Raw genomic sequence first — 115,343 nt, 5'->3', positions numbered from 1 at the left:
CCGGCCCCGGCGACGCCATGAAGGCGGGGATCGGGATGGTGCACCAGCACTTCATGCTCGTCCCGGTCTTCTCGGTCGCCGAGAACGTCATGCTCGGCCACGAGGAGACGAAGTCGGGCGGCCGGCTCGACCTGGCCGCCGCGCGCGCCCGCGTCCGCGACATCTCCGACCGCTTCGGCTTCGACGTCGATCCCGATGCGATCGTCGAGGACCTGCCCGTCGGCGTCCAGCAGCGGGTCGAGATCATCAAGGCGCTCTCCCGCGACGCGAAGGTCCTCGTCTTCGACGAGCCGACCGCCGTGCTGACCCCGCAGGAGACCGACGAGCTGATCGCGATCATGCGGCAGCTGCGTGCCTCCGGGACCGCGATCGTCTTCATCACGCACAAGCTGCGCGAGGTCCGCGAGGTGGGCGACCGCATCACGGTCATCCGCCTCGGCCAGGTCGTGGGCGAGGCCTCGCCGACCGCGAGCAACGCGGAGCTGGCCTCGCTGATGGTCGGCCGCGCCGTCGAGCTCACCGTCCAGAAGGAGCCGGCGCGGGCGGGCGACGAGGCCCTCGTCGTCAGCAACCTCACCGTCCGGGACGCGAACGGGCAGGCCGTCGTCGACGACGTCTCGTTCGAGGTCCGCCGCGGCGAGATCCTCGCCATCGCCGGCGTGCAGGGCAACGGCCAGACCGAGCTGACCGAGGCGATCATGGGCCTGCAGGAGCGCGTGGAGGGCACGGTGACCCTCGACGGCCGCCGGCTCGACGGCCTCTCCGTCCGCCGGGTGCTCGACGCCGGCGTCGGCTTCGTCCCCGAGGACCGCACCGAGGACGGCCTCGTCGCCGAGTTCACCATCGCGGAGAACCTGATGCTCGACCGCAGCGACAGCGGCCCGTTCGTCAAGGGTCTCGGCCTGCAGCTGAAGGCGCTGGAGACGTTCGCCGAGGAGCGCGTCCGCGAGTTCGACGTCCGCGCGCAGGGCATCACCACCCACGTCGGCCGCCTCTCCGGCGGCAACCAGCAGAAGGTCGTCCTGGCCCGCGAGCTCAGCCGCGAGCTGCGGCTGTTCATCGCCGCCCAGCCGACCCGCGGCATCGACGTCGGCTCGATCGAGTTCGTGCACAAGCGCATCGTCGAGACCCGCGACACCGGCGTGCCCGTCATCGTCGTCTCCACCGAGCTCGACGAGGTCGCGGCTCTCGCCGACCGCATCGCGGTCATGTACAAGGGCGGCATCATCGGGATCGTCCCCGCCGACACGCCCCGGGAGACCCTGGGGCTCATGATGGCCGGGCAGTCGCCCGCCGAGAAGGGTGCGGCCGCATGAGCGACGCGCAGTTGCCCGCCGTCGATCCGGACGCCGAGTCCGAGAGGGCGACCGGCCTCGAGCCGGGCCAGAAGCCGGGTCAGGAGGCGCGGCCCGGCCCGATCGAGAGCGGGGCCTCGCGCGTCCTCCGCGAGATCCTCTCCGGGACCGCGCTGATGTCGGTGCTGGCCGTCCTGCTTTCGCTGATCGCGGGCGGCGTGCTGATCGCCGCCACCGACCCCGAGGTCCAGTCGGCCTCGGGCTACTTCTTCGCCCGGCCGCTCGACACGCTGCAGGCGATCTGGCAGTCGGTCGCCGGGGCGTACTCCTCGCTCTTCCAGGGCTCGGTCTACAACTTCCGCCGCGAGGGCTTCGCGAACGGCATCAAGCCGCTGACCGACACCCTCGCCTTCGCCACGCCGCTGATCGCGGGCGGCCTCGGCGTCGCCCTCGCCTTCCGCGTCGGGCTCTTCAACATCGGCGGCCGCGGCCAGATGCTGATCGCCGCCGCCTGCGCCGGCTGGGTCGGCTTCTCCTTCGACCTGCCGTTCGGCGTGCACCTGGTGATCACCCTCGCCGCGGGCATCCTGGGCGGCGCGCTCTGGGGCGGCCTCGTCGGCCTGCTCAAGGCGCGGACCGGCGCGCACGAGGTGATCCTCACGATCATGCTCAACTACGTCGCGTTCTACTTCGTCTCCTACCTCCTGCGCACGCCGGGCGCCCTCCAGGCGCCGGGCTCGAACAATCCCAAGTCGCCAGGCATGAAGGACACCGCGGTCTTCCCCGACCTCCTCGGCTCCGGATACTCGCTGAACCTCGGCTTCGTCGTCGCGATCCTCGCGACCGTCTTCGTCTGGTGGCTGCTCAACCGCTCGAGCATCGGCTTCAAGTTCCGCGCGGTGGGCGAGAACCCGCACGCGGCCCGGGTCGCCGGCATCGACGTCAAGAACAGCTACGTGTACGCCATGCTGCTCTCCGGCGGCCTGCTCGGCCTCGCCGGCAGCGCGCAGGTGATGGGCACCGTCACCACCGGCTTCACCTCCGGGATCGACGCGGGCATCGGCTTCGACGCGATCACCGTCGCGCTGCTGGGCCGCTCGCGGCCCTGGGGCGTGTTCTTCGCCGGCATCCTCTTCGGCGCGTTCAAGGCCGGCGGCTACTCGATGCAGGCCGCCGAGGGCGTGCCGATCGACGTGGTCCTCGTCGTGCAGTCGCTGATCGTCCTCTTCATCGCCGCGCCGCCCCTGGTGCGCGCGATCTTCCGTCTCCCGACGCCCGGGGTCGCCCCCAAGCGCCGCACGCGCCGCACCACGGAGGTGTCCGCATGACCACCGCAGTCTCCCGTGCCCCCGGGACCGCGTCCCGGGTCGCCGTCCGCAGCTGGAAGGCCCCGATCGCGTTCGGGATCTTCTCGCTGCTGGCCGTGATCCTGTTCGTGGCCCTCGGCCGCGACGGCACCAGCTCGTTCCGCCTCGCCTCCGGCAACGACTTCTTCGCCCTGCCGGACCTGCCGTTCCCGACCCGCGCCACCGGCGTGGTCGTGGCGGTCGTCCTGGTCGGTCTGACGGCGGTCGCCGTCGCGTTCACCCGCTCGGCCCGCCGCCTGCCGCTCTGGCTCTCGGCGCTCTTCGCGCTCGTCTTCCTGGTCGGCTTCCTGGTCTGGGCGTCCGCGGGCGCGACGCTGCCGCTGCCGGGGCTGCTCCTCGGCACCGTCGGGCTCGCGACGCCGCTGATCTTCGGCTCGCTCGGCGGGGTCATCTCGGAGCGCGTCGGCGTGGTCAACGTCGCGATCGAGGGCCAGCTGCTCGCCGGCGCCTTCACCGCGGCGATGGTCGGCTCGCTGACCCGCCAGCCCGTGCTCGGCCTGCTCGCGGCGATGATCGCGAGCGTGCTGGTCTCGTTCGTGCTCGCCGCCTTCGCGATCAAGTACCTGGTCGACCAGGTGATCGTCGGCGTCGTCCTCAACGTCCTCGTGACGGGGCTCACGAGCTTCCTCTACTCGCAGGTGCTGACCAGCGACGCCGCCGTCTTCAACTCGCCGGTCAAGTTCGACCGGCTGCCGATCCCGGGACTCAGCCAGGTGCCGATCCTCGGACCGGTGCTGTTCAACCAGACGATCATCGTCTACCTGATGTACTTCGCGATCTTCGCCGTGTGGTGGGGGCTCTTCAAGACGAAGTGGGGCCTGCGGCTCCGCGCGGTCGGCGAGCACCCCCAGGCCGCGGACACCGTCGGCATCAACGTGGCCAGGACGCGGTTCTGGAACGTCTCGCTGGCCGGCGCGATCGCGGGCATGGGCGGGGCGTACTACACGCTCGACGCGGTCGGCGCGTTCGGCAAGGAGATGACGGCGGGCGCGGGCTTCATCGCCCTGGCGGCGGTCATCTTCGGCCGCTGGGACCCGATCAAGGCCACCCTCGCCTCGCTGCTGTTCGGCTTCGCGACCAACCTGCAGAACGTGCTCGGCGTCATCGGCTCGCCGGTGCCGAGCGAGTTCATGCTGATGCTGCCCTACGTGGTGACGATCTTCGCGGTCGCCGGCCTGGTCGGGCAGTCGCGGGGTCCGGCCGCCGCCGGCAAGCCCTATCTCAAATCGTGAGGACGGATCCGATGACCGACATCGACTGGGACGCGCTCCGCACCGCCGCGCTCGACGCGATGGGCAAGGCCTACGTGCCGTACTCGAAGTTCCCCGTGGGCGTCGCCGCGCTGGTCGACGACGGCCGAGTGATCTCCGGCTGCAACGTCGAGAACGCCTCCTACGGCCTGACCCTCTGCGCCGAGTGCGCGCTGGTGTCGTCGCTGCACATGACGGGCGGCGGCCGGCTCGTCGCCTTCACCTGCGTGGACGGCAAGGGCGGCGTGCTGATGCCCTGCGGGCGCTGCCGTCAGCTGCTCTTCGAGCACTCCGCCGACGGGATGCTCCTGCAGACCGTGTCGGGCGTGAAGACGATCGACGAGGTCATCCCCGACGCGTTCGGTCCGCGCACCCTCGAGGCGTACGCGGCCGAGTAGTCCCGCCCCGCCGACGCCCTCCGCGGCGCCGACGGCCCTCCGCGGCCGTGCAGCGCCGCCGCCTCCCGCTCCCACTCCTGAACCGAGGACCTCGCATGACCCCGTCCACCCCCGTCGAGGCGTTCGACGCCGTCGACGTCATCCGCACCAAGCGCGACCGCGGCACGCTCTCGACCGCGCAGATCGACTGGCTGATCGACGCCTACACCCGCGGCTACGTCCAGGGCGAGCAGATGGCCGCCTTCGCGATGGCCGTGCTGCTCAACGGGATGGACCGCGACGAGATCCGCGACCTGACCCTCGCGATGATCGCGAGCGGCGAGCGGATGAGCTTCGACGGCCTCGGCAAGCGGACGGTCGACAAGCACTCCACCGGCGGGGTCGGCGACAAGATCACGCTGCCGCTGATGCCGCTGGTCGCCTCCTTCGGCGTCGCGGTGCCGCAGCTCTCCGGTCGCGGCCTCGGCCACACGGGCGGCACGCTCGACAAGCTCGAGGCGATCCCCGGCTGGCGCGCGGACCTCAGCAACGAGGAGATGTTCGAGCAGCTGCGGACGGTCGGCGGCGTCATCTGCGCCGCGGGCTCCGGGCTCGCTCCGGCGGACAAGAAGCTCTACGCCCTGCGCGACATCACCGGCACCGTCGAGGCGATCCCGCTGATCGCCTCCTCGATCATGTCGAAGAAGATCGCGGAGGGGACCGACGCCCTGGTCCTCGACGTCAAGTTCGGCTCCGGCGCGTTCATGACCGACATCGAGCGCTCGCGCGAGCTGGCCCGCGCCATGGTCGATCTCGGCAACGACGCCGGCGTCCGCACCACGGCGCTGCTGACCAACATGAACGTGCCGCTCGGCCTCGCGATCGGCAATGCGAACGAGGTCCGCGAGTCCGTCGAGGTGCTCGCCGGCGGCGGCCCCGCGGACGTCCGCGAGCTGACCCTCGCGCTCGCCCGCGAGATGCTGGCGCTGGCCGGGCAGCCCGACGCGGACGTCGAGGGTGCGCTCGACGGCGGCGCGGCGATGGACACCTGGCGTGCGGTCATCCGCGCCCAGGACGGCGACCCGGACGGCGCGCTGCCGGTCGCCCGCGAGACGCACGTCGTCCTGGCCGAGCGCGACGGCGTCCTGGTCGAGCAGCAGGCGCTGCCCTTCGGCATCGCGGCCTGGCGCCTCGGCGCGGGGCGCGCGCGCCAGCAGGACGCGGTGCAGCACGCCGCCGGCATCGACCTGCACGCGAAGCCCGGCGACCGGGTCCGCGCCGGTCAGCCGCTCTTCACGCTCTCCGCCGACGAGCCGTCCCGCTTCTCCCGCGCGCTCGAGGCGCTGGACGGCGCGTACCGCATCGGCGACGAGGGCGACGCGATCCTCGACGGCGGCCCGCTGGTGGCGGAGCGCATCGCCTGACCCTTGCCGCCGCTCGGGTCGACCTCCGGCTCGCGGAACGGCCTCCGGCACGCGGAATCTGCGGATTCCGACGTGCCGGAGCTGCTTCCGCGTGCCGGAGGTGAGGGTGGACGTCCGGCTCGTGAAACCGCGCCCGGCTCGTAAGATCCGCAGCTTTCAGCGTGCCGGAGTCGGTTTCGCGTGCCGGAGATGGGCAGGCAGGAGCTTCGGCTCGTGGAACCGGCCTGGGCTCGTGGAAGGCGCGCGTTCCGACGTGCCGAAGGTGATTCCGCGTGCCGGGAGCGGGCCCAGAGGATGTCCGGCTCGTGGAATCAGCCCGGCTCGGGGGATTCGCGAGTTCCGGCGTGCCGGAGGTCGTTCCGCATGCCGGAGGTGGCCCGGCCTGCTCGCGCACCCGGCCTGACCCGGACGGGGTGGTGGACCCAGCGGAGGCCGGCGCGGGCGGCACCGTAAGGTGGTCGGCGAACCGTCGTCCCACCGGAGGAGCACCGTGACCGACAGCACCGAGACCGGCAGCAGCCACGAGGAGTACCTCCTCCCGGGCGAGGGCATCCTCATCGACGACCTGCCCAAGGTGTCACTGCACGACCACCTCGACGGCGGACTCCGCGCCGAGACGATCGTCGACATCGCCGCGCAGACCGGCGTCGCCCTGCCCGCCGAGGACCCCGAGGCTCTCGAGCGGTGGTTCACCACCACGGCCGACTCCGGTTCGCTCGAGGACTACATCGCCACCTTCGAGACCACGATCGCCGTCATGCAGACCGCTTCGTCGCTCGAGCGCGTCGCCCGCGAGTTCGTGCTCGACCTCGCCGCGGACGGCGTGGTGCACGGCGAGATCCGCTGGGCGCCCGAGCAGCACCTCCGCGCTGGTCTCACCCTCGACGCGGCCGTCGAGGCCGTGCAGGAAGGACTCGAGCAGGGCGTCCAGGAGGCGGCCGCGCACGGTTCGCGGCTCGGCGTCGGCCAGCTGATCACCGCGATGCGGCACACCGACCGCTCGCTCGAGATCGCCGAGCTGGCCCTGCGCCACCGCGAGCGCGGCGCGATCGGCTTCGACATCGCCGGCGCGGAGGCGGGCTTCCCCGCGTCGCGGCACCGCCCCGCGTTCGAGCTCCTCGCCGCCGCGCACTTCCCGACGACCGTCCACGCGGGCGAGGCGGACGGCCTCGACAGCATCCGCTCGGCGCTCCTCGACGGCCGGGCACTGCGCCTCGGCCACGGCGTCCGGCTCGCGGAAGACATCCGCGTCGAGCGCCAGGACGACGACGCCAGCTACGTCACGCTCGGCGAGCTCGCCGAGTGGGTGAAGGACCGGCGGATCGCGCTCGAGCTCAGCCCGTCCTCGAACCTGCAGACCGGGGCGATCGCCGCGTGGGGCACCGACCTCGCCGACCACCCGTTCGACCTGCTCTACCAGCTCGGCTTCCGCGTCACCGTCAACACGGACAACCGCCTGATGAGCGGCACGACGCTCAGCCGCGAGCTCGCGCTGCTCTCGGACGCGTTCGGCTACGACCTCGACGACCTCGAGGCGTTCCAGGTCAACGCGGCCGAGGCGAGCTTCCTGCCGCTGGACGAGCGCCGCGAGCTGATCGAGACCATCAGCGCCGGCTTCGAGGCGGCCTGAGCATGCCGCTCGACCCGCTCTCCGACGCCGCGGTGGCCCTGCGCCATCCCGCTGCCAGCTGGCGCGAGGCGGTCATGGAGGCGGGCCGCGCCCTCGAGCGCTGCGGCGCGGTCGACCCCGCCTACTCCCGCCGGATGGTCGAGCAGGTCGACGTGCTCGGCCCCTACATCGTGATCGCCCCCGGCCTCGCCCTCGCGCACGCCCGCCCGGGCAACGACGTGCTCGAGGACGGGATCTCGGTGGTCACCCTCGCCGAGCCCGTCGCCTTCGGCCACAGCACCAACGACCCGGTCTCGGTCGTCATCGGCATCGCCGCCACCCAGGCGCACGGCCACGTCGGCTTCGTCTCCGGCCTCGCCGACGTCCTCAGCAAGCCGGACGCGGTCGCCGCCCTCGCTGCCGCCCGCACCGTCCGCAGCATCAACGCCGTCCTCACCGACGACACCCCGCACCACGGAAGAAGCGCATGAAGATCGTCACCCTCTGCGGCGCCGGAATCGGCACCTCCGCCATCCTCAAGCTCGGCGCCGAGCGCGCCCTCGAGGCCCTCGACCTCGAGGCCGAGGTCGTCGCCTCCGACCTCGCCTCCGTCGACGCCCTCGCCGCCGACGCGCAGGTCATCCTCACCTCCAGCGAGCTGATCGACAGGATCGGCAAGACCTTCGCCGAGGTCGTCGTCATCGACAACTACCTCGACCAGACCGAGATCACGGCGAAGATCGAGCGCGCGCTCGGCTGATCCGCGGTGCCGTCGTCTGAGCCGCCCCTTGTGCGGCTCAGCGCAGTCGGCTTCTCGTCGTGGTGCGTTCCATGGAGCGTGTCGCGTCGCGCTGTCTCGAATCGCTTGGCACGCGATTCTCGATCGCGCGCTCTGCCTTGAGGGTGCTCGCTCCTGACCCGTGGTGCCGTTTTCTGAGCCGCTCCCTGTGCGGCTCAGCGCGGTCGGCTTCTCGAGGTGGTGCGTTCCGTGGAGCGGTCGCGTCGCGCTGTCGAGAATCGCTTGGCACGCGATTGTCGACAGCGCGCTCTGCCTTGAGGGTGCTCGTTCTGGGTGGGTGCGAGGGTGGTCCGGGTCGCGAGATGCCACTTGTGTGCGCGACACGCCGGGGGAGGCTTGCACAAGTGGCATCTCGCGAGGCGGGCGGCGGGGCGGCGGGTCAGGGGGCCAGCAGGGTGAGGGTGCGGGTGAGGAGGGCTCGGGCGCGGGCGGGGGAGAGGCGGGTCGGCTGCTCGGCGGCGCGGGCGACGGCGATGCCGTCGAGGACGGCGAGGAGGAGCGCGGCGTCGTCGGGGCCGAGCGGCGCCGTGGGGTGCGCGGCGCGCAGCAGCTCCAGGACGACGTCCTCCGTGCGCGACCAGCCAGCGGTGTGCAGGGCGCGGATCTCCGGGTCGGTGCCGGCGCGTGAGGCGAACGCGGTCCAGACGACGGCGTCGGGGACGTCGGCGTCCTCGACGCAGGCGATCGCCTCGCAGAAGGCGCGGAGACGAGCGTCCGCCGACGGCTCCTCCTCCCGCAGGTCGAGCATCCGCCGGCGGAACCGCTCCTCCACCGCTGCCATCGCGCCGGTCAGCAGCGCCTGCTTCGTCGGGAAGTGGTGCTGGACGGCGCCTGCCGAGACGCCTGCTTCAGCGGCGACGGTCCGGATGCTGAGCTGATCGGCCCCGCGCGTCGAGAGGACGGTGACGACCGCCGAGAGGATGTCGCTCCTGCTCTCGCGCCGATCGGCCACGTGCGCTCCTCTCGATCCGTCCGCTCGAGCAGGCTACGCTCTCGACCATGACCAATACGACTGTATTGCCAATCGCCGAGACGGCGAGAGCGCGCATCGACTCGCTGGACGTCGTCCGCGGCGTCGCGATCATCGGGACCCTCGGCACCAACATCTGGCTGTTCTCCCACCCCTGGGGACTGCTCGGGATGCTCAGCGAGCCGGTGACGCCCGGGACGTCCCCGGGCGCGCAGACCGTGCAGCTGGTGCTGATGGCTCTGGCACAGGGGAAGTTCCTCGCCCTGCTCTCGCTCACCTTCGGCATCGGGCTGGCGATCCAGCACGCGTCGGCGGTCCGCCGGGGGCGGCGCTGGCCCGGCCGCTACCTCTGGCGGGCGACGCTGCTCCTGCTCGACGGCGCGGTCAACTACGTGCTGATCGCGGAGTTCGACGTGCTGATGGGCTACGCGGTGACGGGAGCGGTCGTGGCCTGGCTGCTGCTCACCCGGCCGCGGACGCAGCGGCGCACGGTGGTCGTCCTCGGCGCGCTGCACGTCCTGCTGATCTCTGCGCTCGTGGCGCTCGTGGCGACGCAGCCGGGTGCCGCCGGTCAGGGTCCGACGGGTCGCAGCCCCTACGCTGACGCCTCCTTCCTCGGCCTCGCCGTCTTCCGGCTGCAGAACACGGGAGTCTTCCGTGCCGAACCCCTGCTGATCGGATTCCTGAGCCTGGCGATGTTCCTGCTCGGTGCTCAGCTGCTGCGCGCCGGCCTCTTCGCGGAGGAGGGGCGACTGCTGCGGCGGCGGCTGATGGTCCTCGGTGCGGTCGCCGCTCCGGTCGATCTGGCGCTCGGACTCACCGGGAGCGCGGCCGGTCTGCTGGCCGAGCGCTACCTCGTCGCTCCGCTGGTGGCGCTCGGGCTGCTCGCCCTCCTCGCCGAGCTCGGCCTGCGCCGGGGCAGCGACGGCTGGCTCGCGCGTCGCGCTCGCGAGGTCGGCCGGGTCGCTCTGAGCGCCTATCTCCTGCAGAACCTGCTCGGGGGCGCTCTGTTCTACGGCTGGGGCCTCGGGCTCGCGGTCACCGTGGCGCCGTGGCGGGTACCCGTGACGATCGGCGCCTTCGTCCTGATCGCGTCGATCGTCGTGCTCGCCGCGCATCTCTGGCTCCGCCGCTTCGCTGTCGGCCCGGTCGAGTGGCTCTGGAAGCGCGGCGAGCAGCTCGGGAGTCGTCCCTCGCGCTGACGACGTGGTGCGCCAGAGCCCGCGCCAGGGCGGCAGGGTCGGGACGTCCGTGCGATTCTCCGACCTGGCTCCGTCTCCGAGCCTCTTCACCGAATCGAGAGGACTGAAGTGCGCACTCGCATCCGCTGCACGATCGCCGGGCTCACCACCCTCGGGCTCCTGGCGGGAGGCGCTGTTCTGGGGGCGGGGCCCGCCTTCGCTCAGACCCCGTCACCCGCCGCGTCGACCGCCACAGCCACCTCCACTGCCGCTCCGGAGTGGAGTGCGACCGCGACCTACACGGGCGGGCAGCAGGTCACCCGCCAGGGGAGGCTCTACACCGCCGGCTGGTGGACCAGCGGCGAGGACCCGCTGCGGGTCTCGGGGGCCGTCGGGACCGGCAAGGTCTGGCAGCCCGCCGCGGGCGTGACCGCGCCGACGGTCGCGCCGACCCCCACCGCCGCGCCGACGCCGACCGCCGCTCCCGCACCGACCCGCGCTCCTGCGTCCGTCACCGTCCCGGCGCCGTCCGCGAGCCTCGCGCCGGCCGCCCCCGCGTCGAACCCGTTCCCCGGTGTCGCGGAGTGGAGCGCGTCGGCGACGTACACCGGCGGCCAGCAGGTCGTGCGCGACGGGAAGCTCTACACCGCCGGCTGGTGGACCAGCGGCGCGGACCCCCGCACCGAGTCCGGTGCGATCGGCTCCGGGAAGGTGTGGCAGCCCGCGAGCGCGGTCGCCCCCGCCCCGATCTCGACTCCGGCCCCGATCTCGACCCCGGCCTCGACGACGACTCCGGCCCCCGCGAAGACGGCGGTGCCGACGCCGGCGCCGTCCGCCGCCACGGATCCCGCGAAGGGCCCTGGCAGCGCGGCGCCCGTCACCGGAACGTCCCCTGCCGTCCTGCGCTCCGGCTACAAGGACATCACCGTCAACATGGACTGGAACACCCACCAGCTGCGAACCGCGGTCGACGGCCGGATCGTCCCGCTCGTGGGTCCGGACTCCTGGGCGAGCCGCACCGGCAGCAGCGCGGTCACGCTCGCCTTCGCCTCCGGCACCGGGGACGCCCCGAACTGGGCGGGCGTCACGGCGGACGAGTTCCGCAGCTCGATCGACCAGCTGGTCGCCGCGGACGTGGACTACGTGCTCGCCACCGGAGGAGCCTCGGCGGTGTTCACCGCGAACGCCGCGCAGCTGGACTCCTTCATCAGCCGCTACGCCTCGAAGAACCTGATCGGCATCGACTTCGACATCGAGCGCGGGCAGACCGCCGCGCAGATCCGGGAGCTCGCCGACGCCGCTGCCGCGGCCGAGGTGAAGTACCCGGACCTCCGGTTCCAGTTCACCCTGCCCACCGCGGCGGCGTCGGACGGATCGAGGTACAGCCTGACCGACGTCGGAGTCACGACCGTCGAGGCGATCAAGGCCTCGGGCGTGCAGCACTACACCGTCAACCTGATGGCCATGGACTACGGGTCGCCGACCGCCGCGAACGCGGTCATCGACTCGACGACCGGCAGGACCGACATGGGGGCGTCCGCCATCCAGGCTGCTCGGAACGTGCACGAGAAGCACGGCATCCCCTACTCGAGGCTCGAGCTGACCGCGATGATCGGCGTCAACGACGTGACCGAGGAGGTCACCTCCGTCGCGGACTTCGAGAGGATCGCCGCCTTCGTGAAGACGCAGGGCCTCGCCGGACTGCACCACTGGTCCGTCGACCGGGACACGCCCTCCACGGTGGGCGTGGTGTCTCCGCTGGGCTCCGGGACGGCCATCCCGTCAGGCGCGTTCGCCGCGGTCGTCAACCGCGCCGGCTAGCACCCGCCGTTCGCAGCGCCGCCCCGCCGACCCGCGGGGCGGCGCTGCGGCGTGCCCCGGCCCCGGTTCTCGCCGTCCGCGTCGCTCGTCCTTCTCTGCATCCGTCCTCTCCGCCCGCCCCCTTCCCAGGAGCCGCCACCCATGTCCTCGATCCCGTCCGACCCCTCCTCACCCGAACTCCGGCACGCCTCGCGGCGTCCGCGTCCGCTGCTCCGCCGACTCCTGTCCGTCCTCGCGGCGGCCGTCGCCGTCGTCCTCGGGCTCACCCTGTCGACGGTCGCGGCGGCGTTCGCGCTCGCCGTGTCCCTGCCCTTCGCGATCGTCGTCTGGGTGGTCCTGTCCCTGCTTCTCGTCCTCCTGCTGGTCTCGGCCGTGCAGCGCCTGCTCCCGCGACGGCCTCGGCCGGTCCGCCGGTCGGTGCGCCTGCGCACCCCGCTGATCGTCGCCGCGGTCGCGACCGCCGCCATCGGCGCGCTCGCCGGCGGGACCGTGCTCGCGCCGATCGGCGGGTCGTCCGTCGGCTTCGGCCCGGTGGCCCCGCAGTACTGGGACCTCTCCACCGGCTCGCACGTCGCGTACTGGAAGACCCCCGCTCCCACTCCCGGGGGATCCGAGGTCCCGATCGTGTACGTGCACGGCGGCCCCGGCGGCTATGTCGCCGCCCTGGACTTCGACTTCCTGCCCGCCCTCGCCGAGACCGGCCACGACGTCTACCTGTTCGACCAGCCGGGCGCCGGCTACTCCGACGACCTGCCGATCCACGACTACTCGCTGGAGCGGTCCGTCGCCGACATCGACGCCGTCCGGGAGAAGACGGGCGCGGATCGCGTGATCCTCGTCGGCCACTCGGCCGGGGGCTACCTCGCCGCCGCCTACACCGCCAAGCACCCCGAGCACGTGGAGAAGGCGGTCCTCCTCTCCTCCGGGACCTACGACCCGTCGGAGGACGGACGGCGCGCGGTCGCCGAGGCGCAGGCGGCAGCCGATGCGCGGCCGGTCGAAGACCCGGCAGAGCGGGCGGAGCCCGCAGCGGAGGAGCCCGCTCCTCTCCCGCTGGGCGCTCAGCTGCGCGCGGCCGCCGGAGTGGCGCTTCTGCGGTCGGTCGGCCCGGACGCCGCCGTGAACCTGCTCCCGCAGGACGCCGGCAGGCGTGTGGCGGCGGCGTCGCTGGGCGAACCCGGCGGCATCAATTTCTACTCGAACCTGCTGCTGACCGACGACTTCCTGGCGCACTGGGCGATGACGCTCGAGCAACTCCACACGGTGGACGTGCCCACGCTGGTCGTGCGGGCGCAGGACGACTTCGTCGACTGGCGCGGCCAGCACGCCCTTGCCGAGGCGATCCCCGGCGCGCAGACGGTCTTCATCCCCGAGGGCGGGCACGCCCCCTGGGTGCGGGCTCGTGAGCGCAGCCTCGCCGCCGTGTCCGACTTCCTCCTCGACCGGGCGCAGCCGATCTATACCGGCGACACCGACCCCGGGCTGGCGGACGCTCCCGATCGCGGCTGACCACCGCTCAGCGCAGGAGCTCGGCGGCTCCTGTCCGCAGGGCGTCGAGGCGGGCGGCGACCGCGCCGCGGCGGGCGTCGGCGTCGACCTCGTGCGACCAGGCGTCGAGGTAGAGCTTCACCTTGGGCTCGGTGCCGCTCGGCCGCGCGATCAGACGGGCGCCGTCGAGGGTGAACCGCAGCGCATCCGTCGGCGGCAGCGCTCCGCCCGCCGCGAGCAGGTCCTCCGTGCGCTGCACGGCGAGGCCGCCGATCGCGGCGGGCGGAGCGCTGCGCAGCCCCGCCATGATCCGGCCGATCTCGGAGAGATCGGTCACCCGGAGCGAGATCTGCTCCGAGCCGAACAGGCCGAAACGCTCGGCGAACGCGTCGAGCTCGTCGGCGATCGTCCGGCCCTCCGCGGCGAGTGAGGAGGCGAGATCGAGGAAGGCGAGCGCCGCCGAGATGCCGTCCTTGTCGCGGACCGTCTCGGGGTTCACCAGGTAGCCGAGCGCCTCCTCGTAGCCGAAGACGAGGTCCGGGACGCGCGAGATCCACTTGAAGCCGGTCAGCGTCTCCGCGAACTCCAGCCCGTAGTCGCGGGCGACCGCGCCGAGCGCGGGGGAGGAGACGATCGAGCAGGCGAGCGCGCCGCCCGTCCGGCCCGCGGTGCGGGCGCGCTCGGCGGTGCGCCAGCCGAGCAGCGCGCCCACCTCGTTGCCGGAGAGGCGACGGAAGCCGTCCTCGAGCGACGCGTCCGGGATCGCCGCGGCGAAGCGGTCGGCGTCGGGATCGTTGGCGACGATCAGCTGAGCGCGGCCCGAGCGTGCCGTCTCGAAGGCGAGATCGAGCGCCCCCGCCTCCTCGGGGTTGGGTAACGCCACGGTCGGGAACGCGGGATCGGGATCGATCTGCTCGACCACCACGGCCGGCTCGTCGAAGTCGGCGGCGGAGAGGACCCGGTGCGCCGTCTCCCAGCCGACGCCGTGCATCGCCGTGTAGACGACGCGCAGCGGGGCCGACTGCCGTCCGACCGCCGCCGTCGCGGCGATGTAGGCGTCGACGACGGACTCGTCGGCGACGCGGTACTCGCCCCGCGGCAGCTCGGTGACGCGGCGCTCGGTCGCGACCGCGAGGATCCGCTCGGCGATCGCGGAGTCGACCGGCGGCACGATCTGCGAGCCGTCGTCGTCGCCGCCGAGGTAGACCTTGTAGCCGTTGTCCTGCGGCGGGTTGTGGCTGGCCGTCACCATCACTCCGGCGTCGGCGCCGAGGTGGCGGACGGCGAAGGCGAGCACGGGAGTCGGCAGCAGGCGGGGGAGCAGCACGGCGTCGGCACCCGCGCCGGCCATCAGGGCGGCCGAGTCCTCGGCGAAGACGCGGGAGTTCCTCCGCCCGTCGTAGCCGATGACGATCAGCGGGCGCTCGAGGCCCTGGGCGAGCAGGTGGTCCGCCAGCCCGACGGCCGCCTGCGAGACGAGGACGCGGTTCATCCGGTTCGATCCGGCCGCGATCGCGCCGCGGAGCCCGGCGGTGCCGAAGGCGAGGCGCTCGCGGAAGCGGTCCGCCAGCTCGGCCGCGGCGGCGGGGTCACCGGCGGCGTCCGCCGACAGCAGGTCGACGAGCTCCTGCCGGGTCTCCGGGTCGGGGTCCTGGGCGAGCCAGTCCTCGGCGCGCGCGCGGACGTCCGCCGTCACAGCGCGCCCGTGATCCCGGCGAGGAGGCGGGCGAGGTCGTCCTCGGCGTTCCGCCCGGCCTCGAGGACCTCCTCGTGGCTCAGCGGCGTCTTCTGGATGCCCGCCGCCAGGTTCGTGATCAGCGACATGCCCAGCACCTCCATGCCCGCCTCGCGCGCCGCGATCGCCTCGAGGGCGGTCGACATGCCGACGATGTGGCCGCCGATGATCCGGGCCATCTGCACCTCGGCCGGGCTCTCGTAGTGCGGGCCGCGGAACTGCACGTAGACGCCGTCGTCGAGGTCGGCGCGGGTCTCGCGGGCCAGCGCGCGCAGGCGGGCCGAGTAGAGGTCGGTCAGGTCGACGAAGGTCGCGCCCTCGAGCGGGGAGTCCGCGGTGAGGTTGATGTGGTCGCTGATCAGGACCGGGGTGCCGGGCGTCCAGTGCTCCTTGATGCCGCCCGCGCCGTTGGTGAGGATCATCACCGAGGCGCCGGTCGCCGCGGCGACCCGGACGCTGTGCGCGACCCGGCGCACGCCGTACCCCTCGTAGTAGTGGGTGCGGGCGCCGATGATCAGCGCGCGCTTGCCGGTCGGCAGCAGCACCGAGCGGAGGCTGCCGCCGTGGCCGTGCACGGCCGACTTCGTGAAGCCGACGATGTCGGTCGCCGGGACCACGGCCGTCGTCTCGCCGATCGCGTCGGCGGCCTTGCCCCAGCCGCTGCCGAGCGTGAGGGCGATGTCGTGCTTCTCGACGCCGGTCGCCTCGATGATCTGGGCGGCGGCCTCGGCGGCGATCGCGAAGGGATCGGCGTCGGCGGAGTCGAGCGGATTGGGGGTCTGGTCAGCCATTCCCCCACCCTATCCACGCGCGACGCGGGGGCGGACTCGGCCCGCGGACCCTCCTGGACCCGCGTCGATTGGGCGAACTCCCAGCACGGGAGGACAATGGGAGGCATGCCTTACGAGTTCGAGCGCACGCAGCGGATCGCCGTCCTCGGAGGGGGACCCGGCGGCTACGAGGCCGCCCTCGCCGGAGCCCAGCTGGGCGCCGAGGTCACCCTCGTCGAGCGGGTCGGAGTGGGCGGCTCGGCCGTCATCACCGACGTCGTGCCGTCGAAGTCGCTGATCGCGACCGCCGAGGCCACCAATGCGATCGGCGAGGCCGCCGACCTCGGTGTGCAGTTCTTCACTCGCCACGAGCAGACCAACAAGCCGGTCCGGCCCGAGGTCGCGGTCAACCTCGCCACGGTCAACAAGCGCCTCCTCGGGCTCGCCCGCCAGCAGTCCGAGGACATGCGCGCGAACCTCGTGCACCACGGCGTGCGCATCGTGCAGGGCGACGGACGCCTTGACGGCTCGAACGCGCTGATCGTCGCGACCGCGCCCGGCGACGAGGGCATGGACTTCGACCGGATCGAGGCGGACACCATCGTCGTGTCCGTCGGCGCCAGCCCGCGCATCCTGCCGTCCGCCGCGCCCGACGGCGAGCGGATCATGAGCTGGACCCAGCTCTACAACCTCAAGACCGTGCCCGAGCACCTGATCGTCGTCGGCTCCGGCGTCACCGGCGCGGAGTTCGCCTCCGCCTACCGCGCGCTCGGCGCCAAGGTCACGCTGATCTCCTCCCGCGACCAGGTCCTCCCCGGCGAGGACGCCGACGCCGCCGCCGTGATCGAGAACGTCTTCAAGCGCAACGGCATGGTCGTGCTGTCCAAGTCGCGCGCCGACCGCGTCGAGCGCACCGAGACCGGTGTCCGCGCCGTGCTGTCCGACGGCCGCGTGGTCGAGGGCTCGCACTGCCTGATGGCCGTCGGCTCGATCCCGAACACCGCCGGCATCGGCCTCGAGGAGGCGGGCGTCCAGCTCACCGAGTCGGGCCACATCCGCGTCAACCGCGTCGCCCGCACCAGCGTCCCCTCGATCTACGCGGCCGGCGACTGCACCACCTTCCTGCCGCTCGCCTCCGTCGCCGCGATGCAGGGCCGCACCGGCGTCTTCCACGCCATGGGCGACGCGGTGAACCCCACCGAGGTGCGCAACGTCGCGGCGAACATCTTCACCCAGCCCGAGATCGCGACCGTCGGCTGGAGCCAGAAGGAGATCGAGGAGGGGCTCGCCCAGGGCGAGATCTACAAGCTCCCCCTCGCCGCCAACCCCCGGGCCAAGATGATGGGCATCCGCGACGGCTTCGTGAAGGTCTTCGCCCGCACCGGCTCCGGCACCGTCATCGGCGGCGTCATCGTCGCCCCCAAGGCCAGTGAGCTGATCTTCCCCCTCGCCCTCGCCGTCGAGCACCGCCTCACCGTCGACCAGGTCGCCCGCGCCTTCACCGTCTACCCCAGCCTCACCGGCTCCATCTCGGAGGCGGCGCGCGCCATGCACATCGTCGGCTGAAAGCCGACGGCAGTGTTCATTTCCGGGCCGCTCCCCGCGCGGCCCGGCGCAGTCGGCTTCGCGACGGGGTGCGTTCCGCAGAGCGGGCCGGGTCGCGCTGCCTCGAGTCGCTGGCACGCGGCTGTGCTCGTTCTGAGCCGCTCCCTGCGCGGCTCAGCGCGGTCGGCTTCGCGACGGGGTGCGTTCTGCAGAGCGTCTCGCGTCGCGCTGCCGAGAAACGCTGGCACGCGTTTCTCGGTCGCGGCGCTCTACCTTGCGTACGAGCGGCTCCGGCGGGTGCCCGACCCATGCTGATCGAGTAGAGCGTGGAGCGCGCGAATCGAGATCCGGCGCTGCCCGGGGCAGGGCGTCAGCTGTGGTGGGGGAGGCGGCATCCGACCGAGCTGTGGAGTGAGGGAGGGTCTCGATACGCCGCTGCGCGGCTACTCGACCAGCATGGGGCGGACGCGGTTCCTGCGGTCGCGCATCGGCCGTCCATGCTGATCGAGTAGCGCGTGGAGCGCGCGTATCGAGATCCGACGCTGCCCGAGGCGCGGCGTCAGCTGTGGTGGGAGCGGCGTTCACCCGCACTGCTGATCGAGGGAGGGTCTCGATATGCCGCTGCGCGGCTCCTCGACCAGCATGAACCCGCCGAGCCCTCCCGCGAGCAACGGCTCAGCCGGCCTGCGTGGAGCGGCCCGGCTCGCCCACGATCAGCGTCGGGCAGAGCGCGAGACCGAGAAACGCGTGTCAGCGTTTCTCGGCCGCGCGACGCGACCCGCTCTGCGGAACGCGCCACCTGAACGGGCCGACCGCGCTGAGCCGCGCGGGGAGCGGCTCAGGAGATGGACAGCAGCACGTGGCCCGAGGAGACCGTGGTGCCCGCCTCCGCGTTCAGGGAGCGGACGACGCCGTCCTTGTGGGCGGTGAGGGGCTGCTCCATCTTCATGGCCTCGAGGACGACGACGAGGTCGCCGGTGACGACGGTGTCGCCCTCGGCGACGGCGACCTTGACGATGGTGGCCTGCATCGGGGCGGTGACGGAGTCGCCGGTGACGGTGCTGACGGAGGCGGAGCCGCGGCGCTTGGGGGCGGCGGCAGCGGGACCGCGGGACGGGCCGGAGCCGACGAGGTCGCTGGGCAGGGTGACCTCGACGCGGCGGCCGTCGACCTCGACCACGACGCTCTGGCGGGCGGCCGGTCCGTCGATCGCGCCGGGCTCGCCGCTCCACGCCTCGATGGTGTTGTCGAACTCGGTCTCGATCCAGCGGGTGTAGATCGAGAACGGCTCGTCGCCGGCGGGGGCGAAGGCCGGGTCCTCGACGATCGCGCGGTGGAACGGCAGCACGGTGGGCAGGCCGGTGACCTCGAACTCGGCGAGGGCGCGGCGCGAGCGCTCGAGGGCCTCGGCGCGGGTCGCGCCGGTGACGATCAGCTTGGCCAGCAGCGAGTCGAACGAGCCGGAGATCACGTCGCCGGCGACGACGCCGGAGTCGACGCGCACGCCCGGTCCGCCGGGCGCCTTGAAGACGTGCACCGGGCCGGGGGCGGGCAGGAATCCGCGGCCGGCGTCCTCGCCGTTGATGCGGAACTCGAAGGAGTGGCCGCGGGGCTGCGGGTCGTCGTAGTCGAGCAGGCCGCCCTCGGCGAGGCGGAACTGCTCGCGGACGAGGTCGATGCCGGTGACCTCCTCGGAGACGGGGTGCTCGACCTGCAGACGGGTGTTCACCTCGAGGAAGGAGACGGTGCCGTCCTTGCCGATCAGGAACTCGCAGGTGCCGGCGCCGACGTAGCCGACCTCGCGCAGGATCGCCTTCGAGGCGCGGTAGAGCTCGGTGTTCTGCTCGTCGGTGAGGAACGGCGCGGGCGCCTCCTCGACCAGCTTCTGGTGCCGGCGCTGCAGCGAGCAGTCGCGGGTGGAGACGACGACGACGTTCCCGTCGGCGTCGGCGAGGCACTGGGTCTCGACGTGCCGGGGCTGGTCGAGGTACTTCTCGACGAAGCACTCGCCGCGGCCGAAGGCGGCGATCGCCTCGCGGGTGGCGGAGGCGAACATCTCCTCGACCTCGTCGCGCTCGCGGGCGACCTTGAGGCCGCGGCCGCCGCCGCCGAAGGCCGCCTTGATGGCGACCGGGAGCCCGTGCTGGTCGACGAACTCGAGCACCTCGGCGGCGCCCGAGACGGGGTTCAGGGTGCCGGGCGCGAGCGGAGCGCCGACCTTCTCGGCGACGTGGCGGGCCGAGACCTTGTCGCCGAGGCGCTCGATGGCCTCCGGCGACGGGCCGATCCAGACCAGTCCGGCGTCGATGACGGCGCGGGCGAAGTCGGCGTTCTCGGCGAGGAAGCCGTAGCCGGGGTGCACGGCGTCGGCGCCGGAGCGGCGGGCGACCGAGAGCAGCTTCTCGATGACGAGGTACGTCTCGGCGCTGGTCGTGCCGCCGAGCGCGTACGCCTCGTCGGCGAGGCGGCTGTGCACGGCGTCGCGGTCCTGGTCGGCGTAGACGGCGACGGAGGCGATGCCGCTGTCACGGGCGGCCCGGACGACGCGGACGGCGATCTCGCCTCGGTTGGCGATGAGCACCTTCGTGATACCTGGCATGGTCCCCAACCCTAGAGGGCGGCCCGCGGATGCCCGGCGCGGCTCACCACAAAGAAGGGCGAGCGCTTCGTCGGTTCCGCACAAGGGCGGCCGGGAGCGGGCGGTGTCAGCGGTTCCAGGGTGTCAGCGGTTCCAGAGCGACGGCCAGGACACCCCGAGCTCGCGGACGAGCGAGCGCAGCGTCGGCACGGACATCCCGATCACCGTCGACGGGTCGCCCTCGATCGCCGTGATGAAGCCGGCGCCGCGCCCGTCGATCGTGAACGCGCCGGCCACCTCGAGCGGCTCCCCGGTCGCGACGTAGGCGTCGATCTCGTCGTCCTCGACGTCCGCGGCGAAGGTGACGGCGGCGGAGGTGACCGCTCCGGTCTCGGCGACGATCCGCCCGCCGCGGTGGTCGATCAGCCAGTGGCCGGAGTGCAGGCGGCCGGTGCGCCCGCGCTGCGCCCGCCAGCGCTCGCGGGCGCGCTCGGGCTCGTGCGGCTTGCCGTGCACGACGCCGTCGAGCACGAAGGCGGAGTCGCCGCCGAGGACCAGGCCGTCGATCTCCGGCCCGAGGACGGCCGTCGCCTTGGCGCGGGCGAGCAGCGCCACGGTCGCGTCGGCGTCCAGCGCGGCTCCGCGCTCCCGCTCGGCCCGGGCGACGGCGGCCGGCTCGTCGACCTCCGAGGGGACGACCACGGGCTCGATCCCGGCGGCGCGCAGCAGTGCCAGGCGGGCGGGGGAGGTGGAGGCGAGGTGGAGGCGCACGAGGGCTCCCTGCGATCGGGCCCACGCTGTGGGATGCTCGACGGATGGCACAGACCCCGCCCCGCGCGTCCGACCGAGCCGCGGGGACCGGCGAGGCACTCGGGACCGAGATCGAGCTCGACATTAGCAACGTCGCCCACGGCGGTGTCTTCGTCGCCCGGCACGAGGGCCGGGTCGTCTTCGTCCCCGATGTGCTGCCCGGCGAGCGGGTCCGCGTGCGGGTCAGCGAGATCCGCCACGACAGCTTCTGGCGCGGTGAGGCGCTCGAGGTGCTCGAGGCGTCGCCGCACCGCGTCGAGCACGTCTGGGCGCAGGCGGGCATCGACCGCCGCCCCGAGGAGCGCGTCGGCGGCGCCGAGTTCGGCCACGCCGCGCTCGAGTACCAGCGCGAGCTCAAGCGCGCCGTGCTGGTCGACTCCTTCTCCCGCTTCGCCCGGCGCGAGGTCGACGTCGTCGTCGCACCGGTCGCGGGCGACGACGAGTCCGGCGGCCTCGGCTGGCGCACCCGCAACCGCCTGCACGTCGACGACTCCGGCCGCGTCGGTCCCTACGCCGCGCGCAGTCACCACGTCGTCGACGTCGAGGGCCTGCCGCTCGCGACCGCCGCCTCCTCGGCCGCGGCCCCGCTCGACCAGCGTCTGGCTCCGGGTTCCGTCGTCGACCTCGTCGACGCCGCCGGCTCGGACGGCGCGGCCGTGCTCGTGCACGACCCGTCCGACAAGCGCGCCAGGAGGGACCGCACGGTCGTCTCCGAGTTCGTCGCCGACCGCACCTTCCGCGTCGACCGCTCCGGCTTCTGGCAGGTGCACCGCGGCGCCGCGGCGACCCTCTTCGACGCGGTGCAGGCCGCCGTCGACGCCGGCGTCGCCGACGTCCGCGCCGCGAACCACGACCTCTACGGCGGAGTGGGGCTGCTCGCCGCCGCGCTCGCGGACCACCTCGGCGCCGGCGTCCGGGTCACGAGCGTGGAGAGCGACGCGCGGGCCACGGAGCACGCCCTGGAGAACCTCGCCGATCAGGTCGGTGCCCGCGCGGTGACCGCCCGGGTCGACCGCTACCTCCGCGACGCGCTCGCCCAGGCCGACGCCCGCGAGCGCGAGCGCTGGCGGGCCGCCACCGTCGTCCTCGATCCGCCCCGGGCGGGAGCCGGCCGCGCCGTGACCGACGCCCTCGTCGAGCTCGCGCCCGCGCAGCTGGTCTACGTCGCCTGCGATCCGGTGGCGCTCGCCCGCGACGTCGGCGCGCTCTCCGCGGGCGGCTACGAGCTCGAGCGGCTCGACGGCTTCGACCTCTTCCCGCACACCTCGCACGTGGAGGCCGTCGCCCGCCTCGTGCGCCGAGACACCTGAGCGCGGCGTCGCCAGCATGAGCCCGAGGGAGACCACCGATGACCGCTGAGTCCGCTGCCGCGCCGAGGGTGCGGGTCGCCATCGTGGACGACCACGAGTCCGTCCGCCTGGGTGTCGCCGCCGCCGTCGAGGCCGCGGGGATGCAGGTGGTGGCCGCGGCCGAGACGGTGCGCGCGCTCGAGGAGGTCCTCGGCGGCTCGGAGATCGAGGTGCTCGTCCTCGACCTCTCCCTGAACGACGGATCGAGCATCACGGCGAACGTCAAGTGGGGCCAGGTGCGCGGCTCGGCCGTCCTGGTCCACAGCATCGCCGACCGCGTGGTCGCCGTTCGCGAGGCGCTCGCGGCGGGCGCCGCCGGAGTGATCCCGAAGTCCTCTCCGATGTCGACCGTGGTCGCCGCGATCCGCACCGTCGCGCGCGGCGAGGTCCTGAACAATCTCGAGTGGGCGTCGGCGATCGACGCGGACGACGACTTCGCCCGCGCGGTGCTCGGGCGCCGCGAGCGCGACGTGCTGCACCTCTACGCCTCCGGCCTGCCGCTCAAGCTCGTCGCCGACCGCCTGCAGATCTCGGTGTCGACGGCCAAGGAGTACCTCGACCGGATCCGCGACAAGTACGTCGAGATCGGGCGGCCGGCCCCGACGAAGGTCGATCTGCTGCGCCGCGCCGTGGAGGACGGCATCCTGCCGGGCATCGATCCGGACGACGGCGATGCCGGGCGCTGAGGTCGTCCCCGCGCGCGCTCCGGCGAACCGCGAGCGCATCGACCGGATCATCAGCACGGTCGTCTCGTTCTTCGGCTTCGGCTTCGCGCTGCAGACCGTGCCGCCCATCCTCGGTCAGCTCCCGGTCCTGCGGCCCGAGGTCGCCTGGCCCGTGCTGGTCGTCGTCTTCGGCGCGCTCGGCGCCTCGGTGGTCACCGCGGTCGCACGGCGCGGGACGCAGGTCAGCGGCGCCGTCGTCGCCGCGTCGCTCCTGCTCGCGCTGCTGACCTGGCCGCTGACGATCCGCCCTGACGCCGTCCCCCAGGAGACGCCGTGGATCTGGTACCTGCTGACGATCGGCACGGCCTTCTGCACGATCGTCGCGCCGCTGCGGCTGGCGATCGTGTACGCCTCCGTCACCACGATCCTGTTCGGCGTCCTGCGCGTCCTCCCCTCGGGCGGCGGAGCGTCGCCCACCCGCGCCGCCCTCGACGCCGTCTACGTGGGCATCGTCGGCTTCGTCATGCTGGTGCTGATCACCGTGCTCCGGCAGTCGGCGGACCGGGTCGACCGTGCGCAGCGCACCGCGATGGAGCAGTACGAGGGGGCGATGCGCCAGCACGCCGGCGAGGTCGAGCGGGTCGAGGTCGACGCCCTCGTGCACGACAACGTGCTCGCGACCCTGCTCGCCGCGGCGACGGCCGAGTCGGGCGCCGAGCGCGCCCTCGTCTCCTCGATGGCGCGGAAGACGCTCTCGGTGCTGCTCCCGGACGAGGAGGCCGACCTCGACGCAGGAGAGGTGCCGCTGGAGCTGCTCGAGCGGCAGCTGTCGCACGCGGCCTCGACCTTCGTGGCGGAGTTCGGGGTCGTCCTCGACGGCGACGTCGACCCGCGGACGACGACGATGCCGCGACCGGTCGCGGAAGCCGTCCTCGGCGCGGTCTGGCAGGCCCTGACCAACAGCGTCCAGCACGCCGGTCCGAGCGACGCCGTCCGGCGATCGGTGCGCGGGCAGCTCTCGGCGTGCTCCGTCGAGGTCGTCGTCGAGGACGACGGCCGCGGTTTCCTCCTCGCCGACGTCCCGCGCGAGCGGCTCGGCATCCGGCTCTCGATTCTCGACCGGGTGCACCAGGTGCAGGGCTCGGCACGCGTCGACACCGTCCCCGGGGAGGGCACCCGGGTCGTCGTCCTCTGGCCCGCCGCGAAGGGCCGATCGTGATCGCCTACCCGCGCCCGCTGCTCTACGCGCTGGGCGGGGGCTTCTCGCTCTACCACGTCGTCCTCGCCTTCTTCTCCTACCGGCTGACACCCGCGACTCCCGCCGATCTGACGGCCGTCGCCGTCTACATCGCCGCCACCGTGATCGCCCTCCTGCCGAGCTCGACCACGCGGATGAACGCGGTGACCGCGTGGGCGATGGCGGGAGTGGCGGTGGGGCTGCCGCTGCTCGTCTCGCCGTCGCTGGACCCCGGTGCCTCCAACGGCTACTCCACCTGGTACATCGCGGCGGTCGGCACGCTCATGACGATCGTCTGCGCCCGTCGGCGCCCCCTGGCGGCGTGGACCGGGATGGCGTTCCTGATCGTGCACACGACGGTCTGGGCGGGTCCCGTCGCTCTGGCGACCCTCGGCGTCGTCGGCGGCATCGCCTGGGTCGGCATCGCGCAGCTCCTGATCATCGAGCTCGGCCGCGCCGGCTCCGAGGCGCGCGTGCTCGAGGCCGCCGAGCGGGCCGCCGCGTCGTGGCGCGCGGCGGAGGAGGCGCACCTCTCCGAGCGGGAGGTGCGGCTGGAGCAGACCCGCACCATCGCCTCCGAGATGCTGCTGCGCATCGCCACCAGCCCGGTGGGCCTCACCGATGAGGAGCGCCGCGAGTGCGCCCTGCTGGAGGCGTCCGTCCGGGACGAGATCCGGGGGAGGCGGCTGCTGGACGACGACGTCCGCCGGCTGGTGCTCGACGCGCGGCGGCGGGGCGTCACGGTATCGGTGCTGGACGACGGCGGGCTGGACCGGACCACGGAGGAGGAGAGCCGGCGGGTGCTGCGCGAACTCGCCCGGGCGCTCGGCGGCATCGGTAAGGGGGTCGACCGCGTCGTCGTCCGCACGGCGTCGGCGGACTCGCCGTCGGCGGTGACGGTCGTGGGCCTGCGGACCGCGGGCGACGGCAGCGCGGGCGCCCTCGGCTCGGACGACGCGGGCGACGAGGTGGACGCCTGGGTCGAGATCCGGCGCGACGAGCAGGGCGTCCTCGAGGACTGAACCGAGCCGTCCGCGCCGGTCGGTGCGCTGCGGATCCCCGGCGCGCCGAGCGACCCTGCGGCGGACGCGCCGTTAAAAGAGTGCGGCGGGCTGTCCACTCCTCCGAAGAGGGGGCCCAGCCCGCCGTCAAACCCCGAGTGAGGGTGACAACCCGAATGTCACCCTCACTCGCCCCCAAAACACCCGCCTGCTTACCCTGGTCGGCGAGTGATTGGCGATGCCCCCTCCGTGGAGTGAGCACCTAACACGCATAACTATGCCGAGGACTGCGAGGGCCGGGTAGTCGGCACTTTAGGGGACTAATCGGGGTACAAAACCCGCGTTCCACGTCGTTCCGGCCCGAACGGGCCTCCCGCAGCGCTCAGCCGGAGAACGAGCGCCAGGCTCCGGGAGCCGGCTGCAGCGGTGCCCGGACGGCGGCGGCGCGGTCGCTCCAGCCGCCGCTGGGGACGACCGGCACCTCGGCGACCGGGTGCGACTGCGCGGCGAGCGCGGTCACGACCGCGGTCACGGCGGCGATCTCGCGCGCATCGAGGCCGGGAGTGGTGATGACGACGGTGGGGGCGGAGTCGGCTGCGCTCATCCCGCGACGGTACCGCATGCCGTTCACGGTCCCGCGTGCGGGCCGGTGACTATGCTGACGCCGGACGCCGCCGGAGCGACGCCCCTTCCGTCCGAACAGGAGTGTCACCGCATGCCGTCGTGGTCCCTGAAGCGCGGCCGCGCCTCCGCCCGTCGCGTCGCCGCGGTCCTCCGGTCCTCGCCCGCGGCCTTCGCGACGACCGCAGCGGTCCTGCTCGCCAGCGCAGCGGCCGGCACCCTTCTCGCCCCGGCGAGCGACGAGACCGGCGCCTGGTGGGCGGCCGGCGCCGGCACGATCCTCGGCGGCCGGCCCTGGGCCGCGGTGACCGGCCTGCTGATCGCGTCGGGCCCGCCCGCGCTGCTCCTCGTCGTCCTCCTGCTCCTGCCGCTGCTGATCGCGGCCGAGCGCCGTCTCGGAGCGCGCCGGCTGGTCCTCGCCTTCCTGCTCACCGGGGCGCTCGGAACGACGGTCGGAGCGGCCCTGCAGAGCGTCGGCGCCTCCGTCGGCGAGTGGTGGGCCGGGGACACGGTCGGCGACCACACCTTCGACCCGCTGATCGGCGGCGTCGGTGCGCTGCTGGCCGCGACGGCCTTCATGGGCGGCCTCTGGCGCCGGCGCCTGCGCGTCACCGTCTTCGCGGTGGTCCTGATGTTCGTGCTCTACGCCGGCGACTCCGCCGACGTGTACCGACTCCTCGCGGGCATCGCCGGCCTGGCGATCGGGGCCGTGCTGGCGCACGGGGTGAGCGGACTGCGCCCGCAGCGCCCCGCGCCGAGCTCGCACCGGGAGTCGCGCGCCCTGCTCGCCGCGGTGGTCGCGGTCACCGCCCTCGGTCCGCTCGTCGCCGTGCTCTCCGACTCGGGCTACGGGCCGTTCTCGTTCCTCGGCCGGCTGCTGCAGAGCGCGTTCACCGGCGCCGCCGATCTCGAGGACCCCTGCGGCGCCACGGTCCGGCACTGCGCGCACCACGTGCGGCTGAACCTGATCTCGCCCGGGCCGATCCTGCTCACCTTCGTCCCGATGATCCTGCTGCTCGTCGCGGCGTACGGGATGCGCTCCGGGCGCCGTCTCGGTCTGCTGCTCGCGATCGGCGTCAACGCAGCCATCGCGATCCTCGACATCGTCCTTCTGCAGCGCGCGGCGCGGCACCCCGACTTCCAGTACTACGCCGAGTACCTGCTCTGGGTGGCCACCACCGTAGTCGTCCCGGTCGCGGTCATCGTCCTCCTGGCGGTCGGCAGCAGGCACTTCCGGATCCGGGCTCCGCGGGAGTCGGCGCGCCGCTGGTCACTGGTGGTCGGCATCGGCTTCGTCGTCTCGCTCGGCGGCTACCTCGCGCTCTCGGCCTCGACCCGGACCAGCTTCGAGCCGGTGCTCGGGATCGGCCGGCTCCTCCTCGACGGGCTGCTGCGCTTCGTGCCGTCGAGCTTCCTCGGTGGGCACGGCCTGCTGGCGGTGCCGCGGGAGCCGCTCGCCCGCCTCGGCTTCGAGTGGGTCGGGCCGGTCTTCTGGCTCCTCGTCGTCGTCGCGGTGATCGCGCTCCTGCGGGCCACCGACGTGCAGGGCGTGCGCGGCGACGAAGCGGTCTACCGCCGGCTGCTCGTGCGCCACGGCGCCGGCAGCCTCGGCCACCAGGGCACCTGGCAGGGCAACGAGCACTGGATCGCCCCCGACGGCGAGGGCGGAGTCGCCTACCGGGTCGTGGGCGGGGTCGCGATCACGCTCTCCGATCCGGCCTGCGCGCCCGAGCGGCGCGCGGAGGTGGTCGCCGGCTTCGTCGCCTTCTGCGACGAGCGGAGCTGGACGCCTGTCTTCTACAGCGTCCACGACGAGCTGCTGCCGGTCTTCGACGGCCTCGGCTGGTCGCGGATCTCGGTGGGCGAGGAGACGATCATCGAGCTCGGTGGCTTCGAGCTGACCGGGAAGCGCTGGCAGAAGGTGCGCTACCCGCTCACCCGCGCGATCAAGCTCGGCATCGAGCCGGTCTGGACGAGCTGGCCGGAGCTGTCGCTGGGGATGGCCAGCCAGATCGTCGACCTGTCCGAGAAGTGGGTGTCCGAGAAGGCGCTGCCGGAGATGGGGTTCACGCTCGGCGGGATCGACGAGGCGCGCGACCCGGACGTCGCGCTGCTGCTCGCCGTCGGCCCGGACGGGGTGCTGCAGGGGATCACCAGCTGGCTGCCCGTGCACCGCGACGGCCGGATCGTCGGCTGGACGCTCGACTTCATGCGCCGCTCGGACGAGGCGATGCCCGGGATCATGGAGTTCCTGATCGCGTCCGCCGCCCTCCGTGCGCAGGAGCAGGGCGCGGAGTTCGTCTCGCTGTCCGGCGCGCCGCTCGCGACGGCGCCCGTGCCGGAGGGGGAGCAGCCGCCCGAGCCGACCGCGCTCTCGGGCCTGCTCGAGTTCCTGGCGCGGACGCTGGAGCCGGCCTACGGCTTCACCTCGCTGTTCCGCTTCAAGGCCAAGTTCCACCCGCGCTACGAGGGGCTGTGGATGGCGTACCCGGACGCGCTGCAGCTGCCGCGGATCGGCGCGGCGATCGGGCGCGCCTACCTGCCGGACGTCTCCCCGCGCGAGGCGCTCGCCTTCGCCCGGGCGCTGGGAGCGCGCCCGGAGGAGAAGGCACCGCCCGCGGAGAAGCCGGGTGCGGAGAAGCCCGGTGCCGAGAAGCCCGGTGACGAGAAGCCCGCTGCCGAGAAGTCCGGCAGCGAGAAGTCGGCCGCCGAGAAGCCCGGCGCCGCGAAGCCGGCGCAGGAGAAGCCGACGGCGCCGAGGCCCGAGAAGGCGCCGACGGCCGGCTGACCGCGGCTCAGAGCGGGATGTTGCCGTGCTTCTTGGCCGGCAGGTTCGCGCGCTTGGTCCGCAGCGCGCGCAGCGCCTTGATCACCGACACCCGGGTCGCTGACGGCTCGATGACCCCGTCCAGCTCGCCGCGCTCGGCCGCGAGGAACGGGCTCGCCACGTTGTAGGTGTACTCGTTCGCCAGCCGGGTGCGGACGGCCGCGACGTCCTCGCCGGCCTCCTCGGCCTTGCGGATCTCGTTGCGGTAGAGGATGTTGACGGCGCCCTGGCCGCCCATCACCGCGATCTCGGCCGTCGGCCAGGCGAGGTTGATGTCGGCGCCGAGCTGCTTGGAGCCCATCACGATGTACGCGCCGCCGTAGGCCTTGCGCAGGATGACGGTCACCAGCGGCACGGTCGCCTCCGCGTAGGCGTAGAGCAGCTTCGCGCCGCGGCGGATGACGCCCGTCCACTCCTGGTCGGTGCCGGGCAGGTAGCCGGGGACGTCGACCAGCGTGAGGATCGGCAGCGAGAACGCGTCGCAGAACCGGACGAAGCGCGAGGCCTTCTCTCCGGCCTCGATGTTCAGGGTGCCGGCCATCGCGCTGGGCTGGTTGGCGATGATGCCGACCGAGCGGCCCTCGACCCGGCCGAAGCCGATCACGATGTTCGGCGCGAAGAGCGGCTGCACCTCGAGGAAGTCGCCCTCGTCGACGATGTGCTCGATCACGGCGCGCATGTCGTACGGCTGGTTCGGGCTGTCGGGGATGACGGTGTCGAGGAAGCGGTCGGAGTCCGTGGTCTCGAGGTCGACCTCGTTGTCGAACACCGGCGCGGGCGAGAGGTTGTTGTCGGGGAGGAAGGAGAGCAGGGTGCGCGCGTAGTCGAGCGCGTCGTTCTCGTCGCTGGCGAGGTAGTGCGAGACGCCCGAGATCTTGTTGTGGGTGAGCGCGCCGCCGAGCTCCTCCATGCCGACGTCCTCGCCGGTGACGGTCTTGATCACGTCGGGGCCGGTGACGAACATCTGGCTGGTCTTGTCGACCATGATCACGAAGTCGGTGAGGGCGGGGGAGTACACCGCGCCGCCGGCCGCGGGGCCGCAGATGATCGAGATCTGCGGGATGACGCCGCTCGCCGCGGTGTTGCGGCGGAAGATCTCGCCGTACTTGCCCAGGGCGACGACGCCCTCCTGGATCCGCGCTCCGCCGGAGTCGAGGATGCCGATGATCGGGACGCCGGTCTTCAGCGCCAGATCCATCACCTTGATGATCTTCTCGCCGGCCACCTCGCCGAGCGAGCCGCCGAAGATCGTGAAGTCCTGCGAGTAGACGGCGACCTGGCGGCCGTGGATGGTGCCGGTGCCGGTCACGACGGCGTCGCCGTAGGGCCGCTTCTTCTCCATGCCGAACGCGTGGGTGCGGTGGCGGACGAACTCGTCGAGCTCGACGAACGAGCCGGGGTCGAGGAGGGTGTCGATCCGCTCGCGGGCGGTCATCTTGCCCTTGGCGTGCTGCTTCTCGATCGCGGCCTCACCGCTGGCGGTGACCGCCTCGTGGTAGCGGGCCTTCAGGTCCGCGATCTTCCCCGCGGTCGTGAAGAGATCGGGCGCGGGACGTTCGATGTTCGCGGTCACTCGCCCACCTTATCGGCGCGGATGGACCCCTCCGTTGTCGCACCCGCACAGGGAGCGGCGGGTCCGGTGGGAGGGTCCGCACAAGCCGCGGCGCCGGCGACCGGCTCCGGGGCTTCTCGCGGGGCCCGCCGGTAGCGTGGCCGCATGCAGCTCCCGCTCTCCCTCTCCGTGTCGCCGCAGGTCCTCTGGCTCGAGAGCGCGGGCTCGACCAACGACGAGCTGCGCGAGCGCGCGACGGCCGAGCCCGCAGCCTGGCCGCACCTCTCCGTCGTGGCGACCGACGACCAGCGCGCGGGCCGCGGACGCCTGGGGCGGGTCTGGCAGGCGCCCGCCGGGCGGACGCTGGCGGCCTCGACGCTGGTGGACGCGGCGGCCCTCCCCGCCGCGGCGGTCGGCTGGCTGCCGCTACTGGCCGGCGCTGCCCTCGCGCGGGCGCTCGCCCCGCTGGTCGGCGCCGCGGTCGAGGTCAAGTGGCCCAACGACGTGCTGATCGACGGGGGGAAGACGGCGGGTGTCCTCGCCGAGCGCCTCGCCGACGGCCGCGTGATCGTCGGCACCGGGATCAACCTGCTGCTGAGCGAGGAGGAGCTGCCCGTGCCGACGGCGACCTCCCTCGCCCTGGCCGGCGCGGCGACGACCGGCGCCGACGCCGTGCTCGCCGCCTTCCTCACCGAGTTCTCGGCGCTGCTCGCGCCGCTCCTCGCGCTCGGCGACGCCGACTCCGCGGGGTCGGCCGCCGTCGTGCGCGCGCACCTCGGCACCCTCGGCCGCTCCGTCCGGGTGGAGCTGCCGGACGGCTCCGTCGAGGAGGGCACCGCGGTCGCGCTCGACGACGACGGCTCGCTCGTGCTCGAGCAGGACGGCGCCCGGCGCTCGTTCTCCGCGGGCGACGTCACCCACCTGCGCCAGTGAGCGCCGGCGGCCGGGACCGGCTCGCGGAGGGGGACCGGGAGCTCGCCCGGCTCACGCCGCGCGCCCGCCGCGCCGTCGCGCCGGTCGCCGGCTTCCTCCTGCTCACCTGGGCGGGCTTCTACTTCGCCGCGCAGTTCGAGCTGGAGCTGCAGCGCTGGATCATCGCCCTCGGCACGGCCGTGCTCGTGCTGCTGCTCTGCGTGCCCGGCATCGCCGGCTGGGCGAGCATCCGCTACCGGATCACGCAGCGCGGGCTGCACGCCCGCCGAGGCGTCCTGTCGGTGCGCCGCGCCGACCTCGACTTCGACCCGCGGATGGCGGTCGGCGTCTCGCGGAGCCTGAGCCAGCGCGTCGCCCGCTGCGGTGACGTGCGGATCACCCGGGACGGCGCCGAGGCGTTCGTGCTGCGCGACGTGGAGGACCCCGAGCTCGTCGCCGAGCTGCTGCGGGACGCGATCGCGGCGATCCCGATGCCGCTGCCCGACTGGCCCGCGCCCGACCCGCTCTGACCGCCGCGTCCGCGACGGAGCCCTCGCCGCGTCCGCGCCCCTCGCTACCATGGAGCCGCCCCGCGCCCGCGGGCGGAACCAGGAGGATCGTCATGCGCGTCGGTGTGATCGGAGGCGGCCAGCTCGCCCGGATGATGATCTCCGCGGCGGTCGAGCTCGGCCTCGAGATCGCGGTGCTCGCCGAGGCCGAGGGCGCTCCCGCGGGCCTCGCCGCGACCCGCGTCGGCGACTACCGCGACGAGGAGACGGTGCTCGGATTCGCCCGCACCGTCGACGTCGTCACCTTCGACCACGAGCACGTGCCGCAGGCGATCCTGCGCCGGCTCGTCGCCGAGGGCGTGGCCGTGCACCCGGGCCCGGACGCCCTCCTCTACGCCCAGGACAAGCTGATGATGCGGCAGCGCCTCACCGAGCTCGGCGTCCCCGTGCCCGACTGGGCGGCGGTCTCCTCCGCCGACGAGCTGGCCGCGTTCCTCGACGAGCACGGCGGCCGCGGCGTGGTCAAGACCGCGCGCGGCGGCTACGACGGCAAGGGCGTCCGCGTCGTCCACGGCGCGCACGAGGCCGACGACTGGTTCGCGGCGCTCGCCGAGGACGGCCGCGGCGGCGCGCTGCTCGTCGAGGAGCTGGTCGGCTTCCGCCGAGAGCTCGCGCAGCTCGTCGCCCGGCGCCCCTCGGGCGAGAGCGTCCTCTGGCCGGTGGTGGAGTCGATCCAGCGCGACGGCGTCTGCGCCGAGGTCCTCGCTCCCGCGCCCGCCTCGGCGGGCCGCCTCGCGGACGCCGCCGCCGACATCGCCGAAACGATCGCCGAGAGCCTCGGCGTCACCGGCGTGCTGGCGGTCGAGCTGTTCGAGACGACGGACGACCGCCTGCTCGTCAACGAGCTGGCGATGCGCCCGCACAACAGCGGGCACTGGACGATGGACGGCTCGACCACCTCGCAGTTCGAGCAGCACCTGCGCGCGGTGCTCGACCTGCCGCTCGGCGCGACCGGCTGCCGCGATCCGTGGACCGTGATGGTGAACGTCCTCGGCGGTCCGGTGGGGGAGTCGCTGACCGACCGCTACCCGCTCGTGCTCGCCGCGCACCCGTCGGTGAAGGTGCACAACTACGGCAAGGAGCCGCGTCCGGGACGCAAGGTCGGGCACGTCAACGCCACCGGCGACGAGCTCGAGCTCGTCGTCTACGAGGCGCGTGCCGCGGCGGCCGTTCTCACCGACTGAGACGTACCATGGTGGCCGTGACCCGCCCCACGCCCTCCGCCACCCCCGCCGGTACCGCCCCGTGAGCGCCGACGCGCTCGTCAACGGTCCCTCTCCGCTCGTCGGCGTCGTGATGGGCTCGGACTCCGACTGGTCGGTCATGCAGGCCGCCTCGACGACCCTCTCGGAGTTCGGCGTGGCGCACGAGGTCCGCGTGGTCTCGGCCCACCGCACCCCGCAGGCGATGATCGACTACGGCCGCGGGGCGCGTGCACGGGGTCTGCGCGTCGTGATCGCGGGCGCCGGCGGAGCCGCCCACCTGCCCGGGATGCTGGCCGCGGTCACCTCCCTCCCCGTCGTCGGCGTCCCCGTGCCGCTCGCGCGCCTCGACGGCCTCGACTCGCTGCTCTCGATCGTGCAGATGCCGGCCGGCGTCCCCGTCGCCACCGTCTCGATCGGGGGCGCGCGCAACGCGGGACTGCTCGCGGTGAAGATGCTCGCGATCGGCGACGACGCGCTGTCCGAGCGCCTCGACGCCTTCGCGGCGGACCTGGAGGCGCAGGTCGCCGCCAAGAACGACGCTCTGGTGGCCGGCCTGTGACGGCGATGACGCTGCCGCTGCGGCATCCGGACGTCCGCTCGAGCTCGTTCATGACCCGGCGCGCCTGGTGGCTGCTGATCGGCAACCTGCTCGTTCCCGGCTCCGCGCAGGTGCTCGCGGGCAACCGCCGCCTCGGGCGGCTCGGCCTCGGCTTCACCCTGGCGCTCTGGACGGCGCTGCTGGTCGCCGTCCTCCTCTACTTCGTCTTCCCGACGGGCCTCTACACGCTCGCGACCTTCGATCTGTCGATGCTCGCTCTGCAGGCGGCCCTGGTCGTCTACGGCGTGGTCTGGCTCGTGCTCACCCTGGACACCCTCCGGCTGATCCGGCTGGTGCGGGCGCGGCCGCGGATGCGGGCCGTGCTCGCCTTCGCGACGATCGCGCTGATGGCCGTCTCGGTCGGCTCGACCGCCTACGGCACCTACCTGATCGGGATCACCCGCGGCACGCTGTCCTCGATCTTCGGCGGCGGGGCGATGGAGGCGCCGATCGACGGCCGCTACAACATCATGCTGCTGGGCGGCGACGCCGGCGAGGACCGCGACGGCCTGCGTCCGGACAGCATCTCGGTCGTCAGCATCGACGCGTCGACCGGCGCCGCGACCACGATCGGCGTCTCCCGCGAGTTCGTGAACATCCCGTTCCCCGAGGACAGCCCGATGCACGAGCTGTATCCGGACGGCTACACGACCGACAACTGCGCCGTCGACGTCTGCAAGCTCAACTCGATCTACACCGAGGTCGAGCTGAAGCACCCCGAGCTCTACCCGGACGCGGTCGCGGAGGGCAGCGAGCCCGGCATCGAGGCGACCCGCGACGCGGTCGAGGGCATGCTCGGCATCCCGATCCAGTACTACGCGCTGATCGACATGGAGGGCTTCGCCCAGCTGATCGACTCGCTCGGCGGCATCGACGTCGACTACCAGGGCACCGAGCCCCTGCCGCTCGGCGGGCTCCCCGACTCCGACGGCGTGATGCAGGGCGTGAACCAGTGGATCGACCCCGGTCCCTGGCACTTCAACGGCGAGCAGGCGCTCGCCTACGCCCGCTCGCGCTACACGACGAGCGACTACGACCGGATGGCACGGCAGCGCCAGGTGCAGACCGCGCTGCTCGAGCAGTTCGAGCCGGCCAATGTGCTCTCGAAGTTCCAGGACGTCGCCGCCGCCGGCTCCCAGGTGATCAAGACCGACGTCCCGCAGGGGATGCTCGGCTACTTCGTGCAGCTGGGCCTGAAGACGAAGTCCCAGCCGGTCGGCGTCGTCGAGCTCGTCCCGCCCGCGGTCGACGTCGACGGCGACCCCGACTACGACGTCGTCCGCTCCCTCGTGCACGAGGGCCTCTTCCCGGACGCCACGGCGCAGTAGCGTCGGCGTCCCGAGGGCCGCTGTGCCGGCGGGCGCGGGTCTCCTTCATGCTGATCGAGTAGCCCGCGGAGCGGGCGTATCGAGATCCACCGGTGTCCGGAGTCGGGTCTGCAGGCCCGCCCTTTCGATGACGGTGGGTCTCGATACGCTCCTGCGGAGCTACTCGACCAGCATGAGCGCGGCCCCTGCGGGGCTGCTCGACCAGCATGGTCGGGCCCCGCGGGGTTGCGCGACCGGCCGATGCGATTGCTCGCCTTCATGATGATCGAGTAGGCCGCGGAGCGGCCGTATCGAGATCCATTGGCACCAGGAGAAGGGTCTGCCGACCCCGCATGCCTCAGAGGTCGGCGTGCAGGGCCCAGACGCGCTCGGCGGAGTCGCGCCAGCTGAAGGCGCGGGAGCGGTCGCGGCCGGCGACCGAGAGGCGCTCGCGGAGGCCGGTGTCGGAGAGCACGCTGCTCATCGCGAGCGCGAGCCGCTCCGGGTAGTGCTTGGCGTCGGCGCGCTCGACGGCGACACCCGCGTCGGCCGCGACCTCGAGCAGCGCCGGGTCGTCCGAGTGCACGACCGGCACGCCGAAGTGCATGGCCTCAAGCACCGGCAGGCCGAAGCCCTCGGCGATGCTCGGGTAGACGAACAGGGTGGCCCGGCTGAGCACGAGCGCGAGGTCGGTGTCGCTGAGGACGCCGAGCGCCCGCACCCTCTCCTCGCCGAGGCCCTGCTCGTCCGCGACGGAGGCGATGTCGAGCTCGCCCCAGCCGGTCGGCCCGACGATCAGGAGCGGGAGCTCCGGAGCCGACGCCTCGCCGAACGCCGCGATCAGCGAGACCAGGCCCTTGCGCGGCTCGAGCGTGCCGACGCTGAGGACGTACTCGGCCGGCAGCCCGAGGGCCTCCGCGCGCTCGTCGGCGTCGTCAGGAAGGACGAGCCCGGAGCCGACGGCACCGCCGATCACGCGGATCCGGTCGCCGAAGTCGAGGACCTGGGAGAGCTGCTGAGCGACCGCGTGCGTCGGGACGACGACGGCATCGGCGAACTTCTGCGCGCGCTTCGCCATCGCGCGGTGCCACTTGGCGCCGTGCGGGGTGAGCGTCTCGGGGTGCGTCCACGGCACCGTGTCGTGGATGGTGACGGCGATCTGCTCGCCCTCGCGGCCCTCGTGACTGCGCAGCGGGGCGAACAGGCTCGGAGCGTGCATCATGCCGCCGCCCGAGGGGATGCCGATGCCGTACTGCCAGGCGCGGGACAGCTCGCGGCGGCCCAGGTGCAGGCGGTGCAGTCGGGCGAGGCCGGGCAGGCGCAGCCGCAGATCCTCCTCCTTCTCCGGCGGATGCGCGGAGAAGACCGCCTCGACCTCGCAGTCGCGCGGGGCGGTGCGGATCAGCTCGCGGGTGAGCTCCTCGGTGTAGCGGCCGATGCCGCCGGGGACGCGGGCGAGCATCTGGTCGACGACCACCCGGAGCGTGGTGGTCACGGCGTGACCGCCTCGAGCGGAGCGGCGGCCAGCGCGTCCTGCCAGGAGCGCATCGGCGCGAGACCGGCGGCGGCCCAGGCGTCGTGGCCGAGGACGGAGTAGGCGGGCCGCGGGGCCGGGCGGACGAAGCTGCCGCTGTCGGTCGGCCGGATCCGCTCCGGGTCGAGCCCGGCCTTCTCGAAGACGGCGCGGGCGAAGCCGAACCAGGTCGTCTCGCCGGCGTTCGTGCCGTGGTAGATCCCGGCCGGAGCCGCGGCGTCGACGAGCGCGATCAGGCGGTCGGCGAGGTCGCCCGTCCAGGTGGGCTGCCCGCGCTGGTCGTCGACGACGGTGAGCGTGGGGTGCGCGCCGGCGAGGCGGACCATCGTCTTGGCGAAGTTGCCGCCGTGCGCGCCGTAGAGCCAGGCCGTCCGGACGACGTAGCCCCGTTCGGGGTTCGCGGCGAGCACGAGCTCCTCACCCTCGGCCTTCGTGCGGCCGTACGCCGAGATCGGGCCGCGGGGGTGGGACTCGGCGTAGGGGCTGGTGGCCGAGCCGTCGAAGACGTAGTCGGTCGAGACCTGGACGATCGCGGCGCCGATCTCGGCGGTGGCGATCGCGAGGTTCTGCGCGCCGAGGGCGTTGACGCGGCGGGCCTCCTCCTCGTCGCTCTCCGCGTCGTCGACCCGCGTGTACGCCGCGCAGTTCAGCACCGCGTCGTGGCCGGCGACCGCGGCGCGGACCGCGTCGAGGTCGGTCACGTCGAGGTCGGCGCGGCCGAGCGCCGTGACGGCGCGATCGCCGAGGGAGGAGCGGAGGTCGGTGCCGAGCATGCCGGAGGCGCCCGTGAGGAGGAAGGTCACCCGCTCATCATGCCGGAGGCCTCCGACGTGCGGACCCCCGGCGCACCGGCGGCGACGGTCCACCGGGGCGTCGGCGGGCCGCCGAGCGCTCAGTACACTCGTGACCGTGCAGATCAGAGAGCTCGAGATCCCCGACGCCTACGAGGTCACACCGCGGCAGTTCCCCGACGACCGGGGGGTGTTCTACGAGTTCTACCGCTTCGACCGCCTCGCGGAGAAGGTCGGGCACCCGCTGTCGCTGCAGCAGGGCAACACCTCGGTCTCCAAGCGCGGCACCGTCCGCGGCATCCACTTCGCCCAGATCCCGCCGTCGCAGGCCAAGTACGTCTCCTGCTTCTCCGGGGCGGTGCTCGACTACATCATCGACGTGCGCGTCGGCTCGCCGACCTTCGGGCAGTGGGACTCGGTGCTGCTCGACGACGTCGACCGCCGCTCGGTCTACCTCGCCGAGGGCCTCGCCCACGCGTTCGTCGCGCTGACGGAGGGGGCGGTCGTCTCCTACCTCGTCTCCTCGACGTACGACCCGATCCGCGAGAAGGGCATCGACCCGCTCGACGAGCGGATCGGCCTGCGCTTCCCGCCGGAGGCGGGCGAGCCGCTGCTCTCGCCGAAGGACACCGACGCGCCGACTCTGGCCGAGGCCGAAGCGCAGGGCATCCTGCCGACCTGGGCCGAGGCGAAGGCGCTCTACGCCCAGCTGGACGGAGCGCACTCGTGAAGGGCATCATCCTCGCCGGCGGCTCGGGCTCGCGGCTCTGGCCGATCACCAAGGGCATCTCGAAGCAGCTGATGCCGATCTACGACAAGCCGATGGTCTACTACCCGCTGTCGACGCTGATGATGGCCGGGATCGACGAGGTCCTGATCATCACCACCCCGGAGTACAACGACCAGTTCCGCGCGCTGCTCGGCGACGGCTCGAGCCTGGGCATGACCCTCTCCTACGCGGTGCAGGAGTCGCCCGACGGCCTCGCGCAGGCGTTCCTGATCGGCGAGGACTTCATCGGCGACGACTCCGTCGCTCTGGTGCTCGGCGACAACATCTTCCACGGCACGGCGCTCGGCACGGCACTCGCGGCGAACACCGACATCGAGGGCGCGGTGATCTTCGCCTATCAGGTGGCGGATCCGCGGGCCTACGGCGTCGTCGAGTTCGACGACGCGTTCCACGCGCTCTCGATCGAGGAGAAGCCGGCGAAGCCCAAGAGCAACTACGCGGTGCCGGGACTGTACTTCTACGACAACTCCGTCGTCGGCATCGCCAAGACGATCGAGCCCTCCGCCCGCGGCGAGCTCGAGATCTCGACGGTCAACGAGCGCTACCTCGAGGCCGGAACGCTGAACGTGCAGGTGCTGGACCGCGGCACCGCCTGGCTCGACACCGGGACGTTCGACTCGATGATCGAGGCCACGGAGTTCGTCCGCGTGATCGAGCAGCGCCAGGGCTTCAAGATCGGCTGCATCGAGGAGATCGCCTGGCGCCACGGCTGGATCGACGACGCGGCGCTGGCGGACCTCGCCGCCCCGCTGGTGAAGAGCGGCTACGGCGCGTACCTGCAGCGCCTGCTCGAGCTCGGTCGCTGACGCGGCGGGCCTCGATGCGCCGCTGCGCGGCTACTCGACCAGCATGGCTCTCATGCTGATCGAGCAGCCCGCGGAGCGGGCGTATCGAGATCCCGGCGTCAGCGGCTGGGCCGCAGGCGCATCAGCGCGACGCGCACGCCGAGGCCTAGGCGGACCGCCAGGCGGACGGGCGCCTGGTACCAGGCGTCGTACTTCTGCGCGAGGTAGAGGTAGGCGCTGCGGTGGTGCACCGCGAGCATCCGCGCCGAGGCCAGTCGCGTCGAGTGCCCGCCCAGATGCGACACGACCGCGTCGGCGAGGTAGACGTTCGACCAGCCGCGCTGCCCGAGCGAGTCGCCGAGCTGCACGTCCTCGAAGTACATGAAGTAGCGCTCGTCGAAGCCGCCGATCTGCTCGAACGCGGTGCGCCGCACCATCACGCAGGCGCCAGACAGCCAGCCGGCCGTCATGCTGCCGTGCTGCATCGTCTCGACCGCGCGCGAGCGGCGGTACCGGCGCGACCAGGGGTTGCCCGGCCAGACGTGCGCGAGCAGCGCATGGCCGACGCCCGTGCCGAGCGAGGGCAGTGCGCGGGCCGAGGGGTAGATCGTGCCGTCCGAGTCCAGGATGCGCGGGCCGATCGAGCCGATCCCGGGGTCGGCGGTCGCCGCCGCGTAGAGGGCGTCGATCGAGCCGGGGAGGAAGACCGTGTCCGGGTTCGTGACCAGGATCCACTCGATCTCCGGGCCGAGCCGGTCGACCGCGTAGTTGATCGCCCTGCCGTAGCCGAGGTTCTCGCCGGTCTCGTGGAAGAGCACCTCGGGGCGGCGCTCGACGACGCGGCGGACGGAGTCGTCGGTGGTCGCGTTGTCGACGACGACGACGCGCACGTCGTGCTCGGTCGCCTCCGGGATCGACTCCAGGCAGGCGCGGAGGACCTCACCCGAGAAGTGGGTGACGACGACGACCGCGATGGGCAACGTCGAGCGGGCGATGAGAGCCTCCGGGGGAGCGGCGTCGACGGGCGGGGGCACCGTCGGAAGAACTCGACGAGGCTAGCACGGGCCCCGAGCGGGGCTCCGGCGCTCAGCGCGCGGCGGACTCCACCTCGTCGACGACCTCGCCCAGCTCGGGGGCGACGGCCGCGGACGGCGCGCGGAACACGACGAACTTGTAGAGGCAGAAGTTCCAGACCAGGCCGACCATCACCGCGACGGCCTTCGCGACGTTGATCGCGAGGAAGGCCTTCTCGCCCGCGCTGGGAAGGAAGAGGAGCGAGGTGCCGAACCGGGTGTCGAAGAAGACCTCGAAGCCGTAGATGATCAGCGACTGGAGCACGAGCGAGCTGAAGCCGGTGACCAGGAAGAACTGCGCGAAGGTGCGCACGGTCGGCCGGTCGGGGTGCCGGAAGACGAAGAAGTGGTTGAGGAAGTACGAGATCGAGATGCCGACGGTCACCGAGGCGACGTTCGCGACCAGGGTCGGCAGGCCGACCAGCAGCGCGAGCGCGTTGAGGATGAGGAAGTCGAGGGCGGTGTTGAGCGAGCCGGCGACGAGGAACCGCACCTTCTGCGATTCCAGCAGGCGCGCCGCTCTCCCCGCAGACGGACTCGACTGACGCGACACGGTGCTCCTCGGGGTCCTCGCGACCCGGGCGGGAGCGATGAGGGCGAGAGTACGCGGCCGATCTGTACTGGAACCCTCCGTAGGGGGAACTGAACCTGAGAACCGCGACGCGACGTCCTGCTTCCTCTCACACAGGACGGCATGGTGCACGCTGATACTGTTCCACCGCCTCCGCCCCGGCGGACCGTCCACGTCCCCGCCCGAATCGGAACCAGATGCTCTCGCTCACCATCGTCACCCCCACGTACAACGAAGCGGACAACATCGCCGAGCTGCTGCGCCGGGTCGCCGCCGCTGTGGCCCGCGAGACCGACGTCGTCGTCCGCTCGGTCGTCGTCGACGACTCCTCGCCGGACGGGACGGCGGAGAAGGCGCGTGCCCTGGCGGCCGAGCTCGAGACCCCGTCGTACTCGGTGCAGGTGCTCGAGCGCGCGACCAAGGAGGGGCTCGGCGCGGCCTACCTCTGGGCGTTCGAGCGGATCCTCGAGGCCGACGACGCCCCGGACTGCATCCTGCAGATGGACGCCGACCTCTCGCACGACCCGAAGTACCTCGCCGACTTCCTCCGCGAGGTGCGCGCGGGCGCCGACCTCGTCGTCGCGTCCCGCTACATCCCCGGCGGCGGCACCCCGGACTGGACGCTCGACCGCAAGATCCTCAGCCGCGGCGGCAACATCTACGCCCGCGCGATCCTGGGCTCCCGCCTCACCGACTGGACCGGCGGCTTCAACCTCTTCAGCCGCGAGCTGCTCGAGCGGATCCACTTCGAGACCGTCGACGCCACCGGCTACGGCTTCCAGATCGCGCTCAAGCACCGCGCGCTCACCGCCGCGCGGCGGGTGCGCGAGATCCCCATCGTCTTCCTCGATCGCACGGAGGGGACCTCGAAGATCCCCGGCAACACCCTGCTCCGCAGCCTCCTGCTCGTCCTGCGCATCCGCCTCGGACGCGACGGGTCGCGATGACGGCGGTCGCCACCGCTCCCTCCCGCCGCTGGGCCGTCGTCCTCGAGGCGGCCGGCCTGCTCCTCGTCCTCGCGGCGACGCTGCTCGTGCTCGGCCGCCTGTCGTCGACGCCGTGGTGGGAGTACCTGCTGTCGGACGGCGACTCGCTGGCGCTCCCGCTCCTGGTGCGCTCGGTCGCCGAGGGCGAGCCGTTCCAGTGGGTGATGACGAGTCAGCTCCTGCTGTTCCCGGAGCTGCCGCTCTACCTGGTGAGCCTCGCGCTCGCCGGCGGATCGGTCGTCGGCGCGCTCGTGGTGAACGCCTTCGTCAACGCCGCCGCGCTCTACGGCTGCGTGCGCTGGCTGGCCGCGCGGGTGCTGGCCGGGCGCACCCGGCCGTGGCGGGTGAGCGCCGCCGCGCTGGCGACCGGGACCGTCGTCGTGCTCGCCGCCACCGAGGGCCGGGGGCTGATCAACTCGGGCGCCTTCGCGAGCGGCATCCTGCTGACCACCTACTACTCCGGGGTCGCGCTGGCCGCCGTGCTCGCCCTCGCCCTGATGGCCGAGGCGAGCGGCGGCTTCGATCCCGCGCGGCCGCCGTCGCGGGTCCGCACGACGTGGGCGCTGATCGGGGCGGTCCTGGTGTCCGCGGCGACGACGCTCTCGAATCCGCTCTTCGCCCTCCAGTTCACCGCGCCGGCCGTCGTCTCGCTGCTGGCGGTGCTCGTGCTCCGGCGGATGTCGTGGCGGCGCGCGCTGCTGATCTCCGCCGCGCTGGTCGCGGGCGCGGGGATCGGCTACGCGGCCCGGGACGCGGTCGCCCGGTTCGTCGCCGTCGACGCCGGGACGTACGTGCACCTCGAGCGCGCGGGTGCCGCGGTCGACGGCTTCCTCCTGCAGCTGCGCGACGTGGGGTCGGCTCCCACCGGGAAGCTCGAGATCCTGATCGTCGGCGTGCTGCTGCTGGCCGCGCTGGTCACCCTGGTCCTCGCCGTCGCGACCCAGGTGCGGCCCGAGACGCCGTGGGCGGTCGCGGACTCGAGCGTGGTCCTGGCGACCTTCGTGCTCGTCGCCTCCGCCTCCCTCGTCCTCGGGCAGATCGTCACCGGCAGCCTGGTCAGCCGCTATCTGCTGCCGCTCGCGGTCTTCCCCGCGCTGATGCTGCTGCCCGCCTCCCAGGACTGGATCCCGCGCCGTCTCGCCGCGCGCGTCCCGCTGCTCCGGCCGCGCAGCTTCTCCACCGGCGTGCGCGCGGCGCTCGCCGGTGCCGTGGCGCTCGTGGTCGTCGCAGCGGGCGTCGTCGCCGGGCCCGCGGTGCGGGCGGCGGCGGAGCAGGCCGGCAGCACGCCGGAGCGCGCTTGCCTCGAGCAGTGGCTCGACGGTCGCGAGCTCTCCGGCGTCGGCTCGTTCTGGAGCACGCGTCCGCTGGAGCTCTACGGGGACGCGTCGGTCGACGTGCAGCAGGTGAACTTCGACTTCACGGCGCAGCTCTGGATGAACAACGCCGCGTCCTACCGCGGCAAGGACTTCAGCTACGTCCTCGCCGACCGGGAGCCGGACTGGGCGGAGCTCGCGCTCGGCCACCTGGGCGAGCCCGCTGCCATCACCGCCTGCCCGACCTTCGACGTCTACGACTACGCGGGCACCCCCGGGGAGGCCGCGCTGAACGCGATCGTCGGCGCCAGCATCGAGAAGGCGAGCGCCGAGCGTGGCTTCTGAGACGCGGGCCGCCCCCCGCCCCCGCCTGCGGCGGATCGGGCGCGAGCTCGGCTGGGCCGCCGCCGCCGCGCTGGTGAGCGTGCTGGCGGCGATGATCGCCCTCGGCGCGACCCCGGGCTCGCTCGCCGAGCGCTGGCGGGCGGGCGGCGACGACCAGATCCTGCACTACCTGCTGTTCCGCAGCGCCACCCAGGCCTTCCCGTTCGCCGAGAACGGCGCGCTCGCCTTCCCCTCGGGCTACAACTCGTTCTACACGGCGCAGTTCGACGTCGCGTCCGCGCTGACCGCCTCGGCCCTCGCGCTGGTGATCCACGACGGCTTCCTGCTGCTCAACGTCTTCTACCTGCTCACCTTCGCCTTCGTCGCGCTGACCGGCTACGCCTTCTTCCGCTGCCTGCGCGTGCCGGCCTGGACGAGCGCGCTCGTCGCCGTCGTCTTCAGCCTCGCGCCGTACCACTTCCAGCGGATCGGGGCGGGGCACGCCTTCCTCGCCAACTACTGGGCGATCCCGCTGCTGGGCATCCTGATCCTGGTGGTGGCGGGGGAGCGCACCGATCCGTTCCGGGCCTGGCGGCTGCGCGGGGCGACCCGCCGGGCGCGGCTGCTGCGCGGCGCCGTCCCGGTGGTGGTGCTGCCGCTGCTCATCGCGACGACGGGCGGCTACTACTACGTCTTCAGCGTGCTGGTGCTCGGCGGCGTCTGGCTGCTCGGCGCACTGGCCGGGCTCGCGACCCGGGTGCCGCTGCGCGCGGTGCTGGCGCGGGTCCTGCCGCTGGGCGTGCTCGGCGTCCTGGTGGCGATCGAGCTGGTGCTGCTCGGCGGCGACTGGGGGGAGCGCTACGCGCCGTACTTCGAGAGCCGCGGGGTGGGGGAGTCGGAGGACTTCGCCGGCAAGATCCTCTCGCTCTTCCTGCCGTGGCAGGGCACCGAGGTGCCCAAGATCGGCGCGCTGACGAACATCTACCAGGTGACCACGGCGGTCGCGGTCAACACCGAGCCGCCCGGGCTGCCGCTGATCGCGATCGCGGGGCTGTGCCTGCTGCTGGTCAGCCTGCCGCTGCTCGGGCTGGTCGGCGGGCGCGCGCTCCGGGTCACCGCCTTCGGCCGCTTCGTCTCGGACGAGCACGTGCGGGTGCTCGCCGTGGCGGCGCTGTGGACGCTGCTGTTCTACGTGGTGACCGGCCTCGGGATGGCGGTCGCGCTGATCGCGGGGTCGACCATCCGGGCCTGGTCGCGGCTGTCGATCGTGCTGGCGCTGCTGGCGCTCGGTGTCGTGGCGATCGGACTCGCGCGGATCGGCCGGCGCTGGATCCGGATCGCGGTGGTCGCGCTCGTCGTGGTCGTCGGCGTGCTCGACCAGCTCGCCGGGGTCGCCCGGATGGTGCCGATCGCGCCGACCGAGGACGCCGAGATGACAGCCTTCGTCGCGCAGGCCGACGCGGCGCTGCCGGACGGCTGCGGCGTCGTGCAGCTGCCGATCAAGAGCTTCCCCGACAGCGGGTCGGTCGGGCGGATGGCCGACTACGACGAGGCGCTGCCCTACCTCTACACGGAGGGCGCGAACCTGGAGTGGAGCTACGGCGCGGTCCGCGGCACCACCGGGTTCGACGTCTTTGGCGGGGCGAGCACGCCCGAGGACTTCGCCGCCGCGGTCGAGGCGAGCGGCGCGTGCGCCGTGTACGTCGACACGGCGGCCTACGTCGGCCGCGAGGGCGCCTGGTACGGCGACGTGCTCGCGGCGAGCGGCTCGCTCACCCCGATCGCGCAGTCCTCGTCCGGACGCTGGCTGGTCTTCCCCGTCGAGGGCTGACGGGGCGGGTCTCGATACGCCGCTGCGCGGCTACTCGACCAGCATGGAGGGGACCCTGCGGGGCTGCCGGCATGAAAGGGCCCTGCGGGGCCTCGCTGTTTTCGGGGAGCGGGCTGCACTCCATGCTGATCGAGTAGCCCGCGGAGCGGGCGTATCGAGATCCACCGTCGTCCGGTGGGTGCGTCTCGATACGCCGCTGCGCGGCTACTCGACCAGCATGAGAAGGGCGGCCGTGCGCCTCCATGCTGATCGAGTAGCCCGCGGAGCGGGCGTATCGAGATCCACCGTCGTCCGGTGGGTGGGTCTCGATACGCCGCTGCGCGGCTACTCGACCAGCATGGGGGCCCTGCGAGCTTCTACCGGCATGACCGGTCGCGTCAGTACAGGCCCCAGGGCTGCGAGGTGACGGCGAACGGCTCGTCGTAGAAGTAGACGGTGTAGCCGCCGCGGACGATGCGCTCGTGCGGGGGCAGAAGGGTGGAGGTCCGCAGCTCCTGGTCGTTGTAGTCGCCGGTCGTGACGACGATCACGGGCGGGCCGTCGGCCTGCGCCAGGGCGTCGTAGCCGGGGTAGCGGCGGGTGACGAGGGCGGCGACCGTGACCTCCTCGTTCGTGGACGCGGTCATCGCGTAGCTGAGCCAGTAGTCGCCCCAGACGTGCTCGGCGCCGCGGCGCTCGAGCAGCTCGACCACCGCGCGGTAGCCGCCGTCGAAGCGGTTCGAGGTGTCGCTCCGGAACCCCTCCGAGCGGTCCCACACTCCCGAGACGGTCAGCGCCGCCGCGACGAGCACCGCGACCAGGGCGACCGGTCGCCAGCGCGCGAGCAGCCACGCGCCCGCCAGGGCGAACGCGGGCATCAGGAAGACGCTGTACCGCACCGAGTCGTAGTCGAGGTCGAGCCCGGCGCCGAGGATCAGCACGGCGCAGAGCAGCAGCGTGCCGGTGCCGACCAGCACCGGGGCGAGACGCCGCCGGACCGCGCCGACGAGGACCAGCCCGGCCAGCAGGACGACCGCGGTCCAGCCGACGATCGAGTCGGCCGGCTCGCCCGGGGCGACGGTGAACGCGACGGGGAGCATGTCGTGGAAGAGCGCGGTGACGCTGTCGATCGTCGGCTCCCAGTCGCTGGTGCCGGCGCCGAGCGGCGCGGTCGCGCTCGAGCTGCGCAGCGCCTCCAGGAGCCACGGCGAGCCGGCGACGACCGCCGTGCCGATGCCCAGCAGCCAGTGCAGCGGGCGCCGGATGTCGCGGATCACCAGCGCGAGGACGGCCGGGGCCGCCAGCGCGACGCTCATCGGCGAGGTCCAGAGCGCGAGACCGCTGAGCGCGCCCGCGGCGATCCAGGAGAGCAGCGGTCGCCGCAGCGACGCGGTGGCGACCGCGATCACGCCGAGCGCGACCACGATGCTCGGCCCGTAGAAGCCCGGGTCCCTGGTCGACACCTGGAGCAGGACGACGCCGGGGAACCAGAACAGCAGGCCGGCCGTCGCGCCCGCCACCGGACCGGCGAGGCGCCGGGCGATCACGCGCAGGAGGACGGCCGCCCCGAGGAACCAGAGCGAGGAGACGATCGCGAGCACCTCGATGTGCGCGCCGAAGACGAGCATCGCCAGCCCGGCCGTGGTCTGCAGCAGCGTGCCGCCGTAGGACTGGCCCCAGAAGAAGGCGGGGAGCTCGCCGTCCGCGACGTGCTTGGCCATCAGGTAGACGACCGCGTGATCGGCGTCGAAGGTGTGCGCGGGACTGACGATGAAGAGGACCCGCAGAGCCAGGCCGACGGCCGCGAGGATCCAGAACACGAGACCCGCGGAGTGGGCGCCGAGCCGGCGCAGCGTGCGGGTGCCGCGACCGGGAGCCGGCGCGTCCTCGGTCGTCATCGTCAGCTCCCTGGGCGCCCGGGCCGACGGATCGCAGCCGCAGAGAATCTAGTGCATGCGGGTGACAGGCACCGTCGTCGCGCGCCGGCCTCCGGGCCCTGGATCGGCCCCGTGCTAATCTCTCCGATTGCCCGTCCGACGGGCGACCCCTCCCTCCCCTCCATCGAAAGGCAGCCGTGACCGCATCGCGTCGCTTCCTCCTGGCCGGCGGGGCGGGCTTCCTCGGCTCGAACCTCGCCGCTGAGATCCTCCGCCGGGGGGACGAGGTCGTCGTGATCGACGACCTGATCACCGGGTCCACCCGCAACATCGGTCCGCTGCTGGCCCACCCGTGCTTCAGCTTCGTCCAGGACGACGCGGCGAACGCGCTCGCGGTGCCCGGTCCGTTCGACGTCGTGCTGCACTTCGCCTCGCCGGCGTCGCCGCCGCGATACCTGGCGCACCCGATCGAGACGCTGCACGCCGGCTCGACCGTGACCGAGGCGCTGCTCGAGGTCGCCAAGCGCGACGGCGCCCGCTTCGTCGTCTCCTCCACCTCGGAGGTCTACGGCGACCCGCACGTGCACCCGCAGCACGAGGACTACTGGGGCAACGTCAACCCGAACGGGCCGCGCAGCGTCTACGACGAGGCCAAGCGCTACGCCGAGGCGATCACCTTCGCCTACCGCCGGTACTTCGACGTCGACACCGGCGTGGTGCGCATCTTCAACACCTACGGCCCGAACATGGACATCGACGACGGCCGCGCCGTCCCGGCGTTCGTGAAGGCGGCGCTGGCCGGCACCTCGATCCCGATGCACGGCGACGGCACCCAGACCCGCTCGCTGCTCTTCGTCGACGACCTCGTCGACGGGATCCTGCGGATGGCCGACTCGAAGGACTCGGGTCCGATCAACCTCGGCAGCGTCGACGAGCTGGAGTTGGGCGAGATCGCCCGCCGCATCGTCGCGCTCGTCGGCAGCGACTCGGAGATCCACTACGAGCCGCGCCCGATCGACGACCCGGAGCGCCGCAAGCCCGACATCACGAAGGCGCGCGAGATCCTCGGCTGGCAGCCGACGATCCCGCTCGAGGACGGACTGGCGCGGACCATCGCCTGGTTCCAGGCGACCGTCGTCGCCGCGCCGTAGGCCGCCGCACCCTGCCCTCCACCGCGCCACGAACCCCTCGCGCCCCGAACCCCTCGCGCCCTGACCCCACCGCGCGCCGCAGCCCGCCCGGCGCCGTACGAGAGAGAATCCCGACGTGAAGCTTTCCATCCTCATGCCCGTCTACAACGAGCAGGCGACCCTCCAGAAGGCCGTCGACCGCGTCCTCGCGATCCGGTTCCAGGACGGCGTCGAGATCGAGTTCGTCATCGTGAACGACGGCAGCCGCGACCGCACGAAGCAGATCCTCGACGCGCTCGACGATCCCCGCATCCGCGTCTTCCACCAGCCGGTGAACCAGGGCAAGGGCGCGGCGATCAGCCGGGCCGTGCAGGAGGCGACCGGCGACTACGTCATCATCTGCGACGCCGACGAGGAGTACCGGCCCAGCGAGATCCCCTCGCTTCTGCAGCCCGTCCTCGACGGCGAGGCGCAGCTGGTCTACGGCAGCCGCACCTTCGGCAGCCACACCTCGTTCTCCTACTGGTACGTCATCGGCAACAAGGGCGTGAACCTGATCACGAATGTGCTCTTCAACGCCTACGTCTCCGACGTCGAGACCTGCTTCAAGCTGATGCCCCTGAGCCTGTACCGCTCGCTGGAGATCAAGGAGAAGGGCTTCGGCATGGAGGCGGAGGTCACCGCGAAGCTGCTCGCCCGCGGCTACCGCCCCTACGAGGTCGGGATCAGCTATAAGGCCCGCACCCGCGAGGAGGGCAAGAAGATCACCGTCAAGGACGGCTTCGAGGCGCTCTGGATCCTCCTCAAGATCCGCGTCCGCGAGGGCTCGCGCACCCGTCCGCCGCAGACCGCGGGGATCTGAGCCGATGGCCAGGAGGGGTCCCGTCGCGCTCGCGAAGGCGCTGTACAGCGGCCTGATCTCGTACGTGCTGAAGTTCGGCGTCGTCGGGATCCTCGGCCTCGTCGTCGACGTCACCGTCTTCAACCTGCTGCGCGTCGGCGGAATCGGTGGCGAGCACCTCCTCTCCGGGCCCATCGGTGCGAAGGTCGTCGCGGTGGCCGCCGCGACGGTCGTGACCTGGTTCGGCAACCGCTACTGGACCTTCCGTGAGCACCGCCGCGCCAACTACCTGCTCGAGCTCGCCGAGTTCAGCGTCGTCGCGGTCGCCGGCATGCTGGTGAACCTGCTGCCGCTCTACATCTCGCACTACGTGCTCGGCTTCGACAACCTCGTCGCCGACAACATCTCCGCGAACGTGATCGGCCTCCTGCTCGCGACCGCCTTCCGGTTCGTGCTCTACCGCTTCTGGGTCTTCGGCCACCACCGCTCCGGCGGCGTCGTCGAGAAGCGCGAGGCGCAGATGGCGGCGGCGGCGCTGTTCGAGGACGACGCCGCGGCGGCGAACGACACCGCGTCGATCAAGCTCCGCTGACGTGCCCGCCTACAATGGCGGGGTGCCTGAAGAGACGACTGCCCTCACGCCCGCCGGAGACGGCCCGGACGCCACGGCTCCGGACGCCTCGGTTCCGATGACCGCGGCTCCGACCGCCACGACTCCGGACGCTCCGACGTCCGAGTCGCGGACGCCGGAGACCGTCGAGGAGCTCCGCGCCCGCCTCGACGAGCTGCTGAACGACCCGCTCGACGAGTGGGCCGCGAACATGCACTTCGGCGGTGGCGCCCACTACGTCGCCGACTTCGAGAGCACGCTCTCGTGGCGGGTCACCCGCCCGCTCCGCGCGGCGCGCACCTTCCAGATCCGGGTCGGCCAGCTCGGCCTGCCGGGAGCGGTGCAGCACTCGATCCGCTACGCGCAGCGCCGCTTCGGCGGTCGCAGCCGGTGAACGCCGCCGACCTCGCGGGCCGTGACGCCCGCCGCGCCTTCGTGGTGCAGCGACTCGAGCAGATCGCCCCCTTCGTCCTCGACGACCCCGAGCAGACCGCCGATCTCGCGCTCCGCGGTCCCGGCCCGTTCCTCGACGAGATCGCGCGCACCGTCCAGCGGCGCGACGCCGACGACCTGACCTGGCTGTCGCTCACCGCGTTCCTCGGCGTCTACCCGGTGCCGCACCTGTTCAGCTGGTTCAAGCGCTCGCTGCAGCTCGCGAAGCCGCACGAGGCGATGCGGGTCTTCCTCGTCGCCGGCACGCGCGCCTCGACCGGCTACCACGACCTCTCGACCACGCTCTCCGTCGTCACCGGCGCCGTCGTCGTGGACGTCGACTTCTGCGCGCGGAACTCGCACGCCACCGGCATCCAGCGCGTCGTCCGTCAGACGATGAAGCGCTGGCACCGCGACCACGACCCGATCCTCACCGCCTGGGAGCACGGCTCGATGGCCCTGCGCCGCCTCGGCGAGGGCGAGCTCGAGCGCGTGATCGACTTCGAGACGAGCAGCACCCGGGAGTGGGATCCGGGCCGCCCGGAGAGCGTCGACTTCATCGTGCCGTTCCGCTCCACCCTCGTCCTGCCCGAGGTCCCGGTGATGGGGATCTGCGCGCCGCTCGCCGCGCTCGCGGAGTTCTCCGGCAACACGGTGAGCCTGATCGGCTACGACGCGATCCCGGTCGTGAGCGCCGACACCGTTCCGCCGCAGGAGAGCCTGCGCTTCGTCAACTACCTCACCGTCGTCAAGCACTCCAGCCGGGTGGCCGGCATCAGCGAGGCCGCGACCCAGGAGTTCGCGGGCTTCAACGCCGCGCTCCCCGCGCAGGGCCTCGAGGGCCCCGAGCTCTCCACGGTCTCCCTCCCGGTCGAGGCGCCGCCGCTGGACGGCGAGCACCTCGAGGAGGAGGACGACCTCCCGCTGGTGCTCTCGGTCGGCAGCCACGAGCCGCGGAAGAACCACCTCGCGATCCTGTTCGCCGCCGAGGTGCTCTGGCGCGAGGGCAAGCGGTTCCGCCTGCGCTTCATCGGCGGCGGCAACCCGTGGGCCACGCAGGTCTTCGACGTCCGGATCCGCGAGGCCCAGCGCCGCGGTCGCACCGTGGAGGTCGTCCGCGGGGCCGGCGACGACGTGCTGCTCTCGTCCTATCGCAACGCGCGCTTCTTCGTCTTCCCCTCCACCCACGAGGGCTACGGGCTCCCGGTCGCCGAGGCGCTCGCGCTCGGCATCCCCGCGATCACCTCGGACCGCGGCTCGCTCGCCGAGATCGCGGCCGACGGCGGCTGCATCACGGTCGACCCGTACGACGACGACCAGCTCACCGCCGCGATGCGCGAGCTGCTCGACTCCGACGAGCGGGTCGCCGAGCTCACCGCCGAGGCGCACGCGCGCCCGAAGCGGACCTGGAACGACTACTCCGCCGAGCTGTGGGCGGCCCTCGTGCCCTCCGCCTCGAGCGAGCAGGAGGAGAACGATGCGTGAGTCCACCGCCCTCGAGCGCCTGACGCTGCTGCTCGAGACCCTCGAGCCCACCACCGCGCCCTCGCGCGAGGTGCCGGCGCTCGTGCAGCAGGTCGCCGACGCGGTCGGCGAGCCGAGCTTCGAGCAGACCTGGCTCATGCTCGCGGTGGTGAACGCCGAGCTGCCGGTGCGCGAGCAGGTCGTCGAGTCGCGCCGCAGCGCCCGTCTCGACGGCGTCGCCGCGCTGCTGACCGGGCTGCTCCGGCCGACCCCGGCCTCCCGCGTGCTCGACGCCGTCCGCGCGCCGAGCACCGTCGTGATCGCCCGGCACGCCGTCCTGGTCGACGTGCACCACACCGCGCGCACGGGCCTCGCGACCGGGATCCAGCGGGTCGTCCGCACCACGATCGTCGAGTGGAACAGCCGGCACGACATCGGCCTGATCGTCTGGGACGACGCGATGACGGGCTTCCGCGAGGTCGGCAACGAGCTGCGGACGAACGCGCTCTACGGCTCCGCGCCGGACGCCAAGCTCGACGCGCACGCGCCCGTGGTCGTCCCGTGGGAGTCGCTCTACGTGCTCCCCGAGCTCGCGATCGAGGACGAGCGCAGCGGACGCCTCGCCGCCTTCACCGAGTTCAGCGGCAACGCGACGACGATGATCGGCCACGACTGCGTACCGCTGACGACCGCGGAGACCGCGCACGGCGGGATCAGCGGCCAGTTCCCGCGGACGCTCGTCGCCGTCTCGCACATGGACCGGGTGACCACGGTCTCCCGTGCCTCCGAGACCGAGTACCGCGGCTGGCGCGGCATGCTCGAGGGCGAGAAGGGGCCGGAGATCGACGCGATCCCGCTGCCCGCCTCGGCCGGCGGCGACGACGACTTCGACGAGGCCGCGACCCGGCTGACCCTCGGCGCCGTGGGCGACGAGCCGCTGGTGGTCTGCATCGGCAGCCACGAGCCGCGCAAGAACCACCTCGCGGTGCTGCACGCGGCCGAGCTGGCCTGGCGCTCCGGCGTCGAGTTCACGCTGGCCTTCATCGGCGGCAACGCCTGGAGCAGCGAGGAGTTCCAGGGGCGGATGCACGCGCTCCAGGACGAGGGCCGTCACGTCGACTCCTTCTCGGCGATCACCGACGAGCTGCTCTGGAGTGCCTACCGCAGCGCGACCTGCACGATCTTCCCCTCGCTGAACGAGGGCTTCGGGCTGCCCGTGGCCGAGTCGCTCGCGGTCGGCACGCCGGTGATCACCTCGGGCTTCGGCAGCATGAGGGACATCGCGGAGCAGGGCGGTGCGCTGCTCGTCGACCCGAGAGACGACCACTCGATCCGCGACGCGCTCGTGACGCTGCTGACCGACGACGAGGTGCACGCCCGGCTCACCGCCGAGGCGCGCGCCCGGGTCAACCGCACCTGGACCGAGTACGCCGACGAGGTCTGGACCTACGTCACGGCCGTCGCACCGGCGGGCGTCTCGACGCTCTGAGTTCGGGCCCGCGGGCGCTCGCCGTCCGCGGGCTCAGCGGTCCGCGAGCTCCCGCGCGGCGCGCACGAGCGCCTCGGCGGCGTCGCCCCACGGGGCGATCCGCCCGGGCTCGACCCGTCGGGGGCGCGCGAGAGCGGTCTCGATCGCGCTCCGCAGCGCGTCCTCGTCGCCGACCGGGACGAACGTCGCCGCCGCCTCGTGCCCGCGGAGCGCGTCGTGGATCCCCGGGATGTCGGAGACGATGACGGGCGTGCCGGTGGCGACCGCCTCCAGGGCGGGCAGGCCGAAGCCCTCGTGCAGCGAGACGAGCGCGAGCGCGTCGGCCCCGGTCATCAGGGCGGGCATCTCCGCGTCCTCGACGAAGACCGGCGAGAGCCGGACGTCGGCGCCCGCCGCGGCGGCCCGGGCGACGGCCTCGCGGACGTCCTCGTCGTCCCAGGCCGTCGCGCCGACGATCAGCAGGGTGCAGCCGGCCGGGCGGTCGGCGGCCGCGAAGGCGCGGACGAGCGCCGCGACGTTCTTCCGCGGCTCGACGGCGCCCACGTAGAGCAGGTAGCGCTCGACGCCGACGCGCGCGGTGACGGCGGCGACCTCGTCGGCCTGTCGGGGACGGAAGTCCGCCGCGTCGACCGTCGTCGGCAGGATCCGCAGCCGCTCGCCCGCGACGCCGAGGTGCCGCTCGATCTCGCCGGCCGCGGAGGCGGTGCCGGTGGCGACCAGGTCGGAGCGGGCCAGCCAGCCGGGCATCCGGGCCTGCAGGAGGGCGCGGCGGGCCGCCGGGACGAGCTCGGGCGCGACGGCGAAGCAGGCGTCGTGCACGAAGGTGATCGCCCGCGAGCGGCGGCTGAGCGCCCAGTTGCGGTAGTTGGGGAAGAAATAGACCCCGCGGCCGACCAGCGGGTCGATCGGCAGCGGCGTCCGGGTCAGCAGGCCGACCAGGCGCCGGGGGAGCGGGATGCCGCGCACGCGGAAGCCGAGCCCGTGCCGGGTGATCGCGGCGGTCTCGGACGCGGGGGCGAAGAGGACCACCTCGACCTCGCGGCGGAAGCGCTCCTCGCCGAGGGCGCGCAGCGTCTCCAGCAGCACGTGCCCGACCCCGGTGAGCCGCTCGGCCGCGAGGGGGCTCGCGTCGACGAGCAGCCGCACCGGGCGTGCGGTCACGCCCGGGTGACGCCGTCGACGGTGGCCGAGGCGGCCACGCTCACGAGGCCGACGCGCTTGTCGCTGCGCTCGACGGTGAAGCGGGCGCCGACCGGCACGCGGACGAACTCGCCGTTGCCGAGCGTGGAGGCCGACGCGTGCACGGCGTAGGTGCCGCCGCCGAAGCGGATGTCCGGGAGGGAGAACGTGATGGTCGTCTGCTCCGTGAGCGGCGGGTGCTCGAAGCCGAGGCGCATGGTGTTGGTGCCGAAGACCACCTGGCCGAGCGGAGTGTCCACGCCCATGCCGACGAACCAGTTCTCGACCGGGGCGCCGCTGAGCGGGCGCAGGGTCACCGACACCGTCAGGTCGTCGCCGGGGCGCAGGGTGCGGTTGCCCTCCTCGACCGTGCCGCCCTGGAGCTCGACGCTGACGATCTCGGCGGCGGGCAGCGGCTCGGGCTCCTCGCCGGCCTCCTCCGCCTCGACGATCGCCTCGGCGGTCTCGCGCTCGACGCGCTCCTGGCGGGAGTTCTCGAAGCCGTTGCGCAGGACCTCGAGGCCGCGGGCGGTCTCGCCGTCGTAGATGACGTTGCCGTGCTGCAGGACGACCGTGCGGTCGCAGAGCTCGCCGACCTGCTCGAGCGAGTGGGTGACCAGCACGATGGTCTTGCCCGCGCGCTGGAAGGCGCGGATGCGGTCCATGCACTTGCGCTGGAACGGCTCGTCGCCGACCGCGAGGACCTCGTCGACCAGCAGGAGGTCGGGGTCGGTGTGGATGGCGATCGCGAAGGCGAGCCGCACGTACATGCCGGAGGAGTAGAACTTCACCTGCGTGTCGATGAAGTCGACGATCTCGGAGAACTCGACGATCGAGTCGAACTTCTCCTCGAGCTCCCGGCGGGAGAGCCCGAGGATCGCGCCGTTGAGGAAGACGTTCTCGCGGCCGGTGAGGTCGGGGTGGAAGCCCGCGCCGAGCTCGAGCAGCGCCGCGAGGCGCCCGCGGCGCTCGACGGTTCCGGTGGTGGGCTGGATGATGCCGCCGATGAGCTTGAGCAGCGTGCTCTTGCCGGAGCCGTTCGCGCCGATCAGGCCGACCGTGGAGCCGAGCGGGATCTCGAGGTCGATGTCGCGCAGCGCCCAGAAGTCGTCGCGGTGCTGCTTGCCGCGGCCGAAGTTGACGATGCGCTCCTTGACGCTCTTGTCCTTGCGGATCACGAAGCGCTTGGAGGCGTTCTGGACGCGGATGATGGTCGGCATCTCGGTCGACTCGGGAAGGGCGACCTCGGACTCGAGCGTCATGGGATCAGATCTCCTGTGCGAAGTTGCCCTCGAGGCGGCGGAAGACGCGGTGGGCGAGCCACACGAGCACGACCCCGACCAGGAAGACGATGAAGAGGTGGAGGGCCATGTCGGCCGGCCACGGCTGACCGGCGACGGTGTTGAAGCTGCCGTCGGCCTGCTCGACCTGGGTCTCCCGCGAGCCGGGGCCCCAGATCGCCCGCTGGAAGGCGAGCATCGCGTTGGTCATCGGGTTGAGCAGGTAGATCTGCTCGAGCCAGCCCGGCACGGTCTGGACGACGAAGGACCACGCGTAGGTGATAGGCGAGAGCCAGAAGAAGATCAGCAGGCCGACCTCGACGAGGAACTGGATGTCGCGGAGGTAGACGTTGAGCGCCGAGAGCGCGAGCGCGAGGGCCAGGCCGTAGACCAGGGTGACCGCGAGCGCCGGGATGATGAAGAGCAGCTGCCAGCTGACGTTGAGCGCCCCGAGCGCGATCGCGCCCACGATCAGCACCAGGAACTGCACGGCGAAGTTGAACAGCGCGGCGCCGATGGTGGCGACCGGGAAGATCTCGCGCGGCAGGTAGACCTTCTTGATCAGTCCCGCGTTCGCGAGGATCGAGGTCGTGCCGGTGGCGACGATCTCGCTGAACAGGTTCCACAGCGTCAGGCCGCAGAAGACGAAGATCGCGAAGACGGGGATGCCGCGGGCGGCGCCGAGGAACTGGCCGATCGCCACGTAGTAGATCATCAGCATCACGAGCGGGCGGATGAGGGTCCAGACGAAGCCGAGGCTCGAGTCCTTGTAGCGCGCCTTCAGTTCGCGGTTGACGAGCAGCTTGAGCAGCTCGCGGTGCCGGAAGATGTCGATCAGCGACGAGACGAAGCCGCCCGAGCGCTGACCCGGCTGGGTCCCGCTCTGATGGAACGGCTCCTGTGCGATCGCGTCGACGCGGTCGGCCGCGCGCGTGATCGTCGTTTTCCTGCTGCTCATCGGACTCCCAGCCCTAGCACTGCCGGGGCGGCAGCCAGATCATTGTACGTAACGCCTGCGCCGCCGCACGGCGACGGGCGCTGGACGGCGGCGGGTGCTCAGCCCGCGGCGCGGGAGAGCTCGAGGTCGTGCTCGACCATCCGGGCGACGATCTCCTCGAAGGCGACCGTCGGCGCCCAGCCGAGCTCGGCCCGGGCCTTGGAGGCGTCTCCGCGCATCTCCGGGGCGTCGACGGGGCGGGCGAAGCGCGGGTCGATCCGGATCCGGTCCTCCCAGGCGTCGATGCCGGCGGCGGCGAAGGCCGCGCCGACGAACTCGCGGACGGAGTGCGCGACACCGGTCGCGACGACGTAGTCGCCGGCCTGCTCGGCGCGCGAGGCGCGGACGAGCGCGTCGACGTAGTCGGGCGCCCAGCCCCAGTCGCGGCGGGCGTCGAGGTTGCCGAGCGAGAGCTCGGTCGCGGTGCCCGCGGCGATGGCGGCGACGCCGGCCGTGATCTTCCGGGTGACGAAGCTCTCGGGGCGGCGGGGCGACTCGTGGTTGTAGAGGATCGCGGAGGACGCGTGCAGGCCGCGGCCGCGGTAGACCCCGACGAGGTGGTGCGCGAAGGCCTTCGCCGCGCCGTAGGGCGAGACGGGGCGGATCGGCGTCGACTCGGTCTGCGGGTTCTCGGTCGCCGCGCCGAAGATCTCCGAGGAGGAGGCCTGCACGAAGCGCACCTCGCGGCCCGCCGAGTCCTGCAGGGCCAGCGCGGCCTCGAGCAGTGCGGCGACGGCCGTGCCGGTCACCTCGGCGGTCAGCACCGGCTCCTGCCAGGACTGCGCCACCGAGGAGATCCCGGCGAGGTGGAAGACCGTGTCGGGCCGCGCCTCGGCGATCACGCGGCCGAGGCCGGCGGCGTCACGGAGGTCGCCCTGGAAGGGGCGGACGGACGCGGGCAGGGAGGCGTCCTCGTCGCGCACGAGCGCGGAGACCTCCCAGCCGTCGGCGAGCAGACGCTCGACGAGGTAGCCCCCGTCCTGTCCGCTCGCCCCGGTGACGAACGCTGCGGGCACGGCGGCTACTTGATCAGAGCGGACTGCTCGGCGAGGTCGTTCTCGACCATCATCGAGACGAGCTCCGGGAAGGAGACCTTCGGCTGCCAGTCGAGCACGTCGCGCGCCTTCGCCGGGTCGCCGATCAGCAGGTCGACCTCGGCCGGGCGCATGAACGCGGGGTTCTGCGTGACGTAGGGGGTCCAGTCCTCGATGCCGACGTGGTTGAAGGCGATGTCGAGGTACTCGCGGATCTCGTGGGTCTCGCCGGTGGCGACCACGTAGTCGTCGCCCTCGGGCTGCTGCAGCATCCGCCACATCGCGTCGACGTAGTCGCCGGCGAAGCCCCAGTCGCGCTTGGCGTCGAGGTTGCCGAGCTCCAGCGTCTCCTGGAGGCCGAGCTTGATGCGGGCCACCGCGAGGCTGATCTTGCGCGTGACGAACTCCGGGCCGCGGCGGGGCGACTCATGGTTGAAGAGGATGCCCGACGAGGCGTGCATGCCGTAGGACTCGCGGTAGTTGATGGTCATGTAGTGACCGAAGACCTTGGCGACGCCGTAGGGCGAGCGCGGCCAGAGGAGGGTCTCCTCGCTCTGGGGGACCTGCTGGACCTTGCCGAACATCTCGGACGAGGACGCCTGGTAGAACTTCACGCGCGACATGTCGTCGCCGGCGTAGAGGCGCACGGCCTCGAGGATGTTGAGCACGCCCTTGCCGGTCACGTCGGTCGTGAGCGACGCGTTCTCCCACGAGTAGGCGACGAACGAGATCGCGCCGAGGTTGTAGACCTCGTCGGGCTGCGAGGCGGCGAGCACGCGCACGAGGCTCGACACGTCGGTCAGGTCACCGGTGAGCAGCGTCACCTCGGGGACGGTGCGGCGGACGAGCTCGTACTTGGGGTTGTTCTGCCCACGGACGAGCCCGAAGACCTCGTAGCCCTTCTCGAGCAGCAGCTCGGCGAGGTAGAGGCCGTCCTGGCCGGTGATTCCGGTGATCAAAGCGCGGGGCACGTGGTGGTCCGTTTCGTCGGGGTCGGTGACAGCGGGCTACATACTACCCACCGGCCTCCGCCGCGCCGGGGAGCACCCGCCGCGAACGCTCCGCGGGGCGGAGGGCGGGCGCGGGTAGTCTGACCCGGCCCTCACCGCGAGGGTGCCTCGATCCGATCGGACGCCATGCCGGAACGCCTCGCCGTCACGCTCGCCGTGCTCACCGTCGATCCCGGCGGAATGGGCGGCGGCGAGACCTACGCCCGCGCGCTGACCCGGTTGCTCGTGACGCGGCCGGGGGAGGAGGGGCTGCGCGTGCAGGCGCTCGTGCCGGAGAACGCGCGGGGCTTCAGCGAGGGCGTGCCCGAGATCGTGGCCGAGGGCGTCGTCAGCGGCGCCGGCCACCGGCGCCGGGCGACGGGGATGCTCCAAGCGTTCGCGCGCACTCTCCGGCTCCGGCGCCTGCTCGGGCCGGACGAGATCCTCTACTTCCCCTTCACCGTCCCGCTGCCCTGGCCGTCGCGCCGGCAGGGGCACGTGCAGATGGTCTTCGACCTCCAGCACCGCGATCTCCCGCAGCTCTTCCCGCGCGTCGAGCGCGTCTTCCGGCGGATCGCCTACGAGGCGACCGCGCGCCGGGCCGACGCGATCATCACCATCAGCGCCTTCACCAAGGGGAGGATCGTCGAGCTGCTCGGCATCCCGGAGGAGCGGATCCACGTGTCCCACCTCGGCGTGGACACCGAGCGCTTCCGCCCGCACCTGGGCGCGCGCGAGGACTTCGTCTTCTACCCGGCGCGCGCCTGGCCGCACAAGAACCACGCGCGGCTGTTCGAGGCGATGCGCCTGCTCCGTGCCGAGGGCCACGACCTGCGGCTGGTGCTCACCGGAGGCGACCTGGAGAAGCTCGGCCCGCTGCCCGACTTCGTCGAGTGGCGCGGGCACGTGGGCACCGAGGAGCTGGCGGAGATCTACCGGCGCGCCGCCGTCCTCGCCTTCCCGAGCCTCTACGAGGGCTTCGGCTTCCCGCCGATCGAGGCGATGGCCTCCGGCTGCCCGGTCGCGGCCGCCGACTCCGGCTCGCTGCCCGAGATCTGCGGCGACGCCGCGGTGCTCGTCGATCCGCTCGCGCCGCGCTCGATCGCGGACGGGATCCTCGAGGCGATCGAGCGCTCCGCCGAGCTCGGCGCGAAGGGCGTCGAGCGCGCGGCCCGGTTCAGCTGGGAGCGCTGCCGGGAGGAGCACCTGGCGGTGCTGAGGGCTGTCGCGGCAGCCCGCCGGGCCGGTCGCCGGGGTGCAGGAGCCGCCGCCAGCTGAGCCCCTGCGCGGCGCGCATCGCGCAGATCACCAGCAGCAGCCAGCCGGCGTCGACGAGGAGCGAGCTCTCGGCGAGCGAGGTGACGACGAGGACGCTGAGCACCAGCACCGGCCAGACGTGCACGACCGCCTTCCGCTCGGAGGCGATGAGCCACGAGCGCCAGAGCGCGAGGCCGACCAGCACGAGGAAGAGGGCGACCCCGACGACGCCCACCTGCAGCGCCAGGTCGAACACCGCGTTCAGGCTGGAGGAGTGCGGCCGGCCGGAGAGGAAGTCGATCGCGTTGAACGGGTAGAGGTCGGTGCGCCAGTAGCCCACCCAGCCCCAGCCGATGATCGGCGCCAGGTCGGTGAAGCGCCAGACCTGCTGCCAGAGGGTGACCCGGAACTCGAACTCGCTGCCCGCGTTGAGCAGGTCGACGATCCGGAAGCGGAAGAGCCCTGCGGTGAGCGCGGACGCCACGAGCACCGCGAGCGTCGTGTACTGCCGCCGCCGCCGCTGCTCGCCGGTGGCGCGGCGCACCCAGCGCAGGATCAGCGCGACGACCGCGGCGACGACGAGCACGCCGGCGCTGACCGCCGAGCGGGTGAGCACCAGGGTGACCACGGCGAGCGCGAGCGAGGCGAGGGCCGGGCCGCGCGCCACGGACCGGGTCATCAGCTCGACCGAGAAGGTGACGACCGCCAGCAGGCAGACCAGCCCCAGCTGGTTGCGGGTGCCGACCAGCCCCTGGATCGGGCCGCCGACGGCCAGGAGGCCCTCGACGCCGAGGAAGCGCAGCGGCCGGTCGATCAGGGCGCCGGAGAGCACCTCGACGGCCAGCGAGCCGATCAGCACGAACCGCATCACGTCGCCGACCGCGCGGATCACCTGGATGATGTCGCGGGTGAGGCCGATCGCGATCGCGAGGAAGGCGAGGGCGAGCTGGTAGAGCACGCTCGAGGCGGTGGCCCACTGGTAGCCGCTCCAGAGCGTGCTGAGGGCGATCCAGCCGAGGAAGACCAGGATGCTGGTCGGCAGGAGCCCCTCCCAGTCGAGCAGCTCGCGCCGCAGCACGAGCATGACGGCCGCGAGGGCGGTGAGCGTCGCGATCGCCGCGATGTAGCCGGGCCAGCCGATCATCCCGCGCACCGCCGGCGCGCAGAGCACGACGACGAGGGAGGTCTGCGCGAGGGCCGCCGCGAACTGCGGGGACGCCAGGGCGTCCGCGAGGGCGGCCGGCAGAGCCGACGGCCGACCGCCCCTCATCGGACGGCGCGCTGGCCGGCGAGGGGGATCGGCTCGGCGGTGAGCGCGTCCTCCTCCTCGTTCGCGGGCTGCTTGGTCAGGACCGCCAGGGCGGCCAGCAGGAGCCAGCCGCTCTCGATCAGGAGCCGGCTCTCGAACAGCGCCTGCGCGAGGAGGGCGGCGAGCAGCAGCAGCGGCGCGAGGGACACGGCCGAGTAGGGCAGCGCCGTCGTCGCACTGCGGCGCGGGCGGTCGACGGCGCGGAACCAGGCGCGCCAGAGGGTCGAGACCACGAGGGCGGTGAAGAGCACCAGCCCGACGATGCCGAGCTGGAACCAGACGTCGAGCCAGGCGTCGTGCGCCTGCAGGTAGAGGACGCCCTTGCGCTCGGCGAGGGTGTCGAACGGGGCGGCCCAGGGCGCCCAGTAGCTGACCCAGCCCCAGCCGAGGACGGGCCGCTCGGCGGCGAGCGCCCAGACCGAGCGCCAGATGTCGAGCCGGCCGGTCGCGTCCTCGCTCTTGCCGAGGAGGCCGAGCAGGGTGCCCCAGCCCGCGATCGCGCCGCCCGCGAGCACGACGGCGGTCGCCGCGGCCGTGACGTAGACGGGCCGCCGCTCCGACTCGCCACGGCGTCGCGCCCAGAGCGCGAAGGCCGCGGCCGCCGCGACGGCGACGACGCAGAGCAGCACGGTGGCGGAGCGGGTGAGCAGGAGCGTCGCGGCGAACAGGACGATCCAGACGACGCCCCAGCGGGGACGGAGGCTGCGCGCGGCCAGCTCGATCAGCACGACGATCAGGCCGAGCAGGGCGAGGAAGCCGAGCAGGTTGCGGTTGCCGACGAGCCCCTGGATCGGCTCGCCGGTGAACAGCGCGGCCTGCGACCAGTAGAAGGCGTCCGGGATGCGGCCGGCCGGCAGGTCGATGACGAACGGCAGCACGGGCGCGCGGACGACGACCGCCACGACGAGCTCGAACAGGAGCGAGGCTCCGACGGTGATCCGCAGCGCGCGGCCGAGGGCGGTGACGAACTGCGCCGTGCTGAGCGTCAGGGCGAGGGCGACCGCCCCGAGCGAGGTGGCGAGCTGCGCGACGACGCCGATCGCGCTCGCCCCGGGGTACGCCGACCAGAGCAGCGAGAGCACGGCGAGGGCGAGGAAGGCGACGAGCGCCTTGGGCGTCCGGCTCCAGCGCAGCCGAGGCCGCACCCGGACCAGCAGCACGACGACGCCGACCAGCAGCGCCGCGACGACGACCCCCCAGCCCCACCAGCCCGCGAGGTTCCGCAGCGCCTGGCCGCCCAGCATCACCGTGAGCACGGCCACCGCGAGCGCTCGGGGAGCGGCGGGCGCGGCGCGTCGGATCATGGCGAACAGTCTAGGGAGCGGGCGGCCGGCGAGCGGGCGGGCTGCGCCTCAGACGAACGCGGCGCTGCCCGTGATCGCGCGGCCGACGATGAGCGTGTTCATCTCCCGGGTGCCCTCGTAGGAGTAGAGGGCCTCGGCATCGGCGAAGAACCGGGCGACCCCGTAGTCGAGGACGATGCCGTTGCCGCCCATCACCTCGCGGCACCAGGCGACCGTCTCGCGCATCCGCGCCGTCGTGTAGGCCTTCGCGAGTGCGGAGTGCTCGTCGCGCTGCTCGCCCGCGTCGAGCATCTCGGAGACCCGGGTGGCCAGGGCGATGCTCGCGGTGATGTTGCCGATGCTCTTCACCAGCAGGTCCTGCACCAGCTGGTGCCCGACCAGCGGCTTGCCGAACTGGACGCGCTCGCGGGCATAGCGCAGGGCGGCGTCGTAGGCGCCGATCGCGACGCCGATCGCCTGCCAGGCGACCTCGGCGCGGGTCAGCCGGAGGACCTTCGCCGTGTCGCGGAACGAGTTCGCGCCCTGCAGTCGCAGCGACTCCGGCACGCGGACGCCCTCGAGCACGATGTCGGCGTTCTGCACGGTGCGCAGGCTCTGCTTGCGGGCGATGGCCGTGGCTCGGTAGCCCGGGGTCGAGGTCGGGACGAGGAAGCCCTTCACCTGGCCGTCGGCGACGTCCTTCGCCCAGATCACGGTGACGTCGCTGAAGGTCGCGTTGCCGATCCAGCGCTTCTCGCCGTCGAGGATCCAGGTGTCGCCCTCGCGGCGGGCGGTGGTGCGCAGGCCCTGCGCGGAGTCGGAGCCGGAGTGCGGCTCCGTCAGGCCGAAGGCGCCGATCACCTCGCCCGAGGCGAGCTTCGGCAGCCACTCGGCCCGCTGCTCCTCGGAGCCGGCGACGCCGACCGTCCCCATCACCAGGCCGTTCTGCACGCCGACATAGGTGGCGATGCTCGCGTCGACCCGGCCGAACTCGAGGGCGACCCAGCCGCGGAACACCGACGAGTTCTCGATCGTCCGCGTCTCGGGCCAGGAGAGGCCGATCACACCGGTGGCATGGATCCCGGGGATGAGCTGGCGCGGGAACTCGGCGCGCTCCCAGTACTCGTCGGCGATCGGGCGGACCTGCTCCTCGAGGAACGCGCGGACGCCCACGAGGAGCTCCTTCTCGGCGGGGGTGAGCCGCGACTCGAAGCCGTAGAAGTCGGCGGTGAGCAGTTCGAAGGTCGTGCTGTCCATGGTTCATCGCTCCATCGCTCGGGCGCGCAGCGACTCGGCCCGCAGGAGCGGCGGCGGTGCGGCTCCCCCCAGCGTACGAAGGGGGTGCCCGGGCGGCGCGGACGCTGGCGATCGGCGCCAAGCGGCGGCCGCTCCTCCGGGGCCGCTCTTGTAGATGCTGCTAGCGTCGGGCCCGGCCCGCCCCGGCAGGATCCGGACGGTGCCGTCTCGCACACCGCTCCCGGAACGGAAGGCCCTCGCCGTGTTCATCCCGATCGGCAACACCCCCCGCGACTACGCCTGGGGCTCGCTCACCGGCATCTCGGACGCCCTCGGCACCGCGCCGTCCGGCCGACCCGAGGCGGAGCTGTGGCTGGGGGCGCATCCGGGCTCGCCGGCCCGCATCCTCGACCCCGCCTCCGTCGGCGCGTCGACCCTCGCCGAGTGGATCGCCCGCGAGCCCGAGACGGCGCTCGCCGGAGTCGCCGGCTCGGTCGACCCCGTGTCCGGTGCGCCGCGGCTGCCGTTCCTGCTGAAGATCCTCGCGGCGGGCGCACCGCTCTCGCTCCAGGCCCACCCGTCGTCAGCGACGGCGCAGCGCCGGTTCGTCGAGGAGGACGAGGCCGGCGTCCCGCGCGACGCGGCCGAGCGCAACTACAAGGACCCGTTCCACAAGCCCGAGCTGATCTACGCGCTCACCGAGAGCTTCGACGCGCTCTGCGGCTTCCGCGAGCTCGACGGCACCCGGGCGCTGCTGGCCGAGCTGGCCGGTCGCGCGGCGGGGGAGGAGGCGGCGGCGATCACGCGCTTCGCCGCGGAGCTCGAGGGCGAGCCGACGGTCGTGCTCCGCCGGGCGGTCTCCTGGCTGCTCGCCGACGGCGACCGCGCGGAGGTCGCGGCGCTGATCGCCGCGGTGGTGGGAGCGTCGCACGGTGACGACCGCCTCGAGACCGAGACGGTGCGCTCGCTCGCCGAGGCCTACCCGGGCGACCCGGGCGTCGTGCTCTCGCTGCTGCTCAACCGCGTGCGGCTCGCCCGCGGCGAGGTGCTCTACCTGCCCGCCGGCAACATCCACGCGTATCTCGCGGGCACCGGGGTCGAGCTGATGGCCGCCTCCGACAACGTGCTGCGCGGCGGGCTCACGCCCAAGCACATCGACGTGCCCGAGCTGGTCAGCGTGCTCGAGTTCTCGCCGCTGCCGGTGCCGTACCTGCCGGCCGAGGAGCCCGCGCCCGGGCTGCGGGTCTACCGGCCGGACGTGCCGGACTTCCTGCTCGCCGTCGTCGAGCCGACTTCGGACGAGCCGGTGCGCGTCGAGCTCGACGGACCGGCCATCGCGATCGCCACCGCCGGCGCGTTCACCGTGCACGGCGCAGAGGGCTCCGTCGAGGTCGAGCGCGGCGGCAGCGTGTACGTGACGCCGTCGGAGCGCGCCCTCTCGGTCACCGGCCGCGGCACCCTCTTCGTCGCCACCGTCTGACGGCCTGCCTGCCGATCGAGCAGCCCGCGGGGCGCACCATGCTGGTCGAGTAGCGCGCAGCGCGTATCGAGACCCACCTCCGTCAGCCCGCCGTTCTTGCAGCGGTGGATCTCGATACGCCCGCTGCGCGGGCTACTCGATCAGCATGATTCCGCTCGGCGCGCGGAGCACGCGCGCAGCACGGTGTACTCCGAGCAGGGAGACGTCGGCGATCGCGCCGGTCAGGAGGCGGCCGCGGCCGCCGACGCGAAGGTGCGGCGGTAGGCCGCCGGCGTCGTCTGCAGCACGCGGGCGAAGTGGTGGCGGAGGACGGCAGCGGTGCCGAAGCCGACGCGGGTGGCGATCGCCTCGAGGGTCAGGTCGGACTCCTCCAGCAGCTGCTGGGCGCGGAGGAGCCGCTGGCGGTTCAGCCAGGCCAGCGGCGTGGTGCCCAGGTCGGCGCGGAAGCGGCGGGCGAAGGTGCGCGGCGACATCAGCGCTCGCCGGGCGAGCAGGTCGACGCTGAGCTCCTCGTCGAGGTGGTGCAGCATCCACTCGGTGACGTCGGCGAGCGAGTCCGCGCGCGCCTCCGGGATCGGCGTCGGGATGAACTGCGCCTGGCCGCCGTGGCGCTGCGGCGGCACCACCATGCGGCGCGCGACGACGTTCGCGGCCGCGGCGCCGAGCTCCTCGCGGACGATGTGCAGGCACGCGTCGATCCCGGCCGCGGTCCCGGCGCCCGTGACGATCCGGCCCTCCTGCACGAACAGGACGTCCGGGTCGACCTCGACCGCCGGGTGGCGCCGGGCGAGCTCGTCGGCGTGCATCCAGTGCGTCGTCGCCCGCCGCCCGTCGAGCAGTCCCGCCTCGGCCAGCACGAAGGCGCCGCTGCAGACGCTCACGATCCACGCCCCGCGCTCGTGGGCGCGGCGCAGCAGGGCGAGCACGCGCTCGTCGGCGGGGCCGATCGGGTGCGCCGGCACGGCGATCAGGTCGGCGTCCTCGGCCGCCTCGAGGCCGTCGGCGATCGTCAGCTCGAAGCCGAGCGAGGTGCGCACCGGCCCCGGATCCGCGGTCGCGATGCGGAAGTCGAACACCGGCCCGCCGTGGTCGCGCCGGTCGATCCCGAACACCTCGCAGACCACGCCGAACTCGAACGGGGCGACCCCGGGCAGGGCGAGGACGGCGACGGAGTGGAGCACGGCGGCAGGATATCGCGACACCACGAGATCCCGCCACCTGGCCCGCGCCACCCCGCCGCTAGGGTTGCGTCGGTGCGCGCGCGGCGCCCGTCATCGAGGAGGATCCACATGGCATGGCTGGTCACCGGGGGAGCCGGGTACATCGGAGCGCACGTGGTGCGCGCGTTCGCCGAGCAGGGCATCGACCCCGTCGTCCTCGACGATCTGTCGTCCGGCCACGAGGGCTTCGTCCCCGAGGGCGTGCCGTTCCACCGCGGCTCGATCCTCGACGAGGCGCTGCTGGACGAGGTCTTCGCGCAGCACGACATCCAGGGCGTCGTGCACGTCGCCGGCTTCAAGTACGCGGGAGTCTCGGTGCAGCGCCCGCTGCACACCTACGAGCAGAACGTCACCGGCACGATGCGCGTGCTCGCCGCGATGGAGCGCGCCGGCGTCCGCTCCATCGTCTTCTCCTCCAGCGCCGCGGTGTACGGCGCGGTCGACGTCGAGCTCGTCACCGAGAGCACCCCCAAGAGCCCCGAGTCGCCCTACGGCGAGTCGAAGCTGATCGGCGAGTGGCTGCTGGCCGACGCCGGCCGCGCGCACGGGGTGCGCCACGCCTCGCTCCGCTACTTCAACGTGGTCGGCTCCGGCTACCCGGACGTCTACGACACCAGCCCGCACAACCTCTTCCCGCTGGTGTTCGAGGCGCTGCTGGCCGGCCGGACGCCGCGCATCAACGGCGACGACTACCCCACTCCGGACGGCACCTGCGTCCGCGACTACATCCACGTCGCCGATCTCGCGCTCGCGCACGTCGCGGCGGCGCAGCGCCTGGCCGCCGGCGAGCCGATCGAGCCCGTCTACAACCTCGGCAGCGGAACCGGCGCCTCGGTCGGCGAGATCATGACCGCGATCGCCGACAGCACCGGCATCGCCTTCACCCCGGAGGTCGCGCCGCGCCGCCCGGGCGACCCGCCCCGCATCGTCGCCTCGGGCGAGACCGCGGCCCGCGACCTCGGCTGGGAGATGCGCCACACCGTCGCCGAGATGGTGGAGAGCGCCTGGCGCGCCCGGAGCGCCGCGGGGTCCTGACGCCGGCCGGGAGCTTCGACACGGTCGCGACACGCCGGTGTGTCGTGAACCCTCCACGGCGGGTTGAGGGTTTATGGTCCGCGACTTGACCTCAGCGAATGACACCGGTGTAATTACTGAGGCGGCCCACCCTCCGGGAGGAGCCGGTCGCCGATCATGTTCGCGGGCGGGGTAGGAGACGGTATGGCGATTCCCGACAGCGTCTCTGGCAGCGACAGAGGCTTCGGAAACGACAGAGGTCGCGGAAACGACAGAGCTCCGGGCGACGAACGGACCTCCGGCATGAGCGCGGTCCCCGAGGACTGGTTCGTCGATCCCGTCCGGCTCGGCGTCCCCGGCGTCCGCCAGGGCATCGACTCGGGCAGCGAGGCGCCCGGCGGCGCCCTCTCCTGGCAGGTCGACTCGCTCTGCGCGCAGACCGACCCCGAGGCGTTCTTCCCCGAGAAGGGCGGATCCACGCGCGACGCGAAGAAGATCTGCACCTCCTGCGAGGTCCGGGCGCAGTGCCTCGAGTACGCGCTCGAGAACGACGAGCGCTTCGGCATCTGGGGCGGCCTCTCCGAGCGCGAGCGCCGCAAGCTGCGCCGCCGGGCGTGACGACCGCCGCTCACCGGAGGCGGCGAGCCGCCGCGGGGCGCCCCGCGCCCATCGCTTAGGGTGGTCCGCGATGTATCCCCGAGTAACCGCCGTCCTGGTCGCCCACAACGGCGCGGCCTACCTGGAACGCACCCTCGCGGCGCTGCGGGCCCAGACCCGACAGCCCGATGCGACCGTGTTCGTCGACGGCGGATCGAAGGATGCGACCGGGCAGCTCCTCTCCGGCTGGGGTCCGACCCAGTTCGTCCAGGTCGCCGAGAACCTCCCGTTCGGCCAGGCCGTCGCCCGCGCCGTGCGCGTCATGCAGGCGCCGTCGGGGGAGGACGAGTGGCTGTGGCTGCTCGCCGCCGACTCCGCTCCTGAGCCGGGTGCGCTCGCCGCACTCCTCGGCGCGGTCGAGGTCGCGCCCTCCGTCGCGGTCGCCGGACCGAAGGTCATGGACTGGACCCGCTCCGGCTACATCCGCAGCTACGGCGAGTCGATCACCAACTACGGCACCACCGTGCACCTCGTCGAGGACGAGCTCGACCAGGGCCAGCACGACGCCACGCCCGACGTGCTCGCCGTCGCCGCCGGCGGCATGCTCGTGCGGCACGCGCTCTGGGAGGAGCTGGGCGGCTTCGACCCCGGGCTGCCCGTGGTCGACGACGCCCTCGACTTCTCGATCCGCACCCGCCTCGCCGGACACCGGGTCAGCCGCGTCCCCGACGCGCGCGTCACCACCGCGCGCATCGGCCTCCAGCGCCCCGACGGCCGCCGGATCGACAGCGGGGAGCGCCGCCGCGCCCGCCAGCACCGCACCGCGCAGCTGCACCGCCGCCTCGCCTACGCCCCGGTGGCGCTGCTCGTCGTGCACTGGCTCTCGCTCGTGCCGCTCGCCGTCGGCCGCGCGGCCGTCCGGCTCCTACGCAAGCAGCCCGGCCTCGTCGGCGGCGAGCTGCTCGCGGCCTTCGTCGTCGCGTTCGGCGGCACCAAGGTCTTCCACGCCAGGCGCGTCCTCCGCTCGTCGAAGAACGTCGGCTGGAAGGCCATCGCGCCGCTGCGCATCCCGCTCGACGTGGTCCGCCAGCTCCGCTCGGTCCGGCACGACGCCGTCCGGGTGCAGGCCAGCCGCGAGCGGCACCCGCTGCACTTCTTCCAGGGCGGCGGAGTCTGGATCGTCCTGGTCGCCGCGATCGCCGGGCTGATCGTCTACGCGCGCCTGCTCGCCGCCACCGCCATGGGCGGCGGCGGTCTGCTCACCCTCTCGCCGTCGGTCGGCGAGCTGTGGCGGAACGCCGCGTACGGCTGGCGCGACCTCGGCTCCGGCTTCATCGGCGCGGCGGACCCGTTCGCCGCGGTGCTCGCCGTGCTCGGCTCGCTCACCTTCTGGGCGCCGAGCTTCTCGATCGTCCTCCTCTACCTCACGGCTCTGCCGCTCGCGACGATGGGCGCGTGGATGATGATCGCCCGCCTCACCGCGCGGCCGATCGCCCGCGGCGCCGGAGCCTTCGTCTACCTGCTCGCGCCGGCCTTCTTCGCCGCCCAGTCCGAGGGCCGCCCGGCCGCGATCCTGGTGCACGTCCTGCTGCCCTGGCTCTTCTTCGCCGGCTTCGGCGCCTACCGCTCGTGGTCGTCCTCGGCGACCGCGTCGATCCTCGCGGCGGCGGTCGTCGCCTGTGCGCCGGTGCTCGCCGTGCCGCTCGCGCTGATCTGGATCGTCGTGCTGGCCACCTCGGGGCGCCGGATCGGGCGCTTCGCCGGACTGCCGATCCCGGCCCTCGCCCTGCTCTTCCCGATCATCGTCGCGCACGCCCAGCGCGGCGACTGGTTCGCGATCCTCGCCGACCCCGGTGTGCCGCTGCCCTCCGCCCGGGCGGACTTCTTCTCGCTCCTCGCCGGCTTCCCGTCCGGCGTCACGACCGGGTGGCTCGGGTTCCTCGGCGGTCTCGGCATCCCCGCGTCGGCGGCGGGTCTCGCGACCGCGGTGCTCGTGCTGCCCCTGGTGATCTCGGCGCTCGCGGCGCTGCTGCTGCCGAACAACCTGTCCGCCCTGGGCGGGGTGGGCGTGGCCGCCGCCGGCCTGCTGACCGCGGCGCTCGCACAGGGCATCCAGGTCGTGACCACCGGGTCCGAGGCGGTCGCCGTCTGGAGCGGCACGGGCCTCAGCCTGTACTGGCTCGGCCTGGTCGTCGGCTTCTCGCTCTCGGTCGCCGCGCTGCCGTCCTACCGGGTCGTCCCGGCGCTGGTCGTGACCGCCGCCGCCGTCGTGGCGGTCGCTCCGCTGGCGGTGCTGTTCCCGACGGGCGGCGGGACCGTGACGACCGCCGGCTCCGACCGCTCGCTGCCGGCCTACGTCGCCGCCGAGGCGCAGAACGAGCCGCGGGTGGGCACGATCGTGCTCGTCCCGCAGTCGGACGGCGGGATCCTCGCGCGCCTCGAGCGCGGCGCGGGAGCGACCCTCGACCAGCAGTCGACCCTCGCCGCGACCGGCACCGAGCAGACCGACGCCATCGACGAGCTGGCCGGCAACCTCGTCTCGCGCACCGGCTACGACATCGGCGCGGCCCTGCAGGACCTCGGCGTCCGCTTCGTCGTGCTCGCCCCGCCGACCAGCACCGACGCCGGTGACGCGGCCTCGGCCGTCAGCGCCCGCGCCGCGGTGTCGCTGGACGGGAACGCCGCGTTCTCCGCCGTCGGCGACACCCAGTACGGCCTGCTCTGGACCGCGGTCGACACCGAGGGCACCCGGATCGACGCGGCGCCGCAGGGCGTCGTCGGCCCCTTCGGCGTGGCTTACACGATCGCGCTGCTGATCGTGTTCCTGGTCGCCTTCCTGCTGGCCGTCCCGACCGGCCTCTCGCTCGAGCGCTCCCGCTCGGGAGCCGCCGTCGCGGGGATCGACGACGAGCCCGGCGAGGCCACCGGCCAGTTCGACGACGGGACCGACGATGCCTGACCGGTCGAACCCCGGATCCGCGACACCTGACCCCGCCGACCAGGAGAAGCGCATGTCGCAGTCCCCGTCCCGCCCCTCCCGCGCCGACCGGCGTGCCGAGCGCGGCGGCTCGAAGCCCGCTCCGGCGAAGCCGACGGGCGCCCGCGACCGGACCGTCTCGGCCGCCCGCCACCGCCGGACCGTGCTCCGCAGTGCCGCCGGCGCCGCCGGACTGGCCCTGGCCGTCGCCGCGGTCGTGCTGCCGCAGATCCTGCCGACACCGCTGGCGACCGTCGCCGCCGACGGCGTGGTCGTCACGCCGGTGGCGGCGGACGGCACCCTCGTCTGCGCGGGCAGCCTGATCGACGCGAGCGACCCCGAGGAGCTCCGCGCCCTCGACGACTCGGGCACCTCGCTCTGGCCGCGGGACGCGACCGGCGACCAGTCGGTCCTGGACGAGGCCGACGTGGCCGCCCCGGGCACCGGCATCACCCGGCTCGCCGTCCCCGCCGAGTCCGACCCGACGCCCGGCGGCGTGACGACGCAGTCGATCGCCACCGAGCAGCTCTCCGGCCTCTCGGCGCTCGGCTGCGCGGAGCCCTCGGCCGACAGCTGGCTCGTCGCCGGATCGACCGACGTCGGCCGGACCTCGGTGCTCGTCCTCGCCAACGCCAGCGAGGTCGCGGCCACCGTGGACCTCTCGCTCTACGGCGAGAACGGCGTCGTCCCGGCGACCGGCGCCACCGGCATCGTCGTCCCCGCCGGCACCGTCCGCGCCCTCCCGCTCGCCGGGCTCGCTCCCGACGTGGTCCAGCCGGTCGTGCGGATGACCGCGCGCGGCGGCGAGATCGCGGCGAGCATCCAGAGCAGCGCCATCTCCGGCCTGACGCCGCAGGGCGTCGAGACGACCGGCCCCGCGGCGACGCCGGCCACCCTCACCGTGATCTCCGGCTTCACCGTCGCGACGCCCCCGGCGGACACGGCGGGCGACGACGGCACGGGCGGCGAGGGCACTCCCGTCCTGCGGATCCTCGCGCCCGGCGAGGCGGACAGCACCGTCTCGATCGAGGTCGCCAACGAGGACCCGAGCGGCATCGGCACCTCGACGCAGGTGGTGGTCCCGGCCGGCCGCGTCGGCGAGGTCCCCCTCTCCGGCCTGGCGGACGGCTCCTACCGCGTCACGCTCACCTCGGACCAGCCCGTCGTGGCGGCCGGGCGCACGACGTCGACCGGCGGCGCCGGGACGGACTTCGCCTGGTTCGTCTCCGGGACCGCGACCGACGTTCCCTTCGGCGTCGGCAACACCGGCGAGGCGGGGGCCGTGCTGCACCTCGCGAACGGCAGCGACACCTCGGCGTCGGTGCAGCTCGAGTCGGAGGCCGGCAGCCGCACGCTCGACATCGGTCCGTTCGCCTCGGTGTCGGCCGAGCTCGGCGTCGACGCCGTCGTCGTCACGAGCGATCAGCCGGTGCAGGCGTCGGTCTCGATCGCGAGCGAGGGGCGGATCGCGGGCTACGCGATCGTGCCGCCCGGGCCGCTGTCCTCGCCGGTCACCGTCTACTCGCACTGAGCGGTCGGCGTCTCGGAGGCGCCGCTCGGCTCCGTGGTGCCGGACGCTGGTGCCGGAGGCTCAGTGGTGCCGGACGCTGGTGCCGGAGGCTCAGTGGTGCCGGACGCTGGTGCCGGAGGCTCAGTGGTGCCGGAACCGGTCCGGGGAGATGTCCCAGGGGTCGCGGCCGAGCAGCTCCGCGACCGCGCGGAAGACGTAGCTCTCGATCATCATCCGCTGGTGCCACTCGTCGCGGCGGTGCAGCTTCGCCAGCCGCTCGATCGGCACGCGGTACAGCGTGATGCGCCGCGCGGCGTGGTCGACCCGCCAGCGCGCGATGCCCGTGCCCTCGAGCCGGGCCGGGTCGACGTCGGGCGTGGAGGCGAGCTCCACCCGGATCCCCGCCAGCTCGTCCGGCCAGGCGTCGCGGAGGTAGTCGAAGGCCGAGCCGATGGTCGTCTCGAAGAAGTCCGCCCGGGTCTGCAGCGGCGGCAGGTGCGGGCCGGTGACGGCGCCGCGGATGCCCCGGCCGTGCCGGTCGCGCGAGCCGCCGCGCACCGAGCTCGACTGACGAGCGGTGGAACGGCGTGCGCGGGGCATTGGACCAGCTTATGGCCCCGCGGCCTCTTGCTACTGTGGCGCGATGGACCGACGGCAGTGCTCGCGCACCGGGTGCAGCCTCCCCGCGGTCGTGACGCTCACCTACGACTACCGGGACTCGCTCGTCGCGGTCGGGCCGCTCAGCCCGCAGCCCGATCCGCACGGCTACGACCTGTGCGCCGAGCACGACCGGCGGCTGCTGGTGCCCCGGGGCTGGGAGACCGTGCGCTATCTCGAGCCGCCGTCGGCCTGAGCGTCCTGCGGAGCCGGAGCGCTCGGTGCAGCCCGAGTTCCCCGCGGAGCCCGAGGGGCCTCGCGCACCGGGAAGCCGCGCGGCGCGTCCGCGAGCACCGGTGCGAGCCGGCTCATCCGCCGGTCGACGAGTTCCAGCGCCCGCTCCTCGCGGCGGCGGCGCAGCGCGGCGACGGCGAGCAGGAAGTCCTCGGCGGGTGCGGCCGGGAGCGGTGAGACGAACGCGGCGGCCTCCTGCGCCAGCGAGCGGGCGAGCTGCGAGCGCGAGGGCTCGGTCATCCCGGAGCGCTGGCGGAGGAACTGGGCGAGCCGGCGCGCCAGGGCGTCGGGCAGCCGGGCCACGTCGGCGGTCGCCGCCCAGCCGGTGAGCGGCGCCGGGATCTCGACGACGAGCGGGGGCGCGGCCGGTACCCGCTCGAGCTGGCTGTGCGTGCCGGCGAGCACGTCGCCGAGCCGGCGAGAACGGCGCGACAGCAGGCCCACCACCGCGGCCAGCCCACCTGCTGTCATCACGATCTCGAGCACGCCGGTGAGACCCCGGACGAGGGCGTGGCGGAAGCCGATCGCGCCTCCGTCGTCGCGGACGACCCGGGCGCCGACGGCGAGCTTGCCGAGCGAGCGCCCCCGCGTCGCGGTCTCGACGGCGACGGGCACCAGCACGATCGAGACCACCAGGGCGGCGATCGCGACGGCGGCCGAGGCGGCGGCGTCGAGCCCGCCGTCGCTCGCGAGGACGGCGACGAGGTAGAACAGACCGAAGGCGAGCAGGAACTCCGCGACGAGGTCGATGATCGCGCCGGCGGCCCGCAGGACGAACGAGGTGACGGGGATCTCGAGGGCGATCGCCTCGCCGGTGACCAGGCCCGCCGTGTCGAAGCCGGTGCTGTCGAGGCGGGCGTCGTCGCGGTCGTCGGACATGCAGCAGCTCCCTCGATCGTCGGCCCCGGCTATCATCTCAGCAGATGGACATCGATGCTCTCTCGGCCGCGCGCGGCGGCCAGTGGACCCGCCTGGACGAGCTCGCGCGCAAGCGCCGGCTGACCGGCGGCGAGGCCGACGAGCTCGTGGAGCGCTACCAGTCCGCCTCCGCCGATCTCGCCGCGATCTCCTCGACCGCGGGGTCGACCGCCGTGGGCACGCGCCTGGCAGTCTCGCTCTCGCGGGCGCGGGGCCGCCTGACCGGGACGCGCGAGGATCCGCTCGCCGCGGTCGCCCGCTTCGCCGTCGTCTCGTTCCCCGCCGCGCTCTACCGGATCCGCTGGCTGACCCTGGCCGTCGCGTTGGCGACCGTGCTGGTCGCCGGCCTCTTCGCGGTCTGGATCCTCGGTGACCCGCGCCTGCTCGCCGCGCTCGGCGACGACGAGCAGCTGCGCCGCTTCGCGCAGGAGGACTTCGTCGACTACTACTCGGAGAACCCGGCCGCGTCCTTCGCCGGTCAGGTGTGGACCAACAACGCCTGGATCGCGGCGCAGTGCGTCGCCTTCGGCATCGTCGGCGTCTACGTGCCGTACATCCTGCTGCAGAACGCGCAGAACCTCGGCACGTCGATCGCCGTGATGTTCCACGTCGGCGAGGGCGACACCTTCTTCCTCTACATCCTCCCGCACGGCCTGCTCGAGCTGACGGCGGTCTTCGTCGCCGCGGCGGCCGGGCTGCGGATCTTCTGGGCCTGGATCGCGCCCGGGCCGCGCACCCGGGGGCAGGCGCTCGCGGAGGACGCGCGGAGCCTGTTCACGGTCGCGATCGGGCTGGTCTTCGTGCTGCTCGTCTCGGGCGTGATCGAGGGCTTCGTGACGCCGGCGCCGTGGCCGTGGTGGCTGAAGATCGGCATCGGCGCGCTCGCGCTCGGCGGCTTCATCGCGTACTTCCTGGTGCTCGGCGGCCGGGCCGTGCGCGCGGGGGAGACGGGCGACCTCGGCCGCTTCGACGCCGGTTCGCGGAGCATCAGCGAGGGCTGAGCGCGAGGTCCGGGCTCAGAGCCGGCCGGTGGCCTTCAGCGCGAGGTAGCGGTCGGCGAGGGCGGGCGGCAGCTTCTCCGGCGAGGCGAGCACCACGTCGCCGCCGAGCCGCCGCACGGCGGCCGCCAGCCGGTCCGCGTCGGCGAGTGAGCGCTCCGCCGCCGCGGCCGCGTAGACCGCACCGCGGTCGCCGCGGTCGGCGGCCATCCGGGCCAGCTCGGGGTCGATCGCGCAGGCGACGACCACGGTGTGCTGCCTCGTGAGCTGCGGGAGCACCGCGAGCAGCCCCTCCGATGCGCCGACGGAGTCGAGCGCGGTGAGCAGCACGACGAGCGAGCGCTGCGAGACCAGCGTGCGCACCTGGCCCGGCACAGCCGACCAGTCGGTCTCGATCAGCTGCGGCTGCACGGGGGCGAGCGCGTCGACGACGCGGCTCAGCACCTCCGTGCCGGTCGCGCCGTGCACGCGGGCGCGCCGGGCGCGGTCGAAGGCGAGGACGTCGATGCGGTCGCCGGCCGAGGCGGCCAGCGCCGACAGCAGCAGTGACGCCTCGATCGCCGTGTCCAGGCGCGGCTCGTCGTCGATGCGGGCGGCGGAGGTGCGGCCGGTGTCGAGCACGAGCACCACCCGCCGGTCGCGCTCGGGCCGCCAGGTGCGGACGACGGGCTCGCGGCGCCGGGCGGTGGCCCGCCAGTCGAGCGAGCGGACGTCGTCGCCGCGGACGTACTCGCGCAGGCTGTCGAACTCGGTGCCCTGACCGCGGATCATCACGCTGGTGCGCCCCTCCAGCTCGCGCAGGCGGGCGAGGCGCGAGGGCAGGTGGCGGCGGGAGCGGAACGGCGGCAGCACCCGGACGACCGCGGGCGCCGCGAGGGTCGCCTGCCGGCCGGCCAGCCCGAGGACGCCGTTCGAGCGGATCGTCGCGTGCAGCGCCCGGCGCTCTCCGCGGCGGCGCGGCTCGAGGACCGTGCGGACCGCGCGGCGCTCGCCCGGCGGCAGCCGCAGCGGCGAGCGGGTCGCGAGCGCCCCGGCGGAGGGCTCCCAGGCGTCGCGGACGACGCCGGTGATCCGGCGCCGTCCCGTGTTCGTGATCAGCAGCGTCGCCTCCGCGCGCTCGCCGAGGCGCACCCGGTCGGGGGTCCGCCGCTCGAGCGCGACCGCGCGCGCGGAGCCGGCCACCGCGAGGTCGACGCCCACCAGGATCAGCCAGATCAGCAGCCAGAGCCCGAGCACGGCGAAGGCGACCTCGGCCCGGCGTCCGAGCAGGACGACCGGCACGAGGCCGACGAGGAGGACGAGGACGGAGCGTCCGGTGAGGTGCACGGCTCAGACCGGGACGCGGACCTGCTGCAGGATGCCTCCGAGGACGGCCTCCGTGCGCACGCCCTCGAGCTCCGCCTCGGGCTGGAGCTGCATCCGGTGCCGCAGCACGGGCAGGACCATCGCCTGGACGTGGTCCGGGGTGATCGAGCCGTAGCCGTTCAGCCAGGCCCAGGCGCGGCTCGCGGCGAGCAGCGCCGTCGATCCGCGGGGGCTGACGCCGAGCTTCACACTCGGGCTCTCGCGGGTCGCACGGGCGAGGTCGACGATGTAGCCGAGCACGTCGGGGCCGGCGCCGACGCGGCGGACGGAGGCCTGGGCCGCGCGCAGCCGCCCCGCCTCCAGCACCGGGTGGACGCCCGCGGCGGCGAGGTCGCGCGGGTCGAAGCCGGCCGCGTGCCGCGAGAGCACCTCGACCTCGACCTCCCGCGGCGGCACGTCCAGCACCAGCTTGAGCAGGAAGCGGTCGAGCTGCGCCTCGGGGAGCAGGTAGGTCCCCTCGTACTCGACCGGGTTCTGCGTCGCCGCGACGAGGAACGGGTCGGGGAGGCGGAGCGTGCGGCCGTCGACGCTGACCTGGCGCTCCTCCATCGCCTCGAGGAGGGCGGCCTGCGTCTTCGGCGGCGTGCGGTTGATCTCGTCCGCGAGCAGCAGGTTCGTGAAGACCGGGCCCTCGCGGAAGGCGAAGCCCGAGGTGGAGGCGTCGTAGACGAGCGAGCCGGTGATGTCACCGGGCATCAGATCGGGGGTGAACTGCACGCGCCGGGTGTCCAGTCCCAGCGAGACCGAGAGTGCGCGCACGAGCAGCGTCTTCGCGACGCCCGGCACGCCCTCGAGCAGCACGTGCCCGCCTGCCAGCAGGGCGATCAGCAGCCCGGAGACGGCGCCGTCCTGGCCGACGACGGCGCGGCCGACCTCGGAGCGGACGCGGTCGAGCTCGCGGCGGAGCTCGTCATCCGCGATCGGGGGGAGGGAGGAGTCGCTCATCGGAGGGGGCCTTCCGGTCGTTCGTGGTCGGGCTGATCGTGGTCGAGGCGGTCGCGCGCGGGGCGCCCGGTGCCGGGTCCTGCGGTGCCCGACCCTGCGGTGCCGGCCGCGGCGGTGCCCGTGCTGGGTGCGCGGGCGGCGCGGAGCGCGCGCTCGAAGCGCAGGAGCTCGTCGGAGGCGGCCACGAGAGCGGTGTCGTCGGCCGGCTCGTCGTCGACGAGGAGCCGGCGCACGGCGCGCGGGTCGCGCTCGAGCAGGGCCGCGGCCGCCGCGACGACCTCGTCCACTCCGCTCGAGGGGGCCAGGCCGAGCAGGGCGGCGGAGCGGTGCAGCGTGCCGATCCGCAGGGCGTCCAGCGCGCGCACCCGGGTGGCGCCGTGGGCGTAGAGGCGGGCCCGGCCGCGCGCGGTCTCGCTCGCGTGCACGACGACGGGCAGCGGCTCGACGGCGAGCGGGCCGAAGCGCCGCCCGCGCCAGACGGCGGAGGCGACGAACACCCCGACGAGCAGCAGCAGCGCCGGCGTGACCCAGCCCGGCGCGAGATCGGCCGGGTCGACGGCGGCGGAGGTCGCGTCGGCCGCGCCGGCGCGGTACCAGACCAGGCGGTCCTCGCCGCCGAGGAGGCCCAGCGCGAGGGCGGCGCGTCCCTCCTCGGCGACGGTGCCGTTGCGCAGGAGGTCGGCGTCGCCGACGGCGATCACGTCGGGGCCGCCGGCCGCGGAGTCGGCGACGAGCGCGAACGCGTCGTCACCGGACGGGAAGCAGCCCACGGCGCCGCCCTCGAGGACGCGGAAGGTGCTGCCGCCCGCGGGGATCCCCTCGGCGCGCTCCGCAGCGGGCAGCGCGCAGGAGGCGGCGAGCACGCCGTCCTCCTGCGGCGCGCCGGCGAAGGCGACGCCGGGCAGCAGCGCGTCGAGGGCCGCGCCGGACGGCTCGACGAGGACGACCGCGGCGGGGTCCTCGGCGAGCCGGGCGTACTGCTCCTCGTCCAGGGCCGAGCCCGGATCGTCGATCAGCAGCGTGCTGCCCGGGCCGACCGCGCGCAGGGCCTCGTCGAGCGAGTCGGCGCGGACGACGTCGACGCCCTGCTCGCGCAGGACCTGGGCGACCGCGCGGGCGCCGTCCGGTGCCGCGCTGTCGACGTCGAGGTCGGCGGCGGGCACCGGGGAGCCGGTCGCCACGGTCAGCAGGACCGTGCCGACGACGACGATCGCCGCGAGGAGCACCCAGATCCGTCCCCGGCGCAGCAGCGCGCCGAGGGTGGGGGAGGAGACGGTGTCGACGGGAGCGTCCGACGCCGGCGAAGCAGCGGGCGCGGTCATCGCAGCGCCTCGAGCGGGACCGGCGCGGCCGCGAGCGCGCGGTCGAGCTCGGCGACCCGCTCGCAGTCCTCGCGCCCGCAGGGCAGGCCGAGGTAGCGGACCCGGTCGAAGGCGTCCGCCGAGCGCCGGAGTGCGTCGGCCGAGGCGGGGAAGACGGCAGCGGCCCGGCGGGAGAAGCCGTGCGCGGTGGTGCCGGGCGAGACGGCGAGGATCGTGCGCTCGTCCAGGGCACGCACCAGGGCGCGGAACCGCTCCACCAGCGCCTCGTCCCAGTCGCCCCGGGCGGCCGCCGCCTCGGCGAGGGCGCGCAGCTCCGCGGCCGAGCGGCCGTCGTCGTCGGCGAGGACCGCCCCGGTCACGCGACTGCGCTGCCGCAGTCGCGGCCGTCCCGCGAGGACGAGGGCGACCACGACGAGCGCCACCAGCACGAGCACGCCGATCAGCGCCGCGAGCGGCACGCCGACGCCGTCGCCCGGCAGGGTGAGCGAGGTGAACCAGTCGCGCACGGCCTGCACCAGGCGGTCGAACCAGTTCGGCTCGGCGGCGCGGTAGCGCGGGTCGGCGAGCTCCTCGAGGAGCAGGCGGCGGGCCTCCTGCGCATCGGGGTCGAGCGGCGCCGTGGCGAGCGCGAGGCGGATCACGGCGCGGTCCGCTCCGGAGCGGGGAAGGGGTCGGGGGACTCGCGCCCGGCCGCGCGCTCCTCGACGTGCCGCATCAGCACGAGGTCGAAGCCCTCGCGCCGGATCCGGCGATCGAGGTAGACGAGCCCGGTGACCGCCGACTGCAGCACCGTGCCGACCGCGCCGACGACGAGGCCGACGGCGACCGAGAGCAGCGCGACGACGATCGACGCGACGACCTGCGCGTTCGGATCGGTCGGCGCGACCAGCGCCCCGCCGATCGGGATCAGCAGGCTGAACGGCGTCGAGACGACCTGCCCGGCCGCCTGGATGATGACCGGCATCAGCGCGAGCGCGCCGAACGTCCGCCAGAACCCGCCGGTGACGAGCCGCCAGGAGCGCGCGACCGCCCGGCGCAGCGGGAGCCGCTCGAGCACCAGGAGGCTCGGCACCAGCGCGAGCTTCGTCGCGAGCCAGACGCCCACCGCGGTCGCGGCGAGGCCGGCCAGCACGAGCACCAGGATCCCGCCGACGACCGCGCTGGCCCCCGCGTCCTGGGCGCCGAGGAGGAAGAGCGGCACCGAGAGCGCCGCCGCGGCGAGGACCAGCACCAGGACGCCGACGCCCTGCAGCACGGTCCAGCCCACCAGCGCCCAGAAGCGGCCGCGGAGCCGCCGGAGCAGCGCGCGCAGCGTCGGCCGCTCGCCCAGGACGGCGCGCGACACCTCGAGCACGACGACGCCCTGCACGAGCGCGCCGGTGGCCAGGGTGACGGCGAGCGGGATCAGCGCCGCGAGCACGACGATCGCCAGCGACCCCGACGCGACGGCGTCCCGATCGGCGACCTCGGCCTGGGTGATCCGGCCGACCGCGAGAAGTGCGACGGCGCCGTAGAGCACGAGGGCGAGCAGCGAGCCGAGGCCCTGGACGAGCAGCGCGACGCCGAGGGTGGTGCGCGGGCTGCGGCGGAGGACCGCGAAGGGCGCGCCGAGCAGGGTGCCGAAGCCGAGCGGCCGCAGCGGGATCAGTCCGGGCTTGGGCGGGGGAGTCCAGCCCTGCGGCGGGGGCGGGCCGGCGGGACCCGCGGTCGGAGACCAGGACACGGGCGCGACCGGTGCGACGCGCGGCCGCGCGTGGTCGCCCTCCGGAGCCCCGGCGGGCGGTGGCCACTGAGCTGCGTCGGTCATCCCTCCCATGCTGTCACAGCCGCGCTCGGCCCTCGCGGTCGGGCGCGGCCGTGCTCCCACTCGCGTCGGTTAGCCTGACCCCATGAGCGCGCGAATCCTGGTGGTCGACGACGATGCGGCCCTGGCCGAGATGATCGGCATCGTCCTGCGCGCGGAGGACTGGGACGTCTCCTTCTGCGCCGACGGCACGGGCGCCCTCGAGGCCTTCCGGCGGGCCCGGCCGGACCTCGTCCTGCTCGACCTGATGCTGCCCGGGATCGACGGCATCGAGGTCTGCCGCCGGATCCGCGCCGAGTCCGGCGTCCCGATCATCATGCTGACCGCCAAGTCGGACACCTCCGACGTCGTGCAGGGCCTCGAGTCCGGCGCGGACGACTACATGGTCAAGCCGTTCGACCCGAAGGAGCTGGTCGCGCGGATCAAGACGCGCCTGCGCCCCTCCCAGGTCGCCGCCAACGCCGTCCTGCAGGTCGGCGACCTCAGCCTCGACGTCGCCGGGCACGAGGTCCGCCGCGGCGAGACCCGCATCGGCCTGACACCGCTCGAGTTCGACCTCCTCCTCGCCCTCGCCTCCAAGCCCCAGCAGGTGTTCACGCGCGAGATGCTGCTGGAGCAGGTCTGGGGCTACCACTACAAGGCCGACACCCGGCTCGTGAACGTCCACGTGCAGCGCCTGCGCGCGAAGGTCGAGAAGGACCCGGACGATCCGCGCATCGTGATGACCGTGCGCGGCGTCGGCTACCGCGCCGGCTCCGTGCTGCCGAGCTGACGTGAGCCTCGCGCGCCGCTTCCGGGCGCCGGCACTCCGGCGCTGGCCGCGGAGGGTGCTCCGGGCCTGGCGGAGCTCGCTGCAGTTCCGCGCCGTCGCCATCACCGTGCTGCTCAGCGGCATCGCGATCGGCTCGACGGGCGCGTACCTCTCCTACAGCATCAGCGACAACCTGTTCCAGTCGCGGCTCGACCAGGTCACCGGCGACACCTCGCGCGCCACCCGCGCCGCGCAGGGCTACCTCGACGCCGCGACGGTCTCGACCCGGCAGGACATGGAGGAGGTCATGAACTCGGTGCGCACCGCGGTGCGCGACGCCTCCTCCTCCGCCCTGATCGCGGTCGTGCGCGCGCCCGATCAGGAGGCGTCCTCGCTCGCCCCGCAGGACAGCTACAACCGCGAGCTGCAGAACGGCGTCATCAGCGACGACCTGCGCGCGCGGGTGCAGGCCGGCGCCGACGGCCAGTACTGGCAGTCGGTGAGCCTCGGCGCCTCGGGCCAGCAGCTCCCGGGCATCGTCGTCGGCTCGACGATCGAGCTGCCGAGCTCCGCGGGGCGCTACGAGCTCTACATCGGCTACTCGCTCGCGGATGCGGAGCGCACGCTGCAGTTCGTGCAGCAGGTCCTCAACATCGCCGGCATCCTGCTGATCCTCCTGATCGGCGCGGTCAGCTGGGTCGTCGTCCGGATCGTGGTCGCGCCCGTGCGGGTGGCGGCGGAGACCAGCCAGCGCCTCGCCGCGGGCGACTTCGACGTGCGCATCCCGGAGAGGGGACAGGACGTGATCGCCACCCTCGCCCGCTCGTTCAACGGCATGGCCGACAGCCTTCAGGAGCAGATCAGCGAGCTCGCCACGCTCAGCCGGGTACAGCAGCGCTTCGTCTCCGACGTCTCGCACGAGCTGCGCACCCCGCTGACCACGATGAAGCTCGCCGGCGACGTGCTCTACGACCAGCGCGAGGGCTTCCCGCCGGTCGCCGAGCGCACCGTCGAGCTGCTGCACGGCCAGATCGGCCGCTTCGAGAGCCTCCTCGCCGATCTGCTGGAGATCTCCCGCCACGACGCCGGCTCGGCCGAGCTCGAGCTGGAGCCGGTGAACCTGGTGCGCCTCGCCGGCGAGGAGATCGAGGGGATGCGCGGGATCGCCGAGGCGAACGGCTCGCGGCTCACGCTCTCCGCCCCCGGCGGCTACTTCGACGCCGAGATGGACGCCCGCCGCATCCGCCGCATCGTGCGCAACCTGCTCGGCAACGCCGTCGAGCACGGCGACGGCCGCGAGATCGTGGTCACGGTCGACAGCAACGCCACCGCGGTGGCGCTCGCCGTCCGCGACTACGGTCACGGCATGAGCTCCGAGGAGGTGGTCCGGGTCTTCGACCGCTTCTGGCGCGCCGATCCGTCCCGCCGCCGCACCCTCGGCGGCACCGGCCTCGGCCTCTCCATCGCGCAGGAGGACACCGCGCTGCACCACGGCTGGCTGCAGGTCTGGTCGATGCCCGGCCGCGGCGCGTGCTTCCGGCTCACGGTCCCGCGCCGGCGCGGCGAGCGGATCGACGCCTCCCCGCTGCCGCTGCCGCCCGTGGACGCGGGCGAGCAGGCCTACTCCGGCCCCATCGTCCTGCCGCCGCTGCCGCTCGGCGGCGTCCCCGAGCACGGGGTCGTCCAGTGAGGCGCCTGCGCTCCGCGGTCGCCGCCGTGCTGCTGCTGGCCGCGCTCGCCGGCTGCGCGGGCATCCCGCGCGGGGGCGACGTCGGCGTCGGCCGCCCGGACACGGCGCCGCAGGACCTGCAGTACGACTTCCTCCCCTCCGGCCCCGCCGACGGCGCCGACCAGTTCGAGATCCTCACCGGCTTCATCGACGCGGCGTCGAGCCCGCAGAACAACTACAAGATCGCCCGCGAGTTCCTCTCCACAGGAGCCGACTGGACGCCGGGCGAGCACGTCACCGTCGACGAGGGCCAGCGCTCCTCGACCCAGCCCGGCGCGTCGACGCTCTCGCTCACCATCACCCCCGTGGCCGAGGTCGACGCCACCGGCGTCTACTCCGAGGTCGCGACGACCACCGCGCTGGAGCTGGACTACGGCTTCGTCCAGGAGAACGGCGAGTGGCGGATCAGCTCTCCGCCCAGCGGCGTCGTCATCGACCGCACCACCTTCGAGCAGGTCTTCTCCACCTACGCGCTCTACTTCTTCGACCCGAGCTACTCCTACCTGGTGCCGGATCTGCGCTGGTTCGCCTCGCGCGCGGACAGCTCGACCAGCACCACGATCGTCACCGAGCTGCTGCGCGGGCCGACGCCGTGGCTCCGCGACTCGTCCGCCGTCGTCTCGGCCTTCCCGACCGGGACGGCGCTCGCCGCCGAGACGGTGCCGGTCGAGGCGCAGCGGGCCGTCGTCGACCTGAACTCCGCGGCGCTCGAGGCCGACGAGCGGCAGTGGCGCCGGATGGCGCTGCAGCTCGGCAGGAGCCTGGCCAACGTCTCGAACGTCACCGGGGTCTCGCTCTCGGTGCAGCAGAACCCGATCGAGATCCCGACCGAGGTGACCGGGCTGCCGACCTCGCCGCGGGTGGACACCCGGCCGCTGGTGCTGACCGACGGCGACTTCGGCTTCCTCGGCTCCTCGGGGCTCGCCGAGACCGCCGTCTCGGACCGGATCGCGGCCCTCTCGCCGCGGGCCGCGGTGCTGGGCGAGCAGCGGGGCGCCGACTCGAGCGCCTCGGCGGCCGTCCTCACCTCGGCCGGCGTCTCGCTGCTCACCCCCGGGGTCGACGATGTGCTGCTCGACGCCCGGAGCGGCCTCGCGGCCCCCGGCATGGACCCCTTCGGCTACGTCTGGTCGGTGCCCACGGCGTCGCCGGGCCAGCTGGTCGCCTACTCCTCCGACGGCTCCCGGTCGCTGCAGGTCGCGACCGCCTGGCCGGAGATCGAGTCGATCGCCTCGTTCGCGCTGTCCCGCGACGGCACGCGGATGCTCGCCCTCGCGCAGGACGGGCAGCAGGCGACCGTGCTCGTCGCCGGGGTCACCCGCTCGGCCAACGGCGATCCGATCGCGGTCGGCGAGCCGGTCGTGCTGCGCTCGACCCTCGGCACGGCGGTCGCCGCCGCCTGGACGGACGAGCTCGACGTCGTCTCGGTCGTCCGCGGCTCCACCGGCGAGGACACGGTGACGATGAACCAGCTCGGCGGAGGGGACACCCCGCTGGGGACGACCACCGGGACCGTGCAGATCGCGGCCGGCAACGCCTCGACGCAGATCCGCCTCCTCGCCGAGGGCGGCGAGCTGCGACAGCAGCGCGGCTCGGCGTGGCAGACGGTCGCGACAGGCATCGAGCTCCTCGCGACGCAGACCGGCATGGGGTCCTGAACCCGGGCACACTCGCCCGATGCTGCGCGATCACCTCCTCGACGCCCTCGCCGTGCTGCTGCCGGTCGACTGCCCGGCCTGCGGGCTGCCGGCGACGCGGGTGCCCTGCCCGGACTGCGCCGCGGAGCTCGCCGCGCAGGCGCGACCGGACGTCCGCCGCCTGGGGTCCGCGGACGACCCGCTCGAGGTGCGCGTCGGCGCGGAGTACGCCGGAACGGTGCGGCGGCTCGTCGTCGCGCTGAAGGCGGAGGGACGGGTGGCCGCCGCGCGACCGCTCGGCGCGCTGCTGCGACCCGTGCTGCTCCAGGCGCTCGACGGCGCTCCGGCGCTGCTGGTCGCACCGCCCGGCTCGCGCCTTCGGCACCTGCGGCGCGGCTTCGACCCCGTCGACCTGCTGGTGCGCGCGGCGGGCGGGCGCCTCGCCCGGCCGCTCACGAGGACCCGGCTCGCGCTCGACCAGGTCGGCCTCGCCCGGGCGGAGCGGCACGCGAACCTCGACGGCGCGTTCCGCGCCAGGCGTCCGCTCGACGGCGAGCGGATCCTGCTGGTGGACGACGTGGTCACCTCGGGGGCGACCCTGCTCGAGCTGCGCCGGGCCGTCCGCGCGGGCGGGGGAGACGTGGCGGGGGCGGCCGCGCTCGCCGGCACTCCGGAGCGGGGAAGCGCGACTTCCTGATGAACTCCCGAGGACGATCCGGTGACCGCGGGTCTACGCTCGGGGGACGGCGTGAACGGTCCGCCCGGAGAAAGGCGGCACGCCGTACTCGACTGGGAGGTTGTCATGGACATCGACATCACAGGCCGCAACATGGGCATCACCGATCGCTTCCGCGCCTACGCGACGGAGAAGTCGGAGAAGATCGCCCACCTCGCCGACCGGGCGCTCGCGCTCGAGATCAAGGCGAGCCGTCACAGCGAGGGCAAGGGCGCCGCCGGCGGCGACCGGGTCGAGCTCACGCTCATCGGCAAGGGGCCCGTGGTGCGGGCCGAGGCGAGCGGAGCCGACAAGTACGCGGCCTTCGACGTCGCCCTCGGGCGCCTGCTCGAACGGGTGCGTCGAGCCAAGGACCGCAAGAAGGTGCATCGCGGTCAGCATCGGCCGACCTCGCTGCGCGACGCGGCGGCCGACGACTTCAGCGTCGTCGCGATCCAGCCGGCGGACGCCGAGGTGCTCGAGCGCCTGAGCACGGGCGTGATCCCCGTGCAGGAGGAGCCGGCCCCGGAGCCTGTCGCCGCGGACGAGGACGACGCGGAGGAGCCGTACTGCCCCGTCGTCATCCGCAAGAAGGTCTTCCCCTCCGTCTCGATGAGCGTCGACGACGCCGTCGACTACATGGAGCTGGTCGGCCACGACTTCTACCTCTTCATCGACGCGGACACCGACCGCCCGAGCGTCGTCTACCGCCGCAAGGGCTGGGACTACGGCGTGATCGGCCTCGGCGACGAGGCGGACGCGCAGCCCGAGGCCGCCGCGGTCTGACCCGGGAGCCCCCCGGAGGTCCGCCTCCGGGGGGTTCTTCGCGCCCTGTCGGACCGCGCACAGCCCGCCACGGCTAGTGTTGTTCCGTCCGCGCCGTGCCGTCGGGCACCTGTCTTCTACGTTTTGGAGTACCCCGTGGCCTCAGTTCTCGAAAAGGTCCTTCGCGTCGGGGAGGGCCGGGTCCTCCGCCGCCTCGAGAACTACGCGAAAGCCGTCAACGCCCTCGAAGAGGACTTCACGCACCTCAGCGACGAGGAGCTGAAGAACGAGACCGTCGAGCTGCGCGAGCGCTACTCGAACGGCGAATCGCTCGACGACCTGCTGCCGGAGGCCTTCGCGGCCGTCCGCGAGGCCTCGCGCCGCACGCTCGGCCTGCGCCACTTCGACGTCCAGCTGATGGGCGGCGCGGCACTGCACCTCGGCAACATCGCCGAGATGAAGACCGGAGAGGGCAAGACCCTCGTCGCGACCCTGCCGGCGTACCTCAACGCCATCGCGAGCCGCGGCGTGCACATCGTCACGGTGAACGACTTCCTCGCGAACTACCAGTCCGAGCTGATGGGGCGCGTGTTCCGCGCCCTCGGCATGACGACCGGCGTGATCCTCTCCGGCCAGACGCCCGAGCAGCGCCGCGAGCAGTACGCGGCCGACATCACCTACGGCACGAACAACGAGTTCGGCTTCGACTACCTCCGCGACAACATGGCCTGGCAGGCGCAGGACATGGTCCAGCGCGGCCACTTCTTCGCCGTGGTCGACGAGGTCGACTCGATCCTCATCGACGAGGCGCGCACCCCGCTGATCATCTCCGGCCCCGCCTCGGGCGAGGCGAACCGCTGGTTCGCCGAGTTCGCCGGTCTCGCCACGCGCCTCATCGAGGGCGAGGACTACGAGGTCGACGAGAAGAAGCGCACCGTCGGCGTGCTCGAGCCCGGCATCGAGAAGGTCGAGGACTACCTCGGCATCGACAACCTCTACGAGTCCGCGAACACCCCGCTGATCTCGTTCCTGAACAACTCGATCAAGGCCCGCGCCCTGTTCAAGAAGGACAAGGACTACGTCGTCCTCAACGGCGAGGTGATGATCGTCGACGAGCACACCGGCCGCATCCTGGCCGGCCGCCGCTACAACGAGGGCATCCACCAGGCGATCGAGGCGAAGGAGGGCGTGCAGGTCAAGGCCGAGAACCAGACCCTCGCCACCGTCACTCTGCAGAACTACTTCCGCCTCTACGGCAAGCTCTCCGGCATGACCGGAACGGCCGAGACCGAGGCCGCCGAGTTCATGTCGACCTACAAGCTCGGCGTGGTCTCCATCCCGACCAACCGCAAGATGCAGCGCATCGACAACGCCGACCTCGTCTACAAGAACGAGCAGGTCAAGTTCGAGCAGGTCGTCGAGGACATCGTGGAGCGCCACGCGGCGGGCCAGCCCGTCCTGGTCGGCACGACGAGCGTCGAGAAGAGCGAGTACCTCTCCCGCCTGCTCGCCAAGAAGGGCGTGCGGCACGAGGTGCTGAACGCCAAGAACCACGCGCGCGAGGCCGCGATCGTCGCCCAGGCGGGCCGCCTCGGCGCCGTCACCGTCGCGACCAACATGGCCGGCCGCGGCACCGACATCATGCTCGGCGGCAACGCCGAGTTCCTCGCGGTCACCGAGATGTCGACGAAGGGCCTCAGCCCCGTCGACACCCCCGAGGAGTACGAGTCCGCGTGGGACGACGTCTTCGCGGGCGTCAAGGCCAAGGTCGCCGAGGAGGCCGAGAAGGTCCAGGCCGCCGGCGGTCTCTACGTGCTCGGCACCGAGCGCCACGAGTCGCGCCGCATCGACAACCAGCTCCGCGGCCGCTCCGGCCGCCAGGGTGACCCGGGCGAGAGCCGCTTCTACCTCTCGCTCACCGACGACCTGATGCGCCTGTTCAACTCCGGAGCGGCCGAGGCCCTGATGGGCCGCGGCAACGTGCCGGACGACATGGCGATCGAGTCGAAGGTCGTCTCGCGCGCCATCCGCAGCGCGCAGTCGCAGGTCGAGGCGCGCAACGCCGAGATCCGCAAGAACGTCCTCAAGTACGACGACGTCCTCAACCGCCAGCGCGAGGCGATCTACTCCGACCGCCGCCACATCCTCGAGGGCGACGACCTGCACGAGCGCACCCAGAAGTTCCTCGTCGACGTGATCGACGAGATCCTCGAGGTGCACACCGGCGAGGGCAACGGCGACGACTGGGACTTCGACGCGCTCTGGACCGAGCTGAAGACGCTCTACCCGGTCAGCCTGTCGATCGACGAGGTCGTCCAGGAGGCCGGCAGCCGCGGCCGGATCAACAAGGAGTTCATGCGCCGCGAGATCCTCTCGGACGCGAAGCTCGCCTACCAGGGCCGCGAGGAGCAGCTCGGCTCCCCCGCCATGCGCGAGCTCGAGCGCCGCGTCGTGCTCTCGGTGATCGACCGCCGCTGGCGCGACCACCTCTACGAGATGGACTACCTCAAGGACGGCATCGGCCTGCGCGCGATGGCCCAGCGCGACCCGCTGGTCGAGTACCAGCGCGAGGGCTTCACCCTGTTCCAGCAGATGATGGGCCAGATCCGCGAGGAGACCGTCGGCTTCCTCTTCAACCTCGAGGTCGAGGTCACCCAGAAGCAGGGCGAGGTCGCCGGCGTCGCCGCGAAGGGCCTCTCCGAGCCGGTCGCTCCGGTCGAGAAGCTCAGCTACTCCGCGCCGAGCGACTCGGGCGGCGTCGAGGTCCGCGACCAGCGCGGCCGGGTGCAGCAGGCGGCGACGGCGAAGGCCAGCGCCGCGGCGGCCCGCGAGGCGCGTCCGGACGACGCGGAGGACGCCGCGACCACCGGCGCCTTCGGCCAGCAGACCGGCGGCTCCGACGAGACGCCGAACAACCGCCAGGAGCGCCGCGCGCAGACCAAGCGCCGCTGATCCCGGCCCTGCCGACCGGCACGACGAAGGCCCCGGTCCCGACTCCGCTCGAGCGGAGCGCGGGATGCGGGGCCTTCGTCGTCGACAGCGCGGGCGCGTGGTCGGCGGCGTCAGGCGCGGTGCCGCACCAGCGCCGAGACGAAGCCGCCGGCGAAGGTGTCGCCGAGGCCGATCGTGGTGGGGCGGTCGGTCTCCAGCACGAGGCCGGGCGTGCAGACGGCCTGCAGCCGAGCCGTGACCGCGGTGCAGACCGTGACTCCGCCGGGCTGCGCCGGCAGTTGCGCGACGCGGTCGTAGTCCGCGGCGGTGATGCCGTCGCCGAGCAGGTAGCGGGTGCTCGCCATCGTCACTCCGCCGAGGAGCGCCGCGCGGTAGCGCTCGGCCTCCGCTCCGACGGCCGCCGACCAGTGCCGGGTGTGCACGACGAGCACCGGGCCGGGGAGCAGCGCCGCGGCCGCGCCCAGCGCCTCGACCACGGCATCCGGGTCGAGCAGGTCGAGCCGGTGCCCGAGCAGCGCCTGCAGCTCGTCCTCGTTCATGCTGACGACGTCGACGCAGCCGAGCAGGGCGGAGCGGGCCCGGTCCTGCAGAGCGGGCAGGTGGAAGCCCGCGTCCTCGTAGATCACGTCCGCGGAGGCGGGCAGCGCCGCGAGGTGGCGCTGCAGCGTCTCCAGCCGGTCCGTCAGCACCGCCCCGTCCTGGATGCTGTTGAAGCCGGAGACCAGGAAGACGCCCGCGTCGGCCAGCACGCCGCCGAGTCCCTCCGCCAGCAGCAGCTCGCGGTTGGGCGGGTCGTTCGCGAAGATCACCCGGTTCGGGTGCGGCGCCACCAGCACGCGGTCGCCGAGGAGCACCCGGGCGCCGCGCGGGAACTGCACGATCAGGTGCGGGTCGGTGCTGTCGGCGGTCGCGCTCGAGACGTACTCGGTGCCGACGGGCAGGAGCCGGCGGACGTGGTCGTCGATGCTCACCAGGTGCTGCACCGCGGCGAGGCCGTGCACGGCGAGCGCGTAGCCCGCCCGCACTCCCGTGCCGCCGAGGGTGATGCGCCGGGGGAAGCGCTGCGCGAACTCCTCGACGATGCGGGAGGAGGAGGCGAATCTCTCCCCTCCCGCACCGTCGGCGAGGAACGCGAGGAGCGCCACGACGAGGTCGCGCTCGGTGCTGACCGGCGCCGTCCTCGTCAGCTCGTCCGCGCGGATCCCGTACTCGTCCGCGAGCGTCTGGACGACGTCGTCGTCCCAGTCGATCTCGTAGTCGACGGTCCCGCCCAGTCCGAGCACGATCCTCTCGTTCACCGCGCTGCTCTCCTGCGTCTCGCCGGGCCTAGTAGAGCTCGGCCTTGCCGGCGGAGCCGAACAAGTCGATCTTCTCGGCGGCCGTCTCCTTCATCGCGGCGACGGAGGGCGGCTGGATCGTGTTCGGCTCGCGGACGGAGGGGTCGGCCAGCACCTCGCGCATCTTCTTGTGGTACGCGGCCTTGATGTCGCTGGAGATGTTGATCTTGTTGACTCCGCGCTTCACCGACTCGGCGATCTCGGCGTCGGGGTTGTTCGAGCCGCCGTGCAGGACGAGCGGCACGGCGACGCGCTTCTTGATCTCGGCGAGCAGGTCCAGCTTGAGCGCGGGCTTCATCGACGCCGGGTAGAGGCCGTGGCTGGTGCCGATGGCGATCGCCAGGCTGTCGACCCCGGTGGAGGCGACGAAGTCGACCGCCTCGTCGGGCTCGGTGTAGATGATGTTCGCGGCGCCGTCCTCGGCCTCGTTGTCGGTCTTGCCGATCGTGCCCAGCTCGCCCTCGACCGAGACGCCGACGGCGTGCGCCGCGTCGACGACGCGCTTGGTGATCGCGACGTTCTCGTCGTAGGGGAGCATCGAGCCGTCGATCATCACCGAGGTGAAGCCGGACTTGATCGCGAGCAGGACCTGCTCGTAGGTGGCGCCGTGGTCGAGGTGGATGGTCACGGGGACGGTGGAGCGGTGGGCGCGGGCGATGATCGCGTGCAGGATGTCCACTCCGGTGTGGCTGAGCTCGTCGGGGTGGATCGCGATGAGCAGCGGGGAGGCCTTCTCCTCGCTGATCTCGAAGAGGCCGTTCATCATGGCGTAGTCGCTGACGTTGAACGCCGGGACGGCGAAGCCGTTCGCGTTGGCGACGTCCAGCAGGTCTTTTCCGGAAACAAGCATTCTCTGACTGTCCTTCTCGTGGTGGTGGTGGTGTTCCGGACGCGCGGACGCGCGCCTCAGCTCTTGACGGCCCCGGCGGTCATGCCGCCGATGAAGTACCGCTGGAAGAAGAGGAAGAGGAGGAGGACGGGAACGCATCCGAGGATGCTCATCGCCATCATCTCGTTCCACTCGTAGGAGTTCTGGCCCATCAGCAGCTGGATGCCGATCGGCACCGTGCGCATGTCGTCGGTGCGGGTCAGGGTGAGCGCGAAGAGGTACTCGTTCCACGCGATCATGAAGGTGTAGACGCCGACCGAGACGATTCCGGGGATCGCGATCGGCACCAGGATCCGCCAGAGCACCGTCATCGGGCCGGCCCCGTCCATCCGCGCCGCCTCGTCGAGATCGCGGGGGAGGGTGTTGAAGTAGCCGGTCAGCATGATGATCGCGTAGGGCAGCGTGAAGACCAGGTAGGTGAGGATCAGGCCCTGGTAGGTGTTGTAGAGCCGCAGCGTCACCATCAGCCCGAAGAACGGGATCAGCAGGGTGATCGGCGGCACCGCCTGCACGCTGACGATGATGATGTTGATCGGCCGCTTGAAGCGGAACTCGTAGCGGCTGAACGCGTAGGACGCGAGGATCGCGACGACCAGCGTCAGCGCGACGACCGCGAGCGCGACGACGTAGCTGTTGATGAAGAAGCGGACCTTCGTCGGGTCGCCCAGGATCCCGGCGTAGGCCGAGAACGAGAACGTGTCGGTGATCAGCCGGGGCGGGTACTCGAAGATCTCGGTGTTCGACTTGAACGAGCTGGCGGCCATCCAGACGATCGGCAGGCCCGCGAAGGCGGCGCCGATCAGGAGGAGGACCCAGACCCCTGCCTTCGCAGCGAGGAGCCGCGGCGTGCGGACGGCCGGGCGGGTGGCGGTGGCGGTCACGTCAGTCCCTGGCTTTCTGGTTCCGCACGTAGAAGAACGCGAGGACCATGGTGAGGAGGAGGATCAGGACGGCGCTCGCCGAGGCCACCGAGAACTCGTAGCGGCTGAACGCGAGCTTGTAGGTGTAGGTGCTGAGCATCTCGGTCGCGTCGATCGGGCCGCCGCCGGTGGTCATCCAGATCAGCGCGAACTGCTGCGAGGTCCAGATGATGTCGAGCACCGACATGCTGATGATGATCGGCTTGAGCTGCGGGATCGTGACGTTCCAGAACCGCTGCCAGGCGCTCGCCCCGTCGACCTTCGCCGCCTCGTAGAGGTCGTGCGGGATGCCCTGCAGACCCGCCAGCAACGTGATCATGTAGAACGAGTAGCCCGCCCAGATGTTGATGAAGGTCACCGAGAGCAGCGCGGTCGCGGGGGAGGCGAGCCACTCGATGCCCTTGTCGGTCAGCCCGAGCGAGATCAGCGCGTAGTTGATCACGCCGTTCGGGTTCAGCAGCAGCCGCCAGAGCACCGCGATGATCGCGACGGTGAACAGCCACGGCAGGACGTAGACCACGCGGAAGAGCGACTTGGCGACGGTCGGCACGAGCGGCGAGTTCAGCAGCATCGCGAAGCCGAGGCCGAGCACCAGGTGGGCGGCGACGCTGACGCCGACGAAGACGATCGTGTTGCCGGTGGCCGTGCGGAACTTCGGGTCGCCGAGGACCTCGAGGTAGTTCGCGAGGCCCACGAAGGCGGGCTTCGGGTTCGTGATGACGTTGTCGAAGAACGAGTACCCGATCACCAGCAGCACCGGCACGAGCATCAGGACGAGCATCACGATCGCCGTGGGGGAGAGGTAGAGGTAGGGCGCGAGGTCGCGGCGCCTCCGGCGGCCCGCGGGGGCGGGGGCGGGCGTCCCGGAGACGGGACGCTGGGGGGCGCTCAGCAGGGAGACCACGGCGCTCCTCCTTCGATCGGGGACGGGGTGAGGGGGGACCGCGCCGCGGGAGAGGACTCCCGCGGCGCGATCGGGGACGGACGCGTCACGGCTCAGAACTCGCCGAGCCAGGCTTCCTGGGACTTCTCCAGCGCCTCGTCGACGCTCTGGTCGCCGTTGAGGGCGGCCTGCAGCTGCTCGTCGAAGTCGCGCATCAGCTGCTCCGCGACGGGCAGGCCGACGAACTCGTTCGCCGGGTAGCCGGCCGAGTAGATGTCGAAGGCCTCCTGGTACAGCGGGTCGCTGTCCGAGAAGTCCGGCGTGGAGGCGGTGTTGCCGGGGAAGGCGTTCGCCAGGGTGGACAGCGTCGAGTTGGTGTCGGCGCTCATCAGGAACGACACGAGCTTCGCGGCCTCGGCCGGGTGCTCGCTGCTGGCCGAGACCCCGATGCCCCAGGAGGCGAAGGGGATGCCGCGCTCGCCGCTGAAGCCGTCCTCGGCCGGGATGGCCGAGATGCTGAACTTCAGGTCGGGGTTGGACTCGCGGATGGTGGCGATGTGCGAGAGGGAGTCGATCACCATGCCGACCCGGCCGTTGGTGAACTCCTCGACCTTGTCCTGCTCCTTCATCGTCGCGGCACCGGGGGCGATCACGCCGTCGGCGTCGAGCTGCGCGATGTAGTCGACCGCGCTGGTGACGGCGTCGTTGGTGAGGTCGGGCTTGCCGTCGTCGAGCATGCTGCCGCCGGAGGCCCAGACCCAGGACATGACGTCGTTCTGGATCCCGTTGGGCGCGTCGCTCGAGAGCGGGAGCACCCAGCCGCTGGTGTTCTCGCCGAGCGCCGTGATCGCCTTGGCCGCGGACTCGAACTCGCTGCGGGTCGAGGGCGGAGCGCTGACGCCCGCCTCGGAGAGCAGGGCGTCGTTGGTGAAGAGCGGGTAGACGAAGTTGACGACGGGGACCATCGCGGTCTTGCCGTCGACGACGACGGTCGAGGAGAGCTGGCTCTCGTCGAAGCCCGCGTCCGAGAGCATGGGACCGAGGTCGGCCAGCGCGCCCTGCTTGGCGAAGTCGCTGATCCAGGCGCCGTCGAGTCCGACGACGTCGGACATCGTGCCGGCCGCGGCGCCGGCGAAGAGCTGCTCCTTGGTCGAGGCGTACGGACCGCTGAGGAGGTCGACCGTGATGCCGGGGTTGGCGGCCTCGAAGTCGTCCATCAGGCCGCGGAGGGCGCCGTCCGAGAGCTCGGGCTCCCACCACTGCGCGAATTCGAGGGTGACGTCTCCGCCTGCCGCGGAGTCGCCGCCACCCTGGCTGCAGCCGGTCAGCATCGTCGCGGCGAACGCCGCGCTGACGGTGAAGACGACGGCTCTCTTGATGCGAGCACCTTTGCTCATGTCACTCCCTGCAACTCTGCAGTTATCTGCTGTTGTGTGCGCATTCTTGCGCTTGTGTTCTGCGAATGTACCTGGCGATGCGTGGTCATGCAAGAACCGGCAGGAAATTGCCGAGATGTGCGACAAAAGAGGACCAGACCGCAGGATTCAACGCGGCCCGAGTGCGACAAGTTGCAGGATCCGGCACAGCGGTGTTAGACAACGCACATGCCCGACACCGACGACGCCCCCGCCGCGAACGACGTCCCGCTCCGTCTGCCGGCCGGCCGGAAGGCCGATCTGGCCGCCTACGTCGCCGAGGCGGGCGAGGTCACGGTCACCACGCTCGCCCGCCGCTTCGCCGTCTCGGCCGACACCGTGCGCCGCGATCTCGACCAGCTCGACGCGGACGGCTACCTCGTCCGCACGCACGGCGGCGCGGTGAGCCTCTCGGTGATGCCCGCGACGGAGAAGCGCCTGGACGTGCGCCTCGGCATCCAGCGCGGCGCGAAGGAGAAGATCGGCGCGCTCGCCGCCGGCCTCGTCGAGAACGGGGCGGTGGTGATGCTGAACGCGGGCACCACCTCGCTGGCGGTCGTCCGGCATCTCAACGACCACCGCGAGCTGACCATCGCGACGAACAACCTGCGCGTCCCCGCCGAGATCGGCTCGAAGACCTGCCGCGACCTCTTCGTCTTCGGCGGCGCCGTCCGCCTCGGCGGCCAGTCGACGGTCGGGCCGGTGGGCTTCGCCGCCGCGGAGCCGGGCGGCGCCGTCGACCTGCACTGCGACATCGGCCTGATCTCCGTCGGCGCCGTGTCCGCCGAGAACGGCTACTCGACCAGCAATCTGGCGGAGGGCGTGATGATGAGCGAGATGATCGCCCGCTGCGAGCGCGTGGCGATCCTGGCCGATCAGACCAAGTTCGGCCGGACCCTCTTCGCCCAGGTGGCGGAGCTCGGCCGGGCCGACTACCTCGTCACCGACGCGCCGCCGCCGCCGGAGCTCGAGGAGGCGCTGCGCGAGAAGGGCGTCCAGGTGGTGCTGCCTCCGGTGGCTCCCGCCCGCGAGCGCTGACCCGGGAGTGCCGGCGTGCTAGTGCCGAGCCGCGAGCGCTGACCGGTCTCAGAGCACGTTGATCGCGGTCGCGCGCCAGCGGGCGTCCGTGCCCTCCAGCCGGATGGCGACCGCTCGGGTGCGGACCCGGTTGTGCACGAGGACGACCGCCTCGACGATCCCGTCCCGCGGCTCCGTGACGACGACCCGGCCGACCGTGGACGGGAGGCGCTGCGTCGACCGGCCCTTCAGGCTGCGGGCGCGGGCGGCCATCACCACCCGCTTCTGCAGATGCCGGTAGACGTCGTCGCTCAGCCAGCGGGCCAGCTGGTCGATCTCGCGGGAGCCGGCCAGGACCTCGACCACCTGCAGCGTCAGGCAGGCGAGGATCGGCTCGGGATCGGGCAGCTCCGCCCGCGTCGCCGGCTGCGGGGCGAAGAACGCGGCGGCCGACGTCGCGGAGGCCGCCGCGTCCGCATCGAGCGGCAGGGTGCGGTAGTCGAACGCGTTGGTGGGGTGGATCATGCGGCGTGCTCCAAAGGCAGGACGAGCGACTCACGGTTCGGATCTCCTCTCGGCTCGGGCGGTGCGTGCCGCAGCAGGACGAGCGCGACGGGGTGCCCTCATCGAAGCAGCCGAGCGATGCTCACGTCGGGCTCAGCGCCGGACTGTGGATAACCGGGCGCGGGGCACCGCAGGTGCGGTGCGCGCGATGACGGGACCTAGGCTTGTCGGGTGTCGACCCTCAGTGATCTCGTCCTCTCCCACGGCCGCTCCACGGACGCGGACGTCGAATGGCTGCACCTCCTCGTCGGCGACCTCCAGCTCCTCGCCGACCTCGCCTTCGCGGACATCGTGCTCTGGGTGCCGACCGCCGAGGGCGGCTTCGTCGCGGTCGCGCACGCCCGGCCCTCGAGTGCGGCGACGCTCTTCTACCGCGACTTCGTCGGGCAGAAGATCAAGGCGGAGTGGCGCGCCCAGGTCGCCGAGGCCTTCGAGAGCGCCCGCATCGTCGACACCTCGGCCCCGGACTGGTTCGAGGAGACGCCCACCCGCGTGCGCGCCGTGCCGGTCATCCGGCGCCTCGGCGGCTCCGACAGCGCGACCACCGATCAGCCGATCGCGGTCGTCACCCGGCACACCAACCTCAGCGAGACGCGCACGCCCAGCCGCCAGGAGCTGACCTTCAACGACTGCGCGAACGACCTCTTCTCGATGATCGCCTCGGGCGACTTCCCCGACCTCGGCGCGCCGACCGGGCCGCGTCGCGGCGCCCCGCGCGCCTCCGACGGCCTGATCCGCCTCGACGTGGACGGGATCACGACCTTCGCCAGCCCGAACGCGCTGTCGGCGTTCAACCGCATCGGCTTCGCGGACGAGCTCGAGGGCGAGTCGCTCGCCGAGGTCACCACGGGCCTGGTCGCCGGCAAGGTCGTCATCGACGAGTCGCTGCCGCTGGTCGTGACCGGCCGCGCGCCCTGGCGCACCGACATCGAGGCGCGCGGGGTCACCGTCTCGCTGCGCGCGATCCCGATCCGCGACCGCGGGGAGCGCGTCGGCGCCGTCGTGCTCTGCCGCGACGTGACCGAGCTGCGCCACCAGGAGCGGGAGCTGATCACCAAGGACGCGACGATCCGCGAGATCCACCACCGGGTGAAGAACAATCTGCAGACCGTCGCGTCGCTGCTGCGGATCCAGGCCCGGCGCACCCACTCCGATCTCGCCCGCGAGGCGCTGACGCAGGCGATGCGCCGCGTCGCGGCGATCGCGGTCGTGCACGACACCCTCTCCGAGGGGCTCGCGCAGAACGTCGACTTCGACGCGGTGTTCGACCGGGTGCTGCTGCTGATCGCCGAGGTCGCCTCGACGCACAACACCACCGTGCACCCCACCTTCACCGGCAGCTTCGGCGACCTGCCGAGCGAGTACGCCACTCCGCTCGCCCTCGCGCTGACCGAGCTGGTCACCAACGCGGTCGAGCACGGCCTCGCCGGCCGGGAGGGCGACGTCGAGATCGTCGCGACCCGCGGCGACGACGAGCTCACCGTCAAGGTGCGCGACACCGGCGTCGGACTGCCGGAGGGCAAGGTCGGCTCGGGTCTGGGCACGCAGATCGTGCGCACTCTGATCCAGGGCGAGCTCGGCGGCACGATCGACTGGCACACGCTGGTCGGCCGCGGCACCGAGGTGACCATCGAGGTGCCGCTGCGCTGGCTGAAGGGCCCGCGGGTCTGAGCCGGACCGGTCCGATCCCGCGGGTGCGGCTCCCGCCGGGCGTCTCCGGGAACGACGCGACCCCCGCTACCGGAGGGCGAGCGGGGGCCGGGGTCGTGCGGTGCCGGGCGGTCCCGGTGCCGGCGCTACGAGGCGCGGCGGGCGCGGGCGGCGCGGCGCTTGAGGGCGCGGCGCTCGTCCTCGCTGAGGCCGCCCCAGACGCCCGAGTCCTGACCGGTCTCGAGGGCGTACTGCAGGCAGACCTCGGTGACGGTGCAGCGACCGCAGACGGTCTTCGCCTTCTCGATCTGGTCGACCGCGGGTCCGGTGTTGCCGACCGGGAAGAAAAGCTCGGGGTCAGCGGTGAGGCAAGCGGCCTTGTCGCGCCAGTCCATGCGGGTGCTCCTTGTGTGACAGCGTGCGTGGAGGAACCACGCAGTGTTCGGGTGGGATGATCGAGTCACACCGACGGCCTGGACCATCGGTATGCACCGGGCGCCCGAACCGGCGCACGCCACGAGACCCTGCGCAGCTGCGCAAGGCGGTTCGGGTGCGGGACCGGACGGTGCTCGGTTCTTCCCGACAGATCGCCCCGCTCGCACGCATGCCTCTCGGCACGGCAGGATCGGGGTGTTCACATCGGCGGTAACCCACGACCCTGTGAGCGGTGAAACGAACTGCACTAGCCTGTCACGGAGGCAGGCTCGAATCAAGAGTGCTGGATGGGATGCAGCTGTGATCATGGACGGGAACCGGCCTCCGACCAGGCCGGGAAGCGGCCGGCGGCCCCTCGGCCTGCTCCTCCTGGTCGCTGTTCTGGCGCTGGAGACCGCTGCCGTGGCGTGCATCACGGGGTGGCTCGTGATCGAGCTCCTCACCACCCGGGCCGGCTCCATCGGCGGCGGGATCGCGATCGTCGCGCTCTCCTTCATCGCCCTGGCCTGGGTCGCCGCGACGACCGTCGGCACCGCCCGGCGCCGCAGCTGGATCCGCGCCTCCGCCCTGACGATCCAGCTGGTGATGATGGCCGTCGCCCTCGGCGCGTTCCAGGGGCAGTACGCCGTGCCGGACATCGGCTGGGCGCTGCTGGCGCCGGCCCTGCTGGCCGTGGTGCTGCTCTTCCTGCCGAGCACGGTCGCCGCCACCCGCCGCGACCCCGGGCTGGGCTAGCGTCACCGAGCCGGCCGCCCCGCGCCGGCGTCACTGGGCTAGCGTCGGAGGATGGACTCCACCCGACTCGGCCTCAGCGGCCTCCAGGTCTCCCCGATCATCCTCGGCTGCATGAGCTTCGGCGCGCCCGACCGCGGTGCGCACGGCTGGAGCATGGGGGAGGAGGAGTCGCGGCCCTTCCTCCGCCGGGCGCTCGAGCTCGGCATCACCACCTTCGACACCGCCGACGTCTACTCCGACGGCACGAGCGAGGAGTTCGTCGGCCGGGCGCTGGCGGACTTCGCCGTCCGCGAGGAGGTCGTCATCGCGACCAAGGTGCACGGCACGATGCGCCCGGGCGCGAACGGTGGCGGGCTCTCGCGTCGGCACATCCTCAGCGCGATCGACGACAGCCTCCGCCGCCTCGGCACCGACTACGTCGACCTCTACCAGATCCACCGCTGGGACCCGCAGGTCCCGATCGAGGAGACGATGGAGACTCTGCACGACGTCGTCCGCTCCGGCAAGGCGCGCTACATCGGCGCGTCGAGCATGTGGGCGTGGCAGTTCGCGAAGGCGCAGTACACCGCCGACCTCGGCGGCTGGACCCGCTTCGTCTCGATGCAGGACCAGTACAACCTGATCCAGCGCGAGGACGAGCGCGAGCTGCACCCGTTCTGCCTCGACCAGGGCGTCGGAGTGATCCCGTGGTCGCCGCTGGCCCGCGGGCGCCTCACCCGCGACTGGGACGCGACCACGTCGCGCACCGAGACCGATCTCTACGGCAAGACGCTCTACCACCAGCAGGAGGAGGCCGACCGCCGCACGGCGGGCACGGTCGAGCGGATCGCGGCCGAGCGCGGCGTCCCGCGCGCGCAGGTCGCCCTCGCCTGGGTGCGCCAGCAGGAGGCGGTCACCGCGCCGATCGTCGGCGCGACGAAGATGCAGCACCTCGAGGACGCGGTCGCCTCCGTCGACGTCGAGCTGACGGCCGACGAGCTCGACGCCCTCGGCGCCGACTACGCCCCTCGCTTCAACGAGGGCTTCTAGCCGCCGGCGGATCTCGATACGCCCGCTGCGCGGGCTACTCGATCAGCATGTACCGCCAGGATGGCGGGCGGCCGCCTTGCATGGATCACCGAAACGGCGGGCGGGTGCCCTGCATGGATCGCCCGAAGGGGCGGGCGGCTGCAATGCATGCTGGTCGAGTAGCCGCCGGAGGCGGCGTATCGAGACCCGGCGGATCAGGCCAGCTTGAGCTTCTTGCGCAGCGCCTGCACGTGGCCGGTGGCGCGCACGTTGTACTGGGCGAACTCGAGGGCGCCCTCGGGTCCGACGACGAAGGTCGACCGGAGCACGCCGACGACCGTCTTGCCGTAGCTGTTCTTCTCGCCCCAGACGCCGTAGGCGCGGTGCACGGCCATGTCCGGGTCGCTCAGCAGCGGGTAGGCGAGGCCGTGCTCGTCGGCCCAGCGGCGCAGCGCCTCCGGGGTGTCCCGCGAGACGCCGAGCACCTCGTAGCCGGCCGCCTGCAGGGCCGCGGTGCTGTCGCGGAAGTCGCACGCCTCGGTCGTGCAGCCGGGGGTGTCGGCCTGCGGGTAGAAGAAGAGGATGACGCGGCGGCCGCGCAGGCTTTCGAGGGCGACGGGTCGGCCGTCCTGATCCGGCAGCGTGAAGTCCGGGGCGGCGTCGCCCGCGGCGAGGCGCTCGTCGACGGGGATCGGGGGGAGGGCGGTGTCGGTCATCGTCTGCTTCCGTCGGTGGTGGCGAAGGTGGTCAGGAGGCGCTGGAGCGAGTCGAGGCGCTCCGGCCCGCTCGCGCCGAGCAGCCCGCCCTCGACGGCCTCGATGATCGCGCAGTCGGGGGAGTCGGGGAGGTGCGTGCAGCCGCGCGGGCAGTCCTCGGCGAGCACGGCGAGCGTCGTGAAGGCGCCGAGGATGTTGTCGGTGTTCACGTGGCCGAGGCCGAAGGAGCGCACGCCCGGGGTGTCGATCACCCAGCCGTGCCGGTCGCCGCGCTCGACGCGCAGCGAGACGGTGGAGGAGGAGGTGTGCCGGCCGCGCCCGGTCACCGTGTTCACCCGGCCGATCGCCCGGTGCGCGTCGGGGACGAGCTTGTTCACGAGCGTCGACTTACCGACTCCGGAGTGGCCCACCACGACGGTCTCGTGGCCGAGCAGCGCCTCGGCGATCTCGTCGACGGGCGGCTCGTCCTGGCTGGAGAGGAAGACGCGGAGGTCGAGGCCCTCGAAGTTGCGCAGGAACGGCGCGGGGTCGGCGAGGTCGGTCTTGGTGATGCAGAGCATCGGGGTGATGCCGGCGTCGAAGGCGGCGACCAGGTAGCGGTCGACCAGCCGGGTGCGCGGCTCCGGATCGGCGGCGGCCACCACGCACACCATCTGGTCGGCGTTGGCGACGATCACCCGCTCGATCGCGTCGGTGTCGTCGGCGCTGCGGCGCAGCAGCGTCGAGCGCTCGCGGATCCGGACGATGCGGGCGAGGGTGCCCTCGTCGCCGCTGGAGTCGCCGACCACGTCGACGCGGTCACCGGGGACGATCGCCTGCTTGCGCAGCTCGCGGGCGCGCGCCGCCGTGAACTCGTGCTCCTCCGGGGTGCCGTCGCCGATCATCACCGTGTAGCGGCCGCGGTCGACGCCGAGGACCATCGCGATCTCGGCGTCCTCGTAGGCCGGCCGGTTCTTCGTCCGCGGCTTGGTGCCCTTGGGGTTCGGCCGCACTCGCGCGTCCGACTCGTCGTAGCCGTCGAAGTCGTCGAGCACTCCGTCGGCGTCGAGGCCGCTGTCCGTCCACCACGACACGGGTCAGACCCCGCCCGCGAGTGCGGTCCAGAGCTCGGGGAACTGCGGCAGGGTCTTCGAGGTCGTCGCGATGTCCTCGATCGCGACGCCGGGGACGACCAGGCCGATCAGCGCACCGGCGTGGGCCATGCGGTGATCGGAGTAGGTGCGCCAGCGGCCGCCGTGCAGCGGCGCGGGCTCGATCCGCAGACCGTCCTCCAGCTCGGTGACGGAGCCGCCGAGGCCGTTGATCTCGGCGGCGAGCGCGGCGAGGCGGTCGGTCTCGTGGTGGCGGATGTGGCCGATGCCGGTCAGCGTGCTCGGGCCGCTCGCGAGCGCGGCGAGGGCCGCGAGCGCGGGGGCGAGCTCGCCGCCCTCCGAGAGGTCGAGCTCGACGCCGAGGATCTCGTCCCCGCCGCGGACGACGAGGTCCTCGCCGTCGCGCTCGACGCTCGCGCCGAACAGCGGCAGGATCCGCTCGAGGTGCGCGCCGACCTGGGTGGTCTCGGCCGGCCAGTGCCGGAGGCGGACGGTGCCGCCGGTGACGAGTGCGGCGGCCAGGAACGGCGCGGCGTTGGAGAGGTCGGGCTCGATCAGGACCTCGGCACCGGCGATCCGCTGCGGCGCGATCGTCCAGGTGCCGGGGGTCGAGGCGTCGACGCTCACGCCGCGGGCCGCGAGGGCGGCGATCGTCATGTCGATGTGCGGCTGGCTCGGCAGCGCGCCGCCCTCGTGCGTCAGGCGCAGGCCCTCGTCGAACCGGGCCCCGGCGAGGAGCAGGGCCGAGACGAACTGGCTCGAGCGGGTGGCGTCGACCACGGCGTCGCCGCCGCGGATCGAGCCGGAGCCGTGCACGGTGAAGGGGAGCGAGCCGCGCCCGTCGTCCGCCACGTCGACGCCGAGCGAGCGGAGGGAGGCGATGGTCGCGCCCATCGGCCGCTTGTAGGCGTAGGCGTCGCCGTCGAAGGTGGTCGGCCCGAGCGCGAGCCCGGCGAGCGGCGGCAGGAAGCGCATCACCGTTCCGGCCAGGCCGCAGTCGATCGTCGTGGAGCCGAAGAGCTCCTCGGCCGGCTCGACGACGAGGTCGGCGCCGAAGGAGCCGGTGGCGCCCTCCTCGCGGATCGTCGTGCCGAGCGAGCGCAGGCCCTCGATCATCAGGGCGCTGTCGCGCGAGTGCAGCGGTGCGCGCAGCACGGACGGAGCGTCGGCCAGAGCGGCGAGGACGAGCTCGCGGTTGGTCAGCGACTTGGAGCCGGGCAGCTCGACCACGGCGTCGAGGGCGCCGGCGGCGGACGGCGCGGACCAGTCCTCCTCGCCGGGGAGCGCGCGGGCGTCGCCGTACGGATCGAACTCGGGAGCGGAATAACGCGAGAAGACCATCGGTTGTCAGAGTAGTCGGCGAACGGACCGACGGCAGGATCAGGCGGAGGGCGAGGCATGACGGCGACGATCGACCTCGTGCGACCCCGGCCGGCCCGACCGGCCGCCTCCCGGCGCCGCGGCCTAGAATCGCGTGTGATGACTCGCGACGACAGCACACGCCCCAGCACCGCCGACGAGGCGCAGGCGATCGAGGAGACCGAGACGATCGAGGAGACCGTCGAGGAGGCTCTCGACGACGCCGCTCCCGACGCTCCGGTCGATCTCCGCGCGCTGTTCGAGCAGCAGGCGCTGCCCTTCATCGACCAGCTCTACGCGGCCGGCCTGCGGATGACCAAGAACCCCTCCGACGCTCAGGACCTCGTCCAGGAGACGTTCGCGAAGGCGTTCGGCGCGTTCAAGCAGTTCGAGCAGGGCACGAACCTCAAGGCGTGGCTCTACCGCATCCTCACCAACACGTTCATCAACTCGTACCGCAAGAAGCAGCGCGAGCCGTACCAGAGCGCGATCGACGAGCTCGAGGACTGGCAGCTGGGCGGCGCCGAGTCGACCACCGCCACCTCGAGCCGCTCGGCCGAGGCCGAGGCGATCGACCACCTCCCCGACACCGCCGTCAAGGAGGCCCTGCAGGCGATCCCGGAGGACTTCCGGCTCGCCGTCTACTTCGCCGATGTCGAAGGCTTCTCGTACCAGGAGATCGCCGACATCATGAAGACCCCCGTCGGGACCGTGATGAGCCGGCTGCACCGCGGCCGGCGCATGCTGCGCGAACGACTCACCGACTACGCACGCGAGCGCGGGATCCGCGCCGCTTTCACCACCGGGAGCACGAAATGACCGACTGCGGCTGCACGAAGGCGAAGGCCGAGCTCGAGGAGTACCTCCACAACGAGCTGTGCAAGGAGGACGCCGCCGACATCCGCGAGCACATGGCGAACTGCCCCGACTGCTCCGGTGAGGCGAAGGTCGGCGTCGTGCTGACCGTCGCCGTGCAGCGCGCGTGCAAGGAGACGGCGCCGGAGGACCTCCGCGCCCAGGTGCTCGGCATGCTGCGCGATGCGCAGGCGAGCCACGCGGCGGCTCCGGCGCGGGTCTAGCGCTCCGCACTCCCTGCTCGACGACCTCCGGCTCGTCGGAACGTGCCCGGCTCGCTGGAGCCGCCCGTTCCGGCGAGCCGGAGGTCTTTCCGCGTGCCGGACTCTCGTGAGGCGAGAGGTCGCCGAGGTCCGGCTCGTGGAACGACGTCCGGCTCGCCGGATCCGAGGATTCCGACGAGCCGAAGTCGATTCCGCGAGCCGGAGCCGCCGCCGAGGGGGCGGCTCCGGTCGGTCGGTCAGCGCTGCAGTGCGCGGCCCAGCAGGTCGGCCTGCTCGGACGCGTGCCGCTTCGCCGAGCCCGCGGCGGGGGAGGCCGCGGCCGGGCGCGAGACGACGCGGATCGGCCGGTCCAGCTGCGGAGCGACGTTCAGCGCGATGAACGGCCAGGCGCCCTGGTTCTCGGGCTCGTCCTGCACCCAGACGAACTCCGCGTCCGGGTAGCGCGCGGCGATCGCGCGCAGCTCCTCGATCGGCGCCGGATAGTACTGCTCGACGCGGACCAGCGCGATGCCGTCGTCCGGCTTCTTCTCCAGCTCGGCCTTGAGGTCGTAGTGCACCTTGCCGGCGTGCAGGAGCACCCGGGTCACGGCCGACGCGTCCTGGATGCGGGCGTCGTCGATCACGGGCTCGAAGCGGCCCGAGGTGAAGTCCTCGACCGGGCTCGACGCCCCGCGCAGGCGCAGCATGGCCTTCGGCGTGAAGACCACCAGCGGGCGGCGCGGCCGCGAGTACGCCTGGCGGCGCAGCAGGTGGAAGTACGACGCCGGGGTCGACGGGCGCGCGACGGTCATGTTCCGCTCCGCGCACATCTGCAGGTAGCGCTCGATGCGGGCGGAGGAGTGGTCCGGGCCCTGGCCCTCGTAGCCGTGCGGGAGCAGGAGCACGAGCGACGAGCGCTGGCCCCACTTCTGCTCGGCGGAGGAGATGAACTCGTCGATGACGATCTGGGCGCCGTTCGCGAAGTCGCCGAACTGCGCCTCCCAGAGCACGAGCGAGTCGGGACGCTCGACCGAGTAGCCGTACTCGAACGCCATCGCGGCGTACTCCGAGAGCAGCGAGTCGTAGATCCACAGGCGGGCCTGCGAGTCCGACAGGTTCATCAGCGGCAGCCACTCCTGGCCGTTCTCGCGGTCGTGCAGCACCGCGTGGCGCTGGACGAACGTCCCGCGGCGGGTGTCCTGGCCGACGAGGCGCACCGGGGTGTCCTCGAGCAGCAGCGAGCCCAGCGCGAGCAGCTCGCCGAACGCCCAGTCGATCGAGCCGGAGCGGCTCATCTCCTGGCGCTTGGTGAGGAGCTGCTGCAGCTTCGGGTGCACGGTGAAGCCCTCGGGCGGCGAGGTGAACGCGTCGCCGATGCGGGTGACCACCTCGGCCTTGACGCCGGTCACCTCGGGCTCGCCGGGGTAGTCCTCGCCCTGCTGGGCGTCCGGCAGCTCGAGGTCGGCCACGGAGTCGCCGTCGGCGCTGATCACCGGGATCGCGCCGGTCTGCGCGGCGTGCGTCTCGGCGAAGGCGCGCTCGAGGCGGTCCTGGAAGTCCTGGTGCGCCCGGTCGTACTCCTCCTCGGTGATGTCGCCGCGACCGACGAGCGCCTCGGTGTAGAGCTTGCGCACCGAGCGCTTGGCCTCGATCAGGCTGTACATCAGCGGCTGGGTCATCGAGGGGTCGTCGCCCTCGTTGTGGCCGCGGCGGCGGTAGCAGATCAGGTCGATGACCACGTCGCGGTTGAACCGCTGGCGGTACTCGAACGCGAGCTGGCCGACGTGCACGACGGCCTCGGGGTCGTCGCCGTTCACGTGGAAGATCGGCGCCTGGATCGTCTTCGCCATGTCTGTCGAGTAGATCGAGGTGCGCGCCTCGTGCGGCGGGGTCGTGAAGCCGACCTGGTTGTTGATGTTGATGTGGATCGTGCCGCCGGTGCGGTACGCCCGCAGCTGGGACATCTGCAGGCCCTCGACGACCACGCCCTGGCCCGCCATCGCGGCGTCGCCGTGGACGAGGATCGGCAGGGTGGTGAAGGTGCCGATCGGCTTGCGGTCCTGCTTGGCGCGGACGATGCCCTCGAGCACGCCGTTGACGGCCTCGAGGTGCGAGGGGTTCGCCGCCAGGTAGACGGGGATCTCCTCGCCGCCGGCGCCGCGGAAGGTGCCCTCGGTGCCGAGGTGGTACTTCACGTCGCCCGAGCCCTGGACTGTCTTGGGGTCCTGAGTGCCCTCGAACTCGCGGAAGATCTGGCCGTAGGTCTTGCCGGCGATGTTGGTCAGCACGTTGAGGCGGCCGCGGTGGGCCATGCCGATGGCGACCTCGTCGAGGTCCGCGTCCGCCGCGCCCTGCAGGACGGCGTCCAGCAGCGCGATCAGCGACTCGCCGCCCTCGAGCGAGAAGCGCTTCTGGCCGACGTACTTGGTCTGCAGGAAGGTCTCGAACGCCTCGGCCTCGTTGAGACGGCCGAGGATCCGCAGCTGCTCGTCGTGGCCCGGCTTCTCGTAGCCGCGCTCGAGCTTCTGCTGCATCCAGGCGCGCTGCTCCGGGTCCTGGATGTGCATGTACTCGACGCCGACGGTGCGGCAGTAGGAGTCGCGCAGGATGCCGAGGATGTCGCGGAGCTTCAGCTGGCGGGAGCCGCCGAAGCCGTCGGTGACGAACTCGCGGTCGAGGTCCCAGAAGGTGAGGCCGTGGTTCTCGATGGCGAGGTCCGGGTGCGAGCGCTGGACGTACTCCAGCGGGTCGACGTCGGCCATCAGGTGGCCGCGGACGCGGAAGGAGTTGATCAGCTCCTGCACGCGCGAGGTCTTCGAGACGCGCTCGGCGAGGTCGACGGCGATGTCGGTCGACCAGTGGATCGGGTCGTAGGGGATGCGCAGCGCGGAGAAGATGTCCTCGTAGAAGCCGCGCTTGCCGAGCAGCAGCTCGTGCACGATCTTGAGGAACTCGCCCGAGCCGGCGCCCTGGATGACGCGGTGGTCGTAGGTCGAGGTCAGCGTGATCGTCTTGCCGATGCCGAGCTCGACGAGGGTCTTCTCGGACGAGCCCTGGAACTCCGCCGGATACTCGAGGGCGCCGGCGCCGATGATGCAGCCCTGGCCCTTCATCAGCCGGGGCACGGAGTGCACGGTCCCGATGCCGCCCGGGTTGGTCAGCGAGAGGGTGGTCCCGGCGAAGTCGCCGGCGGCGAGCTTGTTGCCGCGGGCGCGCTTGACGAGGTCCTCGTAGGCGGCGAGGTAGGCGGTGAAGCTCAGCGTGTCGGCGCGCTTGATGCTCGGGACGAGCAGGGCGCGGGTGCCGTCGGGCTTGGGCATGTCGATCGCGATGCCGAGGTTGATGTGCGCGGGGGCGACCACCGAGGGCTTGCCGTCCGGCTCGTCGTAGTAGACGTTCTGGCTCGGGAAGTCCTTGAGCGCGCGGATCAGCGCCCAGCCGATCAGGTGGGTGAACGACACCTTGCCGCCGCGGGTGCGCCGCAGGTGGTTGTTGATGACGATGCGGTTGTCGATCATCAGCTTCGCGGGGATGGTGCGGACGCTGGTGGCGGTCGGGATCGACAGGCTCGCGTCCATGTTCGTGGCGAGGCTCTTGGCCATGCCGCGCAGGGGGGAGACGACGTCCTCCTCCACGGCGGCGGCGGGCTCGGCCGGCTTGCTCACGGGCGCGTCGGCCGGGATGGGCTGCGCCTTCGGCTGCTTCGAGGTGGTCTTCGCCGTGCTGGTCGCCGAGGTGGCCGGGTGGCTCACCGCTCCGCCCGCGCTCGTCGACACGCGCTCGGCGACGGGCGCCTTCGCCGGGGCGGCGGGGGCGGCGGCCGCGGGGGCCTCCGCGCCGGCGGGTGCGGCACCGCCGAGCTGCTTGCCGTAGCGCTCGAGGATCGGCCACCAGGACTCGTCCACCGAGGCCTTGTCGGCGCTGTACTGCTCGTACAGCTCCTCCACCAGCCACTCGTTGGCCCCGAAGTCCTCCGAGCCCTGATCTGTTCCCGCTCCGGTCAACTGGCTCGACACAGCCGATCGCCCACTCTCTCCGTTGATTCGTTCTCGATCATCCGGACGGCACCGTCGCATCCGACACGCATCTGGGCGTCGTCGCCCGGTCCCGTCCCGGTCGTCAAGCCTAGCCCGGATCCTCCGGCGAAGGTCCCCAGCCGGGCCGGAGTAGCGTCGTCTCCATGCGCTTCTACGGTGGAACACCCTCCGGCGACCTCACCTACTCGGACGTCTTCCTCGTTCCCGGCCGGTCCTCCGTGACCAGCCGGCTCGATGTGTCGCTCGCCCCCGGTGACGGCACCGGAGCCAGCATCCCGATCGTCTCCTCGAACATGAACTCGGTCACCGGGCCCCGGCTCGCGGCGACGCTCGCCCGGCGCGGCGGGCTCGGCGTCCTCCCGCAGGACATGCCGCTGCAGCAGCTCGACGCGGCGATCCGCTGGGTGAAGGACCAGCCGGTCGCCTTCTCCGGGGCGCTCACCGCCTCGCCGTCGACGACCGTCGAGGAGGCGCTCGCGATCCTCCCGGCCGTCGCGGGCCACGGCTTCGTGGTGCAGGAGGAGGACGGCACGATCCTCGGCTGCGTCCCCGCCGCGCGGCTCGCCACTGCCCTGGAGGACGCCAGGCTCGGCGACCTCGTGCACGGCGCCTCCGCCTCGATCGACGCCGATGACGTCACCACCGCGCGCGCCGCCTTCGACCTGATGGTCGCGGCCGACCTCGACTTCGCCCCGGTGCTGCACCACGGCACGCTCGTCGGCACGCTCTCGCGCACCGGCGCGCTGCGCTCGACCATCTACGACCCCGCGCTGGACGCCGACGGGCGGCTCCGCATCGCCGCGGCGGTCGGCATCAACGGCGACGTCGCGGCCAAGGCGCGCGCCCTCGTCGCCGCGGGCGTCGACGTGCTCGTGCTCGACACGGCCCACGGCCACCAGGAGGGGATGCTGCGCGCGCTGCGCACCGTCTCCGCGCTGAAGCTCGGCGTGCCGATCGCGGCCGGCAACATCGTCACCGCCGACGCGGTGCACGACCTCGTCGACGCGGGCGCGGACATCCTCAAGGTCGGCGTCGGCCCGGGCGCGATGTGCACCACGCGGATGATGACCGCTGTCGGGCGGCCGCAGTTCTCCGCGGTGCTCGAGACGGCGGAGCGGGCCCGCGAGCTCGGCGCGCACGTCTGGGCCGACGGCGGCGTGCGCTACCCGCGCGACGTGGCGCTCGCGCTCGCGGCCGGTGCGGCCTCGGTGATGATCGGCTCCTGGTTCGCCGGCACGATCGAGGCGCCGGGCGAGCTGCGCAGCGACGCGGCCGGCCGGATCTACAAGGAGAGCTGGGGGATGGCCTCGGCCAAGGCCGTGCAGGAGCGCTTCGACCGCCTCGACGCCTACGAGCTCGCCCGCAAGCGGCTCTTCGCGGAGGGCATCTCCTCGTCGATGATCTACCTCGACCCGCTGCGCCCCTCGCTCGAGGACCTGCTCGACATGATCACCTCGGGCGTGCGCTCCTCCTTCACCTACGCCGGGGCGCGCAGCGTCGCCGAGTTCCACGAGCGCGCGCTGGTCGGCCTGCAGTCGGCGGCGGGCTACGAGGAGGGCAAGGCGCTGCCGGTCAGCTGGTGACCGCTCGCCGGTGACCGTCAGCCGGTGCCCGGCGCGCGCGTGCTAGAACCGAGCCCATGACGATCGTCGACAACGCCGTGTACGTGGGCGGTCACCGCATCCGGAACCCCGACTCGCTCGAGGACACCTTCGAGCTGATGCGCGACGAGCACGGCATGGCCTGGATCGGGCTCTACCGCCCGAGCCGCGAGGAGGTCGAGGCGGTCGCCCAGGAGTTCGGGCTGCACCCGCTCGCCGTCGAGGACGCGCTGAGCGGCCACCAGCGGGCGAAGCTCGAGCGCTACGACGACGGGCTCTTCGTGGTGCTCCGTCCTGCGCGCTACGTGGACTCGGCGGAGACGGTCGTCTTCGGCGAGCTGCACGTGTTCGTGGGCCCCGACTTCGTGGTCACCATCCGGCACGCGGACTCGCCGGACCTGGCGGCGGTGCGCAAGCGGCTCGAGGGGGACCCGTCGCTGCTCTCCCGCGGACCGGAGGCGGTGCTCTACGCGATCCTCGACCAGGTCGTCGACGAGTACGCGCCGGTGGTGCAGGGCGTGCAGGGCGACGTCGACGAGATCGAGGACCAGCTCTTCGGCGACGGCTCGGACGACGGGCTCTCGGAGCGCATCTACCGGCTCTCCCGCGAGGTCATCCACTTCCAGCGCTCCGTGCAGCCGCTGACGGCGCTGCTGCGCGAGCTCGCCGAGGCGCCGGACGCGGCCCCGGGCGCCGACGCGACGCTCGACCACGTCGAGCTGCACCGCTCGCTCCGCGACGTGCTCGACCACACCATCCGGGTGACGGAGGCCGTCGACGCGCTGCGGGCGATCCTGGACAAGGCGCTGACCGTGCACTCGACGCTGGTCTCGCGGCGGCAGACCGAGACCGGGCTGGCCCAGAACGACGTGGTGCGGAAGATCTCGTCCTGGGCCGCGATCCTGTTCGCGCCGACGCTCGTCGCGGGCATCTACGGCATGAACTTCGACGACATGCCGGAGCTGCACTGGCGGCTCGGCTACCCGTGGGCGATCGGGCTGATGCTGGTCTTCGGCTTCGTGCTCTACGCCGTGTTCAAGCGCAAGAAGTGGCTCTGAGCGCGGCCCTGCCGGAGCCGGGCTGCCGCTAGACTCGACGCCACAATGGACGACCCCCCTTCTGCGCATCCGCCCTCGCACCGGCTCGTTCGGATCTCCCCGATCCCCTCGGGCACGATCCTGCAGCCGCTCCCGCTTCCGCTGACCGGGGGTGATCCCCGTGGGCACTGAGTGGCTCCTGCTCGGCGTCGGCCTGCTGCTGACGCTCGGCACCGGCGTGTTCGTCGCGAGCGAGTTCGCGCTGGTCAACCTCGACCGCGCCGATCTCGAGGCCCGCCGCGACCGCGGCGAGACCCGCCTCGGCATGACGATCGCCGCCCTCCGCGTCACCTCGACGCACCTCTCCAGCGCGCAGCTCGGCATCACGCTGACGACGCTGCTCACCGGCTACACGATGGAGCCGGCGCTCTCGACCCTGCTGCGGGTGCCGTTCGGCGGTCTCGGGATCCCGGACGAGGTGCTGACGCCGATCATGACGGTGCTCGCGATCGTCATCGCGACGCTGCTGTCGATGATCCTCGGCGAGCTGGTGCCGAAGAACTTCGCGCTGGCGCTGCCGCGGGCGACGGCGAAGCTGGTCGTGCCGATCCAGACCGCGTTCACGACCGTCTTCCGCCCCGCCGTCGCGCTGCTGAACGGCAGCGCCAACGCCCTGCTCCGCCTGGCCGGCATCGAGCCGAAGGAGGAGCTCTCGGGCGCCCGCAGCGCCGAGGAGCTCTCGAGCCTGGTGCGCCACTCCGCGAGCGCCGGACTGCTCGAGGAGGACACGGCCGACCTGCTCGGGCGCACCCTCCGCTTCTCCGCGCTCTCCGCGGGCGACGTGATGACGCCGCGGCTGCGGCTGTCCACGCTCGAGCGCTCCAGCACCGCCCAGGACGTCCTCGACCTCGCCCGGACCACCGGCCTCTCGCGCTTCCCGATCACGGACGACGACATCGACGACATCGTCGGCGTCGTGCACGTCAAGCAGGCGGTCGCGGTGCCGCGCGGCAAGCGCTCCGAGGTGCCCGTCACCGCCCTGCGCTCGGAGCCGCTCCGCGTGCCCGAGACGATGAAGCTCGACGTGCTGCTCACCGAGCTGCGCGGCCGCGGCTTCCAGCTCGCCGTCGTCGTCGACGAGTACGGCGGAACGGCGGGCGTCGCGACGCTCGAGGACCTCGTGGAGGAGCTCGTCGGCGAGGTGGCGGACGAGCACGACCGCTCGCGCCCCGACGTCGTGAAGCTGCCCGGCTCGACCACCTTCCCCGGCATGCTGCGGCCCGACGAGGTGCGCGACCGCGCCGGCGTCGTCATCCCCGAGGAGGGGCCGTACGAGACGGTCGCCGGGTTCGTGATGAGCGAGCTCGGCCGCCTGCCCGCCGTCGGCGACGAGGTGCCCGTCGAGGGCGGGTCGCTCCGCGTCGAGCGGCTCGACGGCCGGCGCATCGACCGGCTCCGCTTCACCCCGGACCCCGACGCTGCGGGCGAGGGCATCCCCGACCCGCTCGCCGACGTGGGCCGGCCGCACCGAGGACGCCAGGAGGCCGACCATGAGTGACTGGGCAGGAATCGCCTGGCTCGTGGTGCTGCTCGCCGCGAACGCCTTCTTCGTCGGAGCGGAGTTCGCGGTCATCTCCGCGCGCCGCTCCCAGATCGAGCCCCTCGCCGAGAGCGGACGCCGCAGCGCGATCACCGCGCTCGCCGCGATGGAGCACGCCACCCTGATGCTGGCGACGACGCAGCTGGGCATCACCGTGTGCTCGCTGCTGATCCTCAACGTCAGCGAGCCGGCGATCCACCACCTGCTCGAGGTGCCGCTGCACGCGGTCGGCATCCCGGACGAGTTCTCGGGCACGGTCGCCTTCGTGATCACCCTGGTGATCGTCTCGTTCCTGCACGTCGTGCTCGGCGAGATGGTGCCGAAGAACATCTCGTTCTCGATGCCGGACCGCGCCGTGCTGCTGCTCGCGCCGCCGCTCGTCGCGATCGCCCGCGTGATCAGCCCGATCATCGTCGCGCTCAACGCGATCTCGAACGGGGTGCTGCGGCTCTTCCGGGTCGAGCCGAAGGACGAGGCGAACAGCACTTTCACGCTCGAGGAGGTGCAGACGATCGTCGACCAGTCGACCCGCGAGGGCACCCTGCGCAGCAACGGCACCCTCCTCGCCGCGTTCGAGTTCACCGAGAAGAAGGTGCACGACGTGGCGCTGCCGCTCGACGGCATCGTCAGCCTCCCCGCCGGAGCCTCGCCCGCCGACGTGGAGCGCGCCGTCGCGAAGCACGGCTTCTCGCGCTACGTCGTGCTCGGCGAGGACGGGCAGCCCGAGGGGTACATCCACCTCAAGGACGTCCTCGACCTCGACGGCGACACCGAGGGGCCCAAGTTCCGCCTGCCCATCCCGGCCAAGCGGATCCGCCAGCTCGCCTCGATCTTCGAGGCCACCGACCTCGAGGACGCCCTCGCGATCATGCGCCGCACCGGCGCCCACCTCGCCCGCGCCTTCGACGAGCAGGGCCGCGCCACCGGCGTCCTCTTCCTCGAGGACATCATCGAGGAGTTGGTCGGCGAAGTCGACGACGCCACCCGCCGCTGAGGCGCGGGCCGGGGAGGCGGCGCTCGCGGCGTTGTCGTCGGTCGCGATACCGCCGGTATCGCTCCCTCCTCCGCCTTGCGATCACCACCTCCCCGGCCCGCGCCTCGACTTCTGATGAGGCGGGGGCAGCGGCTTCGCCGACTGCGGGGGCAGCGGCTTCGCCGACTGCAGTGGGCAGCGGCTTCGCCGACTGAGATGGGCAGCGGCTTCGCCGACTGGGCTTCACGGCGGCAGCGTCGCAGGCTGCGGGTGCAGCAGCGGCGGCCTTTCATGCTGGTCGAGTAGCCCGCAGGGCGTATCGAGACCAGGCGTCATCAGGCGCGCGGCTGCCGACGTTCTGCTGCGGGTGGATCGCGCAGAGGGTGGCGTCGGGGGAGCGACCTAGGCTGGCGGGATGACGGATGGGCAGAGGGAGTTCGGGCTCGCGGAGGCGGCGCTGGTTGTGCGGGTGCCGCGCGCCGAGGACGACAAGTACAGCCGCGGGGTGCTCGGGATCGCGACCGGGTCCGAGCGCTACCCGGGGGCGGCGGTGCTCGGCGTCGAGGCGGCGGTGCGCACCGGGCTGGGCATGGTGCGCTACCTCGGGCCGGAGCGGCCGTCCGCCCTCGTGCTGGCGCGTCGTCCCGAGGTCGTGACCTCGGCCGGGCGGGTGCAGGCCTGGCTCCTCGGCTCCGGGACGAGCGCGGACGACCGCTCGGAGGACGAGCGCGCCGCGCTGCTCGAGCAGCTGCACTCGGGGATCCCCGTGGTGCTCGACGCGGGCGCGCTCGACCTGATCGGCGAGGCCCGCGGGCCGGTGGTCATCACTCCGCACTACCGCGAGCTCGCCGGCCTCCTCTCGCGCGCCGGGGTGGACGTCGACGCGGCCGCGGTCGCCGCCGACGCGAGCGGCTGGGCGCGGCGCACCGCCGAGCGCTTCCGGGTCTGCGTGCTGCTCAAGGGCAGCACCACGCACGTGGTCTCCGGGAGCACCGCCCACGAGGTCAGCGGCTCGACGCCCTGGCTCGCCACGGCGGGCAGCGGGGACGTCCTCGGCGGAGTGCTCGGCGCGCTGCTGGCCGGCCGGGCCGCGGACGCGGAGAGCCGGGGGACGGCGCTCGGGGACGAGGATCTCGCGGCGGTCGCCGCCGCCGCGGCCGTCCTGCACGCGCAGGCCGGCGCGGCGGCGTCCGGAGGCGGGCCGATCGCCGCCCTCGACATCGCCGAGCAGCTCCCCGGCGTCGTCGCGCGGCTGCTGAACTGAAACGCCGGCATCGACTGCCGGACTGAACCGATCGCGTCCCCGGCCCGTTGACACAGGAGAGACGGCCTTCCCTCGCGACCCGGACATCGGAGCCGCACAGCCGTCTCATCGGAACCCCCGAGCTCCCGGCCCTAGCGTCGGAGACGACAGCCGCGTCCGACCCCCACACAGGAGAACAGACATGACCGCGAAGACCACGACTCCCGTCCGCTACGCCCTCACCCTCCTCGCCGGCGCCGGCACCCTCGCGGCCCTCGCCGCCTGCTCGAGCACCGCCACCGCCGGGACCGAGGACGCCGGCTCGAGCGCCGCCGCGACCAGCGCGCCCGCCGCCACGTCCAGCGCCGCCCCCGAGTCGACCGGTTCCGCGTCGACCGGCTCCACCGCGACCGGCGCCTACGCCGACGGCACCTACGAGGCCGACGGGTCCTACACCTCGCCCGGCGGCAACGAGTCGGTCGGCGTCGAGCTGACCCTCGAGTCGGGCGTCGTCACCGCCGTCACGGTGACCCCCGAGTCCGAGAACCCGACCGGCCAGGAGTACCAGACCCGCTTCGCCAGCGGCATCTCGGGCGAGGTCGTCGGCAAGAGCCTCGACGAGCTCGACGTGACCAAGGTCTCCGGCTCCTCGCTCACCTCCGGCGGCTTCAACGACGCCGTCGAGACGATCAAGGCCGATGCCGCGGCCTGAACCTCTGCACCCTGACGCCGCGCCGGCCGCGACCCGGCGCGTCCTCGAGAGCGCCTGGCGGTTCGAGGCGATCGGCACCACCTGGCAGATCGACACGGACGCGCCGCTGGACGCGCTCGTGCGCGAGCGGGTCCAGCGGCGCGTCGAGGCCTACGACCGCACCTGGTCGCGGTTCCGCGACGACTCCGCCGCCTCGCGCCTTCGGACCGAGCCCGGCGAGCACGTCT

At 72.8% G+C, this 115,343-nt stretch carries 99 protein-coding genes (2 of these 99 running past the window's edge); 60 read left to right on the top strand and 39 right to left on the bottom strand.

All coding sequences use genetic code 11. The features are described from left to right. The 8 genes from EDF43_RS05300 to EDF43_RS05265 all read left to right on the top strand — a co-directional run. On the top strand, positions 1-1,316 hold the 3' portion of the coding sequence (locus EDF43_RS05300; RefSeq protein WP_123445291.1) for an ABC transporter ATP-binding protein. It extends 205 nt beyond the left edge of the window; only the last 1,316 of its 1,521 coding nucleotides appear in the window; its start codon lies beyond the left edge, outside the window; its stop codon occupies positions 1,314-1,316. Beyond that, complete coding sequence (locus tag EDF43_RS05295; RefSeq protein WP_123445292.1) at positions 1,313-2,623, top strand: ABC transporter permease; 1,311 nt, start codon at positions 1,313-1,315, stop codon at positions 2,621-2,623. Before EDF43_RS05300 ends, EDF43_RS05295 begins: the two co-directional genes overlap by 4 nt. Further along, complete coding sequence (locus tag EDF43_RS05290) at positions 2,620-3,894, top strand: ABC transporter permease (RefSeq protein WP_123735200.1); 1,275 nt, start codon at positions 2,620-2,622, stop codon at positions 3,892-3,894. The genes EDF43_RS05295 and EDF43_RS05290 overlap by 4 nt, the downstream gene beginning before the upstream one ends. Before the next feature lie 11 nt (positions 3,895-3,905). Next, a complete protein-coding gene (locus tag EDF43_RS05285) occupies positions 3,906-4,310 on the top strand; it encodes a cytidine deaminase (RefSeq protein WP_123445294.1) in 405 nt (134 codons plus the stop codon). Positions 4,311-4,405: 95 nt separating this feature from the next. Continuing rightward, positions 4,406-5,713, top strand: coding sequence for a thymidine phosphorylase (locus EDF43_RS05280; RefSeq protein ID WP_132435878.1), 1,308 nt, complete (start codon positions 4,406-4,408; stop codon positions 5,711-5,713). A 550-nt stretch (positions 5,714-6,263) separates the two neighbouring features. After that, positions 6,264-7,343 carry an adenosine deaminase gene (locus tag EDF43_RS05275; RefSeq protein WP_243646242.1) on the top strand — a complete coding sequence of 360 codons (1,080 nt, stop codon included), beginning with the start codon at positions 6,264-6,266 and terminating at the stop codon, positions 7,341-7,343. A 2-nt stretch (positions 7,344-7,345) separates the two neighbouring features. Continuing rightward, positions 7,346-7,813, top strand: a complete 468-nt coding sequence (locus EDF43_RS05270; protein ID WP_132435876.1) for a PTS sugar transporter subunit IIA — start codon at positions 7,346-7,348, stop codon at positions 7,811-7,813. Then, positions 7,810-8,082 (top strand): PTS sugar transporter subunit IIB, encoded by a 273-nt coding sequence (locus tag EDF43_RS05265; RefSeq protein WP_127886065.1) that lies wholly within the window; start codon positions 7,810-7,812, stop codon positions 8,080-8,082. Before EDF43_RS05270 ends, EDF43_RS05265 begins: the two co-directional genes overlap by 4 nt. Before the next feature lie 418 nt (positions 8,083-8,500). Here EDF43_RS05265 and EDF43_RS05260 read toward each other — a convergent pair whose 3' ends face one another. Beyond that, positions 8,501-9,073 (bottom strand): TetR/AcrR family transcriptional regulator, encoded by a 573-nt coding sequence (locus EDF43_RS05260; RefSeq protein WP_132435875.1) that lies wholly within the window; start codon positions 9,071-9,073, stop codon positions 8,501-8,503. 47 nt (positions 9,074-9,120) lie between these two features. Between EDF43_RS05260 and EDF43_RS05255 the strand changes: the two genes are divergently transcribed. From EDF43_RS05255 to EDF43_RS05245, 3 genes are all read left to right on the top strand, one after another. Next, positions 9,121-10,293: a DUF418 domain-containing protein gene (locus EDF43_RS05255; RefSeq protein ID WP_132435874.1), complete on the top strand. Its 1,173-nt coding sequence runs from the start codon at positions 9,121-9,123 to the stop codon at positions 10,291-10,293. Positions 10,294-10,401: 108 nt separating this feature from the next. Next, entirely contained in the window at positions 10,402-12,093 is a 1,692-nt protein-coding gene (locus tag EDF43_RS22275; RefSeq protein WP_132435873.1) for a carbohydrate-binding protein, read from the top strand. A 141-nt stretch (positions 12,094-12,234) separates the two neighbouring features. Beyond that, entirely contained in the window at positions 12,235-13,602 is a 1,368-nt protein-coding gene (locus tag EDF43_RS05245) for an alpha/beta hydrolase (protein ID WP_132435872.1), read from the top strand. Between the two features lie 7 nt (positions 13,603-13,609). Here the strand turns inward: EDF43_RS05245 and EDF43_RS05240 are convergent, their stop codons facing one another. Continuing rightward, positions 13,610-15,277 carry a phospho-sugar mutase gene (locus tag EDF43_RS05240; RefSeq protein ID WP_132435871.1) on the bottom strand — a complete coding sequence of 556 codons (1,668 nt, stop codon included), beginning with the start codon at positions 15,275-15,277 and terminating at the stop codon, positions 13,610-13,612. Further along, on the bottom strand, positions 15,274-16,107 hold the full coding sequence (locus EDF43_RS05235) for a purine-nucleoside phosphorylase (RefSeq protein ID WP_123735208.1): 834 nt from the start codon (positions 16,105-16,107) through the stop codon (positions 15,274-15,276). The genes EDF43_RS05240 and EDF43_RS05235 overlap by 4 nt, the downstream gene beginning before the upstream one ends. Positions 16,108-16,212: 105 nt before the next feature. Here EDF43_RS05235 and EDF43_RS05230 point away from each other — a divergent pair, with 105 nt between their 5' ends. Beyond that, positions 16,213-17,652, top strand: a complete 1,440-nt coding sequence (locus EDF43_RS05230) for an NAD(P)H-quinone dehydrogenase (protein ID WP_127886072.1) — start codon at positions 16,213-16,215, stop codon at positions 17,650-17,652. A gap of 817 nt (positions 17,653-18,469) precedes the next feature. Here the strand turns inward: EDF43_RS05230 and EDF43_RS05225 are convergent. Together EDF43_RS05225 and EDF43_RS05220 are read right to left on the bottom strand one after the other, a co-directional pair. Further along, positions 18,470-20,230 carry a biotin carboxylase N-terminal domain-containing protein gene (locus EDF43_RS05225; protein WP_132435870.1) on the bottom strand — a complete coding sequence of 587 codons (1,761 nt, stop codon included), beginning with the start codon at positions 20,228-20,230 and terminating at the stop codon, positions 18,470-18,472. A 123-nt stretch (positions 20,231-20,353) separates the two neighbouring features. Continuing rightward, positions 20,354-20,980: a Maf family protein gene (locus EDF43_RS05220; protein ID WP_132435869.1), complete on the bottom strand. Its 627-nt coding sequence runs from the start codon at positions 20,978-20,980 to the stop codon at positions 20,354-20,356. A 44-nt stretch (positions 20,981-21,024) separates the two neighbouring features. On the opposite strand from EDF43_RS05220, the gene EDF43_RS05215 reads away from it, so the two are divergent. From EDF43_RS05215 to EDF43_RS05200, 4 genes are read left to right on the top strand one after another with little or no spacing between them, the layout of a single operon-like run. Beyond that, positions 21,025-22,329, top strand: a complete 1,305-nt coding sequence (locus EDF43_RS05215) for a TRAM domain-containing protein (RefSeq protein WP_132435868.1) — start codon at positions 21,025-21,027, stop codon at positions 22,327-22,329. A gap of 38 nt (positions 22,330-22,367) precedes the next feature. Continuing rightward, entirely contained in the window at positions 22,368-23,054 is a 687-nt protein-coding gene (locus EDF43_RS05210; protein WP_123735213.1) for a response regulator transcription factor, read from the top strand. Then, the gene (locus tag EDF43_RS05205) at positions 23,041-24,252 is read left to right on the top strand and encodes an ATP-binding protein (protein ID WP_123735214.1); all 1,212 of its coding nucleotides are present in this window, start codon (positions 23,041-23,043) and stop codon (positions 24,250-24,252) included. The genes EDF43_RS05210 and EDF43_RS05205 overlap by 14 nt, the downstream gene beginning before the upstream one ends. Continuing rightward, on the top strand, positions 24,249-25,292 hold the full coding sequence (locus EDF43_RS05200; protein ID WP_132435867.1) for a hypothetical protein: 1,044 nt from the start codon (positions 24,249-24,251) through the stop codon (positions 25,290-25,292). Before EDF43_RS05205 ends, EDF43_RS05200 begins: the two co-directional genes overlap by 4 nt. A 361-nt stretch (positions 25,293-25,653) precedes the next feature. Here EDF43_RS05200 and EDF43_RS05195 read toward each other — a convergent pair whose 3' ends face one another. Further along, a complete protein-coding gene (locus EDF43_RS05195) occupies positions 25,654-25,875 on the bottom strand; it encodes an acyl-CoA carboxylase subunit epsilon (protein WP_123445310.1) in 222 nt (73 codons plus the stop codon). 111 nt (positions 25,876-25,986) lie between these two features. On the opposite strand from EDF43_RS05195, the gene EDF43_RS05190 reads away from it, so the two are divergent. Then, positions 25,987-28,680: a DUF2156 domain-containing protein gene (locus tag EDF43_RS05190; RefSeq protein ID WP_132435866.1), complete on the top strand. Its 2,694-nt coding sequence runs from the start codon at positions 25,987-25,989 to the stop codon at positions 28,678-28,680. Positions 28,681-28,687: 7 nt separating this feature from the next. On the opposite strand, the gene EDF43_RS05185 is transcribed toward EDF43_RS05190, so the two are convergent. Continuing rightward, positions 28,688-30,292, bottom strand: coding sequence for an acyl-CoA carboxylase subunit beta (locus EDF43_RS05185; protein ID WP_243582397.1), 1,605 nt, complete (start codon positions 30,290-30,292; stop codon positions 28,688-28,690). A gap of 144 nt (positions 30,293-30,436) precedes the next feature. On the opposite strand from EDF43_RS05185, the gene EDF43_RS05180 reads away from it, so the two are divergent. From EDF43_RS05180 to EDF43_RS05160, 5 genes are all read left to right on the top strand, one after another. Continuing rightward, positions 30,437-31,204 (top strand): biotin--[acetyl-CoA-carboxylase] ligase, encoded by a 768-nt coding sequence (locus tag EDF43_RS05180; RefSeq protein ID WP_123735217.1) that lies wholly within the window; start codon positions 30,437-30,439, stop codon positions 31,202-31,204. After that, positions 31,201-31,713, top strand: a complete 513-nt coding sequence (locus EDF43_RS05175; protein ID WP_132435865.1) for a PH domain-containing protein — start codon at positions 31,201-31,203, stop codon at positions 31,711-31,713. Before EDF43_RS05180 ends, EDF43_RS05175 begins: the two co-directional genes overlap by 4 nt. 86 nt (positions 31,714-31,799) lie before the next feature. After that, complete coding sequence (locus EDF43_RS05170) at positions 31,800-32,936, top strand: 5-(carboxyamino)imidazole ribonucleotide synthase (RefSeq protein WP_132435864.1); 1,137 nt, start codon at positions 31,800-31,802, stop codon at positions 32,934-32,936. Between the two features lie 112 nt (positions 32,937-33,048). After that, on the top strand, positions 33,049-33,516 hold the full coding sequence (purE, locus tag EDF43_RS05165) for a 5-(carboxyamino)imidazole ribonucleotide mutase (RefSeq protein WP_123445392.1): 468 nt from the start codon (positions 33,049-33,051) through the stop codon (positions 33,514-33,516). Between the two features lie 5 nt (positions 33,517-33,521). Beyond that, positions 33,522-34,883, top strand: coding sequence for an LCP family protein (locus EDF43_RS05160; RefSeq protein ID WP_123735595.1), 1,362 nt, complete (start codon positions 33,522-33,524; stop codon positions 34,881-34,883). A gap of 337 nt (positions 34,884-35,220) precedes the next feature. On the opposite strand, the gene EDF43_RS05155 is transcribed toward EDF43_RS05160, so the two are convergent. Then, positions 35,221-36,357: a glycosyltransferase family 1 protein gene (locus EDF43_RS05155; protein WP_243582398.1), complete on the bottom strand. Its 1,137-nt coding sequence runs from the start codon at positions 36,355-36,357 to the stop codon at positions 35,221-35,223. Further along, positions 36,354-37,199: a dTDP-4-dehydrorhamnose reductase gene (gene rfbD / locus EDF43_RS05150; RefSeq protein WP_123702613.1), complete on the bottom strand. Its 846-nt coding sequence runs from the start codon at positions 37,197-37,199 to the stop codon at positions 36,354-36,356. Before rfbD ends, EDF43_RS05155 begins: the two co-directional genes overlap by 4 nt. A gap of 106 nt (positions 37,200-37,305) precedes the next feature. On the opposite strand from rfbD, the gene EDF43_RS05145 reads away from it, so the two are divergent. Further along, the gene (locus EDF43_RS05145; protein ID WP_132435863.1) at positions 37,306-37,917 is read left to right on the top strand and encodes a dTDP-4-dehydrorhamnose 3,5-epimerase family protein; all 612 of its coding nucleotides are present in this window, start codon (positions 37,306-37,308) and stop codon (positions 37,915-37,917) included. After that, positions 37,914-38,783, top strand: a complete 870-nt coding sequence (gene rfbA, locus EDF43_RS05140; RefSeq protein ID WP_132435862.1) for a glucose-1-phosphate thymidylyltransferase RfbA — start codon at positions 37,914-37,916, stop codon at positions 38,781-38,783. Before EDF43_RS05145 ends, rfbA begins: the two co-directional genes overlap by 4 nt. Before the next feature lie 98 nt (positions 38,784-38,881). Here rfbA and EDF43_RS05135 read toward each other — a convergent pair whose 3' ends face one another. Beyond that, complete coding sequence (locus tag EDF43_RS05135) at positions 38,882-39,796, bottom strand: glycosyltransferase family 2 protein (protein ID WP_243582400.1); 915 nt, start codon at positions 39,794-39,796, stop codon at positions 38,882-38,884. A 52-nt stretch (positions 39,797-39,848) separates the two neighbouring features. Beyond that, a complete protein-coding gene (locus EDF43_RS05130; protein WP_243582402.1) occupies positions 39,849-40,328 on the bottom strand; it encodes a GtrA family protein in 480 nt (159 codons plus the stop codon). Positions 40,329-40,603: 275 nt separating this feature from the next. Between EDF43_RS05130 and EDF43_RS05125 the strand changes: the two genes are divergently transcribed. Genes EDF43_RS05125 through EDF43_RS05115 form a run of 3 tightly spaced genes read left to right on the top strand, consistent with a single transcriptional unit; the run spans position 40,604 to position 44,860 of the window. After that, positions 40,604-41,353, top strand: coding sequence for a polyprenol monophosphomannose synthase (locus EDF43_RS05125; RefSeq protein WP_123735223.1), 750 nt, complete (start codon positions 40,604-40,606; stop codon positions 41,351-41,353). Continuing rightward, a complete protein-coding gene (locus tag EDF43_RS05120; protein ID WP_132435860.1) occupies positions 41,350-43,050 on the top strand; it encodes a hypothetical protein in 1,701 nt (566 codons plus the stop codon). Before EDF43_RS05125 ends, EDF43_RS05120 begins: the two co-directional genes overlap by 4 nt. Continuing rightward, the gene (locus tag EDF43_RS05115) at positions 43,040-44,860 is read left to right on the top strand and encodes a hypothetical protein (RefSeq protein ID WP_132435859.1); all 1,821 of its coding nucleotides are present in this window, start codon (positions 43,040-43,042) and stop codon (positions 44,858-44,860) included. Before EDF43_RS05120 ends, EDF43_RS05115 begins: the two co-directional genes overlap by 11 nt. Before the next feature lie 377 nt (positions 44,861-45,237). Here EDF43_RS05115 and EDF43_RS05110 read toward each other — a convergent pair whose 3' ends face one another. Next, the gene (locus tag EDF43_RS05110) at positions 45,238-46,737 is read right to left on the bottom strand and encodes a glycosyltransferase family 39 protein (protein ID WP_132435858.1); all 1,500 of its coding nucleotides are present in this window, start codon (positions 46,735-46,737) and stop codon (positions 45,238-45,240) included. Between the two features lie 176 nt (positions 46,738-46,913). Between EDF43_RS05110 and EDF43_RS05105 the strand changes: the two genes are divergently transcribed. From EDF43_RS05105 to EDF43_RS05080, 6 genes are all read left to right on the top strand, one after another. Beyond that, positions 46,914-47,867: an NAD-dependent epimerase/dehydratase family protein gene (locus EDF43_RS05105; protein WP_132435857.1), complete on the top strand. Its 954-nt coding sequence runs from the start codon at positions 46,914-46,916 to the stop codon at positions 47,865-47,867. Positions 47,868-47,982: 115 nt separating this feature from the next. Next, positions 47,983-48,708 (top strand): glycosyltransferase family 2 protein, encoded by a 726-nt coding sequence (locus EDF43_RS05100; protein ID WP_132435856.1) that lies wholly within the window; start codon positions 47,983-47,985, stop codon positions 48,706-48,708. Between the two features lie 4 nt (positions 48,709-48,712). Next, positions 48,713-49,279, top strand: coding sequence for a GtrA family protein (locus tag EDF43_RS05095; RefSeq protein WP_123735229.1), 567 nt, complete (start codon positions 48,713-48,715; stop codon positions 49,277-49,279). A gap of 22 nt (positions 49,280-49,301) precedes the next feature. After that, the gene (locus EDF43_RS05090; protein ID WP_132435855.1) at positions 49,302-49,691 is read left to right on the top strand and encodes a hypothetical protein; all 390 of its coding nucleotides are present in this window, start codon (positions 49,302-49,304) and stop codon (positions 49,689-49,691) included. Beyond that, on the top strand, positions 49,688-51,214 hold the full coding sequence (locus EDF43_RS05085) for a glycosyltransferase family 1 protein (protein ID WP_132435854.1): 1,527 nt from the start codon (positions 49,688-49,690) through the stop codon (positions 51,212-51,214). The genes EDF43_RS05090 and EDF43_RS05085 overlap by 4 nt, the downstream gene beginning before the upstream one ends. Then, a complete protein-coding gene (locus EDF43_RS05080) occupies positions 51,207-52,682 on the top strand; it encodes a glycosyltransferase family 1 protein (RefSeq protein WP_123735232.1) in 1,476 nt (491 codons plus the stop codon). The genes EDF43_RS05085 and EDF43_RS05080 overlap by 8 nt, the downstream gene beginning before the upstream one ends. A 33-nt stretch (positions 52,683-52,715) precedes the next feature. Here EDF43_RS05080 and EDF43_RS05075 read toward each other — a convergent pair whose 3' ends face one another. From EDF43_RS05075 to EDF43_RS05055, 5 genes are all read right to left on the bottom strand, one after another. Further along, positions 52,716-53,843 (bottom strand): glycosyltransferase family 1 protein, encoded by a 1,128-nt coding sequence (locus EDF43_RS05075; RefSeq protein WP_132435853.1) that lies wholly within the window; start codon positions 53,841-53,843, stop codon positions 52,716-52,718. Further along, a complete protein-coding gene (locus EDF43_RS05070) occupies positions 53,840-55,123 on the bottom strand; it encodes an ABC transporter ATP-binding protein (RefSeq protein WP_243582407.1) in 1,284 nt (427 codons plus the stop codon). The genes EDF43_RS05075 and EDF43_RS05070 overlap by 4 nt, the downstream gene beginning before the upstream one ends. A gap of 4 nt (positions 55,124-55,127) precedes the next feature. Further along, positions 55,128-56,099: an ABC transporter permease gene (locus EDF43_RS05065; RefSeq protein ID WP_123735234.1), complete on the bottom strand. Its 972-nt coding sequence runs from the start codon at positions 56,097-56,099 to the stop codon at positions 55,128-55,130. A 98-nt stretch (positions 56,100-56,197) separates the two neighbouring features. Further along, a complete protein-coding gene (locus tag EDF43_RS05060) occupies positions 56,198-57,154 on the bottom strand; it encodes a GDP-mannose 4,6-dehydratase (protein WP_132435852.1) in 957 nt (318 codons plus the stop codon). A gap of 5 nt (positions 57,155-57,159) precedes the next feature. Next, positions 57,160-58,143, bottom strand: coding sequence for a GDP-mannose 4,6-dehydratase (locus EDF43_RS05055; RefSeq protein WP_123444375.1), 984 nt, complete (start codon positions 58,141-58,143; stop codon positions 57,160-57,162). A gap of 165 nt (positions 58,144-58,308) precedes the next feature. On the opposite strand from EDF43_RS05055, the gene EDF43_RS05050 reads away from it, so the two are divergent. Next, positions 58,309-59,439 carry a glycosyltransferase family 1 protein gene (locus tag EDF43_RS05050; RefSeq protein WP_132435851.1) on the top strand — a complete coding sequence of 377 codons (1,131 nt, stop codon included), beginning with the start codon at positions 58,309-58,311 and terminating at the stop codon, positions 59,437-59,439. Here EDF43_RS05050 and EDF43_RS05045 read toward each other — a convergent pair. From EDF43_RS05045 to EDF43_RS05035, 3 genes are read right to left on the bottom strand one after another with little or no spacing between them, the layout of a single operon-like run. Beyond that, positions 59,339-60,688: an O-antigen ligase family protein gene (locus tag EDF43_RS05045; RefSeq protein ID WP_132435850.1), complete on the bottom strand. Its 1,350-nt coding sequence runs from the start codon at positions 60,686-60,688 to the stop codon at positions 59,339-59,341. The genes EDF43_RS05050 and EDF43_RS05045 overlap by 101 nt on opposite strands. After that, the gene (locus EDF43_RS05040) at positions 60,685-62,031 is read right to left on the bottom strand and encodes an O-antigen ligase family protein (RefSeq protein WP_132435849.1); all 1,347 of its coding nucleotides are present in this window, start codon (positions 62,029-62,031) and stop codon (positions 60,685-60,687) included. The genes EDF43_RS05045 and EDF43_RS05040 overlap by 4 nt, the downstream gene beginning before the upstream one ends. A gap of 48 nt (positions 62,032-62,079) precedes the next feature. Beyond that, positions 62,080-63,267 (bottom strand): acyl-CoA dehydrogenase family protein, encoded by a 1,188-nt coding sequence (locus EDF43_RS05035; RefSeq protein ID WP_127886096.1) that lies wholly within the window; start codon positions 63,265-63,267, stop codon positions 62,080-62,082. Between the two features lie 199 nt (positions 63,268-63,466). Between EDF43_RS05035 and manA the strand changes: the two genes are divergently transcribed. Beyond that, positions 63,467-64,726: a mannose-6-phosphate isomerase, class I gene (gene manA, locus EDF43_RS05030; RefSeq protein WP_243582408.1), complete on the top strand. Its 1,260-nt coding sequence runs from the start codon at positions 63,467-63,469 to the stop codon at positions 64,724-64,726. 221 nt (positions 64,727-64,947) lie between these two features. Here manA and EDF43_RS05025 read toward each other — a convergent pair whose 3' ends face one another. Then, on the bottom strand, positions 64,948-65,907 hold the full coding sequence (locus EDF43_RS05025) for a helix-turn-helix domain-containing protein (protein ID WP_132435848.1): 960 nt from the start codon (positions 65,905-65,907) through the stop codon (positions 64,948-64,950). Positions 65,908-66,015: 108 nt separating this feature from the next. Between EDF43_RS05025 and galE the strand changes: the two genes are divergently transcribed. The 4 genes from galE (at position 66,016) to EDF43_RS05005 (ending at position 72,065) form a co-directional block, all read left to right on the top strand. Further along, positions 66,016-66,981, top strand: a complete 966-nt coding sequence (gene galE / locus EDF43_RS05020) for a UDP-glucose 4-epimerase GalE (protein WP_132435847.1) — start codon at positions 66,016-66,018, stop codon at positions 66,979-66,981. 282 nt (positions 66,982-67,263) lie between these two features. Next, entirely contained in the window at positions 67,264-67,578 is a 315-nt protein-coding gene (locus EDF43_RS05015; RefSeq protein WP_123444423.1) for a WhiB family transcriptional regulator, read from the top strand. A gap of 70 nt (positions 67,579-67,648) precedes the next feature. Next, positions 67,649-70,516 (top strand): glycosyltransferase family 2 protein, encoded by a 2,868-nt coding sequence (locus EDF43_RS05010; protein WP_132435846.1) that lies wholly within the window; start codon positions 67,649-67,651, stop codon positions 70,514-70,516. Between the two features lie 52 nt (positions 70,517-70,568). After that, positions 70,569-72,065, top strand: coding sequence for a DUF5719 family protein (locus EDF43_RS05005; RefSeq protein WP_132435845.1), 1,497 nt, complete (start codon positions 70,569-70,571; stop codon positions 72,063-72,065). Between the two features lie 120 nt (positions 72,066-72,185). Here EDF43_RS05005 and EDF43_RS05000 read toward each other — a convergent pair whose 3' ends face one another. Then, complete coding sequence (locus EDF43_RS05000; protein ID WP_123734335.1) at positions 72,186-72,644, bottom strand: metallopeptidase family protein; 459 nt, start codon at positions 72,642-72,644, stop codon at positions 72,186-72,188. 43 nt (positions 72,645-72,687) lie between these two features. Here EDF43_RS05000 and EDF43_RS04995 point away from each other — a divergent pair, with 43 nt between their 5' ends. Continuing rightward, positions 72,688-72,897 (top strand): DUF3499 family protein, encoded by a 210-nt coding sequence (locus EDF43_RS04995; protein ID WP_123444386.1) that lies wholly within the window; start codon positions 72,688-72,690, stop codon positions 72,895-72,897. On the opposite strand, the gene EDF43_RS04990 is transcribed toward EDF43_RS04995, so the two are convergent. After that, the gene (locus EDF43_RS04990; RefSeq protein ID WP_132435844.1) at positions 72,873-73,814 is read right to left on the bottom strand and encodes an RDD family protein; all 942 of its coding nucleotides are present in this window, start codon (positions 73,812-73,814) and stop codon (positions 72,873-72,875) included. The two genes, EDF43_RS04995 and EDF43_RS04990, sit on opposite strands and share 25 nt — an antisense overlap. Before the next feature lie 44 nt (positions 73,815-73,858). Here EDF43_RS04990 and EDF43_RS04985 point away from each other — a divergent pair, with 44 nt between their 5' ends. Further along, positions 73,859-74,854 carry a stage II sporulation protein M gene (locus tag EDF43_RS04985; RefSeq protein WP_132435843.1) on the top strand — a complete coding sequence of 332 codons (996 nt, stop codon included), beginning with the start codon at positions 73,859-73,861 and terminating at the stop codon, positions 74,852-74,854. Positions 74,855-74,869: 15 nt separating this feature from the next. On the opposite strand, the gene EDF43_RS04980 is transcribed toward EDF43_RS04985, so the two are convergent. From EDF43_RS04980 to EDF43_RS04960, 5 genes are read right to left on the bottom strand one after another with little or no spacing between them, the layout of a single operon-like run. After that, positions 74,870-76,177 carry a DUF58 domain-containing protein gene (locus EDF43_RS04980; protein ID WP_132435842.1) on the bottom strand — a complete coding sequence of 436 codons (1,308 nt, stop codon included), beginning with the start codon at positions 76,175-76,177 and terminating at the stop codon, positions 74,870-74,872. Between the two features lie 3 nt (positions 76,178-76,180). Then, complete coding sequence (locus EDF43_RS04975) at positions 76,181-77,161, bottom strand: MoxR family ATPase (RefSeq protein WP_132435841.1); 981 nt, start codon at positions 77,159-77,161, stop codon at positions 76,181-76,183. Continuing rightward, entirely contained in the window at positions 77,158-78,483 is a 1,326-nt protein-coding gene (locus tag EDF43_RS04970; protein ID WP_132435840.1) for a DUF4350 domain-containing protein, read from the bottom strand. Before EDF43_RS04970 ends, EDF43_RS04975 begins: the two co-directional genes overlap by 4 nt. Continuing rightward, positions 78,480-79,124 carry a DUF4129 domain-containing protein gene (locus EDF43_RS04965; RefSeq protein WP_132435839.1) on the bottom strand — a complete coding sequence of 215 codons (645 nt, stop codon included), beginning with the start codon at positions 79,122-79,124 and terminating at the stop codon, positions 78,480-78,482. Before EDF43_RS04965 ends, EDF43_RS04970 begins: the two co-directional genes overlap by 4 nt. Beyond that, positions 79,121-80,290, bottom strand: coding sequence for a hypothetical protein (locus EDF43_RS04960; RefSeq protein WP_132435838.1), 1,170 nt, complete (start codon positions 80,288-80,290; stop codon positions 79,121-79,123). Before EDF43_RS04960 ends, EDF43_RS04965 begins: the two co-directional genes overlap by 4 nt. 82 nt (positions 80,291-80,372) lie before the next feature. On the opposite strand from EDF43_RS04960, the gene mtrA reads away from it, so the two are divergent. From mtrA to secA, 6 genes are all read left to right on the top strand, one after another. After that, positions 80,373-81,059, top strand: coding sequence for an MtrAB system response regulator MtrA (mtrA, locus tag EDF43_RS04955; RefSeq protein ID WP_123444394.1), 687 nt, complete (start codon positions 80,373-80,375; stop codon positions 81,057-81,059). 1 nt (position 81,060) lies between these two features. Then, positions 81,061-82,728 (top strand): MtrAB system histidine kinase MtrB, encoded by a 1,668-nt coding sequence (mtrB, locus tag EDF43_RS04950; protein WP_132435837.1) that lies wholly within the window; start codon positions 81,061-81,063, stop codon positions 82,726-82,728. Next, entirely contained in the window at positions 82,725-84,425 is a 1,701-nt protein-coding gene (locus tag EDF43_RS04945) for a GerMN domain-containing protein (RefSeq protein WP_132435836.1), read from the top strand. The genes mtrB and EDF43_RS04945 overlap by 4 nt, the downstream gene beginning before the upstream one ends. A 19-nt stretch (positions 84,426-84,444) precedes the next feature. Beyond that, positions 84,445-85,101, top strand: coding sequence for a phosphoribosyltransferase family protein (locus EDF43_RS04940; RefSeq protein WP_132435835.1), 657 nt, complete (start codon positions 84,445-84,447; stop codon positions 85,099-85,101). A gap of 105 nt (positions 85,102-85,206) precedes the next feature. Next, positions 85,207-85,905, top strand: a complete 699-nt coding sequence (gene raiA / locus EDF43_RS04935) for a ribosome-associated translation inhibitor RaiA (protein ID WP_123444397.1) — start codon at positions 85,207-85,209, stop codon at positions 85,903-85,905. Positions 85,906-86,040: 135 nt separating this feature from the next. Beyond that, complete coding sequence (secA, locus tag EDF43_RS04930; RefSeq protein ID WP_123702673.1) at positions 86,041-88,836, top strand: preprotein translocase subunit SecA; 2,796 nt, start codon at positions 86,041-86,043, stop codon at positions 88,834-88,836. Positions 88,837-88,946: 110 nt separating this feature from the next. Here the strand turns inward: secA and EDF43_RS04925 are convergent, their stop codons facing one another. The 5 genes from EDF43_RS04925 to EDF43_RS04905 all read right to left on the bottom strand — a co-directional run bounded on the left by EDF43_RS04925 (position 88,947) and on the right by EDF43_RS04905 (position 94,262). Then, the gene (locus tag EDF43_RS04925) at positions 88,947-90,134 is read right to left on the bottom strand and encodes an ADP-dependent glucokinase/phosphofructokinase (RefSeq protein WP_132435834.1); all 1,188 of its coding nucleotides are present in this window, start codon (positions 90,132-90,134) and stop codon (positions 88,947-88,949) included. Positions 90,135-90,162: 28 nt separating this feature from the next. Next, positions 90,163-91,023 (bottom strand): ketose-bisphosphate aldolase, encoded by an 861-nt coding sequence (locus tag EDF43_RS04920; protein ID WP_132435833.1) that lies wholly within the window; start codon positions 91,021-91,023, stop codon positions 90,163-90,165. Positions 91,024-91,079: 56 nt separating this feature from the next. Next, on the bottom strand, positions 91,080-91,943 hold the full coding sequence (locus tag EDF43_RS04915; RefSeq protein ID WP_207901631.1) for a carbohydrate ABC transporter permease: 864 nt from the start codon (positions 91,941-91,943) through the stop codon (positions 91,080-91,082). 1 nt (position 91,944) lies between these two features. Continuing rightward, positions 91,945-92,886 (bottom strand): sugar ABC transporter permease, encoded by a 942-nt coding sequence (locus EDF43_RS04910; RefSeq protein WP_243582417.1) that lies wholly within the window; start codon positions 92,884-92,886, stop codon positions 91,945-91,947. 92 nt (positions 92,887-92,978) lie between these two features. Further along, the gene (locus tag EDF43_RS04905; RefSeq protein WP_132435832.1) at positions 92,979-94,262 is read right to left on the bottom strand and encodes a sugar ABC transporter substrate-binding protein; all 1,284 of its coding nucleotides are present in this window, start codon (positions 94,260-94,262) and stop codon (positions 92,979-92,981) included. A gap of 207 nt (positions 94,263-94,469) precedes the next feature. Here EDF43_RS04905 and EDF43_RS04900 point away from each other — a divergent pair, with 207 nt between their 5' ends. Continuing rightward, positions 94,470-95,318 (top strand): DeoR/GlpR family DNA-binding transcription regulator, encoded by an 849-nt coding sequence (locus tag EDF43_RS04900; protein ID WP_132435831.1) that lies wholly within the window; start codon positions 94,470-94,472, stop codon positions 95,316-95,318. 48 nt (positions 95,319-95,366) lie between these two features. Here the strand turns inward: EDF43_RS04900 and EDF43_RS04895 are convergent, their stop codons facing one another. Beyond that, positions 95,367-95,822: an Rv3235 family protein gene (locus tag EDF43_RS04895; protein ID WP_221181084.1), complete on the bottom strand. Its 456-nt coding sequence runs from the start codon at positions 95,820-95,822 to the stop codon at positions 95,367-95,369. Between the two features lie 210 nt (positions 95,823-96,032). On the opposite strand from EDF43_RS04895, the gene EDF43_RS04890 reads away from it, so the two are divergent. Beyond that, a complete protein-coding gene (locus EDF43_RS04890; RefSeq protein WP_123702681.1) occupies positions 96,033-97,532 on the top strand; it encodes a PAS domain-containing sensor histidine kinase in 1,500 nt (499 codons plus the stop codon). 125 nt (positions 97,533-97,657) lie between these two features. Here the strand turns inward: EDF43_RS04890 and EDF43_RS04885 are convergent, their stop codons facing one another. Continuing rightward, positions 97,658-97,906 carry a WhiB family transcriptional regulator gene (locus EDF43_RS04885; RefSeq protein ID WP_056045195.1) on the bottom strand — a complete coding sequence of 83 codons (249 nt, stop codon included), beginning with the start codon at positions 97,904-97,906 and terminating at the stop codon, positions 97,658-97,660. Between the two features lie 442 nt (positions 97,907-98,348). Between EDF43_RS04885 and EDF43_RS04880 the strand changes: the two genes are divergently transcribed. Continuing rightward, the gene (locus EDF43_RS04880) at positions 98,349-98,681 is read left to right on the top strand and encodes a hypothetical protein (RefSeq protein WP_243646234.1); all 333 of its coding nucleotides are present in this window, start codon (positions 98,349-98,351) and stop codon (positions 98,679-98,681) included. A gap of 51 nt (positions 98,682-98,732) precedes the next feature. Further along, a complete protein-coding gene (locus tag EDF43_RS04875; RefSeq protein ID WP_132435829.1) occupies positions 98,733-99,710 on the top strand; it encodes an aldo/keto reductase in 978 nt (325 codons plus the stop codon). A 194-nt stretch (positions 99,711-99,904) separates the two neighbouring features. Here the strand turns inward: EDF43_RS04875 and bcp are convergent, their stop codons facing one another. The 3 genes from bcp to aroA are packed head-to-tail and all read right to left on the bottom strand — an operon-like array spanning position 99,905 to position 102,837. Further along, the gene (gene bcp / locus EDF43_RS04870) at positions 99,905-100,405 is read right to left on the bottom strand and encodes a thioredoxin-dependent thiol peroxidase (RefSeq protein ID WP_132435828.1); all 501 of its coding nucleotides are present in this window, start codon (positions 100,403-100,405) and stop codon (positions 99,905-99,907) included. Then, positions 100,402-101,478 (bottom strand): ribosome small subunit-dependent GTPase A, encoded by a 1,077-nt coding sequence (gene rsgA / locus EDF43_RS04865; RefSeq protein ID WP_173250401.1) that lies wholly within the window; start codon positions 101,476-101,478, stop codon positions 100,402-100,404. Before rsgA ends, bcp begins: the two co-directional genes overlap by 4 nt. A gap of 3 nt (positions 101,479-101,481) precedes the next feature. After that, positions 101,482-102,837, bottom strand: a complete 1,356-nt coding sequence (gene aroA, locus EDF43_RS04860; protein WP_132435827.1) for a 3-phosphoshikimate 1-carboxyvinyltransferase — start codon at positions 102,835-102,837, stop codon at positions 101,482-101,484. A gap of 138 nt (positions 102,838-102,975) precedes the next feature. Between aroA and EDF43_RS04855 the strand changes: the two genes are divergently transcribed. Beyond that, positions 102,976-103,674, top strand: a complete 699-nt coding sequence (locus tag EDF43_RS04855) for a sigma-70 family RNA polymerase sigma factor (RefSeq protein WP_123702688.1) — start codon at positions 102,976-102,978, stop codon at positions 103,672-103,674. Next, on the top strand, positions 103,671-103,934 hold the full coding sequence (locus EDF43_RS04850; protein WP_123444408.1) for a zf-HC2 domain-containing protein: 264 nt from the start codon (positions 103,671-103,673) through the stop codon (positions 103,932-103,934). Before EDF43_RS04855 ends, EDF43_RS04850 begins: the two co-directional genes overlap by 4 nt. Before the next feature lie 236 nt (positions 103,935-104,170). On the opposite strand, the gene EDF43_RS04845 is transcribed toward EDF43_RS04850, so the two are convergent. Next, positions 104,171-107,929, bottom strand: a complete 3,759-nt coding sequence (locus tag EDF43_RS04845; RefSeq protein ID WP_207901630.1) for a multifunctional oxoglutarate decarboxylase/oxoglutarate dehydrogenase thiamine pyrophosphate-binding subunit/dihydrolipoyllysine-residue succinyltransferase subunit — start codon at positions 107,927-107,929, stop codon at positions 104,171-104,173. Between the two features lie 164 nt (positions 107,930-108,093). On the opposite strand from EDF43_RS04845, the gene EDF43_RS04840 reads away from it, so the two are divergent. The 7 genes from EDF43_RS04840 to EDF43_RS04810 all read left to right on the top strand — a co-directional run. After that, a complete protein-coding gene (locus EDF43_RS04840) occupies positions 108,094-109,533 on the top strand; it encodes a GuaB1 family IMP dehydrogenase-related protein (RefSeq protein ID WP_132435825.1) in 1,440 nt (479 codons plus the stop codon). 56 nt (positions 109,534-109,589) lie between these two features. Beyond that, the gene (corA, locus tag EDF43_RS04835; RefSeq protein WP_132435824.1) at positions 109,590-110,609 is read left to right on the top strand and encodes a magnesium/cobalt transporter CorA; all 1,020 of its coding nucleotides are present in this window, start codon (positions 109,590-109,592) and stop codon (positions 110,607-110,609) included. Positions 110,610-110,769: 160 nt separating this feature from the next. Next, on the top strand, positions 110,770-112,146 hold the full coding sequence (locus EDF43_RS04830) for a hemolysin family protein (RefSeq protein WP_243582421.1): 1,377 nt from the start codon (positions 110,770-110,772) through the stop codon (positions 112,144-112,146). Further along, positions 112,139-113,182, top strand: coding sequence for a hemolysin family protein (locus EDF43_RS04825; protein ID WP_123444413.1), 1,044 nt, complete (start codon positions 112,139-112,141; stop codon positions 113,180-113,182). The genes EDF43_RS04830 and EDF43_RS04825 overlap by 8 nt, the downstream gene beginning before the upstream one ends. A gap of 394 nt (positions 113,183-113,576) precedes the next feature. Beyond that, positions 113,577-114,425, top strand: a complete 849-nt coding sequence (locus EDF43_RS04820; protein ID WP_132435823.1) for an ADP/ATP-dependent (S)-NAD(P)H-hydrate dehydratase — start codon at positions 113,577-113,579, stop codon at positions 114,423-114,425. 181 nt (positions 114,426-114,606) lie between these two features. Next, positions 114,607-115,116: an FMN-binding protein gene (locus EDF43_RS04815; protein ID WP_132435822.1), complete on the top strand. Its 510-nt coding sequence runs from the start codon at positions 114,607-114,609 to the stop codon at positions 115,114-115,116. Further along, positions 115,103-115,343, top strand: partial view of an FAD:protein FMN transferase gene (locus EDF43_RS04810; protein ID WP_132435821.1) — the 5' end (the start) only. Its footprint extends 674 nt past the window's final position; 241 of the gene's 915 nt are visible here — the first part of the coding sequence; it begins with the start codon at positions 115,103-115,105; its stop codon lies beyond the right edge, outside the window. The genes EDF43_RS04815 and EDF43_RS04810 overlap by 14 nt, the downstream gene beginning before the upstream one ends.

The organism is Rathayibacter sp. PhB179, from assembly GCF_004345345.1.
Taxonomy (GTDB): domain Bacteria; phylum Actinomycetota; class Actinomycetes; order Actinomycetales; family Microbacteriaceae; genus Rathayibacter; species Rathayibacter festucae.
This window is presented reverse-complemented; position numbering and strand designations above follow the sequence as displayed.

Bases quoted from the DNA above. Each gene is read 5' to 3' on its own strand.
- EDF43_RS05210 (WP_123735213.1), top strand. From the start codon at position 22,368: ATGACCGCTGAGTCCGCTGCCGCGCCGAGGGTGCGGGTCGCCATCGTG.
- EDF43_RS04920 (WP_132435833.1), bottom strand. From the start codon at position 91,023: ATGCTTGTTTCCGGAAAAGACCTGCTGGACGTCGCCAACGCGAACGGC.
- EDF43_RS05045 (WP_132435850.1), bottom strand. From the start codon at position 60,688: ATGAGGGGCGGTCGGCCGTCGGCTCTGCCGGCCGCCCTCGCGGACGCC.
- mtrA (WP_123444394.1), top strand. From the start codon at position 80,373: ATGAGCGCGCGAATCCTGGTGGTCGACGACGATGCGGCCCTGGCCGAG.
- EDF43_RS05285 (WP_123445294.1), top strand. From the start codon at position 3,906: ATGACCGACATCGACTGGGACGCGCTCCGCACCGCCGCGCTCGACGCG.
- EDF43_RS05270 (WP_132435876.1), top strand. From the start codon at position 7,346: ATGCCGCTCGACCCGCTCTCCGACGCCGCGGTGGCCCTGCGCCATCCC.
- EDF43_RS05040 (WP_132435849.1), bottom strand. From the start codon at position 62,031: ATGATCCGACGCGCCGCGCCCGCCGCTCCCCGAGCGCTCGCGGTGGCC.
- EDF43_RS04990 (WP_132435844.1), bottom strand. From the start codon at position 73,814: ATGTCCGACGACCGCGACGACGCCCGCCTCGACAGCACCGGCTTCGAC.
- EDF43_RS05255 (WP_132435874.1), top strand. From the start codon at position 9,121: ATGACCAATACGACTGTATTGCCAATCGCCGAGACGGCGAGAGCGCGC.
- EDF43_RS05215 (WP_132435868.1), top strand. From the start codon at position 21,025: ATGGCACAGACCCCGCCCCGCGCGTCCGACCGAGCCGCGGGGACCGGC.
- EDF43_RS04995 (WP_123444386.1), top strand. From the start codon at position 72,688: ATGGACCGACGGCAGTGCTCGCGCACCGGGTGCAGCCTCCCCGCGGTC.
- EDF43_RS04970 (WP_132435840.1), bottom strand. From the start codon at position 78,483: ATGACCGCGCCCGCTGCTTCGCCGGCGTCGGACGCTCCCGTCGACACC.
- EDF43_RS05015 (WP_123444423.1), top strand. From the start codon at position 67,264: ATGAGCGCGGTCCCCGAGGACTGGTTCGTCGATCCCGTCCGGCTCGGC.
- EDF43_RS04875 (WP_132435829.1), top strand. From the start codon at position 98,733: ATGGACTCCACCCGACTCGGCCTCAGCGGCCTCCAGGTCTCCCCGATC.
- EDF43_RS04900 (WP_132435831.1), top strand. From the start codon at position 94,470: ATGCCCGACACCGACGACGCCCCCGCCGCGAACGACGTCCCGCTCCGT.
- EDF43_RS04815 (WP_132435822.1), top strand. From the start codon at position 114,607: ATGACCGCGAAGACCACGACTCCCGTCCGCTACGCCCTCACCCTCCTC.
- EDF43_RS04940 (WP_132435835.1), top strand. From the start codon at position 84,445: ATGCTGCGCGATCACCTCCTCGACGCCCTCGCCGTGCTGCTGCCGGTC.
- EDF43_RS05265 (WP_127886065.1), top strand. From the start codon at position 7,810: ATGAAGATCGTCACCCTCTGCGGCGCCGGAATCGGCACCTCCGCCATC.
- EDF43_RS05280 (WP_132435878.1), top strand. From the start codon at position 4,406: ATGACCCCGTCCACCCCCGTCGAGGCGTTCGACGCCGTCGACGTCATC.
- EDF43_RS04905 (WP_132435832.1), bottom strand. From the start codon at position 94,262: ATGAGCAAAGGTGCTCGCATCAAGAGAGCCGTCGTCTTCACCGTCAGC.
- EDF43_RS04820 (WP_132435823.1), top strand. From the start codon at position 113,577: ATGACGGATGGGCAGAGGGAGTTCGGGCTCGCGGAGGCGGCGCTGGTT.
- EDF43_RS04825 (WP_123444413.1), top strand. From the start codon at position 112,139: ATGAGTGACTGGGCAGGAATCGCCTGGCTCGTGGTGCTGCTCGCCGCG.
- galE (WP_132435847.1), top strand. From the start codon at position 66,016: ATGGCATGGCTGGTCACCGGGGGAGCCGGGTACATCGGAGCGCACGTG.
- EDF43_RS05095 (WP_123735229.1), top strand. From the start codon at position 48,713: ATGGCCAGGAGGGGTCCCGTCGCGCTCGCGAAGGCGCTGTACAGCGGC.
- EDF43_RS05190 (WP_132435866.1), top strand. From the start codon at position 25,987: ATGCCGTCGTGGTCCCTGAAGCGCGGCCGCGCCTCCGCCCGTCGCGTC.
- EDF43_RS05080 (WP_123735232.1), top strand. From the start codon at position 51,207: ATGCGTGAGTCCACCGCCCTCGAGCGCCTGACGCTGCTGCTCGAGACC.
- EDF43_RS05295 (WP_123445292.1), top strand. From the start codon at position 1,313: ATGAGCGACGCGCAGTTGCCCGCCGTCGATCCGGACGCCGAGTCCGAG.
- EDF43_RS05180 (WP_123735217.1), top strand. From the start codon at position 30,437: ATGCAGCTCCCGCTCTCCCTCTCCGTGTCGCCGCAGGTCCTCTGGCTC.
- EDF43_RS04840 (WP_132435825.1), top strand. From the start codon at position 108,094: ATGCGCTTCTACGGTGGAACACCCTCCGGCGACCTCACCTACTCGGAC.
- EDF43_RS04885 (WP_056045195.1), bottom strand. From the start codon at position 97,906: ATGGACTGGCGCGACAAGGCCGCTTGCCTCACCGCTGACCCCGAGCTT.
- purE (WP_123445392.1), top strand. From the start codon at position 33,049: ATGGGCTCGGACTCCGACTGGTCGGTCATGCAGGCCGCCTCGACGACC.
- EDF43_RS05010 (WP_132435846.1), top strand. From the start codon at position 67,649: ATGTATCCCCGAGTAACCGCCGTCCTGGTCGCCCACAACGGCGCGGCC.
- EDF43_RS05035 (WP_127886096.1), bottom strand. From the start codon at position 63,267: ATGGACAGCACGACCTTCGAACTGCTCACCGCCGACTTCTACGGCTTC.
- raiA (WP_123444397.1), top strand. From the start codon at position 85,207: ATGGACATCGACATCACAGGCCGCAACATGGGCATCACCGATCGCTTC.
- bcp (WP_132435828.1), bottom strand. From the start codon at position 100,405: ATGACCGACACCGCCCTCCCCCCGATCCCCGTCGACGAGCGCCTCGCC.
- EDF43_RS05230 (WP_127886072.1), top strand. From the start codon at position 16,213: ATGCCTTACGAGTTCGAGCGCACGCAGCGGATCGCCGTCCTCGGAGGG.
- EDF43_RS04960 (WP_132435838.1), bottom strand. From the start codon at position 80,290: ATGACCGACGCAGCTCAGTGGCCACCGCCCGCCGGGGCTCCGGAGGGC.
- EDF43_RS05195 (WP_123445310.1), bottom strand. From the start codon at position 25,875: ATGAGCGCAGCCGACTCCGCCCCCACCGTCGTCATCACCACTCCCGGC.
- EDF43_RS05065 (WP_123735234.1), bottom strand. From the start codon at position 56,099: ATGAGCAGCAGGAAAACGACGATCACGCGCGCGGCCGACCGCGTCGAC.
- EDF43_RS04855 (WP_123702688.1), top strand. From the start codon at position 102,976: ATGACTCGCGACGACAGCACACGCCCCAGCACCGCCGACGAGGCGCAG.
- EDF43_RS05235 (WP_123735208.1), bottom strand. From the start codon at position 16,107: ATGGCTGACCAGACCCCCAATCCGCTCGACTCCGCCGACGCCGATCCC.
- EDF43_RS04895 (WP_221181084.1), bottom strand. From the start codon at position 95,822: ATGATCCACCCCACCAACGCGTTCGACTACCGCACCCTGCCGCTCGAT.
- EDF43_RS05225 (WP_132435870.1), bottom strand. From the start codon at position 20,230: ATGCCAGGTATCACGAAGGTGCTCATCGCCAACCGAGGCGAGATCGCC.
- EDF43_RS05110 (WP_132435858.1), bottom strand. From the start codon at position 46,737: ATGACGACCGAGGACGCGCCGGCTCCCGGTCGCGGCACCCGCACGCTG.
- EDF43_RS05125 (WP_123735223.1), top strand. From the start codon at position 40,604: ATGCTCTCGCTCACCATCGTCACCCCCACGTACAACGAAGCGGACAAC.
- EDF43_RS05245 (WP_132435872.1), top strand. From the start codon at position 12,235: ATGTCCTCGATCCCGTCCGACCCCTCCTCACCCGAACTCCGGCACGCC.
- EDF43_RS05005 (WP_132435845.1), top strand. From the start codon at position 70,569: ATGTCGCAGTCCCCGTCCCGCCCCTCCCGCGCCGACCGGCGTGCCGAG.
- EDF43_RS04975 (WP_132435841.1), bottom strand. From the start codon at position 77,161: ATGAGCGACTCCTCCCTCCCCCCGATCGCGGATGACGAGCTCCGCCGC.
- EDF43_RS05160 (WP_123735595.1), top strand. From the start codon at position 33,522: ATGACGCTGCCGCTGCGGCATCCGGACGTCCGCTCGAGCTCGTTCATG.
- EDF43_RS05290 (WP_123735200.1), top strand. From the start codon at position 2,620: ATGACCACCGCAGTCTCCCGTGCCCCCGGGACCGCGTCCCGGGTCGCC.
- aroA (WP_132435827.1), bottom strand. From the start codon at position 102,837: ATGGTCTTCTCGCGTTATTCCGCTCCCGAGTTCGATCCGTACGGCGAC.
- EDF43_RS05070 (WP_243582407.1), bottom strand. From the start codon at position 55,123: ATGACGCTCGAGTCCGAGGTCGCCCTTCCCGAGTCGACCGAGATGCCG.
- EDF43_RS04850 (WP_123444408.1), top strand. From the start codon at position 103,671: ATGACCGACTGCGGCTGCACGAAGGCGAAGGCCGAGCTCGAGGAGTAC.
- EDF43_RS04985 (WP_132435843.1), top strand. From the start codon at position 73,859: ATGGACATCGATGCTCTCTCGGCCGCGCGCGGCGGCCAGTGGACCCGC.
- corA (WP_132435824.1), top strand. From the start codon at position 109,590: ATGACGATCGTCGACAACGCCGTGTACGTGGGCGGTCACCGCATCCGG.
- EDF43_RS05000 (WP_123734335.1), bottom strand. From the start codon at position 72,644: ATGCCCCGCGCACGCCGTTCCACCGCTCGTCAGTCGAGCTCGGTGCGC.
- EDF43_RS05205 (WP_123735214.1), top strand. From the start codon at position 23,041: ATGCCGGGCGCTGAGGTCGTCCCCGCGCGCGCTCCGGCGAACCGCGAG.
- EDF43_RS05050 (WP_132435851.1), top strand. From the start codon at position 58,309: ATGCCGGAACGCCTCGCCGTCACGCTCGCCGTGCTCACCGTCGATCCC.
- EDF43_RS05120 (WP_132435860.1), top strand. From the start codon at position 41,350: ATGACGGCGGTCGCCACCGCTCCCTCCCGCCGCTGGGCCGTCGTCCTC.